The sequence below is a fragment of the Elioraea tepida genome (assembly GCF_019203965.1).
Taxonomy (GTDB): domain Bacteria; phylum Pseudomonadota; class Alphaproteobacteria; order Acetobacterales; family Acetobacteraceae; genus Elioraea_A; species Elioraea_A tepida.
In genome coordinates, this window is sequence record NZ_CP076448.1 from 785427 (window position 1) to 894953 (window position 109527).

The window sequence follows — 109527 nt, forward strand, 5'->3', positions numbered from 1 at the left end:
CGACGCCACCGAGGCGATGCTCGGCGGTAGGTTGGACGGGCGAAACAACCAGAAGCCTCACCTGCTCTTCCCCTGGATTGACCGGCTGATCCGCCATCCGCGCATCCTCGACGCGGTCGAGAGCGTGATCGGGCCGAACATCCTCTGCTGGGGCAGCCAGTTCTTCCACAAGCGCGCGGGCGACCCGGCCTTCGTCTCCTGGCACCAGGACGGCACCTACTTGGGCCTCTCGAGCGCGGACGTGGTCACAGCCTGGCTCGCGCTCACGCCGTCGACTCCCGAGAGCGGCTGCATGCGGGTGATCGCCGGAAACCACGTGCCCTGGTGCCGCACACAGACACCTTCGCCGAGACCAACATGCTGAGCCGCGGCCAGGAGATCGCGGTGACCGTGAACGAGGACGAGGCGATCGACCTCGTGCTCGCCCCGGGCGAGATGAGCCTGCATCACGTGCTCATCTTCCACGGCAGCCCGCCGAACCGCGCGAGCTACCCGCGCATCGGCTTCGCCATACGCTACGTGCCACCGCACGTGCACCAGCTCGACGGCACCAGGGGCAGCGCCACGGTGGTGCGCGGCGAGGACACGACCGGCCACTGGGAGCACGAGCGGCCACCCGTGTCCGACCTGTACCCCGACGCGGTGGCCCACCACGCCGCCGTGGTGGACCGGCAGCTCAGGACGGTCTTGCGGGGCGCAGGAGGCAAGGGGAAGCTCGCCGCCACGGTGACGTCACGACACCCCACCCAACGACCGGGGACGGACGACCCCGGATGACCGGGCCCAGGACCAGCCTCGCCTCCGCCGCTGCCGGCGTCGCCGCACCGCCCCGTGCCTGCGGGCAGGGGACGATCGCCATCCCCATGGCGCACAGGCTCTCGACCACCGGGCCGGCCTGCTGAGCAGCGGCCACTGCCCCGCGCACGTCCCCAAGGGGTCCGCGAAGCGCTTCGCCTCGGACCGGCGCCGCGACCTCGACCGGCATCCGCCAGGCTGGGTTCCGGCTGGTCATGGCCGGCGCCTCGCTCCACATGCTACTCGCCCGTCTTGCCATGGAGGGCGCGCCTTCGAGCCGTGCTCTCAGCGCCGCGCTCGCGCCGCTCACGCCGCACGCGCTGCTCGTGACAGCCCTGCCCGGCGCCCTGATGGGGCCCGGACAGCGGAACGGCCGGGGTTGCCCCGGCCGCTGCGCGCAGCCCGGTGATCGACGGCGCGTCAGCCCGCGGCCGCGCGCTCGGCGAGCTCCGCCTTCATCGCGCGCTGCAGCTTCTCGAAGGCGCGCACCTCGATCTGCCGAACCCGCTCCCGGCTGATGCCGTACTGGTGCGAGAGCTCCTCGAGCGTGGTCGGCTCGTCCTTCAGCCGGCGCTCGATCAGGATGTGTCGCTCGCGCTCGTTCAGCGTACGCAGGGCGTTGGCGAGCAGGGCCTTGCGCCTGCCCATGTCCTCGCGCTCGGCGAGCTCGACCTCCTGGTTGTCGCTCTCGTCGACCAGCCAGTCCTGCCACTCGCCCTCGCCATCGACGCGCACGGGCGCGTTCAGGCTGTGGTCGGTGGCGGCGAGGCGGCGGTTCATCTGGATGACGTCCTGCTCCGGAACGTCGAGATCCTTCGCGATCTTCGCCACCTGCTCGGGCTTAAGGTCGCCGTCCTCGATCGCCTGCATCTCGCCCTTCAACCGACGCAGGTTGAAGAAGAGCTTCTTCTGTGCCGCCGTGGTTCCCATCTTCACGAGCGACCACGAGTGCAGGATGTATTCCTGGATTGCGGCGCGGATCCACCACATCGCGTAGGTAGCGAGGCGGAACCCGCGGTCGGGGTCGAAGCGCTTGACCGCCTGCATCATCCCGACATTGCCTTCGGAGATCAGCTCGCCGATCGGCAGGCCGTAGCCGCGATACCCCATCGCGATCTTGGCCACGAGCCGGAGGTGGCTCGTGACGAGCTTGTGCGCCGCCTCGAGATCGCCCGTCTCCTGCCAGCGTTTGGCGAGCGCATACTCCTCCTCCGGCGTGAGCATAGGGAACTTCCGGATCTCCTGGAGATACCGGGTGAGGTTCCCCTCCGGCGCGATTGGAACGGCGAAGGCCGACGCCATGGGCAATGCACCTCCGTCTGCGCGGGACGTTCGGACTTGTCCCATCTGTGCTGGTTGCACCCTCGCATGGTTTCGGGCCGAACAGGATCACGATCAGGGGAACAGGCGCGCCATCCCGGCGCTCGTCGACCCATCGCCCCCTTCCCCTGACGGCTTGGCACTCTCGGCCCGGGAGTGCCAACGCCGCAAGAGTGCCCGACCGAAGCGGAGTGTTGCAAGACAAATCAGACCAAACTGGTCGGGATTTCGGTCAGTTCGGGCCAGAGAGCGTTCACAAGCGCGCCAAGATCGGGCGGAGGTGGCGTCTCGAAGCGGAGCAGCGCGCCTGTGACGGGGTGGGCGAAGGCGAGGGTTGCGGCATGCAGCGCCTGGCGGGGAAAGCCCGCAAGCCTCGCCGCAAGCTCGGCCGGGAGGCTTCGGGCAGCGGCGGGAAGGCGCCGGCAATAAAGCGGGTCGCCGACGATCGGGTGGCCGGCATGGGCGAGATGGACCCTGATCTGGTGGGTGCGCCCCGTCTCGAGGCGGCAGGCGAGCAGCGAGACGGCCGTGCCATGGGCGCGGAGAAGCCTGACCCTGGTCGCGGCCGGGCGGCCGCGCGGCACCACCGCCATGCGCTTCCGATCGACCGGGTGGCGGCCGATCGGCGCCTCGATCCGGAAGGCCTGCTCTCCCGGAACGCCCCAGGCGAGGGCGAGATAGGTGCGCTCGAGCGCGCGCGCGGCGAAGGCTCGGGCGAGCCCCTGATGCGCCCGGTCCGTCTTGGCGACGACCATCACCCCGGACGTGTCCTTGTCCAAGCGGTGCACGATTCCCGGCCTCCCCTCGCCGCCGATCACCGGGAGTTCGCCCTCGGCATGGGCGAGCAGGGCGTTGACGAGCGTGCCCTCGAGGTTTCCCGGAGCGGGGTGCACCACGAGCCCTGCCGGCTTGTCGAGCACGATCAGATCCGCGTCTTCGTAGAGGATCGAGAGGTCCATCCGCTGCGGCAGCGGCTTCGCCCGTGCGGGGGGAGGAACGGCCAGAACGTAGCGCGCCCCGGGGCGGACCGGCTCGGCGGGGTCGCGGACGGTCGCGCCATCGCGCCGGACGTGCCCGGCCTCGATCAGCGCCTTGATGCGCGACCGCGACAGCTCCGCCACGACGGAGGCGAGCCAGCGGTCGAGCCGCTGGTTTGCGGCGCCACCATCGGCCACCATCTCACGCTCGGCCGGCTCCGTACCGGCCGTCATGCGGGGAGTGTCCAGGAGGCCATGCGCGCCCTGAAGGCTGCCGTGATCGTCATGGGGGTGATGATCGTCATCGCCTCTATTATGCTCGCGATCGTCATCGCCAACCGTCTGTCGTCGCGCTCGGCCGCCACCATGCCGATCGAGGCGAGCCTCGACCAGCCGCCGGGAACGCGGATCGTCGGCGTGGCGAGCGTGGGCGAGCGGCTCGCGGTTCACGTGACTGGCGGCGGCCTCCCCGACCGGATCGTCTTCGTCGAGGCGACGCGCGGGCGGGTGGTCGGCACGCTGGTACCGGAGGCTCCGCCAGCCGGGGCGCAGGGGCGATGATCGGCACCGTTCGCCTCGAGCGGTCGGTCGCCGCCGCCCTGCCGCGGCTTGCCGCGGCCGCCCTGCCGCGCGAGGCCTGCGGGCTGCTCACCGGCCGGCGCGCGGGCGGCGTGCTCTTGCTCGACGGGCTCGCCCCCTCGCGCAATCTCGCCGCCGGCGAGGGGTCGTTCGAGATCGACGCCGCCCTTCATCTCCGCCTGCAACGGAGCACGCGCGCCGTGGCCGCCGTCTGGCACAGCCACCCGCGCGGCGGGCCGACGCCGTCGGCGCGCGACGCGGCCGGGGCCTGGGATGCCGGGCTCGTGTGGCTGATCACCGCCGGGGACGCGACCACGGCCTGGCTGCCCCTCGGCGAGGGCCTCGGCTTCGCGCCGCTTCCGCTCGAGCTCGCCTGAGGAGCGGGATGCGCCGCAAGGGCGACCTGCCCTCGAAGCCCTGCGCCGTCTGCGGCAGGCCGTTCTCCTGGCGCAGGAAGTGGGCCAAGGTGTGGGACGAGGTACGCTACTGCTCCGAGGCCTGCCGGGCGCGGCGTGGGCGCGAGAGGAAGGGAGAGCGATGCTGTTCCGGAGCGACAACGTCACCGCGGTCTGCGATGAGGTGATCGCCGCGATCCTCGCCGTAAACCGGGGCGATGCCGCCCCTTACGGTGCGGACGAGACGACGGCGCAGCTCGCCGGGGCCTTTGGTGCCTATTTCGAGGCGCGCGTGTCGGTCCACCCGGTTGCGACCGGGATCGCCGCGAACGCGCTCTCGCTCGCCGCCGCCATGCCGCCGCCGGGTGCGGCGATCTGCCATCGCAACGCGCATGTGAACACCTCCGAGAGCGGCGCCCCGGAGTTCTTCTCGGGCGGCGGCAAGCTGCTCGTGCTCGACGGGGCGCACGGCAAGCTCTCGGCCGAGGCGGTGGACGCACTCGTTCGCTCGTCCTCGCCCGACCGGATGCAATCGGCCCCGCCGACGGCGGTGACGGTGACGCAGGGCACCGAGGCCGGAACCGTGTACACGCTCGAGGAGCTCGCGGCGATCAGCGCCGTCTGTCGCCGCCACGGCCTTGTCCTGCACATGGACGGGGCGCGCTTCGAGAACGCGCGCGCAGCCCTCGGCTGCTCGCCGGCCGATCTCACCTGGCGCGCGGGCGTCGACATCCTGAGCTACGGAGCCACCAAGAACGGGGCGATGTGCGCCGATGCGGTGATCATCTTCGACGGCCCACACGCGGCGCAGCTCGGCCGCTTTATGGGCCAGCGCCGCCTGCGGGCGGGCCAGGTGTTCTCGAAGATGCGGTATCTCTCGGCCCAGCTTCTCGCGATGATCGAGGGAGGCGTGGCGGAGCGGAACGCCACCCATGCCAACCGGATGGCGGCGAAACTCTCGGCGGGGCTCGCGGCGATCCCGGGCGTGCGGCTCCTGCACCCGACGGAGATGAACGAGGTGTTCGTCTTCCTGCCCGAGGCGGTGCGCGCGGCGCTTGCGCGGCGCGGCTATTCGATCCGGCCGCGACCGGAGGACCCTTCCGTCGTGCGCTTCGTCACCGCCTGGAACACGGCCGAGAGCGACGTCGCGGCGTTCCTTGCCGCTGCCGTGCCGGAGGCGGTTGTGTGATCCCCTCGCGAGGGCGACGCCGGCCGGCTTGATCTCGACGGCTGCGGCGCGTATACGCCCGCGTATCGGGTCCCGTTCGTCTAGAGGCCTAGGACACCGCCCTCTCACGGCGGCAACAGGGGTTCGAATCCCCTACGGGACGCCAAGTCATCCGCGTCATCCTGCGATCCAGTCCGTCGTCCGCTTGGGCGCTCCGGAAAGCACGGCCAGCGCCCCGCCACGACGCCCCCAGAACGGACGGGCGCGAGCGCGTTCACGGCCCCACTCCAGAAGCCACCGGGCGCGCCGTCGGACGTAGTGCCATTCTTCGGTCCGCGCGCGTGTCAGACATCGGCCCCCGAAAAAGCGCGGGCTCAGGGAACCAGCCCGTCCCGCTGGCGATCCGGGTTCGGGGCTGGTGCCGGGTCGCCCTGATCCCGTCCGCATCGCCACGCCGCCAAAGGCCTGCTTCGGCTGAGCATCACGCAGGGGAGCGCACGTGATGCGTTTGCAATCATTGCGCTATCCCACCCGAAGGCGACGCCGGTTCGAGAGCGGAACGGTATGCTCCCAAGGCAAGTCGAACAATCAGGCGCCCGTTCTCGACGGATGATGGGCCGTCGCGGTGCCCTTCCCGCTCCCTCACAGGCCTTCCATGCGAAGACACACCAGAAACAGCCGGGAACACGGAGCGATTACAGAAGACGCCTCATGAAGGTGCTGCACGGAAGAGTTGTAGCTGTCTCGAGTGTTTGTTTTACCGGAACTTGCCTACCAGGCTCAGGACTCATTGTCCGAGCCAGAAGGTGACGATGGCGGCGAGGGTGATGGCGCCGAAGAAGATGGTGGCGCATCGGTCGTAGCGAGCCGCGATGCGTCGGAAATCCTTGAGGCGGCGGAAGGCGATCTCGATGCGGTGGCGCTGACGATAGAGCGCCTTGTCGTAGGGGATGGGCTGCTTGCGGTTCTTCTTGGTCGGGATGCATGCGGCGATGCCACGCTCGGCGAGCGCGGCGCGGAACGGGGTGCTGTCGTAGCCGCGGTCAGCGATCAGCTCGCGCGCCGGCGGCAGGAGTGGGGCGAGGATGTTGGCGCCCTTCTGGTCGTTCATCTGCCCGGCGGAGAGCATCATGACGACGGGGCGGCCTTGGCTGTCGCAGACGGCGTGGAGCTTGGCGTTCAGCCCGCCCTTGGTTCTGCCGATGCACCGATCAGGCGCCCCCTTTTGAGGAGGCTGGCCGCGGTGCGGTGGGCCTTCAGGTGCGTGCTGTCGATGATTAGGCGGTCGGGCTCGCCGGCCTCGCCGGCGAGGGCGGCGAAGATGCGGCTGAACACTCCAGCGGACGAAGCGGTTGTAGAGGGTCTTGTGCGGGCCGTAGCCCGGCGGGGCGTCGCGCCAGCGCAGGCCGCCCCGGATGACGAAGATGATGCCGCTCAGCACGCGCCGGTCGTCCACGCGCGGGATGCCGTGCGAGAGCGGGACGTGCGGCCGGATGCGCCGCATCTGCGCCGGGGTGAGCAGGAACAGGACGGACATGAGGGCACCTCCGCCCCGTTCAGAATCACGCCCGCCCGCGTCGCCGCAAGCAGATGAATGGGTCCTGAGCCTAGGGTGACCATAACGGCCATCCGCAGTCTACGATTTCTACAAGTCGGAACGTTGCAGGATACGGAAGGGGTGCAGCGCTCCGACAGCACAATAATCGCGTGCCACCGCATGTGGTTTACGCCGACGCGGTGGGCCTGGCAGCACCGCCCTTCTGCGACGCTGACCGGCCCGCACCGACCTGGCTGACTCACTGGAAAACGGTAGCGTCTGGAATGACGCGAAGGGATCTGGCGCTTGGCGCCCGCTCAGCCCTCGAAGCGGGTGCAGAGTGTAGGGGCGAAAGCGCGCGGACACAGCAAAGCCACGCAACTGCAACGTTTGACAGCTGGTGGACATGGCGTCCCGTACGGGATTCGAACCCGTGTTACCAACGTGAAAGGCTGGTGTCCTAGGCCTCTAGACGAACGGGACGCGGCGCGTGGTCGGTAGCCTGTCGGCCGAGCCGATGCAACTGGCGAAAATGAAGACCGGGCCAGGAGGTGCCGGGCACAGTCAGCCCGCCCAGGCGGCCCATGGCCACAGGTGGCCCCTGTCCGTGCTCAAGCGAGGTCGGGAGGACGCTCAGGTATATCGAACGCTGCGGGCGCCCCCGTCGCGCCACTGTTCGTCCGCCCTGTCACCGCCCACCGCGGCCGATCGCCCCCTGAGCGGACCAGGGCCGGAAGCGTCCGCTGCGCCACCCGCCGGCCGGTGCTCACCGCACCGCCGAGCGAGCCCCCCTGCCAGGCACGCGCACACCCGCCCATAGGCCCTCGCGCGCTCACACAAGCCGCGCCTCGAAGGGCGGAACAAGGTCCGGCGCATCCACCTCCACCACCCACAGATCAGGGTCGCGCTTCAGAGCCCGAGCCAGATAGGCATCCGCCGCCGCCTGGTCCACAGGCCCTTCCCCGGTCGCGCGAAGCCAGGCGAGCCTGCCCTCGCCGTCACGCACCTGCACAAGCGGCACCAGCCCCTCGCGCCCCCGCAGCACCACCGCGATGCCGCCCGAATCGGCATCGCCCTTGCGCAGAACCACGGCAGGGCGTGCCTGTCGGTCACACTGGCGAACCAGGGCCGAGACCCAGACGCCCGACTTGAGCCGCGCCTCCATCGCGCCTCACTCGGCCACGCCGAAGCCCGCGGCGACGATCGCGGCCTTCGCGGCGTCGAGATCCCCGCCCACGATCTCCGCTTCGCCGCGTTCGAGATCGACCTTCGCCGTCGCTCCGGGTAGCGCCGCTTCCACGGCCCGCTTGACGGCGGCCGCGCACCCGCCGCAGGTCATGCCCGTCACCTTCACCACCGCCATCGCCCAACCTCCGCGTCGAAAGCCACCCATCGCATGCCCGAGCCGATACGCCTCGTCCATGCCGAGCCGCTGCCGCACCCGGCCTGGACGGAGATCATCGCCGCAGACCGGCGGCTTGCCACCACGCCCGTCGGCGCCGCCACGGAAGAGCACGAGGTCGCGCGACTCTTCGAAGGCGTCAGAGCCTATCAGGTCGGCTCCCTGCGCGACGAGTTGCCGCGCCATCTCTGGCCCGACGCGGCCCTGCTCGCCCGCGCTCCCGACCTGCTCGCCGTGTCCACCCATGGTGCGGGGTATGACACGGTCGACGTCCCCGCCATGACCCGAGCCGGGGTTCTGGTCATGACCCAAGCGGGCGGCAATGCGGAAGGCGTCGCGGAGCATGCGGTCGCGATGATGCTCGCCCTGCTCAAGCGCATCCCGGAGGCGCACCGGGCGATGCTCGAGGGGCGCGCGCAGGATCGCGCGGCCCTGATGGGCCGTGAGCTCGCGGGCCGAACCCTCGGCCTGATCGGGCTCGGGAATATCGGCACGCGCGTCGCGCGGATCTGCCGTGACGCCTTCTCCTGCCGCGTGCTCGCGGCCGACCCGTATCTCGACACCGCAACCGTCGCCGCGCGCGGAGCGGAGAAGGTCGATCTCTCCGAGCTGCTCGCGGCGTCGGACGTCGTCTCGATCCACTGCCCGCTGACTGAAGAGACGCGCGGCATGATCGGCGGGACGGCGCTTGCCGCGATGCGCGACGGCGCCATTCTGGTCAACACCGCACGCCAGTTCATCCATGACGAGGCGGCGGTGCTCGAGGCGCTCGAGAGCGGCAGGCTCGCCGGCGCCGGGCTCGACTGCTGGGACCGCGAGCCGCAGCCCGACCCCGCGAACGCTCTGCTCCGTCACCCGCGCGTGCTTGCCTCGCCCCACACCGCAGGCGTGACGGAGGAGAGCCGGCGGCGGATCGCCACCTGGGGAGCGCAGCAGCTGATCGGCCTGTTCCTCCGCGGCGAGCGGCCGCCGCGGCTCGTCAACCCGGAGGCCTGGCCACGCTTCGCCGAGCGCTTCGCGCACGCCTTCGGCCGAAGCCCGGAAACGCCCGCCCCCGCCTAGGCGTCGCCCCCGGCACCCCGCCACCCCGAGAGACCGCCCGTTCCCTCGACGCGACGCCTGAGCTAGCGTCGCGCCCGATCCGAGATGGAGTTCGACGATGGCCAAGGCCAAGGACCCGACGGCAGGGATGACGGAGGCGCAGAAGGCCTACGAGGCCAAGCGCGCCGCGAAGGCGGGCATGAGCCTCGAGAAGTGGCTCGCGCAGAAGCAGAAGGCGGCGGCAAAGACCGCGCGCACCACCGCAAGCCCGGCAGCGAAGCCGAAGCGCAAAACGGGGCTGCTCGGCCGCCTGCTCGGCCGCGCCCGCGGCGAGGGCTGAACGCGCCCGCCCGGATCGCCAGCGCCCACGCCTGCTCGCCCCGCCCGCTCGAAGCGCTCGCCGCCCCCGCCCGTTCACAACATCCGCATCAGCGTCCCGTCACCGCGGAGCGCGTGGTGGTAGATCGCACCACCCACATGTGCGACGAGCAGGACCACGATCGCATAGGCGAAGACGGTGTGGATGGTGGAGAGGATCTCCGCGAGCCACTTCGTCTCTCCCACCACGGCCGGGAGGTCAATGAAACCGAGATAGGCGGTCGCCCCCTGCATCGGGAAACCCCAGGCGTTGGTGGCGACGAAGCCGACGATCGGCTGCAGGATCAGAAGCGCGTAGAGCGCGTGGTGCACGCCCGCCGCCGCCCGGCGGATCGCCATCGGTACATGGTCAGGCAGCGGCGGTGGCGGATGGAAGCGCCGCCAGGCAAGGCGCGCGAGCGAAACGAAGAGGATGGTCAGCCCCGCCGATTCGTGGATCGCGTAGAAGACGAGCTTGGTCTCGAACGGATCGGTCTTGATGTACTTGATCACGAACCCGAAGGAGAGGGCGACCAGCATCAGCACGACGGTGACCCAGTGGAACCATTTCGCCACCGTCGTGTACTGGCCATCCGGATGCGCCGCATCCCGGCCTGCCAAAACGGCACCAGACACCGTCCCGACCTGCTGGTCCATCCCGCTTCTCCCTCCCGAGCGCGCAACAGTATGCCACAGGCGCCGGGGTTGTTTGGGCAAACGGCGTCGTGAGCGCCTATCGCCTCGTCGCGCATTCCGACTGGTCGGGCGCACGCACTGGGGCCGCGCGCAAGCGTCAGGTCGCGATCGCGCGGCGGCACGGCCGCGAGTGGGTGCTCGCTGCGCCGGAGCCGGTGGGGGACCCTGCCGCTCTGACGCGTCGGCTCGCCGCCGAGGCAGGGCGTGGGGCGGCCCTGCTCGCGCTCGATGTGCCGATCGGCCTTCCCCGCGCCTTCGCTGCCGCCCACCTCGCCGGGCACGCCGGCTTCGCGGCCTGGCTCGCCTCGCTCGAGGCGGCCGCGCCGTTCCTCGTCCCCGCTAAGACGCTCGAGGAGGTCTCGCCCGCACGCCCGTTTTTTCCCGCCGGGCCTGTCCGGGGCCAGGGGCTGAAACAGCGCTTCCTTGACCGCCTCGGCCTTGACGCCGAGGGGCTCCTGCGCGCCTGCGACCTGCCCGGACGGACAGCGAACGGGGGAAGGATTGCCCGTGCCTGCGGGATCTTCTGGACCCTTGGCGGAAACCAGGTGGGCAAGGCGGCGGCGAGCGCCTGGGCGGAACTCCTCAAGCCAGCGCGGTCCGCGATCGGGCTTCGTCTGTGGCCCTTCGAGGGCACGCTCGCGAGCCTCGCTGCACCAGGCGCCGTCGTCGCGGCTGAGGCCTACCCCGCAGAGGGCTATGCTCGGCTCGGCCTCTCCCTCCCCTCCGCCAAGCGCACCCAAGGGTGGCGCCGGGCGCAGGCCGGGCCAATCCGCGCCTGGGCGGCCCGTCACGGCGTCGCTCTCGAGCCTGCGCTCGAAAACCTCGTCGCGGACGGTTTCGGCCCCTCCCCCGAGGGCGAGGACCCGTTCGACGCGACGGTCGGCGCGCTCGCCGCGATCGCGGTGGCCTCAGGCAGCGACCCCGAGGGCGTGCCGGACGACCCGGCGATCCGACTCTGGGAAGGCTGGATGCTCGGAAGGGTCGATCGGCCGGGCTGAGGCAGGGGTCAACTGCCGACGGGTCGGAGCCGAAAGACCCGTGCACGGCAGCCGACCCGGCCCCTGCCGGCCGCTCAGGCCCTCTCAGCGCTGCGCGGCGAGATGGGCGATCAGCCGCGCCCCGGCCTCGACGATCCAGGCGACGGCGCGCGCGCCGAGCTCGGCGCTGCCGCGTGCCGGGTCGCCGCCGACCACGCCGGAGGGAGCGATCCGATCAAGCTCGATCGGAACGGTGACGTCGAGGCCGAAGGCATCGAGCGTGCCGAAGCCCGTGACGGGAAGGCCGAGCACGGGCGGTGGCGGTTCCGGCCCGCGCATCAGGTCGGGCCGGCAGAGCTCCGGGAAGAGGGCGAGCGCGACCGACCAGAGCGGGTCGGCACCATGGCCGAGCGTCGCACGGTCCCCGCCCAGGGCCTCCCAGCGCGCGGCGAGAGACCGCCATAGGTGCAGGCACGGCGCGAGACGCCTGCCCGCGAGCGCTATCCCGCGCGTCACCAAGTCGATGGTCGTCGCGTTTCCGGAATGGCCGTTGACGATCAGAACGCGATCGCTCCCGTGCCGCGCGAGGCAGGAAAGAACGTCCTCGAGCAGGGCGGCGAGCGTTGTCTGCCTCAGCGACACCCCGCCCGGAACGGAGCCGAACCAGTCCGCCCCGCCGAAGGGGATCGGCGGCAGGACGAGCGCCTCGATCCCCGCGGAGGCGGCGCGTTCGGCCATCAGCGTCGCAAGCCGGTCGGCGAGCAGGAAGTCGCCCATCGGCGCGTGCGGCCCCTGCTCCTCGAGGCTTCCCATCGGCAGGAGCAGGACCGGGCCGCGCGCGAGGCGCTCCCGCACCTCGGCGGAGGCAAGCTCGGCGAGCCTGACCCGAAGCGTCGGCGCCTCCCCCGGCATCGGCTCAGCGGAGGAGGTCGAGCGCCGCGCGAGCGAGCGCCTCCACACCGACGGCGATCGCGCCCTCGTCGGGCTGGTAGGCGCTGTTGTGGAGCGAGTCGTTCCGCCCGGGCGCGCCGGCGCCGATGCGCAGATGCGCCGCCGGCACCGCGGCGGCGAAGCAGGCGAAATCCTCCGCCCCCATGCTCGGGCTGCCCTTGACCACCGACGCCTCGCCAAACGCCGCCCGGATCGTGCCGACCACGCGCGAGAGCAGGAGCGGGTCGTTCACGAGCGGCGGCACCTTGCGGGCATAGGCGAGGTCGGAGGGAAGGCGCAGGCCCGTCTCGATGCCGGCGAGCAGGCGGCGCATGCCGGCCTCGACGGCGTCGCGCGCCGACGCCTCGAGGGTGCTCACGGTTCCCTTCAGCGTCACCGTATCGGGGATGATGTTGCGAACCGTTCCGCCCTGGATATGACCGACCGTGACCACCGCTGGAGACAGCGGGTTCACCTCCCGGCTCACCAGGGTCTGCAGCTGGCCGATGAAGAGCGCCGCCCCGGCGACGGGGTCGATCGCCTGGTGCGGGTGGGCGGCGTGGCCCGACCGACCGCGGAAGACGATGTCGAACGCATCCGACGCCGCCTGGCAGGCCCCCTCGACCCAGCCGATCGTGCCGACGGGCTGGTAAGGCCAGTTGTGGAAGCCGAGAGCGAAATCGGGCTTCGGGTCCTCGAGCACGCCGTCGGCGATCATCGCCTCAGCCCCCTCGAGGATCTCCTCCGCCGGCTGGAAGACGAGGAGCACGCGCCCCGCAAGGCCTGGGGCGAGGCGCTTGAGAACCTCGGCCGCCCCGAGCAGCGTCGCCGTGTGCAGGTCGTGGCCGCAGGCATGCATCTTCCCCGCGACTTCGCTCGCGAAAGGAAGCCCCGTCTGCTCCTCGATCGGCAGGGCGTCCATGTCGGCGCGGAGGAGAAGCGTCGGCCCGGGCCGCCCGCCCTCGATCAGCCCAACCACGCCGGTGCGCCCCACACCGGCGCGCACGGGAATGCCGATCCGGGAAAGCTCGGCCGCCACGCGGGCTGCCGTGCGGTGTTCCTCGAAGGCGAGCTCCGGCGCGCGATGCAGCTCTCGCCGGAGCGCGACCAGCGCCGGGGCGATCCGCTCGAGCTCCTCGCGCACCACGCTCTCTGGGTCGTTCGCCGTCATGCGCCGGTCCTGTCTCGCTTCGCCCACCTTGGTCGCCCCGAGGAGCGAGGACGCTGCGCCAAAGGCTGTGCGGCAAGCCGGGGCGGCGCGGGCTTGCCCGTCCTGGCCGGGCATGCGATACGCAGACGAGGGGAAACTGGTCCGAGGAATGCGCCATGGTAGGAGGGTGCCACCGGGCTTTTGGGCGCGCGCCGCTCCTCATCGCCCGCCGCGGGCTGATCGCCGCGGGGCTTGCCCTGGCGTACGCGCCTGCCCGATCGCAAGGGACCTGGCCGAACGGGCCGATCCGCTTCGTCGTTCCCTTCGCCCCGGGCGGCACAACCGACATCATGGCGAGGCTCGTGGGGGAGCGATTGCAGGCGCGCCTCGGTGTTCCGGTCGTGATCGAGAACCGGCCGGGAGCAGGGGCGACCATCGGCAGCCTTGCGGTCGCCCAAAGCCCGCCGGACGGGCAGACACTCCTGATGAGCAACATCGCAAGCCATGCGATCAGCCCCGCCCTCTACCGAAACGTCCGCTACGATCCGGTGAAGGACTTCGCCCACATCGCGATGGTGACGGTGAACCCCTCCGTGATGGTGGCCAACCCGCGCTTCGAGGCGCAGTCGCTCGAGGCCTTCATCGCGCTCGCCAAGGCGCGGCCCGGACAGGTGCATTACGCCACCTCGGGCGCAGGGTCCTCGAACCACATGATCGGGGTGAGGCTCGCGCTTGCGGCCGGACTTGAGCTCGTCCACATCCCCTATCGCGGCGCCGGCCCGGCGATGACGGACGTGATCGCGGGGGTGGTTGGCGTGATGTTCGACAGCCTTCCCTCCGCTTCGGCGCATATCCGGGCGGGAAGCGTGAGGGCGCTCGCCGTCTCGGGGGCGGAGCGCAGCCCGGCATTCCCGGATGTGCCGACCTTCCGGGAACAGGGCATCGACATCGTCTCCTATTCCTGGTTTGGCGTCTCCGCCCCAGCCGGCACCCCAAGCGCGATCGTCGAGCGGCTGAACGCCGAGATCCGCGCGAGCATCGCCGAGCCTGCCGTCGCGAGGCGCCTTGACGAGCTCGGCGGCAGCCCGCGCGACTGGTCTCCTGCCGAGTTCACCGCCTTCGTCGAGCGCGAGGTCGCCACCTGGGCGCCGGTGGTGCGCGCCTCGGGCGCGACAGCCGACTAGCGCACACGAGGGAGCGGAGGCCATGCGGCTCAAGCCAGACGCGCAGGACATCTTCGCCGGCCTTCTCTTCATCGCCTTTGCCGGCGTCATGCTGTGGTTGAACACCGCACATCCGATCGGCACGGCGCGGCGGATGGGCCCGGGCTACATGCCGATGCTCGCCTTCTGGATCCTCGGCGGGCTTGGCGTCGTGGTCGTTCTCGGCGGCCTGTTCAGCGGCGCGAACGCGATCGGCCGCTTCGCCTGGCGCGAACTCGCCCTCATCCTCGCCGCGATGGTCGTGTTCGGGCTGACCGTCGAGCGGCTCGGCTTCGTCGCCTCGATCACGCTCTGTGTGGCCATCGCCTCGCTCGCAGAGAAGCGGTGGAAGCCCATGCGCGTCGCCGGGCTCGTCGCCTTCCTGCTCGCGCTCTGCTGGTTCCTGTTCATTTGGTATCTCGACATCCGAATTCCTGTGTTCCCCTGGTCGCACTGAGGCCAAGCCGGATGGACCTGCTCTCCAACCTCGCCTTCGGGTTCAGCGTCGCTCTGACGCTTCAGAATCTCGGCGCCTGTCTGATCGGCGCCCTGCTCGGCACGGCGATCGGCGTGCTTCCCGGCATCGGCCCGGTGGCAACCATCAGCCTGCTCCTACCGCTCACCTTCGGCATGTCCTCGACCACCGCCATCATCATGCTCGCCGGCATCTACTACGGCGCGCAGTATGGCGGCTCGACGACTTCGATCCTGATGAACCTGCCGGGCGAGGTCAGCTCGGTGATCACCGCGCTCGACGGCTACCAGATGGCGCGCAACGGCCAAGCCGGGCCCGCTCTCGCCATCGCCGCTCTCGGGTCGTTCTTCGCGGGCTGCGTCTCCACCCTGCTCGTCGCCGCCTCGGGCCCGCTGCTCACCTCCATCGCCCTTTCCTTCGGGCCGGCCGACTACTTCTCGCTGATGTTCCTCGGCCTGATCGTCTCGGCCGTGCTCTCCGAGGGCAATGTCGTCAAGTCGATCGCGATGATGGTGGCCGGCGTCGGGCTCGGCCTCGTCGGAACCGACGTGCAGACCGGTCAGCAGCGCTTCACCTTCAACATCCCCGAACTGTCCGACGGCATCGGCTTCGCGCCGATGGCGATGGGCATGTTCGGCGTCGCCGAGATCATCCGCAACCTCGAGATGCCGGAGATGCGCGACGCGCTGAAGACGAGGATCAGCCGGCTGTGGCTGACGAAGGAGGAGTGGAAGCGCGTGGTGGGCCCGGTGCTGCGCGGCACCATGCTCGGCTCGATCGTCGGCATTCTGCCGGGCGGCGGTGCCGCCCTCTCATCGATGGGCGCCTACACGCTCGAGCGCCGCATCAGCCGCAACAAGCACCTCTTCGGCAAGGGAGCGATCGAGGGCGTGGCCGCACCCGAGAGTGCCAACAACGCCGCCGCCCAGACCTCGTTCATCCCGCTGCTCACCCTCGGCATCCCGGCCAATGCGGTGATGGCGCTGATGGTCGGCGCCTTGATCATCCAGGGTATCCAGCCGGGGCCGCGCATGATCGAGGCCCAGCCCGCTCTGTTCTGGGGGCTGATCGCCTCGATGTGGATCGGCAACCTGATGCTCGTGATCATCAACCTGCCCCTGATCGGCATGTGGGTGCGGCTGCTCAAGGTGCCCTATGATCTGATGTATCCGTCCATCCTCGTGTTCTGCGCGATCGGCGTCTACAGCCTCAACAACAACAGCTTCGACGTGTTCGTCACGGTGGTGTTCGCCCTCCTCGGCTATCTCTTCTCCAAGATCGGCTGCCCGCCCGCGCCGATGCTGATCGGCTTCGTGCTCGGCCCGATGATGGAGGAGCATCTGCGCCGGGCGATGCTGCTCTCCCGCGGGGACCCGATGGTGTTCCTCCAGCGCCCGATCAGCGCCACGCTGCTTGCGCTCGCGCTGGTCGCGGTGGTGGCGATGGCTCTGCCCTCGATCCGCCGCGGCAAGGACCGGGCGCTCGCAGGCTGATGACCACGCTCTCCGTCACCTGCGTTTCCGCCGCCGGAGCCGAGCGCCGCACGCTCGAGCTGCGCGCCCTTGTCGTCGCGGGCCTCACCGGGCGCGACACCGCCGCCGTCGAGCACCATCTTGCCGAGCTTGCAGCGATCGGCGTCAAGGCGCCGGCGCGGATCCCCGCCTATTTCCGAAACACCTCCTCGCTGATCACCCACGGCACGGCGATTGAGGTGCTCGGCCCCGACACCTCAGGCGAGGTCGAGTTCGTGCTCGTCGGCATGCCCGACGGTCTCTGGGTCGGCCTCGGCTCGGACCATACCGACCGCCGCGTCGAGGCTGTGGCGATCGACGTCTCGAAGCAGCTCTGCGCCAAGGTGGTTGCCCCGGTGCTGTGGCGCTTCGACGAGGTGGCGGAGCACTGGGACAGCCTGACCCTCAAGGCCTGGATCGACGAGGGCGAGGGGCTTGCGATCTACCAGGACGGGTTGGTCGCCTCGATCCGCCGTCCCGAGGAACTGATTGAGGGCTACACGGGAGGGGCGCCGCTTCCGGTCGGCACCGTGATGTTCGGCGGCACTTTCGGCGCGATCGGCGGCATACGTCCGAGCCGGCGCTTCGAGATGGAGCTCGCCGACCCGGTGCTCGGGCGGGTGATACGCCACGGCTACAGCGTCACCACGCTCCCGCTCGCCTGAGCGCGGCGGTCGGGGGCGTGCCGGTCGGTCGCCTGGGTCAGTTGCCGAGGATACGCTGCATCAGCACGAGGTCGAGCCAGCGGTCGAACTTCCGGCCCACCTCGGGCATCAGCCCGACACGCACGAAGCCGAAGCGCTCGTGCAGCGCGAGCGACGCCTCGTTCCGCGCCTCGATGCCTGCGACCATCACATGCGCCCCGAACGCCACCGCCCGCTCGATCAGCGCCCCGAGCAGGGCGGAGCCGACGCCCCGACGCTGCGCGGCGCGCGCGACATAGAGCCCGTGCTCCACGCTGTGCAGATAGCCCTCGTAGGGCCGGAACTGGGCGAAGCTCGCAAAGCCCGCGACCGCGCCGCCGAGCTCGGCGACCAGAACCGGAAAGCCCCCCGCGCGTCGTTCCTCGAGCCAAGCGAGCCTTTGCGCGTGCGTCACGGGCGTGATGTTCCAGTTCGCCGTGGTCGTGAGAATGGCGTCGTTGGTGATCTCGACGATCGCGGGGATGTCGGCCTCCGCCGCATCGCGGACCGTCACCGCCGCATGAACCTGTGGCGCCGTCACGCCCGATGTCGGTTGCATCCGCCGACGCCCCCGCTCAGTCCCAGTCGCCCTTCCGCGCCCCACTCATGCCACGGGTGCACCGGCGACGCGACCCCGGCGACACCCGGCGCGGAGGCGCGGGCCCCGTGCTGCCGCGTCAGGCAGCGAGCGCCCCTCTGACCGCGGCGAGAGCCTCCTCCGCCTTCGCCGCATCTGGCCCGCCCGCCTGGGCCATGTCCGGCCGTCCGCCGCCGCCCCTGCCGCCGACGGCGGCGGAAGCGGCCTGGGCGAGCGCCACGGCGCTGAAACGACCGGTCAGGTCCGGCGAGACCGACACGACAATCGAGGCCTTTCCATCCATCGGCGAAACGAGCGCCACGACGCCGGAGCCGAGCCGCTTCCTGATCTCGTCCGCAAGCCCCTTGAGCTCGCGCGCCGGCACCTCGACCACGCGGCCGGCGAACCGCACCCCGCCCACCTCCTCGTAGGTCGGAGCCGCGCCGGCATCGCCCGTGGCGAGCTTCCTGCGGAGGTCGGACAGCTCCCGCTCGAGCCGGCGACGCTCCTCGATCACCGCCTCGATCCGCGCCGGCACCTCGGCGGGCGGAACCTTCAAGGCGGCGGCGGCGCGCGCGAGCGCCTTCTCGGTCTCGCCGATATAGGCAAGCGCCGCCTCTCCGGTCACCGCCTCGACGCGGCGCACGCCTGCGCTCACCGCTCCCTCCGCGACGATCTTGAACAGGCCGATCTCGCCGGTCGCGCGCACATGCGTGCCGCCGCAGAGTTCCACCGAGTAGTTCCCTCCTCGCTCCGTCGCCTCCGGGTCGTAGCCCATCGAGACGACGCGCACCTCCTCGCCATACTTCTCGCCGAAGAGAGCGATTGCGCCTTGCCTCACCGCCTCGTCGGGGGTCATCAGCCGGGTGACTACAGGGGCGTTCTCGCGCACGCGCGCGTTCACCTCCGCCTCGACCCAGGCGAGCTCGGCCGGCTCGATCGGCCTCGGGTGGCTGACGTCGAAGCGCAGACGGTCGGGCGCAACCAGAGAGCCCTTCTGCGCGACATGCATGCCGAGCCGGCGGCGAAGCGCCTCGTGCAGGAGATGGGTGGCGGAGTGGTGGGCGCGGATCGCGCTGCGACGGGCGGCGTCGACGCTCGCGCGCACGGCATCGCCCACCCTCAGAACGCCCTGGCGCACCGTTCCGAGATGCACGAAGAGATCGCCGAGCTTCTTCTGCGTGTCGCGCACCGCGACGATGAGCCCGTCGGCGTTGGTGATGGTGCCCGTGTCGCCGACCTGGCCGCCGCTCTCGCCATAGAACGGGGTCTGGTTGAGGATCACCGCAACCTCGTCGCCGCCGCGCGCCTCCTGAACGGGTTTTCCGTTCACCACGATGGCGCGCACCTCCGCTTCCGCCGCCTCGGCCGTGTAGCCCAGGAACTCGGTCGCGCCCACGCGGTCGCGCAGGTCGAACCACACCGCCTCGGTCGCCGCCTCGCCCGACCCAGCCCAGGCGGCGCGGGCGCGGGCGCGCTGCTCCTGCATCGCCGCCTGGAAGCCGGCGACATCGACGCCCCGCCCCTCGGCCTTGAGCGCATCCTGGGTGAGGTCGAGCGGGAAGCCGTAGGTGTCATACAGCTTGAACGCGACCGCACCGGGAAGTGGCTCGCCCGCGCCGAGCTTCGCCGTCTCCTCCGCAAGCAGATGGAGGCCGCGGTCGAGCATGGCGCGGAATCGCGTCTCCTCGGTGCGAAGCGTCTCGGTGATCAGCGCCTCGGCACGGCCGAGCTCAGGATAGGCCACACCCATCTGACGAATAAGGGCCGGAACGAGCCGACACAGCAACGGCTCGGTCGCGCCCATCAGGTGAGCGTGGCGCATCGCCCGGCGCATGATACGCCTCAGCACGTAGCCGCGCCCCTCGTTCGAGGGCAGAACGCCGTCGGCGACGAGAAAGCACGCCGAGCGAAGATGGTCGGCCACCACACGGTGGCTCACGCGATGCGGCCCGTCCGGGTCGGTCCGCGTGGCCTCGGCGGAGGCGAGAATCAGGGCGCGCAGCGTGTCGGTGTCGTAGTTGTCGTGCTTGCCCTGGAGGATGGCGGCAAGCCGCTCGAGCCCTAGCCCGGTGTCGATCGAAGGCTTGGGCAGGGGGACGCGGCTGCCGTCGGGCAGCGCCTCGAACTGCATGAAGACGAGGTTCCAGATTTCGATGAAGCGGTCGCCATCGGCCTCGTCGCTTCCGGGCGGGCCGCCGGCGACCTCTGGGCCATGGTCGTAGAAGATCTCAGAACAGGGCCCGCAGGGGCCGGTGTCGCCCATCGACCAGAAATTGTCGGAGGTGGGGATCCGGATGATCCTCTCCTCCGGCAGCCCCGCGATCCTCCTCCACAGCGACGCCGCCTCGTCGTCCTCATGGTAGACGGTGACGAGGAGACGCTCCCGCGGCAGGCCGTAGTCCCTGGTCACGAGCTCCCAGGCAAGGGCGATCGCCCGCTCCTTGAAATAGTCGCCGAAGGAGAAGTTCCCGAGCATCTCGAAGAAAGTGTGGTGGCGGGCGGTGTAGCCGACATTCTCGAGGTCGTTGTGCTTGCCGCCAGCGCGGACGCATTTCTGTGCCGTCACCGCCCGGGAGTAGGGCCGCGTCTCGAGCCCGGTGAACACGTTCTTGAACTGAACCATGCCGGCGTTGGTGAACATCAGTGTGGGGTCGTTGCGCGGCACGAGCGGCGAGGACGGCACGACCGTGTGGCCGTTGCGCGCGAAGAAGTCGAGGAAGGCGGCGCGGATGTCGTTCGACGAGGGCATGGGTGCGTATACCGAGGGCTTGCGTTCGGCCGGCGCGGCCGCGTCTCGCCCCGTATCTAGCCGGGAGGGCGCGCTTTTCCTAGGGAGGCCCGGTGCCGATCCCTAGCCGGCGCTGCCCCAGGGCCCGGCGCGCCGCGCGCACGGCGTCGCACCGCCTGCCGCCCGCCGTCGCCGGGCGCTGACGCAAGAGGCCCGCACGTCACCGATGGGGCATCACCCGAAGCGTGACGCCGCACAAGGCGCGCGTCCGACCGCGTTCGGTGAACAGACGAGGGGGCAACGCCAGCTGGAGCAGGCCCTGCCGGCTCAGTCGGCTGCGTCTGCGTCCTCGCCGCCCGAGGCCATCAGGCTGTCGGCCACCTGGCCGGCTTGGGCGCGGATCCGCTCCTCGATCTTTGCCGCAACGGCAGGGTTCTCCTTGAGGAAGGCCTTCGCGTTCTCGCGCCCCTGGCCGATCCTCTGGCTGTCGAAGCTGAACCACGCGCCCGATTTCTCGATGATCCCCGCCTTGACGCCAAGATCGATCAGCTCGCCCGTCTTCGAGATCCCCTCGCCATAGGTGATGTCGAACTCGACCTGCCGGAACGGCGGCGCCATCTTGTTCTTCACCACCTTCACCCGCGTCTGGTTGCCAACCACCTCGTCGCGGTCCTTGATCGCGCCGATCCGGCGTATCTCCATGCGGATCGAGGCGTAGAACTTGAGCGCATTGCCGCCCGTGGTGGTCTCGGGGTTGCCGAACATCACCCCGATCTTGAGGCGTATCTGGTTAAGGAAGATCAGGATCGTCTTCGACCGAGAGACCGAGCCGGTGAGCTTGCGCAGGGCCTGGCTCATCAGCCGCGCATGCAGCCCGACATGGCTGTCGCCCATCTCGCCTTCGAGTTCAGCGCGGGGGACGAGCGCGGCGACGCTGTCGACCACGAGCACGTCGATCGCGCCCGACCGGACCAGCGTGTCGGCGATCTCGAGCGCCTGCTCGCCGCTGTCGGGCTGGCTGATCAACAGGTTGTCGACGTCGCAGCCGAGCTTTCGTGCATAAACCGGGTCGAGCGCGTGCTCGGCGTCGATGAAGGCACAGGTGCCGCCGCGCTTCTGCGCTTCCGCGATGCAGTGGAGCGCGAGCGTCGTCTTGCCGGAGCTCTCAGGCCCGTAGATCTCGATGATCCGCCCGCGCGGCAGGCCGCCGATGCCAAGGGCGAGATCGAGGCCGAGCGAGCCTGTGGGGATGACCTCGATCGGCTCGCCCTGGGCCTTGCTGCCCATCCGCATGACCGAGCCCTTGCCGAAGGCGCGCTCGATCTGCTGGAGCGCCTGGTCGAGCGCCTTGTTCTTGTCCATCGCGTCGGCCTCTGTCCTGCTGCCGGATCATCCTCGCGGCACGGTTGCCCCGCACCGCCGAGTCGCACGGAAACGTAGCATGGGGCGGAGCGCGCCGCATCACGGCCCGCCTCGGGTCGGGGCCCCAGGGCGCGGTGTCGGGCCGCCCGAGCGGAACGGACCGGTCTTGATCCAGCGCAAGGCGGCGCGGGCGGGATCGTGGTGCCATCCTCGCGTCGAGCCCGACTGCCGGGCGTGAAGCAAGGCGCAACGGACGCGGATACTCCCCGCCGCGCCGGCGCGGCAGACCCGACGCTGCCACTCGGGCCCGCCCCCAGGCGGGCCCTTTTGTCGTGTGGCGCTTCCCAGAGCGCCCGGGCTTTGGGCAGGATCGCGGCCGGCAGGGGGGCGGACGCATGACGGAGGCGGTGAGGGCGGCACTTCTCGCGGCGCGGCGAAGCCTGCTCGACTTCTCGACGCGAAACCGCCTGCTCTCCCTGCCCGCCCCCGGCCGAAGCGCCGGCGTGCTTGCGATCGACGGCGAGCGGTCGGAGGCCGTGTTCCGTCGTCTCGTCTCCGAACGGGCCGCGATGGGATTCGCTCCCGCCGCGGTCTCGGCCGCACCAGGGGATGACGGCGCAAAGCGTCCGCGACGCCGCGCCACCACAGCGACCGGTGCGGCAGGGACCGGCGCCGCGCCCGACCCCGACGACACGCTACTCTCCTCCCCGCTCGCGGAAGCCGCTCTTGCCCGCGTGCTCACCCGGCTCGAGCGCGACTCCCGGTCGGTGCGCGAGGAGCAGGGGATCAACATCCTCGCCTGCTCTCTCGGCCAGCTTCTGTGGCGCGACCCGAACACGCCCGGAACCGAGCGGCGTGCCCCGCTGATCATGGTCCCCGCCCTGCTTCGCCGCGGCACGGCGCGCGACCCGTTCCGCCTCGCCTGGGACGAGGGCGAAGTGGGAGGCAATCTCACGCTCCAGGCCTTCCTCGCCGACCAGTTCCGACTCCGCCTGCCCGACTTTCCCGAGCTCGACGAGCGCGATCCCGACGCGTGGTCGGTTCTCTCCGCCTGGCTTGATTCGGTCGGCGCGGCGGTCGAGGGAGCGGAGGGCTTCCGGGTCGAGCGCGATGCGATCGCGGTCGGGCTCTTCTCCTTCGCCAAGTTCCTGATGTACCGGGATCTCGACCCGGACGCTTGGCCCGAGCCCTGGCGGCCGGACAGGCACCCCCTCATCGCCGCGCTCGCCGGCGCAACACCGCCGCCGCCCGCTGAGCTCTTTCCCGACGACACCGACATCGATCGCCTGATCCCCGTCGAGCGGCTGGATTTCGTGCTCGACAGCGACGGCAGCCAGACGCTCGCGGCGGAGGCGGTCAGACGCGGCGCCTCGCTCGTCATCCAGGGCCCGCCCGGGACCGGCAAGAGCCAGGTGATCACCAACCTGATCGCCCAGGCCGTTCTGGACGGGAAGACCGTTCTGTTCGTTGCCGAGAAGCTCGCCGCTCTCGAGGTGGTGCAGCGTCGTCTTGCCGCCGTCGGCCTCGGCGCCGCCTGCCTCGCTCTGCACAGCGACAACGCCAATCGACGCGCCCTGCTTACAGAGCTCGACATCACGCTGAAGGCGCCACGGCCCTCCCCGCCCGACCGGAGCGCGGTCATCCGCACCCTCGGCGCACTGCGCGGTCGCCTCAACCGCCATGCCGCGACCATGCACGCCGCGATCGGGCGGACCGGCTGGACCGCCTTCCGCGCGATCGGTGAGGCGGCGCGGCTCAAGGCGGCGGGCGTGCCGGCGCCGGATTTCCAGCTCCCCGCCGCGTCGTGGAGTGCCGAGGAGATCGAGGCCGCAACACGCCTCGTGCGGGAGCTTGCCGCGACCGTCCGCCGGATCGGCACGCCCGCGCGCCACCCCTGGCGCGGCGTGACAGCCACCATGCTCGCACCGACGGACGCCGAGCGCGTCGCGGCGCGACTCCCCGCCGCGCTCAAGGCTCTCGGCGCGCTTGCCGCCACCGGAGCGGCGACGCGGCGTGCGGCGGAGGAGCGGCTCGCCACGCTCCGCGCCGCTGCGCGCTTCGCCGCCCTGCGCGCGCGCGCTCCTGGCGCGACCGAGGCGGCTTGGACCACGCCCGGCCTTGCCGAGCTCGCGCGCATGCTCGCCGAAGAGGGCGGCCTGTTCGGCGCCTTCTCGCCCTCGCGGCGCCGCGCGCGCGCAACCCTAGCCGCGCTTGCGGGCGGCACGGCTCCGGCGGACCCGCAGGCCTTCCTCGGCGCCCTGATCGAGGGCCAGGAGCTGCTCGCTGCCGCCCCTGACGCCCGCACCACCGCCCCCGATGCGAAGGCCGAGACGCGGCTCGCCGAGGCGCTCGCGGCGGTGCGCGACGCGGTCGACCCCCTTTTCGCCGAGCTCGGCCTCGACCTTGCCCACGCCTTCGGCAGCGACGACCCAGCCCTTGTGGCGCTCGCCGAACGCCTCGGCCTCTGGGCAGCGGCTCCGGAAGGCGCTCTCGCCGACTGGCTCGGCTGGACGCGGCTGCGAGCGGAGGCCGAAGCGGCCGGGATCGGAGCCGTCGCGGAACGTCTCGCCTCCGGGTCGATCGCGCCGGAGGACGCGCCCGCCCTGTTCCGACGCGCGCTTGCCGAGGCGCTGCTTGCGGCGGCGATGCGCGCGTCTCCCACGCTTGCCGCCTTCGACGGCCCCGCCTTCACGCGCCTTGTCGAGGAGTTCCGCGAGGCCGACCGGGCGCGGATCGCGCTCGCGCGGGCGGAGGCGGCAGCCGCCCATGCCGCCCGTCTTCGCATTGCCGAGGGGCCGGACATGCTGCGCGAGATGGCGGTGATCCGCGGCGAGCTCGCCAAGAAGCGCGGGCACCTCCCGATCCGCACGCTGATCGCGCGCGCGCCGAACGCGATCCAGGCGATCAAGCCCGTGTTCATGATGAGCCCGCTTGCGGTGGCGGAATTCCTCGCCCCCGGAGCGATCGGCTTCGACCTCCTCGTGATCGACGAGGCGAGCCAGGTGGAACCGGCCGATGCGTTCGGGGCGATCGCGCGCGCGCGGGCGATGGTGATCGTCGGCGATGACCGGCAGATGCCGCCCACGCGCTTCTTCGCGCGCCTCACCGGCGAGGAGGATGAGGACGAGGCCGCCCAGGAGGATGTCCAAGCGAAGGATGTCGAGAGCATTCTCTCCCTCTGCAACGCGCGCGGCTGGCCCACCCAGATGCTGCGCTGGCACTACCGCTCGCGACACGAGAGCCTGATCGCCGTCTCGAACGCCGAATTCTACGAGAACCGCCTGCTCGTCATCCCCTCGCCGCGGCCACGCTCCCCTGGCCTTGGCCTGTCGCTTGTGCGGGTCGAGGGAAGTTTCGATGCGGGAGGGACGAGAACGAACGCGGCCGAGGCCGAGGCGGTGGCGGACGCGGTCGTTCGCCACGCGCGCGAGACACCCGGCGACACGCTCGGGGTGGTCGCCTTCAGCGTGCGGCAGCGCGACGCCATCCTCGATGCGGTCGAGGCACGGCGTCGCGCCGACCCCTCGCTCGAGGCGTTCTTCAGCGCCCACCCGGCGGAGCCCTTCTTCGTCAAGAACCTCGAGAACGTGCAGGGCGACGAGCGCGACGCGATCCTGATCAGCGTCGGTTATGCGCGCGGGCCTGACGGGAAGCTTGCGATGCGCTTCGGCCCGCTCTCGGCCGAAGGCGGAGAGCGTCGCCTGAATGTGCTGATCACGCGGGCGAAGAAGCGCTGCATCGTCTTCTCCGGCCTCAGCGCCGATGACATCGACCTCGCCCGCGCCTCCGGGCGGGGCCCCGCGGTGCTGAAGCGCTTCCTCGCCTACGCGGCTGGCGCCGAGACCGTCGCGACCGCGGAAGGGGAGGACGACTCGGCGCTCTCGGAGGCGATCGTGGGCGCGCTCGAGCGCGAGGGCCTCTCGGTCTCGCGTCGCGTCGGGCTTTCCGGGCTCTATGTGGACGTTGCGGTGCGCGACCCCGCGGGCGAGGGCTACGGCCTCGGAATCCTCACCGATGGCGCGTTCTACGCCTCGGCCCGCTCTGCGCGTGATCGCGACCGGCTTCAGGAGAGCGCTCTCGGCATGATGGGCTGGCGGCTCACCCGAAGCTGGGCGGCGGATTGGCTCGTCCGCCCGGAGGCGGAAGCCGCGCGGCTTGCGGCACTCGCAGGCGCGCGCGAGGAGCAACCGGCGGCAGAACGGGAGGCGAGGCCGGCGCCGCACGGGCTGAGTGTTCCCTACGCCATCGCCGCTCCCGCCGTGCCGAAGGACACGCCGCTCGCCGCCGTGCCGTTCGCGCGGCTCGGCGCGATTGTCGAGGAGATCGTGCGGATCGAGGGCCCCGTGCACACGGACGCGGTGATCGCCCGTGTCGCCGAGCTTTGGGGCATCGAGGCGGGGCCGAGGGAGCGCGCCGCGGTGCTGCAGGCGCTGAGGCTCGCGAAGGAGCTTCATGGCCTCACGCAGGAGGGGGAGTTCTGGCGGACCGACGGAACGGCGCTGCAGGTGCGCGACCGTTCCGCCCTCGCCGAGCCCTGGCGCAGCCCGGCCTGGATCGCGCCCGGCGAACTCCGCGCCGCGCTTCTCGCCGCCCTCGACCTGGGCGGCGGGGCCGCCGCGCGCGAGGCCGTCATCGCGGGCGCGGCGCGGCTTCTCGGCCTCGGCCCCGGCGCGCAGCCGGCGCTCGCCGCGCAGCTCGCCCTTCTCGAGGGCGAAGGGAGGGTGCACGAGCGGGCAGGGCTGATCGCCGCCGCCGAAGTGGCCTGACGCGCACGACAAGGGCCGCCCGCGCGGGGTGCCAGGCGCCTGCCCTCCTGCTACAGTGCCGACATGCTCGACCTCAGAATCCCCGGCCTGCCCGACTGGGCCGCGCTTGTCCTGCTCGTCCTCGGCCTGACCATCCTGCTCGCCTGGGTGCTGATGCCCTTCTCCGTGTTCGGCGTGAAGGGGCGGATCGAGGCGCTCGAAGCACGCCTCGAGGTTATGCACGAGGAGCTGCGGCAGATCAGCGCGCGCCTCGCCCAAGGCAGCGCCGTCCGCGGCACCGAATTCGCGATTCCCGCCGAGTCGCCGATCCTGCGCCCCGACACGTCCCCCGTCCCAGAGCCCCGCCTCGCCCCGCCCATCCCGCCGCCGCCGGTGGTGCCGGAGAGGAGCCATCGTCCCTCCCCCGCGCAGCGCCTTGAGCCGATCGTGAAACAGACGGGCCGGGCCGAGCCGAAGCTCGCCTGGCCGCCGCGAGGCTGAGCGCGGGGCGCAGGGCAGGGAGAGCGCGGATGCGGGTGACCGTGGTGCAGATGAACCCGGGCGCGGACAAGGCGGCCAACATCGCCCAGGCAGAGGCTCTCATGGAGGCGGCGATCGCCGCCGACAGGCCCGACCTCATCGCGCTGCCCGAGATGTGGACCTGCCTCGGCGGAGACCGCGCGACCAAGTTCGCCGCGGCCGAGGCCCTGCCCGCCCCCGGGTCGAACGACCCCCCAGGCCCGGCCTACGCCTTCCTGCAGGCGCTCGCCTGCCGCCACCGCCTCCATGTGCACGGCGGCTCGATCGGCGAGGCGGCGGGGGACAGGCTCTACAACACCACCGTCGCCTTCGACCGCGAGGGCCGCGAGGTCGCGCGCTACCGCAAGATCCACCTCTTCGACATCACCACGCCCGACGGCACAGGTTACCGCGAGAGCGCAACCTTCGGCCGCGGTACGGAGATCGTCACCTACCAGGCCGACGGCACGACGGTCGGCTGCGCGATCTGCTACGACCTGCGCTTCCCGGAACTCTTCCTCGCGCTGCGGCGCAGGGGGGCGGAGCTGATCCTCCTGCCCTCGGCCTTCACCCTGCAGACTGGCAAGGACCACTGGGAGACCTTGATCCGCGCCCGCGCGATCGAGACGCAATGCTGGATCGCCGCCCCGGCCACCTGGGGCCGGCACGAGGAGAGAGGGGAGCCGCGCTACACCTGGGGCCACTCCCTTGTGGCCGACCCCTGGGGGCATGTGGTCGCGAAGGTGTCGGACGGCACGGGCTTCGCGACCGCGCGGATCGACCATGCGCGCACGGCCAAGGTGCGGGCCGACATGCCCGTGCTCGACCACCGCGTCCTGTGAGCTTCGCCTTCGTCGCCGCGGATACGGAGGCGGCGCGGGCGGCACGCGCCCGGCTGATCGCCCGCTACGGCCAAGCCGATGTGGAGACCGCCGACATTCTGGTCGCTCTCGGCGGCGACGGGTTCATGCTCGAGACGCAGCACCGCGAGCTCGGCCGCAACCGCCCGGTCTATGGCATGAACTGCGGCTCCGTCGGATTCCTGATGAACGAGTATCGCGAGGAGGGGCTGCCCGAGCGCCTCGCCGCCGCCGTGCCGACCGTTCTCCACCCCTTACGCATGCATGCGACCACGGTGATCGGCGGCGAGGCGGAGGCGCTTGCGATCAACGAGGTGTCGCTCCTGCGCGAGCAGCGCCAGGCGGCGAAGATACGCATCAGCGTCGACGGAACCGTTCGCCTGCCCGAACTGATCTGCGACGGCGTGCTGATCTCCACCCCGGCGGGGTCGACCGCCTACAACCTTTCCGCGCACGGACCGATCGTGCCGCTTGGAGCCAATCTGCTCGCGCTGACGCCGATCAGCGCCTTTCGCCCGCGGCGCTGGCGCGGCGCGCTCCTGCCCGGCTCGTCCGACGTGCTGTTCGAGGTGCTCGAGCCGGAGAAGCGCCCCGTCGCGGCGGTGGCCGACTACACCGAGGTGCGCGATGTGCTGATGGTGCGCGTGCGCGAGGACCGCTCGGTGTCGCTCACCCTGCTGTTCGACCCGGACCATTCGCTATCGGAACGGATCATCGCCGAGCAGTTCACGGTCTGACGCGGGTCCAAACCTGCCTGCACCGCCCCCGATATCCCCGTCGCGCGCCGCGGCGCGATTGCCTCGGCAGCCGGAGCGGCGAGGAGCTCCCTCCGTCGCGCACGGAACAAGCGAAGCGTGGAGCCGGACCGTCGCGGCCGATCCGCGAGCCTCCGCTCAGGGCGCGCAGCCCTCGTCGATCAGGAGCGCCGCCACCTCCTCCTCCGGCACGTCGCGGCTGATGAAGGCGGCACCGATGCCGCGGGCAAGGATGAAGGCGAGCCTGCCGGCCTCGGCCTTCTTGTCCTTCCGCATATGCCCGATCAACCGGGCGGCGGAGAAGCGACGGTCGAGCCGCGCGAGATCGGTCGGAAGGCCGCACGCCCTGAGATGGGCGCGCACCCGGTCGGCATCCTCCGCCGCGCAGAGGCCGAGCCGTGCCGAGAGGGTAAAGGCAAGCCCGAGCCCAAACGCCACCGCCTCGCCGTGCAGGAGCAGGCCGCCGTCATAGCCCACCTCCGCTTCGAGCGCATGGCCGAAGGTATGGCCGAGATTGAGCAGGGCGCGGCCGCCATCGGCCCGCGTCTCGCGCTCGTCGTCGGCGACGATGCGCGCCTTCGCCGCGCAGCAGGCGCGCACCGCCTCGGCGATCACCTCCAGATCGCCCTCGAGCAGGGCCGCCCCATGCGCCTCGCACCAGGCGAAGAAGGCGGGGTCGTCGATCAGCCCATACTTCACCACCTCGGCATAGCCGGCGCGGCGCTCGCGCAGCGGCAGCGTGGCGAGCACGGAGCTGTCGCAGAGCACCAGAAGCGGCTGGTGGAACGCGCCGACGAGGTTCTTGCCTGCCGGCAGGTTCACCCCGGTCTTGCCGCCGACGGAACTGTCCACCTGGGCGAGCAGCGTGGTCGGGACGTGGATCAAGGGGAGCCCGCGGAGGGCGATCGCGGCGACGAAGCCGGCAAGGTCTCCCACCACCCCGCCGCCGAAGGCGATTACGCCGGTCCTGCGGTCGATTCCCGCCTCGGTCATACGCTCGAGCAGGTCCGCGGCCATCGCCATGCTTTTCGACTGTTCGCCTGAGGGAACAGTCAGGACGGTGTGGTCGATGCCGGCCGCAGCGAGGCTGTCGGTCAGCGCGCGGCCGTGCAGCGCGGCGACCGTTGCGTCGGCGATCACCACCGCGCGACGCCGCGGCAGAACGGCAGCGGCGTGGGCCCCCGCGCGCGCGACCAGCCCTTCCCCGATCAGGATGTCGTAGGCGCGGCCCGGAAGCGGCACATGGACCGAACGCGGCGGCGACCAGGCGGTGATTGCCCGAAGCACCCGCGCCGTCGTCGCCTCGGCCGGTTCGTCCGTGCAATCGACCACGATGTCCGCCTCCGCATAGGTCGGGTAGCGCTTCGCCGCGAGCTCCGCGAGCACGGCGGCAGGATCCTTGCCGACAAGGAGCGGCCGGTCGGTGCGGCCGGAGACGCGCCGCACAAGGATCGGCAGCGGCACGCGCAGCCACACCGACAGCGCGCGTTGCCGCACCAGTGCCCGCGTCTCGGCGTCCATGAACGCCCCGCCCCCGGTCGCGAGCACGATCGGCTCTCCCCCGAGAAGCCGCGCGATGACGCGCCGTTCCCCGTCGCGGAACGCCCGCTCGCCATAGCGGGCGAAGATCTCGGCAACCGACATCCGGGCGGCTGCCTCGATCTCATGGTCGGCATCGACGAAGGGAAGGCCGAGGCGGGCGGCGAGCCGCCGGCCGATCGCCGTCTTGCCCGCCCCCATCAGCCCGACGAGAACGATCGCCCGCCCGCGCCATGCGGGGGGTGCGCCTCTGCCCGTTTCGTCGGCGGGTGCGGGGCGGATAGACTGGTGCTGATGCGAGTCGGAGCCCATGCGGTTCCGTCATCCGTCACCGCCCGCGCGGAGGCAAGCCTGCCGCGCGGGAAGCCGCCTCGTGGCCGCCGGCTCCGGAGGCGCAAAGGACCGACACGACGACGATGAGCCGTCTCGCCTTCCTGATCATCGCCGTGCTTCTTGCGCTCGTCGCCGCCGGCGCGGTGCTGATCGGCCTCTTCCCGCCCGAGCCGCGGCAGGCGCCGGTGGAACGCGTGCTTCCGGCGGAGCGCTTCGGGACGCGCTGAGGCGGCCGGGCGGGGGATGGACCGTCACGTCGAGGCCTTCCTCGAGATGCTCGCCGCGGAGCGGGCCGCGGCGCGCAACACGCTCGCCGCCTATGCGGCCGATCTCGCGCACGCCTCCGCCTTCCTGGCCGCGCGCGGCACCCCCCTCGCCCAGGCCGACGCGGCGAGCCTCGCGGCGTATCTCGAAAGCCTCGCGGCTGCCGGGCTCTCGCCGCGCACGGTCGCGCGCCGGCTCTCGGCGCTGCGACAGTTCTTCCTATTCCTCTACCGCGAGCGGGTCCGTCCCGACGACCCGACCGCGGAGCTCGACCGGCCGAAGCTCGGGCGCCGGCTGCCGCGCGTTCTCTCGGTCGAGGAGGTGGGCCGTCTGATCGAGGCGGCAGCGGCGGCCCCGCCTCCCGAAGGCCTGCGCGACGCGGCGCTGATCGAGCTGCTCTATGGCTCGGGCCTCAGGGCAAGCGAGGTGATCTCGCTGCCACGGGCGGCGTTCAACGCCGCCTCGGAGACCTTGCTGGTGCGCGGCAAGGGAGCGAAGGAGCGGCTCGTGCCGCTTGGGCCCCGGGCGCGGGCGGCGGTCGCGGCGATGCTCGAAGCCGAAGGCAGGGTAGGAAAGCGGCCGGCCTCGCGCTGGCTGTTCCCGGCGCGCTCGAGCTCGGGCCACCTGACGCGCCAGACGCTCGGGAACATCGTCAAGCGCGCCGCGATCGCAGCCGGCATCCACCCGGCCCGCGTCAGCCCGCATGTGCTGCGCCACGCCTTCGCGACCCACCTTCTCGAGGGCGGGGCCGACCTGCGCAGCCTGCAGGCCATGCTCGGCCATGCCGATGTCGCGACCACCGAGATCTATACCCACGTCAGCGTCGGGCGGCTTGCCGCGACGGTCGCGGCGCATCATCCGCTCGCGCGCCAAGAGGCGGCCCCAGCGGGGGGACAGCGCTCGCGCCCCCGGCGCTAGTGTGCTATCGCGCGCCCCCATGCGCCATTTCCTGGACTTCGAAAAGCCGATCGCCGAGATCGAGGGCAAGATCGAGGAGCTGCGGCACCTTCCCGGAACGCCCGAGGCAGACATCGCCGAGGAGGTCGAGCGCCTCTCCGAGAAGGTCGACAAGCTGATCCGCTCGACCTACGCGAAGCTCACGCCGTGGCAGAAGACGCAGGTCGCCCGCCACCCGGCACGGCCGCACGCGGCGGATGTCGTGGCCGGCCTGATCACCGACTTCGTGCCGCTCGCGGGCGACCGGGCCTTCGCCGACGACCGCGCCGTGATCGCCGGCCTCGGGCGGTTCGAGGGCATGGCGGTGGCGGTGGTCGGCACCGAGAAGGGAGCGGAGACGGAGGCGCGGGTTGCGCACAATTTCGGCATGGCGCGCCCCGAGGGCTATCGCAAGGCGCGGCGGGTGATCGAGCTCGCGGGGCGGTTCGGCCTACCGGTTCTCACCTTCGTGGACACTCCCGGCGCCTACCCCGGGATCGATGCCGAGGCACGCGGCCAGGCGGAGGCGATCGCGCGCGCGATCGAGGCCTGCCTCTCCGCCCCGGTCCCCATCGTCTCTTCGATCATCGGCGAGGGCGGCTCGGGGGGGGCGATCGCCCTTGCCGCCGCCGACCACGTGCTGATGTTCGAGCACGCGATCTACAGCGTGATCAGCCCCGAGGGCTGCGCCTCGATCCTCTGGCGCGATGCCGCCCAGGCGGAGGCGGCAGCCGAGGCGCTGAAACTCACCGCCGAGGATCTGAAGCGGCTCGGGCTGATCGACGGCATCGTGCCCGAACCGCTCGGCGGGGCGCATCGCGACCCGGCCGGGGCGATCGCCGCTCTGGGCCAGGCGGTCTCGGCAGCGCTTACGCCGCTGTTGTCGGAACCTGGGCAGAGGCTGGTGGCGCGCCGGCGCGAGAAGTTCCTCGCCATGGGCCGCGCCGCGCCGCCGGCCTGATCGGCCGCGCGTGCGGCTCATCTCCCTCTCGCTTTCGCTGATCGGGCTTGCCGTCGCGGGGCTCGCGACGTGGGCGATCTCCGGGGCGATCGGCATCCCACGCGGGTCCTCCAGCATGGCGTTCCGGCTCGGCCTCGCCCTTGCCGCGCTCCTGCCCGCGGCGATGGTGCTCGCGGCCATGGTTTTCGCCCAGATGCTGCTCAGGTTTGTCACCGGAGCGTTCGACCCGCTCGCCGGGCAGGACGGAAGGCTCCTCGTCCTGAACCAGCGCGTGATCACGAACACCGTCGAGCAGCTCGCCGTCTTCGCCCCCGCTCTGCTCGCCTGGGCGGCAGGCGCGGACGCTTCGGCGATGCCGTGGGTGATCGCGCTCGGGGTCGTGTTCGCCGCCGCGCGGATCGTGTTCTGGATCGGCTATCTGATCGATCCGGTGGCGCGCGCCGCCGGCATGGCCCCGAGCGCGGCAGCGTCGGTCGCGGCCATTGTCGCAGCCGTGCGCGCCTGGATCACCTGAGCCCTGCAGCGTCGCGGCGCGCCGTCCGGGGCGCCCGGTCCCTACTGGGCAGGCCCCGGGCAGAACATCGAGAGAGCGCGCACGTGCTCGCCATCTCCGGCGAAGCCTGCCGGATAGGCGCCGACTGCGACAGAGACGGCCGAGGCGGCCCGGTCGCGGCAGGCGCCGGCGACCATGCGCTCCGGCCGCGGGCCGGGCGGGACGAAGCGGCGCATCATGCGCGAATCCGTCGCCGAGGCGACGGCGAAGGCCCCGCCGGGCTCGCGGCCGGTCAGCGGCGCGCAGTCGATGGCGAGAGAGCGGACAGCCGTGCCGCCAGGAACCGGAACGACCTCCGCCCGGAACCCGGCAACAGCCGCGGCGGCCGGGCAGAGCAGTGTCGCCTCCTCGCCCGTCCGCTGCCCCGCGACGGCGGACCAGTCGAGCTCGTCCGCGCGCCAGCGGCAGTGGCCTGCGACGCAGAGGACTTCGGCGCAGCCGAGCGCGAGGCGGTTCAGGAGCGGCCCTCGGGCGATCCGAACCCCCACGATCGCCTGCGCCTCGGCGCAGCGCAGCGCTCCGACGAAGCTGAAACGCCCCGTGCCGCCGCCGGCCTGCGCCGTCTCCTGCTCGCCCGGGCGCGGCGGGCTCACCAGCAGCTGCGCCGCCGCAGCCGTGGCGAGGCCGAAGAGGGCAAGCAAGACAGGGAGGAGACGCCGCATGCCAGCCAGGATAGGGAACGGAGGCGGAGTCACGCACTGCCCGTGATGACGCAGGGGGGCGAGCCGACCGGCCCGGTATTTGCGCCTCGGCTGCTCTCCATGCCACGGTTTCGCAGCCAGCCGGGCGAAGGCTGCTCGGCACACGGAGAGAGGCAGAGGCACGAAGGATGGCGATTGGCCGGCGGGATGTTCTGTGCGGGTGTAGCTGCGCATGGCTCGCGGCAGCGGCCGGACGGATCACCCCTGCCTTGGCGAACGTGCCCGGAAGCTACCGGCTCGAATTCGTCGGCAGTTTCGCCGCGACGACGCGGCATGGTGCCGTCGCCGCGCGGATCCGGGCCGATGCTCTGCCCGAGCGCGGCAGCTGGGCCGTCGGCCCGACCGAAGGGCTTGCCGGAGAGCTCACCGTTCTCGACGGGCGTGCCTTCGTCGCGACGGTCCGGCACCGCGAGGTAAGGGTCGTCGAGGACTGCAGCGCCGCGGCGCCGTTCCTCGTCTGGGCGGAGGTGGCGGGGTGGAGGGAGCACGCCCTGCCGCCGGGGCTTGCCGATGCGAGAGCGCTCGAGGCGCATCTGCAGGCGATCGCCCGTGATGCCGCGCTCCCGCCCGAGGGACCGTTCCCGTTCCTGCTCGTGGGCCGGCCCGAGGAGGTGACGTGGCATGTCCTCGGCGGGCCCGGCGCGGGGCCGCATGGCGGCGGGCATGGCCAGGCGGTCGACAAGCGGGTTTTCCGTGGGCGGTCGATGACCCTGATCGGATTCTACTCGCGACGGCACGAGGACGTGTTCACGCATCGCGGCGAGTTCTCGCACATCCACTTCGTTACCGACGACCGCGCCCTGTCGGGACACGTCGATGCGCTCGTCCCCGGAGTCGGACTTACGCTGAAGCTGCCTGCGTGAGTCTTGGCCTGCGTCGACACGGGCCGTTGATCCGGATCCGACGGGCGGGTTGGAGCGTCGCGCGCCGTTACGCTGAACGGGTGCCTTCCGTCGCTGAGGCCAGAATCTCTTGTCGCTGTCGAGATGACGTACGGACCGCGTGGGCACGGTCAGCGCCAGCCGGCAATCGAGAGCGCGGTCTTCGCTCGAGACGCACTGCGAGGCGTCCGTCCGCGCACCCGACGCAGTGGGCTTTCCGAACGCCCTGTCGCCTGCTGACCTCGCGCCGAGCCGCCGATGTCATATCTTCTCCCAAATGTCCTGCCGATCCTTTGACCGCCCGACCGGATCAGCTACGGATGCTAAACCCCACCAGGCCTGCATGCTCCGGATGCCTCGCTCCGCGCGGGATCACCGATCACCGCAAACAGTCCGAAGGGACAGGAGCGCGCACGCTCGTTTCTGGCAGCGATCAACCTTTCGCATCCCTCAATCAAGAACGAGACGACGTCGGCTCCGTTTTGACACTGCACCATATAATCGTCACCAAACGCCTGGAAGAACGAGTCCATTCGAAGCCTGAGCCGCTTCTCTTGTTTCCACCTGCAGGCGGGCTCACACCCGCCCATGACAGTGCTTGTACTTCTTCCCCGAACCGCAGGGGCAGGGGGCGTTGCGCGGCGTGCGGTGCCACGTCGCGGGATCGGCCGGATCGACGCCGCTTGCCGTCTCGCGGCGCACGGCAGGGCGCTCGAGCACGCCCGTCTCGCCGCCGCCCGCCTCGCCTGCGAAGGCGGGGTCGAGGCGCGAGGCGGTCATCTGCGGGGCGAAGACCGGCGGCGGCGGCGCAAGCTCGACACGCGCGAGCAGGCCGGTGACGCGCTCGCGCAGCTCGCCAAGCATCCGGTTGAACAGGGCAAAGGCCTCGGTCTTGTACTCGTTCAGCGGGTCACGCTGCCCATAGGCGCGCAGCCCGATCCCCTGGCGCAGATGGTCGAGCGCGAGCAGGTGCTCCTTCCAGACCTGGTCGAGCACCTGCAGAAGCACCGATTTCTCCACCTGGCGCATCAGTGCGGGGCCGAAATCGGCGGCCTTGCGCGCCATCAGGGCCTCGACCTCGCGCAGGATCCGCTCGCGCACCCCCTCGTCGTCGATCCCCTCCTCGGCCGCCCAGTCCTTGATCGGCAGATCAAGCCCGAACAGGCGCAGCGTCTCCTCGTGCAGGCCGGCGACATCCCACTGTTCCGGCATCGCGTTTTCGGGAATGCAGCGCGCGACGAGATCGGCGACCACCTCCTCGCGCATCTCGGCGACTGTGGCCGAAACGTCCTCCGCCTTCATGAACTCGCGCCGCTGGGCATAGACCTCGCGGCGCTGATCGTTCATCACGTTGTCGTACTTGAGCAGGTTGCGCCGGGTGTCGAAGTTGCGCGCCTCGACCTTCTTCTGCGCCTTCTCGAGCGCCTTGTTGATCCAGGGGTGGACGATCGCCTCGCCCTCCTTCAGCCCGAGCTTCTGCAGCATCCCGCCCATGCGGTCGGAGCCGAAAATGCGCATCAGGTCGTCCTCGAGCGAGAGGTAGAATTTCGAGGCGCCCGGGTCGCCCTGCCGGCCGGAGCGGCCGCGCAGCTGGTTGTCGATTCGCCGGCTCTCGTGCCGCTCGGTGCCGATGACGTAGAGGCCGCCCGCCGCCTTGACGATCTCGCGGTTGGCCGCGACCTCGGCGCGGATCGCCGCCGCCCTCGCCTCCTTCTCCGGGCCGTCCGGCATCCCGCCGAGCTCAAGCGCGATCTGCACCTCGGCGTTGCCGCCGAGCTGGATGTCGGTGCCGCGGCCGGCCATGTTGGTCGCGACCGTCACCGCTCCGGGCCGGCCGGCCTGGGCGATGATCGCCGCCTCCTGCTCGTGGAAGCGGGCGTTGAGCACATTGTGCGGAATGTTCCGCTGGCGGAGCAGGGCCGAGACGTGCTCGCTCTTCTCGATCGAGGTCGTGCCCAGCAGCACCGGCTGGTTGCGCGCCCGCGCCGCCTCGATGTCGCGGATCACCGCCTCGTACTTCTCGCGCGCCGTTCGGTAGACCTCGTCGTCATGGTCCTTCCGCGCGACCGGAAGGTTGGTCGGAATCTCGACCACCTCGAGCTTGTAGATCTCGGCGAACTCGTCGGCCTCGGTCGCCGCCGTGCCCGTCATGCCGGCGAGCTTGGGGTAGAGGCGGAAATAGTTCTGGAAGGTGATCGAGGCGAGTGTCTGGTTCTCCTGCTGGACGGGAACGCCCTCCTTTGCCTCAAGCGCCTGGTGCAGGCCGTCGGAATAGCGCCGCCCCTCCATCATCCGGCCCGTGAACTCGTCGATGATCACGATCTTCTGCACATTGTCGCGCGGGTCGCGCCGGACGACGTAGTCGACATCGCGCCGGAACAGCGTGTGCGCGCGCAGCGACTGGTTCAAATGGTGCACGAGCGAAATGTTGCCGATGTCGTAGAGGTTCCCCTCCTTGAGAACGCCCGCCTCGCGCAGCATCGCCTCGACCCGCTCAGTTCCGGCCTCCGTGAGCGAGACGGTGCGCAGCTTCTCGTCCTTCTCGTAGGTCGAGGCGTCCTGCACGAGCACGCGCACCACGGCGTCGACCTGGCGGTAGAGTTCGGAACTGTCGTCGGCGGGGCCCGAGATGATCAGCGGCGTGCGCGCCTCGTCGATCAGGATGCTGTCAACCTCGTCGACGATCGCGTAGTGGAAGTCCCGCTGCACCATATCCTCGAAGCGGTACTTCATGTTGTCGCGGAGGTAATCGAAGCCGAACTCGTTGTTCGTGCCGTAGGTGATGTCGGCGGCGTAAGCCGCGCGGCGCTCGTCGTCGGTCAGCCCGTGCACGATCACGCCGACGGTGAGCCCGAGGAAGGTGTAGATCCGCCCCATCCAGGCGGCGTCGCGCTTGGCGAGATAGTCGTTGACGGTGACGATGTGCACGCCTTTGCCCGTGAGCGCGTTGAGATAGGCGGGCAGGGTGGCGACGAGGGTCTTGCCTTCGCCCGTCTTCATCTCGGCGATCCGGCCGTCATGCAGCACCATGCCGCCGATCATCTGCACGTCGAAATGCCGCTGGCCGAGCGTGCGCACGGCTGCCTCGCGCACCACCGCGAAGGCCTCGGGGAGGAGATCGTCGAGGGTCGCGCCCTTGGCCAGCCGGTCGCGGAACTCGACCGTCTTTGCGGCCAGAGCCTCGTCCGAGAGCGCCTTCAGCGCCGGCTCGTGCGCGGCGATCGCCGGCACACGCTTGCGATAGGCCTTGAGCAGCCGGTCGTTCGAGGTGCCGAAGACGGCGCGGGCAAGACGATGCAGCATCGACGGTCGGGTCCAGTCCTGGTCCTGCCGCGCTCACCCGGCCGCAAAGGCCTCGGGATCGCGCGCGCTCTGGGGCGCCACGCCGGTGCGACGCGGACGCGGGGGCCCAAGTGCGGCCCCAGCGTCATATGGGCCTTCGCCGGCGGCGGCGTCAATCACGGGCAGTCGGCGGCCGGGCGGGCCAGCCGGCTGGTTGCTTGTCGCGTTCCCGGGATTCGGCCATGATCCGCGCCCCGGGAGCATCCCTGCGCCCGGACGCGTGAAGGATCCGAGATGCCCGGCCTCCCCTCCCGCCCTGCGCTCCTCGCGGCGGCGCTGCTCCTCGCCTCGCCGGCAGCGGTTGCGCAAGTGCAGCCGCTCGCGCCAGCCTCCGACCCGGTCGTCGCCCGGGTCGACGGCACGCCGATCCATCTCTCCGAGCTCGAGGAAGCCGTACGCGGCCTGCCGGAGCAGTTCCGTGCCATGCCGCCGCAGGTTCTTTACCCGGTCATGCTCGACCAGCTCATTACCCAGCGCGTGCTTGTGAACGCCGCCCGCAAGCTCAACCTGCAGGACACGCCGGAGGTGCGCGCTCGGATCCGCCGGGCCGAGGAGGAGGCGCTGCAGCAGGCCCTCCTCGCGCGCGAGATCGGCCCGCTTCTGACCGAACAGGCGCTCCGGGCACGCTACGAGCAGGACATCGTGAGCAAGCCGCAGGAGGCCGAGGTAAGGGCGCGCCACATCCTGGTGCAGACCGAGACGGAAGCGCGTCAGGCCATCACCGCTTTGCAGGGCGGGGCGGATTTCGCGACGCTCGCGCGGGAGCGCTCGCGCGGGCCCGGCGCCGCCGAGGGCGGCGATCTCGGCTTCTTCAAGCGGGAGGAGATGCCGGAGGCCTTCGCCGCAGCCGCCTTCGCCCTTGAGCCCGGGCAGTTCACCACCATGCCCGTGCGCACCCAGTTCGGCTGGCACGTGATCAAGCTCGAAGAGCGGCGCGAGGAGCCGCGGCCGAGTTTCGAGCAGGCGGAGGAGGGGCTGCGCCGAGCCATCATCGAGGAGGCGGCGACACGGGTGGTCGAGCGCCTGCGCGCCGAAGCCTCGGTGGAGCGTTTCGCCCTCGACGGGGCGCCGATCGCGGCTCCGCCGCTCGCGCCGGCGACACCGCGGCGCTGAGCGCCGGCTGCCATGGCCCACGCGGTCTCGCCGCTCGCGCAACCCCTCCCCGACCTTCCGCCGATCGCGGGCGTTCGGCTCGGCGCGACGGCGGCCGGCATACGCTATGTCGGGCGCGACGACCTCGTGATGGTCGAGCTCGCCCCCGGCACCACCGTCGCAGGCGTGTTCACCACGAATCGCTGCCCCGGAGCGCCGATCGACTGGTGCCGGTCGGCGCTGAAGGGCGGCAAGGCGCGGGCGCTCGTGGTCAACGCCGGCAATGCCAATGTCTTCACCGGACGCGCCGGTGCGGACGCGGTGCGGCAGTCGGCCGAGGCCGCGGCAGAGCTCGTCGGGTGCCGGTCGCGCGAGGTGTTCATCGCCTCCACAGGCGTGATCGGCCAGCCCCTTCCGGTCGAGAAGATCACCGCCGCTCTGCCCTCGCTCCACGCCTCGCTCGCCGAGGACGGCTGGGAGCGCGCCGCGCGGGCGATCATGACCACCGACACCTTCCCCAAGGCAGCGACCCGAACGGCGCGGATCGGCGAGACGGAGGTGCGGATCAGCGGCATCGCCAAGGGAAGCGGCATGATCGCCCCCGACATGGCGACGATGCTCGCCTTCGTGTTCACAGACGCGAAGCTGCCAGCGCCGCTCTTGCAGCGGCTGCTCACGAAGGGGGTGGCGACGAGCTTCAACTGCATCACGGTGGACAGCGACACCTCGACGTCGGACACGCTGCTTCTGTTCGCCACCGGAACGGCGAAGCACCCGCGCGTGCCGCCCGAAGGCGGCCCGATCCTGCGGGGCTTCCGCACCGCGCTCGATGCCGTACTGCACGAGCTTGCGCTTCTCGTGGTGCGCGACGGCGAGGGCGCGCAGAAGCTGATCAAGGTCTCGGTGTCGGGGGCGGTCAGCGCGACATCGGCGCGGCGGGTTGCGCTCTCGATCGCCAACTCCCCCCTGGTCAAGACCGCGATCGCGGGCGAGGACGCGAACTGGGGGCGGATCGTCATGGCGGTGGGCAAGGCGGGGGAGCCTGCGGATCGCGACCGGCTCGGCGTCGCCATCGGCGGCGTCTGGATGGCGCGCAACGGCACGGTGGTCGAGGGCTACGACGAGGCGCCGGTGGTCGCCCATATCAAGGGGCGGGAGGTCGACATCGCCGTCGATCTCGGCCTCGGCCGAGGCGCTGCCACCGTGTGGACCTGCGACCTCACCCACGCCTATATCGACATCAATGGCAGTTACCGAAGCTGACGCCGCGGCCCACGTTCTCTTGACGGAACGGCTTCGGCTGCGCCCGCTCGCCCGCGACGATGCGCCTCAGCTGCACCGGCTGATCAACGACTGGGAGGTCGCGCGCAATCTCGGCTCGGTGCCGTTCCCGTACACGCGCGAGGCGCTCGAGGCGTGGATCGCGACCACGGCAGAGGACCGAGCGGCCGGCCGTGCCTTCCATTTCTGCATCACCGGCCGCGCGGAGGAGCATCCGCTCGGCGTGATCGGGCTGACGCGCGTCGGCCCAGACGTGGCGCGTGTCGGCTACTGGGTCGGCCGACGCTACTGGGCACACGGCGTGGCGAGCGAGGCGGTCGCACGGCTCGTCGGCTGGGCGTTCGGCACGCTCGGCCTCGACCGGCTCGTCGCTTATGTCGCCGACGACAACGCCCCCTCGATCCGCGTGCTCGAGAAGCAGGGCTTCCGCTTCACCCACGAGGCCGAGCACGACTTCGTCTCGCGCGGCGGAGCGTTCCCGGTGCGCTGGTTCGCGCTGACCCGGGCGGATTGGCTGGCAGCGAGCGGCCACGGCAGCCCCGCTGGCGATCCGCTCTCGCTCGGCGAGGACAGGCCGCTCGTTCTCGTCTCGGCGGTCGCTCTGATCGACAGCGACGGCCGCGTGCTCATCGCGCGCCGGCCCGAAGGCAAGGCTCTCGCGGGCCTATGGGAGTTCCCGGGCGGCAAGGTGCGCCCGGGCGAGACGCCCGAGGCGGCGCTGATCCGCGAACTCCGCGAGGAGCTCGGCATCGACGTCTCGGCCGCCTGCCTCGCGCCCTTCGCCTTCGCAAGCCATGCCTACGAGTCGTTCCACCTCCTTATGCCGCTCTATCTCTGCCGCCGCTGGCAGGGCACGCCGGTGCCGCGCGAAGGCCAGGCGCTCGCCTGGGTGCGGCCGCAGAAGCTCGCCGAATATCCGATGCCGCCGGCCGACAGGCCGCTCGTTGCGATGCTGCGCGACTGGCTCTGACGCCGCGTGAACGCCCTGACGAGGACGCGATGACCGACACGCGCCCAACCGCCTGCCTGCTCGTGATTGGCGACGAGGTGCTCTCCGGCCGCACACGCGACGCCAACATCCAGTATCTCGGCACCCGCCTCAACGAGCTCGGGATCCCGCTGCGCGAGGTGCGTGTCATTCCCGATGACCGTGCCGTGATCGTGGCGACCGTGAACGAGGTCCGCCACCGTTTCACCTACGTGTTCACCACCGGCGGCATCGGGCCGACGCATGACGACATCACGAGCGAGTGCATCGCTGAGGCCTTCGGCGTGCCGTGGGTGGTGCACCCCGAGGCCTATGCCGAGATGGCGGCGGACTATGCGCGCCGGAACCCGCCCGTGGAGTTCAACGCCGCGCGGCAGCGCATGGCGACGATGCCCGAGGGCGCGACCCTGATCCGAAATGCCGTCTCGGTCGCGCCTGGGTTCCGGATCGGCAATGTCATCGTCATGGCGGGCGTGCCGAAGGTGATGCAGGCGATGTTCGAGGCGGTGGCGCCGACGCTCGAGGGCGGCATCCCCACGGTCAGCCGCAGCGTGCATGCGCAAGGCGTGCTCGAAGGCGCGATCGCCGAGCCGCTCGGGGCGATCCAGGCCGAGAGCCCAGGCGTGGCGCTCGGCAGCTACCCCTACTACCGGGCGGGCGGCAACGGGGTGGCGATCGTCGCGCGCGGCACCGACAGGGCCGCGGTCGAGGCGGCGATCGCGAAAGTGGCGGCGATGCTGCGCGCGGCCGGCGCCGAGCCTGTGTTCGGCGAGCCGGCCTGAGCTGAAGCGCGCCGCGGCCTCCCGCGCCGATGCCCTCCGCGCGAGGGTGACGGGGGAGGGCGGAGCACGGAACGCGTCGATCGAGGTCCGAGCGCGGTCTGCCCCCAGTCGGCGACCGCCCCCCTCACGCGATCAGAGCGACGAGTCCCACCGCGACCAGGATCGCATAGGCCACGGCGCGGAACGACGCCTGGCCGACGCGCCCGAAGAGAGCCGCGCCAAGGCGCACGAAGACGAGCAGGACCGGCACGAGAAGCGCCACCTTGACCAGAACCGTCATCGTGAACAGGCCCGTGACGAGGGGCGGCAGGAGCGCCACGAGCCCGAGCACGGCGAAGAACAGGATCAGGTTGGCGCGATGCTCGCGCGCCTCCTCGCTGCCCGCGAGCATGTAGAGGATCACCGGCGGCCCGCTCATCCCGGTCGAGCCCTTCATCAGCCCAGCCGTAGCGCCGACGGCGAGGGTGAGCGAGAGTGGCCGCGAGCCCCGGTAGCGCCAGCCGCTCGCGAGCACGGCGGCGAACAGGATCACGAGAACGCCCATAGCCCGCGTCAGCACGGCCGGGTCGGCCACCACCAGAACCCAGGCGCCGAACGGCACGGCAAGGCAGGCCGCCCCCGCCATCGGCAGCGCGACGCGGCGATTGACGTGACGCCAGGCGCCCACCAGGAGCTGGCTGCCGATCAGCGCCTCCATCAGAAGCATCGTCGGCACCCCGACGGCCGGGCCCCAGAGCACGCTGTAGACGGGGGCGAGCGTCAGCGCCGTGCCGAAGCCCGCAAAGCCGCGCATCACCCCGGCGATGGCCGTCGCCACGGCCGCGACCGCAAGCCGCCACTCGAACGCCGCCGCGACGGCGGCGCCGAGCCCGCTCATCCGGCCGCCCTCACCACGCCGGTGCGTCGTCGAGCGGCTCGAGCGGAACCACGGCGACGTTCACCAGCACCTTTCCGGCGTGCTCGAAATTCACCGTCACACGCGTGCCGACGACACTCTGCACCTGGCCCTCGCCCCAGTCGGGACGGAGAGGGTTGCGCACACGCTGGCCCGGGACGAGGGTGGAGGACACGCGCGGAAGATAGGCTGGCGGCGGCGTTCGCACCACCGGCTTCGGCCGGCCTCCGGCCGATCGAGGCGGCTTGCGAGTCCTGGCGCGGGCGTCAGAAGGGCACGTTGGGCGATCGACCCGGCTCAAGGGAGGAACCAACTGATGCGCACACTCGGCCGACGGGCAGCGGTTGGCGGCATCGCCGCCGGGCTTGCCGCCCCCGCCATCGCCACGGCGCAGGCCTGGCCTGCAGGCCCGATCAGGATCGTCGTCCCCTTCCCGCCGGGCGGCAGCACCGACGCCGTCGCACGCCTCGCCGCGCCAGGGCTTCAGGCGGCGCTCGGCGTGCCGATCGTGGTCGAGAACCGCGCCGGAGCCGCAGGCAGCATTGGCACGGGCGTGGTCGCCAACGCCGCGCCGGACGGCAACACCTGGCTTCTCACCTTCGACAGCCATGCCGTGTTGGAGGCGCTCCTGCCGAGCCTCGGCTTCTCGCCGGCGCGCGACCTCGCCCCGGTGATGCATATCGGGGGCGCTCCCTACGTGCTCGCGACCAAGCCGGACAAGCCGTTCCGCAGCATCGCCGACGTCATCGCGGCGGCAAGGGCGCGGCCCGACACCGTGAGCTTCGGCTCGACCGGCAACGGCACGATCGGCCATCTCGCGATGACGCTCTTCGGCCAGCGCGCCGGCGTGAAACTCACCCACATCGCCTATCGCGGCGGCGGCCCGGCGGTGACGGATGCGGTCGCCGGCGTGATAGACCTCGTGATCGGCTCCGCCGCCGTGCTCGCCCCGCAGATCAGCGGCGGCCGGCTTCGCGCAGTCGTTCAAATGGGGGCGGAGCGGCTGCCGGGGCTCGCCGACACGCCGACGATGCAGCAATCCGGGTTCGACGGCTTTGTCGCCGAGGCGTGGTGGTGTGTTTTCGCGCCTGCCCGCACGCCGGCCCCGGTGATCGCCCGGTTCCACGAGGCCCTGCTCGCTGCCTTCCGGGACCCGCGCGTCGTCGAGACGATGACGAATGCGCAACAGGCCCGGCTCGTGCTCTCCACACCCGAGGAGTGCGGCCGGTTCGTGGCGCGCGAGACCGAGGTGTGGAGCAAGGTGGTGCGCGACTACGCCATCAGGCCGGACTGACCGAGCGGGCTAACGCGCCCAAGGGTTCCGCACAATAAGCCGGCGCCGCGGCGGTGCAGGCGCGGTGTGCCACGCCGGCTCCCAGCCGAAGGGCTGATCGAGCGGCCGCGCGATCGTGGCGAGCGCCGCGATCCTCTGCGCGACCGTCGGGTGGGTCCGGAACCAGCGAAGCCAGAAGGGGCCGCGCGCCGCGAGCCGCTCGAAATCGTCGCCCTGGATGCGCTCGATCCGGGCGAGCGCCGAGGCAAGCGCCTCCGGATCGCCGGTCAGCTCCGCCGCTTCGGCATCGGCGAGGAACTCGCGCGATCGGGAGAGCGAGAGCGTGAGCAGATCGGCCGCGAGCGGCGACAGGATCAGCAGCGCGGGAAGAAGCGGATGCGCGCCGATCGCGCCGAGGCCCACGACCAGAGCGACGATCAGCCCCGCCTGGGCCATCGCCCGTGTGGCCGTGGCCGCGACGGTCGCAAGCCGCAGGACGAACAGGTCGCCGTGGCGTATGTGGCTGACCTCGTGTGCGAGCACCGCGGCGAGTTCCCGCGGCGTCAGGGCCTCGACCAGAGAGCGGGTGACGCCGATGCCGGGATCCGACGTGGTTCCGCCGGCGACCGCCTGGAGCGGGCGCTGCGGCAGGAGCCAGAGCCGCGGGGCCGCGGGCAGGCCGGCGCGACGCGACAGCTCCGCGACCATCGCGTACAGACCCGGCGCCTGGAAGGGCGACAGCGGCACCGCGCCGAACCCCTGGCGGAACAGGACCTCGCCCGGAACCGCGGAGAACAGGAGCGTGCTCGCGGCGAAGGCGGCGCCGACAACAAGCCCCTCAACGCCCGCCGCGAGCTGGCCGACCCCCCCGGCTAGCAGGACGAGCACGCCGAGGGTCGCCGCCGTCTCGAGCCGGTTGCGGCGGCGTGCGCGGGCGAGCGCACCCGCGTCGGTCATAAGCCGTGGCATCAGCCGCCTCTTCCCGTCATGCCGGCGGTGGTATCGCCTTCGCGCGCCGGGCGCTATAGGAGCGCCTCGCCCCCGCGCCGTCCACGGTCCTGCCCATGCCCGAGATCCGCCCCTCTCCCGTCATTCCCGTGATCCTCTCGGGCGGAACCGGCACCAGGCTCTGGCCGGCGAGCCGCGAGAGCCTGCCGAAACAGCTCCTGCCGCTGATCTCCGACAGGACCATGCTGGTCGAGACGGCTCTCCGCGCCTCGGCGGAGGCCGGCTTCGCCCCGCCGATCGTGGTCTGCAACGAGGCGCACCGGTTCCTGGTCGGCGAGCAGCTTCGCGAAGCGGGCATTACGGGAGCGCGGATCGTGCTCGAGCCGGAGGGGCGGAACAGCGCGCCTGCGATCGCCGCCGCCGCTCTCCTTGTCGCCGAGACCGAGCCCGATGCCACGCTGTGGATGATGGCGGCGGATGCGGTGATCGCCGACATCCCCGCCCTGCACGCTGCCGTCGACGCTGCCGCCACCGCCGCCCGCGCGGGACATGTCGTCACCTTCGGCATGACGCCGACCGCAGCCGAGACAGGCTACGGCTACATCGAGACGGGCGACCCGCTTCCTGGCCTGCCCGGCGTGCTTGCGGTGAGGCGCTTCACCGAGAAGCCGGATGCCGCCACCGCCGCGGCCTTCGTCGCGGGGGGGCGGCACTTGTGGAACAGCGGGATGTTCGTGTTCACCGCGGCAACGCTGATCGCCGAGCTCGAGCAGCACGCGCCCTCGGTGCTCGAGGCTGTGCGCAAAGCCGTCGCGGCACGCACGACCGACCTCGACTTCATCCGGCTTGACCGTGCCGCCTTCGCCGCCTGCCCCTCGATCAGCCTCGACTATGCGGTGGCGGAGAAGACGAGCCGGGCGGCGGTGGTTCCGGCCTCGCTCGGATGGTCGGATGTCGGCTCCTGGGCGGCTCTGTGGGAGCTCGCCGCGAAGGACGCTTCCGGGAACGTCGCCATCGGCAACGTTCTCGTCGAGGACTGTCGCAACGCCTATGTGCGCAGCGACGGCCCGCTCGTCGCCGTGCTCGGCCTCGAGGACGCCGTCGTGGTCGCGACCGAGGACGCCGTGCTCGCCATGCCGCGGTCGCGCGCCCAGGACGTCAAGCGTGTGGTTGATCGGCTGAAGGCGGCGAAGCGGAGGGAGGCGACGGAGCATCGCCGCATGTACCGCCCCTGGGGGTTCTACGAGGGCCTGATCGCGGGCGAGCGGTTCCAGGTGAAGCGGATCGTCGTTCAGCCGGGCGGGCGGCTGTCGCTGCAGAAGCATTTCCATCGCGCCGAGCACTGGGTGGTGGTGGCTGGCACGGCCGAGGTGACGCGCGGCGACAAGGTGCTGCTTCTGCGCGAGAACGAGAGCGTGTACCTGCCGCTCGGCTGCGTGCACCGCCTGGTCAATCCGGGCAGGATCCCGCTCGTGCTGATCGAGGTCCAGTCCGGCTCCTATCTCGGGGAGGACGACATCGTCCGGCTCGAGGACGTCTACGGCCGCAGCTGAGGCGCTCCCCGGCGGGCGGGCGCCTGTCGCGGCGTGCCGCTGGCCAGGTGCCGGACGGACGGCAACGGGGAGGGACCGCTCACGCCACCAGCGTGTCGAGCCGGGCGGCGAGCTCCTTGAGGGAGAACGGTTTGGGGAGGAACTGGACGGGCGCCCCGGGCAGATCGGCGATCGCCTCGGTCTCGGCATAGCCGGAGACGAGGATGACGGGCAGTGAGGGGAGGGACGCGCGCACGGCTCGGACGAGCGCCGCCCCATCCATTCCGGGCATGGACACGTCGCTCACGAGCGCCGCCGGCGGCTCCTGCTCGTCGGCGAGCAGAGCGAGCGCCGCCTCGGCCGAGTCGGCCGTGAGCACCCGCCACCCTGCCCGTGCGAGGCCGCGCGCGGTCAGCCGTCGCACGGACTCCTCGTCCTCGACCAGGAGAACGGTGCCGCGGGTCGGCAGCGTTTCGGGGGAGACATCCGCGGGCTCGGACTCGGCGGGCGTGGGCTGGGTCGGGACCGCTGTCGGCTGCGGCCGCGGGGCGTGCTGCTCGGGCGGCGGGTCGGGCCCGATCGCGCCCTCGTGCCGCGGCAGGTAGATCCGGAAGGTCGTGCCCTCGCCGCGCGTGCTCTCGACCGCGACGAATCCATCCGTCTGCCGAACGATCCCGTACACCATCGCAAGCCCGAGCCCCGTGCCCCCCTGGTCGCGCTTAGTGGTGAAAAACGGCTCGAAGAGGCGGGGGATATGCTCGGGCGGGATGCCGCAGCCGGTGTCGGCGACCTCGACCATCGCGTAACGGCCGGGCGGGATCACCTCCTGGCCACGCACCAGCGGCCGATGGAGGGTCACGGCGCCGGTGCGTATCCCGAGCCGCCCGCCCTCCGGCATCGCATCGCGTGCGTTCAGCGCGAGATTGACGATCACCTGGTCGAACTGAACCGGATCGACGCGCACCAGGCAGCCCGGACGGTCGAGATCGAGCGAGATTACGATCCGCTGGCCGAGCAGCCGGCGCAACAGGCTCGCCACGTCCTCGATCGCCGCGTTCAGCGCGATCACCCGCGGCTGCAGCGTCTGCTTGCGGCCGAAGGCGAGCAGCTGGCGCACGAGCGCCGCCCCGCGCTCGGCGCTGCGGCGCACGTGGATGAGATCGGCCCGCGTCGCCTCGTCGAGCTCCGGCCGCTCGAGCCCCATGTCGGCCGCGGCGATGATCGCAGTGAGCAGATTGTTGAAGTCGTGCGCGATACCGCCCGCGAGCTGCCCCACCGCCTGCATCTTCTGCGTCTGCGCGAGCTGCATCTCGAGCGCCCGGTGGCGGGTGATGTCGATCAGCCGAACAACGGCACCGCCGATCTGGCCGTCATCCTCCACGAGCGGCGAGATCGAGACCATCGCGACCGTCGTCCCCGCGGGGTCCTCGTCCGGCCGCTCCTTGGCACGGCCGAGCCGGAGCTCGAGGCCGGTTCTGCCCGACCGCATCACCGAGAGCCGCGCGAACTCGGCCTCGAGCAGATGCCGGTCCTCGGGATGGACGAGATCGGCGAGCGGAAGCCCGGGCACCACCCCGGCCGCCGGAACGCCGGCGATGCTCGCCACCGCCGCATTGGCGGCGACGATCCGCCCCTCCCAGTCAACGATGGCGATGCCGAGCGCCGCCTCCTCGAACAGGCGGCGCCAGGCTGCGCCGTCGCCGGCGACGAGAGCGGCAAGACGCGCCGACCCGACACGGCCTTGCCCCGGGGTGGTCGTCTCAGCGGGCGCCACCAGTGGCCCCCACGCCGCGCCCGCTGAGACGCCAGACATAGGCGATGATCTCTGCCACGGCCTCGTAATGCTCCGGCGGGATTTCCCGATCAAGCTCGACGGCGTAGAGAGCGCGCGCGAGCGGCGGGTTCGCCACAAGCGGGATGCCGTGCCTCTCGGCGGCCGCCCGGATGCGCAGGGCGAGATGGTCCACCCCTTTCGCCACCACCTTCGGCGCCCCGCCGGAGCCGCGCTCGTAGGCAAGCGCGACAGCGTAGTGCGTGGGGTTGGTGACCACCACCGTCGCCTTCGGCACCGCCGCCATCATCCGGTTGCGCGAGCGTTCGATTCGAATCCGCTTCAGCCGCGCGCGGATCTCCGGGTCGCCCTCGGTCTCCTTCAGCTCTTCGCGGATGTCCTCGCGCGACATCCTGAGCCTGCGCACATGGTCGTAGCGCACCCAGAGGAGATCGAGCACGGCGATGGCGGCGAAGGCGCCGGCGAGAGCACCGAGCAGAACGAGGCTGTCGTCGCGCAGCGCGGCGAGGAGCCGCCCGGTCGGCCAGGCGACGGCGGGGACGATCTGCCAGGCCATCGCGCCGAGCACGAGGCCAGCGACGACGCAGAGCACGGCGAGCTTGGCGAGGTTCTTGAGAAACTCGACGAGATTGGCGGCCGAGACGAGGCGCTTGAGCCCGCCGAGCGGGCTCAGCCGCGAGGCCTTCGGAACGATCAGGCTCGATGCGACCATGCCGCGCGTCTGCAGGAGGGTGGCGGCGGGGCCAAGCAGCATCGGCGGCAGAGCGACCGCGGCGACGGCGAGCGCTCCCCACAGCAGCATCCGCCACAACGCCGCCGCAAGCCCCGCCCCCGTGATCTCGGAGGACCGCTCGAAGAGTACGAGTCCGCCCTGCACAAGCTGGCCGGCGGCAAGCGGCAAAGCGAACGCAAGCCCCGCGAGCGCACCCGCCAGCCCGACCGCTCCGGTCACCTCCCGCGAGACGGCGACCTGGCCTTGCTCGCGCGCCTTCTCAAGCCGGCGCTGTGTCGGGGCTTCCGTCTTGTCGCCCGCGCTCTCCTGTTCCTCGGCCATCGCCGGTCAGAGCCCCGGCAGGCCGGTGAAATGCTCGCGCACCACCTCGGCCCAGGCGCCGAGCAGCGCTCCCGCAAGCAGCGCCATCAGCGCGAGACCGCCGATGATCTGGGCCGGCATCGCGACGAAATAGACCTGCATCTGCGGAACGATCCGCGACATCACCCCGAGCGCGAGCTGGAACACGATCGCCGCGAGCACGAAGGGGCCGGCGAGCTGGAAGCCGAGGCCGAAGCTCGCCGCCGCCGCGCGCACCGCCGCCTCCGCCGCCGCTTCGGCCGGGAAGACAGCGCCGGCCGGCAGGACGGCATAGGAGCCGGCCAGCGCCGCGAGCGGCAGCGCATGCAGGCCGGTGGCGAACAGGGTCACGATCGCGCCGAGCCCCAGGAGGCGCGCGAGCGCCGTGCCGGTGGCGCCGAAGGCGGGGTCGAACAGCACGGCCGAGGAGAGGCCGAGCAGGAAGCCGACGAACTGGGCGGCGACGGGGAGAGCGAGCACGATGATCCGCGCGAGCAGCCCGATCCAGAGGCCGATGAGGCACTCGGTGACCACGAGCAGCATCGCCCGCGCGGCGTCCGCGGGCGGCGGCGGCAGGCCGGATGACACCGCCGGCCAGACGATCGCCGCGAAGGCGAGAGCGATCGCCGCCTTCACCGTCACCGGAACCTCCGCCTCGCCGAAGGCAGGAAGCGCGAGCACGGCCGCGCCGATCCGGCAGACCACAAGCAGAAAGCCGAAGGTCCAGGCCGGCAGGAGACCGGGAAGCTCGGCCGGGTCGAGCATCGCCTCAGAAGCCGCCGCCGCCGACCGCGACGATCCGGTCGAACAGCCGTTCCGCGAAGGCACCGACCGTGCCGCCGATGAAAGGCGCGGCGAAGGCGGCCACCACCGCGACCGCGATCACCTTCGGCACGAACACGAGCGAGGCCTCGTTGACCTGCGTCAGCGCCTGCAGGAGCGACACCGCGAGCCCGACGATGAGTGCCGCGGCCATCAGCGGCCCAGCCGCGAGGATCGTCACCCACAAGCCCTCGCGCACGAGCGAGAGCACGTCCTGGTCGGTCATCTCCCTACCCCTTCTGGGCCGGAGGGTGCGACGGCTTCTGCCGTCAGATCGGCATGCGCATCACGTCCTGGTAGGCCTGGATCACCCGGTCGCGGATCGCGACCGTCGTCTGCAGGGCAAGCTCGGCGCGCGCGACAGCGGTGACGACGGAGGTGATGTCGCCGCCGCCTGCGATCGCCTCCATCGCGGCGCGGTCGGACGCCTTGGCCGCCTCGACGGTCGCCGACATCGCCCGCTCGAGCAGCGCTCCGAAGCCGCTCGCCTGCGCCCCCTCGCCCGAAGCGGCGGGCGTTCCGTCCCCGGGCTGGCCGAGCGCGGTGGCCGCATAGCGTGAGGCGGCCGTCGCTGCCGGGATTGAGCCCATGGCGGCCGCCGTCAGCGCAACAGCTCGATGGCGCGGGTCAGCATCCCACGCGTCACCTCGAGCACGGCGAGATTGGCGCTGAAGGCGCGCTGCGCCTCGCGCATGTCCATCATCTCGATGAAGCTGTTCACGTTCGGCACCTTCACGTAGCCCTTGTCGTCCGCCGCCGGGTGGCCCGGCTCATACCGCGTGCCGAAACCGCTCCGGTCACGCCCGACCTGCTTGACGCGCACCGTCTCGACGCCGAGGGCACGGTCGAGCCGGTTCTCGAAGGTCACGGTCTTGCGCCGGTAGGGCTCTCCCTCCGGCGTCGTCGCCGTGGTATCGCGGTTGGCGAGGTTTTCCGCCACGACCCGCAGCCTGAGCGACTGCGCGTCCATGCCGCTTGCGGAGATCCTCAGCGCCTTGAAGAGGTCCATGCTGTCCTCCGTGCCCGCCATGCACCGCGGCGGTTCTCCGCATCATGGGGGCGAAACCTTTCCACCACGTTTCGAACCGCCGCCTCAGCCGCGCCCGAGAGCGAGCCGGAACAGGCCGAGATACTTGCGGTAGAGGCCGATGGCGAGCTCGTGCTGGGTCTCGGTCTCGGCGGCGCGGGCGAGCTCCTGCTCGAGCCGCACCGCGTTGCCGTCATGGGTGCGCTCCTGAGCGAGACGCTCCGGCCGCCCGGCGGCTGCGGCGGCCGAGGAGGGCAGCATGTGCTGCGGTGCGGTGCGCGCCATGGCCACCGCGCCGGCGCCTGTGCGCGCAAGCATCCTTGCGAAGGGCTGCACGTCGCGCGCGGCATAGCCTGGCGTGTCGGCATTGGCGATGTTCTGCGCGATCACCTGCTGGCGCCGGTCGAGCCAGTCGAGCCGCCGCTGCGCGAGCTTCAGGACATCCAGCCGTCCGAAATCCATCCCGACCCCGCTTCCCGCGCGCCCGCCGTGGCACGCCTTGCTATGTTCTCGCGGGCAAAGGTGAACGGAGCGTCAACGCCGACATGCGGGCGCGCTTAATCGGCCGCTAACCTCGCGCTGGTCAGATCCTGCGCGCGGCCGCATGCGGCGGCGCGGCGGATCTCTTGCCGGAGAGGGCCATGGAGACACCGGAGTCGGGTGAGGGCGGGGCGGCGGCCATCACGGCTGCGCTCGGGCGGCTTGCCGACGCTCTCGCGCTCGCGCGCGTGCTGGTCCAGTCGGGGCTTGCGGTCGATCTCTCCGGGCTCGATCGCGAGGTCGGAGACCTCTGCGCCGAGGCGGTGGCGCTGCCCCGCGCCGAGGGGCGCGAGATGGCAACCCCGCTTGCCGACCTTCTCGCCCAGATCGACGACCTCGAACGCGCGATGGAGCGCTACCCGCCGCTCCGCTGACGCACTCCCCCTCACGCACGTGGCAGAAGGCCAGCGCAGACATGGACGCTCTCTCGACCGTTCCGCTCGCGATCGCCGCCCTCGCGGCGACCATCGGCGCGATCCTGCTCGCTGCGGCGATTGCGCGACGCAGTGGTCTTGCCGCCGCGGCGCGGCCGGGGCGGCGGCTCGCCGTGATCGAGACCGTCGCGCTCGACCCGCGGCGTCGGCTCGTGCTCGCGCGCATCGACCAGGCCGAGGCGCTCCTGCTCGTCGGCGGAGAGAGCGACCAGGTGGTCGGCTGGGTCACGCCGCCCCGGGCCCAGCCGCCCGGCGCCGCCACGACCGGAGACCGCGCATGATGCGCCTCCTGGTCGCGATCGCCCTTCTCCTCATGCCCTCCGCGGCGCTGGCGCAGAGCGTCACGATCGACCTCGGCGAGGCGGCAGACGGCTCGGCCGCGACGCGGCTGATCCAGCTCACGGCGCTGATCGCGCTCCTCTCGCTTGCTCCCTCGCTGCTCGTGATGGTCACGTCCTTCGCGCGGATCGTGATCGTGCTCAGCCTGCTTCGTTCCGCTCTCGGCACGCAGGGCACGCCGCCGAACATGGTGCTGATCGGGCTTGCGCTGTTCCTGACCTTCTTCGTCATGCAGCCGGCCTTTGAGGCGTCCTGGGTGCAGGGGATCCTGCCGATGACGGAAGGGCGTGTGTCCGAGCTCGAGGGCATGCGGCTCGCCGCCGAGCCGTTCCGCGCCTTCATGCTCGCCAATCTGCGCGAGAGCGACCTTTCGCTGTTCCTCGACCTCGCCCGGCTTCCCCCGCCCCCTTCGCCGGACGCCACGCCGTGGCGCGCGCTCATCCCCGCCTTCCTCGTGGGCGAGCTCCGCCGTGCCTTCGAGATCGGCTTTTTGCTGTTCATCCCGTTCCTGGTGATCGACCTCGTCGTCGCCTCGGTGCTGATGAGCATGGGCATGATGATGCTGCCGCCCACCGTCGTGTCGCTGCCGTTCAAGCTGATCTTCTTCGTGCTCGTGGACGGATGGCGCCTCGTCTCGGGCTCGCTCGCCCAGGGATTCGTCGGCGCTTGAGCGCGAGGCCGGCGCGGGCAGCGCGCCGCGTCAGCGCGGGGTCGTCCCCTCGCCGAGGTCCCACCAAAGCCCGGCCATCAGCGCAAGCCCCTCGCGCAGTGTCGCCGGGATCACGTGCTCGTCCGGCCCGTGCTGCTTGCACCCGGTATAGCTGTGCGGGATCCAGACGAGCGGCACCCCAAGATGGTCGACGAACACGTCCCCGGGCAGGCCGCCCGAGCTGTTTGGGATCACCTGCGGCGGGCAACCCAGGGTGCGCGCGATCGAACCCGACACGAACCGAACCCAGGGGTGGTCAGGGTCGGTTCGGCTTGCGGGCATACGCACGCCGGGGCGTTCGATGCGCACCTCGGTGAACCCGTGCGCATCGAGGTGGCGGCGCAGTGCGGGCTCGAACGCGGCCGGGTCGGTGTCGACCGTGTAGCGGATCTGGCAGTGCGCCCACGCATCGGGGGCGACCGCGTTGACCGGCCCGTCGGGCTTGCCCGAGAGAAGCGCGAGCACGATGAAGCTGTTCCAGCCATAGACCTTCTCGGCGGGCGTCAGCCCGGGCTCGCCCCAGCCCGGGTCGATCGTTGCCGCCTCGCCGCCGCCGCCGAGCGGGCAGCCGGCGAGAGCCGCCTTCACCGAAGGGGGCATGCCGCCTGCGGGTGTCCAGCCAGGGACGAGGATACGCCCGTTCCGGTCCATGATGGCGGCAAGCGCATGCGCGAGGATGATTGCCGGGTCGCGCGTCAACCCGCCCCAGTGGCCGGAATGCACCCCACCCGAGCGGAGCCGAACCGCGAGGTCGAAGTGGAACGTGCCGCGCGTGCCGGTGCAGATGGTCGGCACGTCCGGCATCACCCGCGGGCCGTCGGAGCCGATCAGCACATCGGCCGCAAGACGCGCGCGATTCGCTTCGACGAATGCGCGCAGGCCCTGCGAGCCGCGCTCCTCCGCCGTCTCGATCACGACTTTGAGGTTGAAGCCAAGACGCCCGCCTCGCTCGGCGAGAACGGCCTCGAGCGCGGCGAGATTCAGCGCATGCTGGCCCTTGTTGTCCGCCGTTCCGCGGCCGTACCAGCGGCTATCGCGCTCGACGAGACGCCACGGCTCGAGCCCGTCGCGCCACTGCTCGGCAAGGCCGCGCACTGTGTCTCCGTGGCCGTAGGTGATGACGGTCGGAAGCCCCTCGCCCTCGTGGCGCAGGCCGACGAGGATCGGCCCGAGCCCTGGCAGCGGATTGGGATGGATCGTCACCGCGAAGCCGAGGCGTTCGAGCCAGCGCTGGAGCGCGCCGAGATAGCGGTCGAGGTCGGGCCGGTGCGCCTCCTCCTGGCTCGTCGAGGGGATGGCGACCAGCTCAGCGAGCGTCTCGCGGAAGCCACCGCCGTCGAAGACTGCCAAGGCCCGCGCCACAGCCCCATCCCGCGTTCCAGCCATAGGCCCCTCCCTCGAGACTGACGGGGGGACGCTGGCATCGCGACGCGGCAGCGTCTAGCCTCCCGGCCGGTCGAATGCTGGAGGTTCCGCGTGCTGCAGATCCGCACTCCCTATCTGATCTTCCTCGGCGATGCGCATGACCAGCTCGCGGCCAAGACCGGGGTGGCGATCGCCGAATGGCGTCGCGAGCTGTGCGTGGGCCAGCTCCGCCTGCCCGGATGCCAGGCCGATGCCGGGCTTCCCGACCTGACGCTCGAAGAGGCGGCCGCGGCGGGCGCGAAGACATTCCTGATCGGCACGACGACGCGCGGCGGGCGGATCAACGAGGCCTGGCAGCAGCTGATGCTGCGCGCGCTCGAGCTCGGCCTCGACATCGCCTCCGGACTACATGACCGGGTGGCCGACCTTCCGGCCGTGCGCGAGGCGGCCTCGCTGTTCCACCGCGCCATCCACGACGTGCGCACGCCGCACGGCCCCTTTCCCGTCGGCACCGGGCTTCGCCGCCCGGGCAAGCGCGTGCTCACCGTCGGCACCGACTGCTCGATCGGCAAGATGTACACAGCACTTGCGCTCGAGCGCGAGATGAAGGCAGCCGGCATGGCGGCCACCTTCCGCGCCACGGGCCAGACCGGGATCCTGATCGCCGGCTCCGGCATCCCGCTCGATGCGGTGGTGGCGGACTTCATCGCCGGCGCGGTCGAGACGCTCTGCCCGGCCAATGACCCCGACCACTGGGATGTCATCGAGGGCCAGGCAACCGTGCTTCACCCGTCCTATGCGGGCGTGACGGTCGGCCTCGTGATGGGCGCTCAGCCCGACGCGATGGTGATGGTGCACGACCCCACCAGGCCGACCATGCGCGGCCTCGGCGACCGGCCGGTTCCCGGCATCGCCGAGACGATCGAGGCGCATGAGGCCTGCGCGCGCGTCACCAACCCGAGGGCGAAGGTGGTCGGCATCAGCCTCAACACCTCGCGCCTGGACGAGGCCGCGGCGATGGCGGAGATCGCGCGCACGGCGGACCGTTTCGGTCTGCCGACGATCGACCCGGCCCGCACCGGCTGCGGCCCGATCGTCTCCGTCCTGAAGGGGATGTGACGGCGTGCCCAGGCTTCTGACGGTGCGCGAGGAGGTGTTCCCGATCCGCGGCACCTTCCGCATCAGCCGCGGCGCGCGCACCGAGGCGCGCATTCTCGTGTGCGAGATCGCCGACGGCGACGTGGTCGGGCGCGGCGAGTGCACGCCCTATGCCCGCTATGGCGAAACGGTCGACGAGGTCGCCCGCGCCATCGCCGCGATCGGCCCTGCGATCGCGGGCGGGCTCGAGCGGGAGGGCCTGCAGCGGGCAATGCGCCCGGGCGCGGCCCGGAATGCCGTCGACTGCGCGCTTTGGGACCTCGAGGCGAAACAGGCAGGACGGCGCGTGTGGGAGCTCGCCGGCCTGCCCGAACCCGAACCGGTGACGACCGCCTTCACCCTCTCGGTCGATACGCCCGAGGCGATGGGCCGCGCGGCCGCCGAAGCGGCCGACCGGCCGCTTCTCAAGCTGAAACTCACCGGGGACGAAGAAGATGCCGACCGAGTCGCCGCCGTGCGCGCCAACGCGCCCAAGGCACGGATCATCGTCGATGCGAATGAGGCGCTGACCCTGGAGGCGGCGGTCGCGCTCGCGCCCGCGCTGGCGGAGGCCGGTGTGGAGCTCCTGGAGCAGCCGCTCCACGCCGAAGCAGACGAGGCGCTGCGCGGCGTCCCGTTCCCGCTGCCGCTCGGCGCCGACGAGAGCTGCCACGACACCGCAACGCTGCCACGCCTCGTCGGCCTCTACCAGGTGATCAACATCAAGCTCGACAAGACGGGCGGGCTGACGGAGGCGCTGCGGCTCCGCGCAGCGGCGGAGGCGGCGGGCTTGCGCGTCATGGTCGGCTGCATGCTCGCCTCATCGCTCGCGATGGCGCCGGCGCATCTCGTCGCGCAAGGCGCGGCGTTCGTCGACATCGACGGCCCGCTTCTTCTCGCGCGCGACCGAAGCCCGGGCCTGCGCTACGAGAGGAGCCTCGTCCACCCGCCCGAACCGGGGCTCTGGGGCTGATCGATCCCGAACCGATCCGGAGACGAACCCTTGTCAGTGACGCCGCGCGGCCGAACCTTCTTCGCCAACCCAGGCCCCACCAACATCCCCGACAGCATCCTCCGCGCGATCGACCGCCCCTCGCAGGACTTCATGGAGGAGAGCTTCATCGCCCTGTTCGAGGACTGCGTGCGCAGGCTCAAGCGGGTGATCGGCACGGACGGCCACGTCTTCATGTATGCCGCCTCCGGGCACGGTGCGTGGGAAGCGAGCCTCGTCAACCTGTTCTCGCCGGGCGACACGCTTCTGATGCTCGAGAGCGGCTATTTCAGCGAGAGCTGGACGGAGATGGCGCGGAAGTTCGGCCTCGAAGTCGTCATTGTCCCGGCGGAGTGGCGCCGCGGCGCGCAGATCGAGGCGGTGAAGGCGGCGCTTGCCGCCGACACGGCGCATCGGTTCAAGGCGGTGTGCACCGTCCATAACGAGACCTCGACCGGCGTCACCCTGCCGATCCGCGAGGTTCGCGCCGCGCTCGACGAGACGGGCCACCCCGCCCTGTTGCTCTCCGACACGATCTCCTCTCTCGCCTCCCTCCCCTATGCGATGGACGCGTGGGGGATCGACCTCACGGTCGGCGGAAGCCAGAAGGGGCTGATGCTGCCGACCGGGATCAGCTTCACCGCCGTCAGCGAGAAGGCGATGGCGGCGCACCGCGTCGCGCGGCTGCCGCGGCACTATCTTGACTGGTCTGTGATGCTCGGCCGCAGGCACCGAAGCTTCGTCGGCACCATCCCTACACAGATGTTCCATGGCCTCGCCGAGGCGCTGCGGCTCATCGAGGGGGAGGGGCTCGAGGCCGTCTGGGCGCGCCACCGACGCCTCGCCGGAGCGGTCCGTGCCGCCGTGCGCGTCTGGTCCGGCAATCAGGGGCCCGAGCTCTTCTGCATCGATCCGGAACGATGTTCCGACAGCGTCACAGCGGTCCTGATGCCCGAAGGTCATGACGCGGAAGCGGTGCGGCGCGCGGCCTTCGGCCGCTACAACGTGTCGCTCGGCGGGGGCCTGGGCAGGCTTGGGGGGCGGGTGTTCCGCATCGGCCATCTTGGCGACCTCAACGAGCCGATGATCCTCGGCACGCTCGCCGCCGTGGAGATGAGTCTCGCCGATGCCGGCGTGCCGCATGGCCGTGGCGGTGTGGCGGCAGCGATGGATGCGCTCTCTCTCTGAGAGCGGGCGGGAAGGAGCGGCGGTGATGGCGGAGTTCGATCTCGTGGTTCGCGGCGGCACGGTGGTGACGGCCACCGACACGATGCGCGCCGATGTCGGCATACGCGCAGGAAAAGTGGCGGCGCTCGCCGACAACCTGCCGCCCGAGGGGCGGGTGATCGACGCGGGCGGGCTGCTCGTTCTGCCCGGTGGCGTGGACACGCACTGCCACATCGAGCAGCTCGAGCCGAACGGCACCGTGCACGAGGACAGTTTCGTCACGGCCTCGGCCTCCGCCTTCGCAGGTGGCACCACCAGCGTCATCTGCTTCGCAAGCCAGTTCAAAGGCCGCCCGATCGGCCCGACCCTCGACGACTACCGCCGGCGCGCCCGGGCGTCGATGCTCGACTACGCACTGCACCAGATCATCACCGACCCGACCGACGAGGTGGTCGAGAAGGAGCTGCCCGCGGTCGTCGCCTCCGGTATCCGCAGCTTCAAGGTGTTCATGACCTACGACCCGCTGCACGTCGATGACCGGCAGATGCTGCGCGTGCTTGCGGCAGCGAAACGGCTTGGCGCGATGGTCGCGGTGCACTGCGAGAACTATGCGGCGATCGGATTTATGACGGAGGCGCTGCTCCGTGCCGGGCTCACGGCGCCGAAGTACCATGCCTGGTCGCGCCCGCCCGTGGTCGAGCGCGAGGCGACCTATCGCGCCATCGCGCTCGCTGAGCTGGTCGACACGCCGATCCAGGTGTTCCACGTCTCCTGCGCCGAGGTTGCGGAGGAGATCGCCCGCGCCCAGGGGCGCGGGCTCAAGGTGTGGGGAGAGACCTGCCCGCAATACCTCACCCTCACCGCCGCCGACATGGACCGACCCGGCTTCGAGGGCGCCAAGTTCATGTGCAGCCCGTCTCCGCGCGACGCGGCCGAGCACGAGCGGATGTGGGGCATGATCCGCCGCGGCGTGCTTGACGTGATCAGCTCCGACCATTGCGGCTACAGCTATGAGGGCACGTCAGGTAAGAGCCAGAACGGGCGCGATGTTCCATTCCGCGACATCCCGAACGGCATCCCGGGCCTCGCCGCGCGGCTGCCGATCGTGTTCAGCGAAGGTGTCGCGAAGGGGCGGATCAGCGTGAACGCCTTCGTCGCGCTGACCGCCACCAACCCGGCGCGCCTCTATGGTCTTGCCGGCAAGGGAACGATCGCAATCGGGGCGGATGCCGATCTCGTGCTGTGGGATCCTGCGCGCAAGGTGACGCTCACCAACGCGCTGATGCACCATGCGATCGACTACACGCCTTACGAGGGCATGGAGGTCACCGGCTGGCCGGTGCTCGCGATCCGCCGCGGCGAGGTGGTGATGCGCAACGGAACGGTGCAGGCAGAGCCGGGAAGCGGCCGGTTCCTGCCGCGCGGGCCTTACGCGCTCGCCACCCCGCGCGGCGTGGTCGCCAACGGGTTCGACCCGGCCGCCTGAGCGCGGCTCACCCGGCGAGCGTGCCCGCGAGCAGCACGAGGCCGAACGAGGCGAGCGCCCCGCCGGCGACCCTCGATGCCTTCCGCGCACCGAACGCCGCGAGCGCCGACGCGAGCGCGAGCCCAAGGCCGTGCAGAAGCGTGGTTCCCGCAACGAACCCGGCCGCATAGCCGCTGCGAAAGGAGTCGCCCGGCATCTCGGCCCCGTGCGCATAGCCATGGGTGAGGCCGAAGGCGGCGATGAGAAGCGCCCCAACCGCGACCGCCGGCGACCAGCCCGCGGCGATCGCCCCGCCGAGCACCAGCACGCTTGCCGCGATCGCCGTCTCGACGGCCGGGAACGCGACACATGACCAGCCAGCCGCCGCGCCGAAGACCATCGCGGCGACGAAGCTCGCCGGCCACAAGCCAGCGCGGCGCTCCGCCGACCAGCCCCGCCCAGAGCCCCACCGCGAGCATCGCTTCGAGATGATCGAACCCGCCGATCGGGTGCATCAGCCCGGACGCGAGACCGCCGAGCTCCTGCCCGGTATGGGCGAGCGCCGGCGTGGCGGCGAGCACAGCCGTGAGCGTTACCGGAACACTCCTTGTCCGCATCCTTCTCTCCCTCATCTCAGGCCGCAAGCCCGCCTTCCGTCTCGATGAAGCGCGCCACCTCCTCCACCCCCTCGCCGGCACGGATGTTGGTGAACACGAAGGGCCGGTCACCCCGCATCCGCCGCGCGTCGCGCTCCATCACTTCGAGCGAAGCGCCGACGTAAGGCGCGAGGTCGATCTTGTTGATCACAAGCAGATCCGAGCGCGTGATCCCTGGCCCCCCCTTGCGGGGGATCTTGTCGCCGGCGGAGACGTCGATCACGTAGATCGTGAGATCGGCGAGTTCGGGGTTGAACGTCGCGGCGAGATTGTCTCCGCCGCTCTCGATCAGGATCAGCTCGAGCCCGGGGAAGCGACGCGTCATCTCGGCCACCCCCGCGAGGTTGATCGAGGCGTCCTCGCGGATCGCCGTGTGCGGGCAGCCGCCGGTCTCGATGCCGAGGATCCGTTCGGGGGGAAGCGACCCCGCGCGCGTCAGAAACTCGGCATCCTCCTTGGTGTAGATGTCGTTCGTGATCGCCGCGATGTCGTAGACGCCGCGGAAGCGCCTGCAGAGCGCATCCATCAGCGCTGTCTTGCCGGTGCCGACCGGCCCGCCGACGCCGACGCGGAGGGCACCTGTGCGTGATCGTGTCATGTCCGGAACAGCCTCGTGTACTGGGTCTCGTGCGCCATCGCGGCGATGTCGGAACGGAACGCCGCGCCGCCGACGGCGTTAAGCGGAGCGGCGGCAGCGGCCTCGGCGACCGCGTGGACAAGCGGCTCGAGCGCGGCAAGGACACGCAGGGCGTCGCTCTGTCCGAGCGGGACGAGCCGGACGGCCGCCGAGACGACCATGCCGGCGAAGGCCTGAAGATGGGCGACCAAGGCGGTCCGAAGCGGAATGCCTGCGGCGCCGCAGGCGGCGCCGAATGCTACGGCGTAGGGAAGACGGTCGCCCTGCGGCAGAGCGGCCGCGAGCGCCGGCCAGCCGGCCGCGAGCGCGCGGGCGAACGCCGCCCCTTGGGCGAGCATCTCGACCTCGCGCTCGTGCGAGGCGGCGAAGGCCGAGGCCTGCTCGGCGAGGTCGGAGAGACTGGCACGATCTGCTGCCACGGCGGCGCGGTGGGCATGGGCGAGGAACACCGAGTCCGTCCATCCGGCGCCGGCCGTGAGAAGCGCATCGACCCAGTCGGTGAGGCTGGCCGGATCGGACACGTCGCCCGCCTCGACCGACCATTCGAGCCCGTGCGAATTCGAGAAGGAGCCCACCGGAAAGGCGGGAGAGCACCACAGGAGAAGGCGCCACAGCGGCGCGCTCTCAACCATGCGCTCAGGCGCCGCGGTCATGGTCACCGGCAAGCACGATCGGAACCGTCGCCTGCTCATCATCGTGACGATCGTCGTCGTGATGATGGTGATGGTGGTGACCCCCGGCATACGCACCGGCTTCCGGATCGATTGGTGCGGAGATCGCGGTGACGCTCCCGCCGAGCCCGCGCACCATCTCGGCGATCACATGGTCCTCACGGATCCGAAGCCGGTCGCCGCAGAGCTGGGTCGGCAGGTGGCGATTGCCGAGATGCCAGGCGATCCGCACGAGAGCGGCCGGATCGGGCGCAGAGATCTCGAAGAGCGGCTCGGAAGCGGAACGGACGCAGATGCGCGCGCCGTCCTCGCAGAGCAGCGCATCGCCCTCGCGAAGCCGATGTGCACGCGGCAGGTCGAGCAGCACGGAGGCGCCGCCAGAGGTGGTGAGGCGAATACGGCGACGGTGCCGACGGTCATGGTCGAGCACCACGGTGTCGTCGGCCTCGCCCTGCCATGTGCCCGCGAGCAGGACCTCGGTCGCGCGACGCATCGGCGTCACGGTCACCGCTCAGTAGAGGAAATAGCGCTGCGCCATTGGCAGCACTGCCGCCGGCTCGCAGGTGAGCAGAACGTCGTCCGCCCGGACCTCGTAGGTCTCGGGGTCAACCTCGATGTTAGGGGTGGCGTCGTTCAGAACCATGCTGCGCTTGCCGATGCCGCCGCGCGTGTTCTCGACCGCAACGAGCATGCGCCTCAGCCCGAGCGTCGCCCCGACATCGTCCTCCATCGCCGCGTTGGAGAGGAAGGTGATGCAGTGCGACCCGATGGCGCGGCCGAAGGCGGCGAACATCGGCCGGTCATGCACCGGCTGCGGGGTCGGGATCGAAGCGTTTGGGTCTCCCATCGCCGCGCGGATGATCGAGCCGCCCTTGATGACGAGATCCGGCTTTACGGCGAAGAAGGCCGGGTTCCAGAGGCAGAGATCGGCGAGCTTGCCGACCTCGACCGAACCGACGACATGGGAGATGCCTTGGGCGATCGCGGGGTTGATCGTCACCTTGGCGATGTAGCGGCGCACGCGGAGATTGTCGTTGTCTCCCGTCTCCTCGGGAAGCCTGCCGCGCTGGAGCTTCATCTTGTGCGCGGTCTGGAAGGTGCGGATCAGCACCTCTCCGACCCGCCCCATGGCCTGGCTGTCGGAGGAGATGATCGAGAACGCGCCTATGTCGTGCAGGATGTCCTCGGCCGCGATCGTCTCGCGCCGGATGCGGCTCTCGGCGAAGGCCACATCCTCGGGGATGTTGGCGTCGAGGTGGTGGCACACCATCAGCATGTCGAGATGCTCGTCGATGGTGTTCACGGTGAAGGGACGCGTCGGGTTGGTGCTCGAGGGGATGACCTTCGGCAGCCCGGCCACACGGATGATGTCCGGCGCGTGCCCCCCGCCCGCGCCCTCGGTATGGAAGGCGTGGATGGTGCGGCCCTTGAACGCGGCGATGGTGTCCTCGACGAACCCGCTCTCGTTCAACGTGTCGGTGTGGATCATCACCTGGACGTCGTGACGATCGGCGACCTCGAGACAGCAGTCGATCGCCGCGGGTGTCGAGCCCCAGTCCTCATGCAGCTTGAGACAGGAGGCGCCGGCGCGGATCATCTCCTCGAGCGCGGCCGGACGGGAGGCGTTGCCCTTGCCGGCGAAGCCGAGATTCACCGGCAGGCCTTCCGCGGCCTCGAGCATGCGTGAGATGTGCCACGGCCCGGGCGTGCAGGTTGTCGCAGCGGTGCCGGTGGCCGGGCCCGTTCCGCCCCCGATCATCGTGGTGATGCCCGAGGCGATCGCGTCTTCCACCTGCTGGGGGCAGATGTAGTGGATGTGGCAGTCGATGCCGCCGGCCGTCAGGATCTTGCCTTCGCCCGCGATCACCTCCGTTCCGGGGCCGATCACGATGGTCACACCGGGCTGGATGTCGGGGTTCCCTGCCTTGCCGATCGCGGCGATCCGGCCGTCGCGCAAGCCCACATCCGCCTTCGCGATGCCCCAGTGGTCGATGATCAGCGCGTTGGTGATCACCGTATCGACCGCGCCCTCGGAGCGGCTCGCCTGGCTCTGGCCCATGCCGTCGCGAATCACCTTGCCGCCGCCGAACTTCACCTCCTCGCCGTAGAGCGTGAAATCCTGCTCCACCTCGACGATCAGGTCGGTGTCGGCGAGGCGAACGCGGTCGCCCACCGTCGGGCCGAACATGTCCGCATAGGCCGCCCGGGTGATTCGCGCCATCGTCTACCTCCCTCAGCCCTGGTCGAGCGGCCCCATGACGCTCTGGCGGAAGCCGATCACCCGTCGCGCCCCGCGATAGGGGATGAGCGTCACCTCGCGGCTCTGGCCGGGCTCGAAACGAACTGCCGTGCCCGAGGCGATGTCGAGGCGCTTGCCGAGAGCGGCGGCGCGATCGAAGGCGAGCGCCGGGTTGGTCTCGGCGAAGTGGTAATGGCTGCCGACCTGAACCGGCCGGTCGCCGGTGTTCGCGACCGTGAGCGTGGTGCGCGGCAGCCCGGCGTTCAGCTCGATCTCGCCGTCAGCCGGAATGATCTCGCCCGGGATCATCGCGCGCGCCTTCAGCGGATCGGCTGGTGGACGGTGACGAGCTTCGTCCCGTCCGGGAAGGTCGCCTCCACCTGCACGTCATGGATCATCTCCGCAACTCCGTCCATCACCTGGTCGCGCGACAGCACCGTCGCACCGGCTGCCATCAGGTCGGCGACCGACCGTCCGTCCCGCGCTCCTTCGAGCACGAAATCGGTAATCAGGGCGACCGCCTCCGGATGGTTGAGCTTGACCCCACGCTCGAGCCTTCGCCGCGCCACCATGGCGGCGACGGAGATCAGCAGCTTGTCCTTCTCGCGAGGCGACAGATTCATCGGTTGATCCTCAACAAAGCCAGACCCGAGGAACGGGACGATCCTGCCTCAGCGCTGCGAGTGCCGCCAAGAGCGCGCAGCGAAGGGACGCGCCATCGCGGGCGACGATCCTTCCGATGGTGAGCTCCTCGCGAAGCGACGCCCCTGCTTCGGCACCGGAAAGGCCGGCGAATGCGCGGCGAAGCCGATCCCGCGCCGCCTCTCCGCCAGGCCCAGCGCGGAGGACGGTGGCCACCGCCGCCGCGCCGGCGGCGACCGCCGGTCGTGCGAGCAGGCCTGCGATGTCGCCCTCGAGTCGTATCGCTTCTGCGTGCACCAGCCTGCCCGCACGTCTGATCTCGATACGGTCACGCAGCATCCCCCGGCGGAGCGTCTCGCCACGCGCGGTGCGGCCGAACACCAGGGCCTCGACCGCAAGGAACGAGGCGCCTTCGGCAAGCGTGACGGAGAGGCTGCGATCAAGACACGCGCCGTCGAACAGGATCGTCTCCTGCGGCAGCCACTCGGCGATTGCCCCCTCTTCGATGTCGAGCCGCGTGCGAACCAAGGCTGCCGCCTCGCCCGGGCGGGCGCGGTAGAGGCGCTCGGCGGCCGAACTGCACACCGTGGCCGCAGCATCACGCTCCCACGCGACCGATGTCGCGAGCCGGTCGCCCGAGGCGATGCCACCCGCCGTGTTCATCGTCACCGCTCCCGTGAAGGCGCCGCGCTCGGGGCGGGGAAGGCGCGCCCGCAGGCACCCCGACTGCTCGAACCGGCCAATCACGGTCCGGCCGCCGCGAACCCGGAACGACAGAGCGAGCCGACCTTCGGCCCTGGCAATCGGGGCAAGGCTAGCGCGAGTGACGCCGTCCGCCATCCGCTGCGTCGAACGGTTCGAGCTGCCCCGCGGGAACGACCCCGCCTCGGTGACTTATCGCCATCGGCCGACCACACTGCCCTACGGACCGCGCTGTCCGCATCCGGCAGCAGCATGGCCGTCTCGCCGCCTCCACGCAATCGGCCAAGCCGGGCAAACTCACCCCGCGGCAGTTGCAGAAGGCGGCTGCGGGGCTCGCCGGCACCTCGGCCGTCCGCCGCCGGCTACGAACGTCGCAACGCCTCCGTCGCGGCGCGGTCGACCGCTCCGGTCTCGGTCAGCACGACACCGAACCGTTCCCGCGCCGTGAGCGCCGAGATCAGCCCGTCGGCGACATCCTCCGCCACCCGCTCCGGCTCCCGCCGCTTCGGCGGGCCGTATCCCCCCCCGGCAGGTCCTTCGCAGATGAAGAGGTCACCCGAACGCACGGCCATGTGCGGCACCTTGGACGGGAGCTCCTCCCGCGTGCCATCGGCGCGCAAGATCTCGAGCCGAGCCGTCTCCCCATCCTCGCCGCCGGCGAAGCCCCAAGGGCGGAATCGATGCCCCTCGCCCTCGACCGAGGCGCCGCCATCCGTCAGGAACCGGAAGGCGCGGACCGAGCCGAGGCCGCCGCGGAACATTCCGGCCCCGACCTTGTCCTCCCGGAGCTCGTAGCGCTCGACGCGAAGCGGCAGGTGCGTCTCGATGTCCTCGATCGGGTTGTTGCGCGTGTTGGCGTAAAGCGTGTCCACCGCGTCCATGCCGTCGGCATCGGCACGGCCGCCGTAGGCCCCCTCGAAGATCTCCATGTGCACCCAGTGCTTCTCTCCGCGAAGCCCGGAGAAGGCGATCACCTTGAGGTTGCCGATCCCGGCAGAGACCTGCCCAGGCACGGCCTGGGCAAGCGCCTTCATCACCGTGTCGGCGAGCTGGTTACCGGGGCAGAAGCGGGCGATGGTGGGCGCGGGGAAGGTGGGGTTCGCGAGGCACCCTTTCGGCGCGACGATGGTGATCGGCCGCGTCAGCCCCTCGTTGACCGGAATGTGGCCGTGCACGGCCGTATCGAGCAGAACTGAGCGGATGGTGAGCCAGATCGCCACATCGACCGTTCCGACGAGCGGCATGTTGATCGGCCGGTCGGGAACCTGCGGGGCGGTGCCAGTGAGATCGACGATGAGCTCGTCGCCGCGTTTCGTTACGGTCGCGACAATCGGAAGCTCGCGTCGGGACGGATCGGGGTCGTCAAGATAGCCGTCGATGAAGGTCTCGGCACGCCATGAGCCCTCGGGCAGGCGCGCGATCGCCTGGCGCATCATCCGCTCCGCCTGGTCCATCAGGGCCGCCGACGCCGCCCGGAAGGCCGGAAGTCCGATCCGCTCGACGAGCGCGGCCATACGCTCGGCACCGATCCGGCTCGCCGCGACCTGCGCCTCCATGTCGCCGACCACGAGGTCCGAGGCGCGGATATTGTCGCGCAGAATCTGCCACACCGCCTCGTTCCGTACCCCTTCCGAATAGACCTTGATGGCGCGGAACTGCAGGCCCTCGGCATAGGCGTCGATCGCATCCACGATGCCGCAGGAGCCGGGCGTCAGCGCGCCGATGTCGAGGTGATGCGCCGTCGTCGCGGAGAAGCCGACGAGCTCGCCGCGGTGGAACACCGGAACGATGAAGGCGACATCCGGGCCGTGGCTCGCGCCTCCATAGGGGTCATTGTGCATGATCACGTCGCCGGGGCGAACCGTGTCGCCGCGCGCGGCGAGCGTCTTCAGCACGTGTTTGACGTAGCCCGGGATCGGCCCCGACTGCAGCGGCGTGGACTGCGCGCTTTCCGCAAGCCCCCTGCCCTGCTCGTCCACAAGCGCGGCGCCGAAATCCTCCGACTCGCGGATGATGGAGGAATAGGCCATCCGCATCAGCTTGTAGCCGACCTCGACGGCGATGTTCTCGAGCGCACCTTGCACCACCGCGACCGTGATCGGGTCGACCGTCACCGGAACGGGTGCATCCATCGCGCCTCTCCCTCAGAGCGTGATCAGAAGGTTGCCGCCAGCATCGGCGACCAGCGTGCACCCTGGCGGGACGACCGTCGTCGTGTCCGTCTGCACCACGATCGCGGGCCCGGCGATCGGCTCGCCGAGCGGCAGGCGTTCGCGCGCGAACACCGCCGTCGCGACCCGCTGAGGCGCGCCGTCGACGGCGAAGACCGCCTCTGTCATCCGCACCATCGCTTCCCCGAGCGACCGGCTGGGGAACGGCTTCGGCGGCGATGGTTTCGGCCGCTCACCGATGCCGACGACGCGAAGGTTCACGATCTCGACCAGCGCCTCGGGGAAGGCGTGCCCATACTCGGCGCGGTGCGCGGCGTGGAAGCGCGCGATCGCTCTCTCGATCAGGCCCCCGTCCACCGTGCCCGGCTCGACCGGCACGCGGAGTTCGTACCCCTGGCCGGCATAGCGCATGTCGGCCGCCCGCTCGAGCCGTGCCGCGCGCGGGTCGATCCCGTCGGCGGAGAGGCGCGACGCGATCTCCGCCTCCATCCCGGCGAAGTCGTCGGCGATGCGGGCGAGATCGAGCCCGTTCGAAGCCTGGAACGCGGTGCGCAGCGCGTCGTATTTCAGGTCCGAGGTCAGTAGCCCCATCGCCGAGGTGATGCCCGGGTGCGGCGGCACCACCACCTCGCGGATGCCGAGCTCGCGCGCCACGTCCGCCCCGTGCAGCGGCCCCGCCCCGCCGAAGGCGACCAGGGCATAGCCGCGCGGATCGATTCCCTTCTGTACCGTTCGCGAGCGGATCGCGTTCGCCATGTTCGCGTTCACGACGGTCAGCACCCCGAGTGCCGCCGCCTCGCGCGAGAGCCCCAAGCCCGCCGCGAGCGCGTCGATCACGGCTTCGGCGGCCGCGACATCGAGCGCCATCGCCCCGCCGAGGAAGTTCTCGGGGATCAGTCGGCCAAGAACGACATGCGCGTCCGTCACCGTCGGCGCAGTGCCGCCGCGCCCATAGGCAGCGGGGCCTGGCCGCGCCCCGGCCGATTGCGGCCCGACACGGAAGGCACCGCCCTCGTCGACGCGTGCGATCGAGCCGCCGCCCGCGCCGATCGTGTGGATGTCGATCATCGGCGTCAGAAGCGGGAAGCCGGCGATCCAGGTGTCGCGTGCGGTGGCCTCCGAGAACGCGCCCTCCGTCACGATACCGATGTCGGCCGAGGTGCCGCCGACATCGAAGGTGATGAGGTTGCGACGCCCCGAGAGCCCGCCTGCCCAGGCGCCGCCGAGCACCCCGGCTGCCGGGCCGGAGAGCATGGTCACCACCGGGCGTTCGGCCACGGACGCGGTCGTCACCACGCCGCCGTTCGAGGCCATGATGTGGAGATCGGCCGCAAGCCCGGCGTCGGCGAGCCTGCCTTCGAGCCGGGCCACGTAGTCGCGCACCTTGGGCCCGACGAAGGCGTTCATCGCCGCGGTGGTGAAGCGCTCGAATTCGCGGAACTGCGGCGCGACATCTGAGGAGAGGGTGACGAAGGCCTCGGGGTGCTCCTCGAGAACGATCTCGCGCGCCCGCCGCTCGTGCACGGGGTTGAGGTAGGAGAACAGGAAGCCGATGGCGATCGAGCTGATGCCGGCGGCCTTGAGCGCCCGCGCCGCCGTGCGCACCTCGTCCTCGGCGAGCGGCACGAGCACCTCCCCCTTCGGCGGGATTAGGCGCTCGGTCACCACATGGCGATGGCGTCGCTTGACGAGCGGCGTCGCCTGCCACGGGATTCGTTGTCTGATCGAATAGTGCTGCGGCCTCTGGTGGCGGCCAATGTGCAGGATGTCGCGGTAGCCGCGCGTGGTGATCAGGCCGCACTCGGCGCCGCGATGCTCGAGCGCGGCATTGGTCGCGATCGTCGTGCCGTGCAGCACATGGTCAATCGCCGAGGGCGGGAGGCCCGCGCGGGCGCAGAGCCCGAGCACGCCCTCAACCACGCCGATCGACGGATCCTCCGGCGTGGTCGACACCTTGTGGATCATGACCGCGCCCGTCTCCGTGTCGGCGAGCACGAGATCGGTGAAGGTGCCGCCGACATCGACGCCGACGAGCCTCATCGGCCGCGCCTCACGCCGCCCTTCTCGCCTTGGCCGACGGCTTCGCCGCCTTCCTGCGCGGGAAGCGGCGTCGGAAATCAGCCGCCATCTCCTCCAGCGTGACGAACCGCACGCCGGGCTGGGACAGCATGTGGCTGATCAGCCGCTCGAGCATCAACAGCACCTGCGGCCTGCCCGACACGTCGGGGTGGATCGTCATCGGCACCACGGCATAGTCGTGCTCGCGATAGACGAAGTCGAAATGATCGCGCCAGATCTCCTCGAGCGCGCGCGGGCTCACATAGCCGTGCGAGTTTGGGAACTTCTTGACGAACATCATCGGCGGCAAGTCGTCGAGATACCAGGAGGCGGGGATCTCGACGAGGTCGGTCTCGCGGCCTTTGGTGAAGGGCTTCATCCAGGTCTCGGCGGGCTGGGAGTAGTCGATCTTCGTCCAGGAATCGCCGGTGCGGACGTAATAGGGGGTGGTGTCGTGGTGCATCAGCGAGTGGTCGTACTCGATCCCCCGTTCGAGGAGGATCTCGATCGAGGTGGCGCTGACCTCCCACCACGGCGCGACATAGCCCACAGGGCAGCGCCCCCAGTGCTTCTCGATCAGGCCGATGCACTTGTCGAAGATCGCCTCCTCCTGCGCGCGTGTGAGCGCGAGCGGGTTCTCGTGGCTGTAGCCGTGCAGCCCGATCTCGTGCCCGGCCTTGGCGACCATGTCGGTCACCTCGGGGAAGCTCTCGATCGTATGGCCCGGGATGAAGAAGGACTGCTTGAGGCCGAAACGCTCGAACAACGTCAAGAGGCGCGGCATGCCGACCTCGGCCGCGAACACCCCGCGGCTGATGTCGCCTGGGCTGTCCTCGCCCATGTAGCTGCCGAGCCATCCCGCGACCGCATCGCAGTGCACGCTGAAGGCGCAGAGGATCTCCTTTGGCATCGTCTTCTCCCGTGTCGCTCCCTGGCTGTCACGCCCGGTCCGCCGGCGCATGCCGAGGTGCCGGCACCGGGAGGGCGGCGCCGCAGCGGCTAAGGTCGGCAGGCTGGCCAGAGACGGCGAAAGTTTTCAGTGCGCGGGCCGCGCCGTCGAGGCCGCCCAAGGAGGATGCGGCACGCGACGTGCGCCCCCGCTCCGCGTTATGACCGGGCATTCCCTTCCCTCCGAACCCGGGTACGCTGCGTGCGGTCCCGGGTCGGCAGCCTTCGTTGCAAACTTGGGGCCAGAGCGGTCGGGGCCGGTGAAGAGCCTGGCGCCCAAGGCCGTTTGGTCCGCGCGCGGCAGCGTGCACCTCGCGCAGGAGGGCGAGACCGTCCTGGCCTACCGGATTTCCGTCGACACGGGCGGAACCTTCACGGATGTCGTCGTGCTCGACGGCGATGGGCAGATGCACATCGGCAAGGCACTGACCATGCACGAGCGGATCTTCGACGGCATGGCGGCGGCGCTCGAGATCGTCGCCGGCGAGCTCGGCCTCTCGTCGCGCACGCTGCTTCGGCGTGCCGCGATACTGATCTACGGCACGACGCGCGCGACCAACGCGGTGGTGACGCGCCGTACCGCCCGCACCGCCTTCCTCACGACCGAAGGCTTCCGCGACACGCTGACGCTGAAGGAGGGCGGCAAGCATGGCACGCACGACGACAGCGTCGACTACCCGGACCCGTACATCCCGCGCCGCAGGACCTTCGAGATCGCGGAGCGGATCGGGGCAGGCGGCGAGGTCGTGCGGCCGATCGACCTTGCCCAGGCACGCGGCGTGGTCGAGACGCTCAAGGCGCGTGGCTTCGAGGCGGTCGCCGGTCTGCCTGCTGTGGTCGATCGCCAACCCCGTGCACGAGCTCGCCCTCGGCGCGCTGATCGAGGAGCTGATGCCGGGCGTGCCCTATACGCTCTCGCACCAGCTCATGCCGATCCTGCGCGAGTACCGGCGCGCCTCGGCCACCGCGATCGATGCCTCGCTGACGCCGCTGATTCAGGGGCATCTCAGAGGCCTCGCCGAGGATCTCGCGGCCGCCGGGTTCGCGGGCGACCTGCTCGTCTCGACCTCCGCTGGCGGCTGCCAGCATCTCGAGGAGCTGATCGCGCGCCCGATCCACACGCTCAAGTCGGGGCCGGCGATGGCGCCCGTGGCCGGGCGCTGGGTGAGTGCCGCCGAGCGCACGGGCGGCAACGTGATCGTCTGCGACACCGGCGGAACGACCTTCGATGTCGGCCTCGTCCGCGACGGCGGCCTCGTTCATACGCGCGACTCCTGGCTCGGGCCGCGCTGGCTCGGCGACATCATCGGCACCTCGACGGTCGATGTGCGGTCGATCGGCGCGGGCGGCGGGTCGATCGCCTGGCGCGATGCGGGGGGCCTGCTGCGCGTCGGCCCTCACTCGGCCGGATCGACCCCGGGGCCGGCCTGCTATGGCCGCGGCGGCACCGAGCCGACCGTGACCGATGCCGCGATGGTGCTCGGCTATATCGACCCGGCCTTCTTCAACGGCGGGCGCCTGCCGCTTGACGCGGAGGTCTCGCGGCGCGTCATCGGCCGGCTCGCCGCCGAGTTCGGCCAGGGCCTGGACGAGACGGCGGCGGCGATCCTGACCATCGCCAACGAGCTGATGATCAAGGCGATCGGCGAGATCACGGTCAATGAGGGGCTGAACCCGCGCGAGAGCGTGATCGTCGCCGGCGGCGGCGCGGCCGGGTTCAACATCATGCTGATCGCGCGCGAGCTCGGCTGCGACACCGTGATCCTGCCGCGGCTCGCCTCCGCCCTCTCCGCCTGCGGCATGCAGGTGAGCGACATCGTCTACGAGGCGACGCGAAGCCGCTTCACCGACACCACGGCCTTCGACATCGCGGGCGTGAACACGGTGCTCGGCGAGATCGAGGCCGAGCTCGAGGCGTTCCGGCGCGGCCTTCGCGGCGCCGAGGGCGCCCCGGCCCGCACCGAGCTCCTCGTCGAGGCCCGCTATCGCGCTCAGGTCTGGGAGCTCGACAGACGGCTGCCGGCGCGGCGGATCGACGGCGCGGCCGACGTCGCGGCGCTTGCCGAGGCGTTCCACCGGACGCACGAGCGCGTCTATGCCGTGCGCGACGAGGGAAGCCCCGTCGAGTTCGTGAACTGGAAGGGGCGGATTGCCATCACCGCGTTCGAGCCGCCCCCGCCGCCCTCGCTCGAGGCGACGCGGCACAAGCAAGAGCCGGCCGAGCGACGCTCCTGCTACGTCGCCGAGACCGGCCGGGTCGACACCGCGATCTTCCGCGGCGGGATGCTGCAGCCGGGAGCGGAGATCGCGGGCCCGGCGATCATCGAGGAGCCGACGACGACGATCGTCATCCCGCCCGGCTTCGCCGCACGGCTCTCGGCGGCCGGCAACTACATCCTCGACTGCGCGGCGTGAGGAGAGAGGCATGGACACGCTCGACCCGATGCTGATGTCGGTGATGGCCAACCGCCTCGACGGCATCGTGCGCGAGATGACGAACACGCTGCTGCGCGCCGCGCGTCCGGCCGTGATCTCCTCGGCGCGGGACTTCTCCTGTTGCATCGTCACCGGCGAGGACGAGCTGCTCGCCCCGGCCGAGGGCCTGCCGGTGCACATCTTCGGCTGCCACATCCAGACGGCGAATATGCGCCGCTACCATGCGGGCGACCTCCGGCGCGGCGACGCCTATCTCGATAACGATCCCTATCGAGGCAACACCCACCCGGCCGACCACACCTTCATGGTGCCGGTGTTGCACGAGGGCGAGCACCTGTTCACTGCGGTGTCGAAATGCCACATGGCAGACATCGGCAACTCGATCCCGTCGAGCTATTTCGTTCTGGCGAGGGATGTCTACCACGAGGGCGCTCTCGTCTTCCCAGCGGTGCGGATCCAGCGCGACGTCCGCACCATCGACGACATCGTCCGGATGTGCCGCGCGCGAATCCGCGTGCCCGACCAGTGGTACGGCGACTTCCTCGCGGGCCTCGGCTCGGCGCGCGTGGCGGAGCGCCGGCTCGAGGAGTTCTGCCGCAAGTACGGCACGGCGACGGTGAAGCGCTTCGTGCGGGAGTGGTTCGATTACTCCGAGCGTCGGATGATCGACAACATACGCCGTCTGCCCAAGGCGCGGCTCGTCAACCGCGGCCGGTCCGACCCGCTCGAGGGGATCCTGCCCGACGGGCTCGAGCTGACGGTGAAGATCGACATCGATCCGGACGAGGCGACGATCCATGTCGACCTCTCCGACAACCCTCCCTGCGTCGATGTCGGGCTCAACACCTCGCTCGGTGCCGCCACCTCGGCGGTGGTGGGCGCGATCTTCAACGCGCTCGAGACGGACATCCCGCGCAATGCCGGGAGCTTCCGCCGACTGAGCTTCGCCTACGCCGAGGACAGCGTTGTGGCGGCGCCGAAGTTCCCGCACTCCTGCTCGATGGCGACGACCAACGTCTCGGAACGGCTCGTCAACATCACCCAATCTGCCTTCGCGCAGCTCGGCGACGGGCACGGGCTCGCCGAGGGGGGAACCGGGCGCGGCGCCGGCATGGCGGTGATCTCGGGACGGGACGCCCGCCGTGGCGGCGCCCCCTTCGTCAACCGCATGATGCTGTCCACCAATGGCGGGCCGGCGAGCCCGGTGGCCGACGGCTGGGTGAACTACGCGATTGAGGTGATCGCGGGGCTGATGTATCGCGACAGCGTCGAGGTGGACGAGCTCAAGCATCCGATCCGCGTCCGGTCCCTCTCGCTCGTCGAGGACAGCGCCGGCGGCGGACGACGCCGCGGCGCGCCGGCGTAGAGGATCGAGCTCGAGCCGACCACCGGAGAGGTGACGGCGGTGATCTCCTGCGACGGCCAGCACGCCGCGCCGCGCGGCGTGGCCGGAGGCCATGACGGCACACCGGGCAGCACGTCGCTCATCGACGCCGATGGCCGGGAAACGCGCCTGCCGAACGTGATCCAGGTGACGCTGCGGCGGAGCGAGCGCCTGCGCGGCCGCGACAGCTCGGGCGGCGGATATGGCGACCCGCTCGACCGGGAACCGGCCCGCGTCTTGCATGACGTGCGCGTCTTGCATGACGTGCTCGAAGGATGGGAGAGCCGGGAGAAGGCCGCCCGCGTCTACGGCGTGATCCTCATGGGCGCGATCGAGGACGAGACGCTCGCGGTGGACGAGGCCGCCACGCGGGCCACCCGCGCCGCTCTCAGGCAGGCGAGGGAGGCAGCGCATGCTCCGTGACGTTCCGGTGATCGACATCGCACCGTTCCGGACCGGGGACGCGGCGGCGAAGCGGCGCGTCGCCGCCGAGGTCGGCCGCGCCGTCGATGGCATCGGCTTCCTCGTCATCACCGGCCACGGCATCGACGCGGGCTTGGTCGACGAGGTTCGGGCGGTGTCGGCGGCCTTCTTCGACCTGCCGGAGTAGGAAAAGCGCCGCGTCGCCCGGCCCGCGCCGGACATCGCGCGCGGCTATATCCCGCTCGAGGCGGAGAGCGTGGGGCGAAGCTGGGGCGACGACGTTCCGGGCGACCTCAACGAGAGCCTGATGATCGGGACCGTGGATGTCGGCACGGGCGACTACTTCACCGGACCGGCAGCGGGCAAGCACGTCCACCCGAATCTCTAGCCCGAGCGCCCGGCCGAGCTGCGCGGTCTCTACAAGGCCTATTTCCGCGCCATTGGCGACCTCGCCGCCGAGCTGATGGCGATGTTCGCGCTGGCGCTCGACCTGCCTGAGGACTTCTTCGCCGACACGATCGATCGCCACATCTCGAGGCTGCGCGTGCGAAACTATCCGGCGCCGACGGTGCCGCCGAAGCCGGGGCAGCTCAGGGCCGGGGCGCACTGCGACTACGGGTCGCTGACCATCCTCCGCACCAAGGACAAGCCGGGCGGTCTTCAGGTGATGAACACCGAGGGCGAATGGCGCGACGTGCCGATCGTGCCCGACTGCTTCATCGTCAACATCGGCGAGCTGATGGCCCGCTGGACCAACGACACCTGGAAGGCGACGCTCCACCGCGTGGTCAATCCCCCACAGGAGAAGGCGGCCATCAGCCGACGCCTCTCGCTCATCTTCTTTCACAATCCGAACTATGACGCGCCGGTCGCCGCGCTTCCGAGAACGGTGCGGCCCGGCGAGGCGCCGAAATATCCGCCGACGACGTCGGGCGAGCATCTGCGCGCGCAGTTCGTCCGAACCCAGGTCGCGCCCGCGGCGTGACGCCGCGCCCGGAGCCGCTCAGGCGGCGTCGCGGCGGCCGAGATAGGCGTCGAGGACGCGCGGGTCGGCGGCGACCTGCGCGGAAGCCCCTTCGAGGATCACGCGCCCGTTCTCCATCACATAGGTGCGGGCGGTGACGGAGAGAGCATAGCTCGCCATCTGCTCGACGAGCAGGATCGAGAGCCCCTCGCGGTTCAGCGCCGTCAGCACCGGGAAAAGCAGATCGAGGATCTTCGGCGCAAGGCCGAGCGAGAGCTCGTCGATCACCAGAAGCTTCGGCCGCGACAGCAGCCCGCGCGCGATCGCGAGCATCTGCTGCTCCCCACCCGACAGCGTGCCGGCGAGTTGGTCGATCCGCTCGGCCAGGCGCGGAAACAGGCCGAGCACCTTGTCCATGTCGGCGGCGATTCCCGGGTCATCGCGGCCGATCCGGGTATAGGAGCCGAGGATGAGGTTGTCGCGTACCGTCTGGTCGGCGAACACCATCCTGCCTTCCGGCACCATCGCAAGCCCGCGGGCGACCATCTCGTGCGATTTCCGGCCGGTGACGTCCGCCCCGTCGAAGCGGATGGTTCCGCCTGCAGGACGGACGACGCCCGCGATCGCGCGCATCAGCGAAGTCTTGCCGGCGCCGTTCGAGCCGACCACGCCGACGAACTCGCCCGCGCCCACCGTCAGGTCGACCCCGCGCACCGCCTCGATCCGCCCATAGGCGACGCGGACGCCAGAGAGAGAGAGGATCGGGGCGCTCACGGCCAGGGTCTCACGCCGGCACCGTCTGCCCAGGCAGCGTGGCGTGCCCGAAATAGGCCTCGATCACGCGCGGGTCGTTCTGGATCGCGGCGGGCGGCCCGTCGGCGATCACCTCGCCGTAGTCGAGAACGGTGACGCGGTCGGAGACGGCCATGATCATCTCCACATGATGCTCGACGAGGACGATGGTCATGCCGCGATCGGCGAGGCCGCGGATCAAGGCGACGAGGTCCTCGATCTCGCCATGCGTCAGGCCTGCGGCCGGCTCGTCGAGCAGAAGGAGCTTGGGCCGCAACGCAAGCGCCCGGGCGATCTCGAGCCGGCGCTGATGGCCGAAGGGGAGGTTGCGCGCCTCCTCGTCGGCGAAGGCGGAAAGGCCGACGAAGGCGAGCAGGCGACGCGCCTCCTCGAGCGCGGCGCGCTCCTCGCGCCGAAAGCGCGGCAGGCGCAGCACCGTCTCGAGAAAGCCCGACCGGAAATGCACGTGCTGGCCGACAAGCACGTTCTCGAGAACGGTCATCTGCCCGAACAGCTCGGTGTTCTGGAAGGTGCGCGCGATGCCGCGGCAAGCAAGCACATGCGGCGGGAGGGATCCCACACGCTCGCCGAACACACTGACCTCTCCCGATGTCGCCCGGTAGAAGCCGGAGACGACGTTGAGCAGACTCGACTTGCCAGCGCCGTTCGGCCCGATCAGCGCATGCACCGTGCGGGACCGCACATCGATGTCCACAGCGTTCACGGCCGTCAGCCCGCCGAAACGGAGAGTGAGGCCGCGCGTGATCAGCGTCGACTGCCCGCTCTCTTCGTGACGCGCCGTCACCCTCTCCATGCCCTCGACCCAGTTGGGCCAGGGGCCGGTTTCGCGCGTCGCCTCACCCGACGCGCGACCCTGCGCCAGCCGCGCGAGTGACCCGACGATGCCGCGCGGCAGGGCGAACAGGACGAGCGCGAGCAACAGCCCATAGCCGAAGGTCTGCCACTCGCCGAGCCCCTGGAGGAACTGCGTGGCCGAGAACAGGATCGACGTGCCGACGAGCGGGCCGGCGAGCGTTCCCGACCCGCCCAGGATGACCATCAGGAGAAGCTCGATCGAGGCGGTGAAGGTGAAGGTCTCGTAGTTCACGAACAGGGCGAGATTGGCGAAGAGCGCGCCACCGAGGCCCGCGAACCCTGCCGAGACGGCGAAGGCGAGCGTGCGGATGCCGACGACGTTGATCCCGAGCGCCCGGGCGGCGTTCTCGCTCTGCGCCGCCGCGCGCATCGCCCGGCCATAGCGCGACTTCACGAGCGCCGCCTGAACGCCGATCGCAGCGAGCAGGAACACGAGGATCAGGTAGTAGTAGTTGAAGCCGGTCGCCCGTGTGGCGCCGAGCCGCTCGCCGAGGATGGTCGGGCGCGGGATTCCGACGAGCCCCGAGGCCCCGCCCGTGAAGCTCACCCACTCCCTGAGCACGTTCACGAACACGAGCCCGAAGGCGATCGTGATGACGGCGAGATAGACGCCGCGCACGCGCACGGTCGGGAAGGCGAGCATCGCGCCGACAGCGGCGGGGATCAGCACCGAGAAGAGCAGCGCCGCGGCGAAGGGAAACCCGGCCCGAAGCGCAAGCAGCGCAGCGACATGCGCGCCGAGACCATAGAGCGCCGCCTGCCCGAGCGAGACGAGGCCCGCATAACCGACAAGGATATTGAGCCCGATCGCGACGATCGCGAGGATCATCCCCCGCATCACAAGCCGAAGCTCGTAGCTTGTCGGGAAGCGTTCGCCGATCACGTCGCCCACCCAGGGGAAAGCGGCGAGGGTGACGACGAGCAGAACCAGAAGCAGGACGGAGAGGCGCGGACGCATCACACCTTCCTCACCTCCGGCCGGCCGAACAGCCCTTGCGGGAACAGGAGGAGGAGAAGGATCATCAGGGTGAAGCCGATCGCATCCCGCGCTGCCGTCGACAGATAGCCTTCGATCAGCTTCTCGACCACTCCGTAGAGGATGCCGACGACCACGACGCCGCGCGCATTCGCGATCCCGGCGATGATGGCAACCATGAACCCCTTGAGCCCGACGATCACCCCCATGGTGGACGACGCCTGGATCACCGGAGCGATCAGGAACCCCGCGAAGGCACCGAGGCCTCCCGCGATCGCGAAGGCGAGCAGGGTGATGCGATCGGCATCGATGCCAACAAGGCCGGCAGCCACACGGTTGAAGGAGACCGCACGCATCGCCCTGCCGAGAACGGTTCGACGATAGAAGAACTCGAGTGCCGCCGTCACCGCAACTGCCGCCACCGGAAGCAGGAGCTCTTGCGGGTAGATGCCCGAGCCGCCGATCCGAAGCGGCTGCTCGACGAGCGGTGTCGGCAGAGGCCGGCCGAGCGGCCCGTAAGTGGCGGTGGTGGAGGACTCGATCATGATGCCGACGGCGATCGTCGTCAGCATCCAGCCGATCGCGTTCGCCTCACGATTGAACGGGCGGACGAAGGCGCGCTCGATCACCGCCCCTGCCAGCGCAGCCGCCGCGATGGCCGCCAACGCCGCAACCGGCAGCGGCAGGCCGAACTCCATGAGCACGACCGTCAGCACCCCGCCGAGCATGAACATCTCGCCGTAGGTGAAGTTCACGGCCTTCGCCGCGCTCCACATCACATAGAAGCCGAGCGCGATGAGGCCGTAGACACTGCCGGCGGACAGCCCGCTCAGCAGATACTGGACGATCGCTTCCACCCGAATTCTCCCGGCGCTGCCGGCCCCGGGCGCGTCCCCGCCCGGAGCCGGCGCCCATCATCGTGTCAGCGCGCCGCCTGGCGGAACGGCGTCTGCTCCACCGGAAGCATCGCCCCGTTGTGGAAGGCAAACAGCTTGTAGTGCTGCGGCAGGATCGCATCATGACGCTCCTGCCGCGGCTCGAAGGCGGGGCGGTAGCTCGCCACGATGCCGTCATAGTTCACGCGATACAGAGCCTGCCGGAACGCGTCGCGATCGAACCGGCCGGCGAGCTTGATCGCCTCGGCAATGATGTAGGTCGCGTCATAAGCGTTCGCCGTGCCGGAGGGGAGCGGGATGTCGGCGGGCGAGGTGATCTGCGGGAACTTCTGCATCATCCGCTGCAGCACGCCGGCAGCGCGCGGCGGCAGATCCCCCATCCAGCTGAAGGTGCCGGCGACGAGAACACCCTCGGCGAGCGGCCCTGCCGTGCGCGCAAACTGAACGCCAACCCCCCAAGCCGCGATGATCGTCGGCCGATAGCCGAGCCGGTCCATCGAGCGGACGAGGTTGGTCGCCTCGCGGTCAACCGCATAGAGGATGATCGTGTCGACGCCAGCGTCGCGCAGGCGGATCAGCTGCGCCGACATATCCTGGTCGCCGATGTTGAAGGTCTCCTTGGCGACGAGCGGCATATTGATGGCAGCCATCGCCCGCTCGACATCCGGCACAGCCCCCTGGCCCCAGGCCGTGCCCTCGTAGACGAGCGCGATCTTGCCCGATTTGGTGCGTGCTTTCGCGTGCTCGACCAGGAACGGCGCCACCCAACGGTCCTTCATCGAGACGCGGAACATCCACTTGTTGGCGTTGTTCGGGTGCTCGATCACCGCCGTGCCGGCGGAGATCACGCCCACCCAAGGAAGCTCCATCTCGGCAAGCGGGTCGCGCAAGGCGATGGCGTTCGGCGTGCGGAAGCCGCCCATCATGACGATGCAGTTGTCACGCTCGCCAATGCGGCGGGCGTTGTCCACCGCACGCGCGGGCTCGCCGACATCATCATACGCAACAAGGCGGAGTTGCTGGCCGAGCACGCCGCCCGCGGCGTTGATCTCCTCGAGCGCCGTTTCGACCGCGATCCGGATCGAGAAGCCGGTGTGCGCGAGCGGGCCGGTCAGCTCCCAGGACGCGCCGATGCAGGGCTGCGCCCGCTGTGCCGAAACGGGCAGGGCAATGGCAAGAAGAGTGGCCGCCGGAAGGAGGCCGAGCAGCAGGCGGCGACCGCCCGCGACAAACCTGCGGTGTTGCATGGCAGACTCTCCCCTCTTTGCGCCCCCGACTGGGCGCCGCATGTTCGCAAGCCAGGGGTGTGCGGAGCAAATCGCATGCCATGGAGGCGTGGCGCTTGTTCCCGACAGGACGATGCATCCGCTCCTGTGCAACAGCCTGAGGAACAGGCAGGCACTGCACTCTGTCTGGGCAGAGCGCGGCGATACGCCGGGCAGTGCCCGTGCCGACAGGGATACGGCACCGTTCTTGCTACGCTCCCGCACAGACAGCGGGAGCGATGGGGAGAGGCGATGTCATGAGCGACAAGGGGATCGGCGCGTCGGTGCGCCGCAAGGAGGACCAGCGCTTCCTCCGCGGCAAAGGGTCGTATGTCGCAGACCTCGTCCGCCCAGGGATGGCCTGGGGCGTCTTCGTGCGCGCCCCGCACGCGCACGCACGGATCCTCGCCATCGACACGACCCGCGCAGCAACGATGCCGGGCGTGCTGCTCGTGCTGACAGGGGCCGATCTCGCCGCTGCAGGCGTGGGCGGGCTTCCCTGCGGCTGGGGCATCAAGGGAACGGATGGCGCGCCCATGAAGGAGCCGCCGCACCCGGCGCTCGCCCAAGGCAAGGTCCGCCATGTCGGCGATCCAGTCGCCTTTGTCGTGGCCGAAACGGCGGCTCAGGCGCGCGATGCGGCGGAGGCGATCGCCGTGACCTACGATGTGCTGCCGGCCGTGATCGACCTCGAAGGCGCGCTCGCGCCGGGCGCGCCGCTCCTGTTCGACGACGTTCCGAACAATCTCTGTTGCGACTGGTCGATCGGCGATGCCGCGGTCACCGAGGCAGCGTTCGCCTCAGCAGCGCACGTCGCGCGCATCCGCCTCGTCAACAACCGGCTGGTCGGCAACCCGATGGAGCCGCGGGCGGCGATCGCCGAGCACGACCCGGCAACGGACCGGACCACGCTCTGGACCACGAGCCAGTTCCCGCATGTCGTTCGGCTGCTGATGGGCCTGTTCGTCCTCAACATCCCGCAGCATAAGCTGCGCGTCGTTGCGCCCGATGTCGGCGGCGGCTTCGGTGTGAAGCAGTTCCACTATGCCGAGGAGGCGGTCGTCACCTTCGCCGCCCGCCGGCTCGGGCGCGCGGTGAAGTGGGTCTGCGAACGCACGGAGGGGTTCATCTCGGACGCGCACGGGCGCGACCACGTGACGGAGGCAGCGCTCGCGCTCGACGCCTCCGGGAAGTTCCTCGGCCTCAAGGTCGATACGATCGCCAATCTCGGCGGCTACATCTCCACCTTCGGCCCGAACATCCCGACCAACCTCTACGGCCCGTTGCTTTCGGGCGTCTACACGATCCCGGCGATCCACTGCCGCGTTCGGGTGGTGTTCACCAACACCGTTCCCGTCGATGCCTATCGCGGCGCGGGCCGGCCGGAGGCGACCTTCGTGCTCGAGCGCCTGGTCGAGATCGCCGCCGCCGAGATGGGGATCGACAAGGCCGCGATACGGCGGCGGAACATGATCCCGAAGGAGGCGTTCCCCTATCAGACGCCGGTTCTGATGCGCTACGACAGCGGCGACCCGGCGGGCTGCCTCGAGAAGGCGCTCGAAGCCGCCGACTATGCCGGCTTCCCGGCGCGCAAGGCGGCGTCTGCCGCGAAGGGGAAGCTCAGGGGGATCGGGCTTTCGACCTATATCGAGGCATGCGGGCTTGCGCCATCGCGGATCGCAGGAAGCCTCGGCGCCCGCGGCGGGCTCTATGAGAGCGCCACCGTGCGCGTGCACCCAACGGGGCAAGTGACCGTCCTGATCGGCACCCACAATCACGGCCAGGGGCACGAGACGACCTTCGCCCAGATCGTCGCCGAGAAGCTCGGCGTGAGGTTCGAGGACATCGACATCGTGTTCGGCGACACCGACCGGGTGCAGTTCGGCATGGGAACCTACGGCTCGCGCTCGCTCGTCGTCGGCGGCGCCGCGCTCGCCAAAGGGTTGGACCGCGTGATCGCCAAGGGCAAGCGGATCGCGGCGCACCTGCTCGAGGCAGCGGTCGAGGATATCGAGTTTGCGAACGGAACGTTCCGCGTGTCGGGAACCGACCGCGCGAAGAGCTTCGCCGAGATCGCGCTCGCGGCCTATGTGCCGCATGACTATCCGCTCGAGTCGCTCGACCCGGGGCTCGAGGAGCAGGCCTATCATGACCCGGTGAACTTCTCCTTCCCCTCGGGCGCGCATGTCTGCGAGGTCGAGGTCGATCCCGAGACCGGCAAGGTGGAGCTCGCCGCCTACACCGCGGTGGACGACGTCGGCACGGTGATCAACCCGATGATCGTCGCGGGCCAGCTCCACGGTGGCATCACCCAGGGTGTGGGCCAGGCGCTGCTCGAGCACTGCGTCTATGACCGCGCGACGGGGCAGATCCTGTCCGGATCGTTCCAGGACTATGCGATGCCGCGGGCCGACGATCTTCCCGCCTACCGCGTCGACACTCATGCCACGCCGTCGACCGACACGCCGATGGGGGTGAAGGGCTGCGGCGAGGTCGGAACGATCGGCGCGCCGGCGGCGGTGATCAACGCCGTGGTTGACGCGCTCTCCGGGTTCGGCGTGAAGCACCTCGACATGCCGGCAAGCCCCGCGCGCGTGTGGGCGGCGATCGCCGCGGCGCGCGCCTAGGCGCTGAGCGAGAGGACCGCGCGCGTCAGGACACCGTCGGGGCGAACCAGATCGTCGAGGATCGAGAAGTGGTTCGCCCCGGGCACGGGAAGGGTCTCGGCGGCGTTTCCTGCCGCTCTCCAGGCCGAAGCGAAATCGGCCGACTGGCGGCGCAGTTCCGGGAGCTCCTCTTCTCCCCAGGCGATGACGAGGCGTGCACGGCAGGGAGCGATGTGGCGGATCGGGCTCAGCCGTTCCGCTTCCGCGACGTCCATCCGGAGCGCGTCGTTGAGACCGCCTGCCTGGATCGGCGCGAGATCATAGAGGCCGCTGACGAGAAGCGCGGCATCGACCGCAGGTAGGTCGAGGCAGGAGGCGGCGAGATGCCCCCCGGCAGACCAGCCCGCGAGCACAAGCCTGCGCATCGGGAAGCCGAGCCGGCGCGCCTTGGCGATGATCCAGGAGACGGCCGCGCGCGCCTCGGCCACCACCTCCGTCATGGTCGCGGCGGGGCAGAGCGTGTAGCCCGCTAGCGCGACATCGATACCATGCGCGAGCGGGCCGTCGGCCATGCAGGCGAAGCCCTCCTTGGCGTTCCGCTGCCAGTAGCCGCCATGGAAGAAGAGGAGCAGCGGCGCGTCGGCGGCACCCGAGGGGAAGAGGTCGATCCGGTTTCGCTCGCGCGGGCCATAAGCCTGGTCAAGCACCGCTCCCGGCATCGCCCGTCGAGCGCCTGAGGCCTCGCGCCAGCGGGCAAGCCACTCCTGGCTGTCGGCGACCGCGCCCATGTTGTTGTAGGCCCGGTCGAGCGTCTCGCGGTCCATCTCGCGCCAGTGCATCGGTCCTTCCCGGAGCGTTGATGAGCATGGCCTCGGCGGCACAAGCACACGGCATGCCACAGAGTGCGCGAACGGCTAAAGTGTGCGCATGGACGCCCTCGCCATCGCCATGCTCGCAGGGTTTCTGCTCGCCTGCTTCCTCGCTGCGAGCACGGCGGCCGTCTATCGGCCGGGGCCGTGGTACGAGTCGCTGCGCAAGCCCTGGTGGCGGCCGCCGAACTGGCTGTTTCCGCCTGCCTGGGCGGTGCTCTACGTGATGATCGCGACCTCCGGCTGGCTCGTCTGGCGCGAGCGCGGATTCGTCGGTGCGGCCCTCCCGCTTGCCGTGTGGGGCCTGCAGCTCGTTCTGAATGCGCTCTGGTCGCCGATCTTCTTCGGCCTCAGGCGGCTCGATCTCGCCTTCTGCGAGCTCGTCCTGTTGTGGCTCTCGATCGCCGCCTGCATCCTCCTCTTCGCGCCGATCAGCGCCGCTTCGGCTTGGCTGATGGCCCCGTATCTCGCCTGGGTGAGCTTCGCGGGCATGCTCAATTACGCTGTGTGGCAGATGAACCGGCCGCGGAACAGGATCGCATGATCGCGGCTGCGGGCGCGTTCAAGCCGGAGCATCGGCCGGTTTGCGCAAGACGAACAGGGAGCTGAGGATGGCGAGGTCCTCCGGAGCGTAGGCCGCAAAGCGCGGTGCAAGGGGAAGCGCGCGGAGGTCCTCGAGGCAGCGGGGATCGGGGTCGCCCGACTCGTGCACCACCTCGAACCCCGCTGCGAGGAACATCGCGCGATAGTCGCTGTGCCGCAGGCGGTTCTGGAACGCCTGCGGGTTGAGCTGGGCGAGGCGCCAGATGAGGCTCTCGTCGCGGTAGCGCAGGAAATCGAGGCGGCTCAGCGAGCGGTCCGTGTGCTGCCAATGATCGGAATTGTCGATCAGGTGACACATCGCCCCGCCCGGCCTGAGGATCCTGTGAAAGGCCCTCAGGAAGAACGCGAGACTGTGCTCCGGCACATGTTCGAATGTCGCGCGCGAGATGACGAGGTCGACCGAGGCGTCCGGATGACGGTCAGCATGCCAGGGCACCAGATACTCCGGCGCAAAGGTGTCGAGCCGTGCGCGAACCTTCTCCTGCGACAGCCCGAGGCTCGATGCCACGTCGTCGATGCGAGCAAGGATGCGCCCTTTTGCGATGTCGATCGTGTGCTCGTCCATCAAGCGGTCGATATCGGTGAGGATGACCTTGCGGGCGCCCGCAGCGTGGAACAGCATCGGAATGATGGGGTGCCAGCTGGTGCCGAACTCGAGCACCACCTTCCCGTGCACGTCGATCCCAGCCTCGTTCAGCGCCGCGAGCTGGGACAGGCCGTTGCTCAGGGCGAAGGCATGGTTCGCCTCCGTGTCATTGTCCGGCTTAAGCCGTCGCTTCACTGCGCGAAGCCATGGCTTGAAGGGAATGACTGCGCGAACCAACCATCGGGGCGAGGTGCCGGAGCCTCATCTGGCCGCTCCCTCCACGAGCGCGACGATACGACGGGCATTGCCGCTCCAGGTAAGGTCGCGGGCAAGGATTTCCGCCCGAGCAGCGGCGCCGAGGCGGGCGCGGAGCGCGGCATCCTCGATCAGCCGGGCGATCGCCCGCCACATCGTCTGCGGATCGGCCGGGTCGAACAGAAGCGCGGTTTCACCGTCGCGCAGAACCTCGCGGATGTTCGGCTGATCCGGCGCGACGATCGCGCGTCCCGCGGCCATATACTCGAACACCTTGAGCGGCGAGGCATAAGCGACGGAAGCGGGCTGAAGCGCGATGTCGAAGCCGGCGACGTGCTGGGGGATCGCCTCGCGCGGCGCAAGCCCCGTGAACACGACGCGGTCGGCGATGCCGAGCCGTGCCGCGAGCGCCTCGAGCCCGGGGCGCGCGGGCCCCTCCCCGACCACCTTGAGCAGGATCCGTGCCGGGCCAGGATACGCCGCGATCGCCTCGATCACACGATCAAGCCCGTGCCAGTCACGTACGAAGCCGACGAAGCCGAGCACGAGTTCGGGAGCGCCGGCCGGAGCCTGGCGCGCGGCAAGCGCTTCCGTGAAGGCCTCGAGATCGATGCCGTTGGGGATCACTCGGATCCGGTCCGGCTCAACCCCGGCCGAACGCAGATAGCCGGCCAGAACCTCGGTCACCGGCAGCGCCCAGGTCGCGCTGCGCCAGACGAAGCGCTCGGCCCAGCGGGCGAGCGGCTTCAGCGCAAGGCCGCCGAAGCGCGAGCGTTCCTCGACGAGCGGAGCGTTGACCTCGAGCAGGAGCGGCAGACCGCGTCGCCGCGCCACCAGGGCGCCGGCAAGGTGAAACAGGTTGTAGCGCTCATAGATCACGTCCGGCCGGAAGCCCGCCGCAGCCCTGTCGAGCCGCAGCGTGGCCGGAACGGCATAGGCAAGTTCGAGGAGTTCGGTGACGAACCCGGGCAGGCTTCGGCGCAGCCACGACACCCAGCCGCTCCTGCCGAACTCCGCCTTGGCATAGGCCGACGGCCCGACCAGCAGCACCTCATGCCCCTGCGCCCGGAAGGCCGAGACGAGGCTGTCGAGATGCACGGCCTGGCCGTCGCGCGACTGGATCCGGTGGCTGTAGAGGATCCTCATCGGGCAGGGCCCCGGGCCGGAGCGACGCATCGCACTGTCATCCGCACCCCCTGGCACGTGATCGAGCGGAGGCCGTCACCCTGCGCCTCGACCTGTTCGCAGGCGGTTAATCGCTGCCCGGGCCAACGCCGCCTCGCGGCCTGCGGCGCCCTGGCAGACCGCTACAGAAGCGCGAGGTCGTCACGATGGATCATCTCCTCGCGTCCGGCGAAGCCGAGGATGCGCTCGATCTCTCGGCTGTGCCGGCCGGCGATGCGGCGCGCATCCTCGGCCGCGTAGTTGGCAAGCCCGCGCGCCACCGCCACACCATCGGCCACCACCTCGACACAGTCGCCACGCGCGAACTCTCCCTCCACCCCGCACACGCCGGCAGGCAGGAGCGACCGGCCGCAGCGCAGCGCCCTCGCCGCCCCGGCGTCGATCAGGAGCCGCCCAGCCGGCTTGAGCGCGCCGGCGATCCAGCTCTTCCAGGCGCTGCGCGGCGCGGCGGTGGCGGCGAACAGCGTCCGGCGCGACCTCCCCTCCATCACCGCAGCGAGCGCATGCAGCGCCCCGCCATGGGCGATCACCATACGGCAGCCCGCTCCGGTGGCGATCTTCGCCGCCGCAAGCTTCGTCACCATCCCGCCCGAACTCATGCCCGGGACCGCATCTCCCGCCATCGCCTCGATCTCTGGCGTTATGGCGTCAACCTCGGCGATGTGCCGTGCCGATATGTCGCGCCGGGGGTCGGCCGTGTACAGCCCGTCGATGTCGGAGAGAAGGACGAGCAGGTCGGCCGCCACCATCTCCGCAACCCGGGCGGCGAGACGGTCATTGTCGCCGAAGCGTATCTCCGAGGTCGCGACCGTGTCGTTCTCGTTGATCACCGGCACCGCGCCGAGAGCGAGCAGGGTCTCGAGCGTGGCGCGGGCGTTGAGGTAGCGCCGGCGCTCCTCGCTGTCGTCGAGGGTGAGCAGGATCTGGGCGGCCGGCAGACCGTGGGCGCCGAGCGCCTCCTCCCAGGCGCGGGCGAGCGAGAGCTGCCCGGCCGCGGCGGCGGCTTGCTTCTCCTCAAGCCGCATCCGGGGCTTGGGCGGAAGCGAGGGAAGCCGCACCCGGCCGAGCGCGATCGCCCCCGACGAGACGGCGATCACCTCCGTGCCGGAGCGCCTGAGCGCGGCGATGTCCTCGGCGAGGGCGGCGAGCCAGTCGGTTCGCGGGCGCCCCGCCGCCTCGTCGACCAAAAGGGCAGAGCCGACCTTGACGACGAGACGCTTCGCCAAAAGCGCCGTCATGCCGCCTCCGCCCCGCGCGATGCGGCGATGGCGGACCACAGGGCGCGAAGCACCTCCGCCTTGCCCTGGCCCGTGGCCGCGGAGAGGACGAGCACGTGCTTGCCGGCGGCGCGGGCGAGAGCGGCGCGTCGTGCCGCAAGAGCGCGCGGCTCGATCGCATCCGCCTTGTTCAGCGCCACGACCTCGGGCTTGCCGGCAAGGCCGGCACCATAGGCCTCGAGCTCGGCGCGGACGGTGCGATAGGCCTCCGTCACAGCCGAGCGCGTGCCATCGACGAGATGAAGCAGCACCGCACAACGCTCGATATGGCCGAGGAACCGGTCACCGAGCCCCGCGCCCTCGTGCGCCCCCTCGATCAGACCGGGGATGTCGGCGAGCACGAACTCGGCATCGTCCCCGAGCCGGACGACGCCAAGCTGCGGGGTGAGCGTGGTGAAGGGATAGTCCGCGATCTTCGGCTTGGCGGCGGAGACGGCGGCGAGGAAGGTCGATTTCCCGGCGTTGGGCAGGCCGACGATCCCGGCATCGGCGATCAGCTTGAGGCGGAGCCAGACCCAGCGCTCCTCCCCCGGCGCGCCCGGGTCGGCCCGGCGCGGGGCGCGGTTGGTGGAGCTCTTGTAGTGGGCGTTGCCGAAGCCGCCGCGCCCGCCTCGGCAGAGGGTGACGCGCTGGCCTGGCTCGACAAGGTCGGCGATCACAGTGGTCTTGTCCTCGGCGAGGATCTCGGTGCCGATGGGAACCTTCAGCACGAGATCCCGCCCATCCGCTCCGGTCATGTCCCGGCCAGCGCCGTCGCCACCGCGCTCTGCCTTGAAGTGCTGGGCGTAGCGGTAGTCGATCAGCGTGTTGAGGTTCGGCACGGCTTCGACGATGACATCCCCGCCCTTGCCGCCATCCCCGCCCCAGGGGCCGCCGAACTCGACGAACTTCTCGCGCCGGAAGGCGACGCAGCCATTTCCGCCATCGCCCGCCTTCACCCAGATCTTGGCTTGGTCGAGGAACTTCATGCTCTGCGACGAAAAAGGGGCCGCGTGCGGCCCCCTTCGTCACCGCGCCCCAGGGCCGCTTCCGCCTATTCCGCCGCAGCCGGCAGGGGCACGACGCTCACATGCACGCGGTTGTCGCGCTTGCGCTCGAAGCGCACGCGGCCATCCACAAGCGCGAACAGCGTATGGTCGCGCCCGAGGCCGACATTGCGGCCGGGCTTCATCTTCGTGCCGCGCTGGCGGACGATGATGTTGCCCGCGATCGCGAGCTCGCCACCGAAGAGCTTGACGCCGAGCCGCCGGCCGACGCTGTCTCGGCCGTTGCGCGAGGAGCCGCCCGCCTTCTTGTGTGCCATCGGTCCCTCCTCAGGCCTTGATCTCGCCGATCCGCAGAACCGTCAGATGGCTGCGGAAGCCGCGGCGCCGGCGCGAGTTCTTCCGCCGACGCTTCTTGAACACGATCAGCTTCTCGCCGCGCTTCTGCTCAAGCACGGTCGCCGCCACCGATGCCCCCGGCACGGTCGGTGAGCCGATCGTCACCCCGCCCTCGGCCCCGACCATCAGCACGTCGGTGAAGGTGACGGTCGCCCCCGGCTCGGCCTCGAGCCTGTCGACGGTGAGCACGGCGTTCTGCGTCACGCGGTACTGCTTCCCGCCGGTGCGGATCACGGCATACATGTTTCGCTTCCTGCCTTCGCGCCCGAGTGGCGCAACACGCTCCGCGCGGCGGCCAGAGGCCCCGCGGGAGAGCGCGAGATACGCTCCCCCGCCCCGGAAGTCAACGCCATGGGCGGCAGGGCCGGCGTCCCCATATGCCGAGGGACATGGAGGCAGATGGCCATACTTTCGCGGAGACGACCGCGGCCGGCGCCGAGGCGCTCGCGGCCGCGCTTGACGCGGCCGGCTCGGTCACCGCCGGCCTCCTTTCCTGGTGCGAGGCGCGGGGCATCGGCTCCGGCCCGATCCGGGTGCTCGCCTGCGCAGAGGGCGCTCCGCCCAAGGAGCTCGCCTGTCTGCTCGGTGCCGCCGGCACGGCCGAGCCTCTTTCGCTGCGACGCGTCGTGCTCGGCCGCGGCGGCATCGCTCTCGCCGAGGCCGAGAACCTCCACCTTCCCGCGCGCCTGCCCGAACCGATGCGGCAGGCGCTTGCCAAGAGCGACCGCCCTTTCGGCGAGGTGGCTGCCCCGCTCGGCCTCCGCCGCCGCACGCTCGAGCGCCGCAGCGGCGCAGCAGCCGGCCCGGGGGCCGTTCTCGCGCAGACGGCGCTCGTTTTTTCCGCTGACGGAACCGTTCTCGCGGCCGTCCGGGAACGTTTCCTTGCCGTCCTGCTCGGGCCTCGCGCGGCGGGGAGCCTCAAGCGCGCCTAGCGCCGCGACAACGCGGCCACGCGGGCGGGGTCGACCGTCACAGCGTGGTCGAGCGGGCCGTGGCCGCGGCCATAGCCGGGGGCGGAGGCCATCGCGAGCAGAACGTAGTGGCGTGCACGGATGACGGACTCGCGCAGGGACATCCCCTGCGCGAGCCCGGCTGCGATGGCCGAGGCGAGCGTGCAGCCCGTGCCATGGGTGTGGCGCGTCTCGAGGCGGGGGCTCTCGAAGGCCTCGATGCCCTCGGCGGTCGCGAGCAGGTCGGTCACCCGCTCTCCCGGCAGATGCCCGCCCTTGAGCAGAACCGCGCGCGCGCCGCGCCCGAGCAGCTCCTCCGCCACGCGGCGCATGTCGGCGACATCGAGGATCGCCGCGCCGACGAGCGCCTCCGCTTCCGGAACGTTCGGGGTGATCACCGAGGCAAGCGGGATGAGGAGCCGTATGAGCGCCTCGACCGCGCTCTCCTCGAGCAGGCGGTGCCCGCCCTTCGCGACCATCACCGGATCGACGACCACGGGGATACCCGGCAGGCGCAGCGTGATCTCCTCCGCCACCGCTTCGATCACCGCGGCGTCATGCAGCATGCCGGTCTTCACGGAATCGACGCCGAGGTCGGCGATCACCACGCCCATCTGCTCGCGGATGAAGGCGGGCGGCACCGGGAACACCCCCTCCACCCCTTCGGTGTTCTGCGCCGTGAGCGCCGTCACCGCCGTCATGGCGAAAGCGCCGAGCGCCGTCACCGCCTTGATGTCGGCCTGGATCCCTGCCCCGCCCCCCGAGTCGGAGCCGGCGACGATCAGAACGCGCCCCTGCATACGCCCCGTCACTCCGCGGCGGCGGCGGCCGAGGCATGCCGCTCGATCACGGCGGCGAGCTCGTCCACCACGCGGGCGACCAGCGACTCGTCCTCGCCTTCGGCCATCACGCGGATCACCGGCTCGGTGCCGGATTTGCGGATCAGGAGCCGCCCCGTGCGGGCGAGCGCCGCCTCGGCGTCGGCGATCGCCTCTCTGACCGGCGCCGCGGCGAGCGGCGACGCGCCCTGGAAGCGCACGTTGCGCAGACGCTGCGGCAGCGGTGTGAACTGCCGGCACACCTCCGAGGCCGGGCGGCCGGAGGCAACCACGGCGGCGAGCGCCTGGAGCGCGGCGATCAGCCCGTCCCCTGTCGTTGCGAAGTCGGAGAGGATCATGTGGCCCGACTGCTCGCCGCCGACATTGAAGCCTTTCGCGCGCATCAGCTCGGCGACGTAGCGGTCACCCACCTGGGTGCGATGCAGAGTGAGCCCGCGCGCGGCGAGGAAGCGCTCGAGGCCCATGTTGCTCATCACGGTGGCGACCACGCCGCCGCCCGCGAGCTTCCCCTCCTCGGCCCAGCGTGCGGCGATGAGCGCGAGCAGCTGGTCGCCGTCGATCACCGCCCCGGTCTCGTCGGCGAGGATCAGACGGTCGGCGTCGCCATCGAGAGCGATGCCGAGCTGGGCGCGGTGCTCGAGCACGGCTGAGCGCATCGTCTCGGGCCTGGTCGAGCCGCAGCCCTCGTTGATGTTGAACCCGTCCGGAGAGACGCCGAGGCGGACCACCTCGGCGCCGAGCTCGGCGAGAACGGTCGGTGCGACGCGGTAGGCGGCGCCGTTGGCGCAGTCGATCACCACCTTGAGCCCGTCGAGGGTGAGCCCGCGCGGGAACGAGGCCTTGGCCGTTTCGATGTAGCGGCCGGCGGCGTCTTCGATCCGTCGCGCACGGCCGAGATCGCGCGGGTCGGCGAGGCGGTCGGGCAGGGCCGAATCGTCCATCATCGCCTCGATCTCGAGCTCCATCTCGTCGGAGAGCTTCCACCCGTCCGGCCCGAACAGCTTGATGCCGTTGTCCTCGAACCCGTTGTGGCTCGCGGAGACCATCACCCCGAGATCGGCCCGCATCGAGCGCGTGAGCATGGCGATCGCCGGTGTGGGCAGCGGCCCGACCAGGATCACGTCGAGCCCGACGGAAACGAACCCTGCCGTGAGCGCCGGCTCGATCATGTAGCCGGAGAGCCGCGTGTCCTTGCCGATCACGACGAGCGGCCGGTGCCCGCGCTTTGCGGTGCGCTTGAACAGAAGCCCCGCCGCCTGGCCAAGCCGCAGGCCCACGCCCGCTGTCATCGGCGGCGAATTCGCCTTGCCGCGGATCCCATCGGTGCCGAAGAGCTTGCGCCGGCGCGTACCGGAACGCTGCGTCGTGGCGGCGTCCATGCTATTCCCCAGGTCTGCCTGAACGGTGCCCGTTCCTGGCGCCTATCCTACCGCCGGGACGTTAACCCGATCCATCCGTGCGACCGTGTGATCACGCGCACAGGCGATCGCATGCCAGATCGCGAGCGCCTGGACGGTCTCCCGCACGTCATGCACCCGCAGGATCGACGCGCCTGCCGCCACGGCGGCAAGCCCGGCCGCGAGGCTTCCCGGAAGGCGTCGTGTCGGGTCCGGCTCAGCGCCGTAGTGGCCGATGAAGCTCTTGCGCGAGACGCCGACGAGCAGCCGGCAGCCGAGGCTGTGGAGGAGCGGGAGGCGCGCGAGCAGGACGAGGTTCTGCGCGGGTGTCTTGGCGAAGCCGATGCCTGGGTCGAGAACGACCCGCTCGCGCGCCACCCCGGCCGCGAGCGCAGCCTCGAGACGATCGGCGAGCTCCTCGGCGACGTCGAGCACGACCTCGCGATAGGTGGTGAGGCCGCGCATCGTCGCGGGCGTGCCGCGCATGTGCATCAGGATCACCGGGCAGCGGGCGGCGGCGACCACGCGCGCGGCCTCCGGGTCGTGCGCAAGGCCGGAGACGTCGTTGATGATCGACGCCCCCGCTTCGAGCGCGGCCGCCATGGTTGAGGCGTTGCGCGTATCGACGCTCACCGGCCCGCCGCGGGCGAGGGCCCGCACCACCGGCAGGATTCGCCTCTGTTCAACCTCGGGCGGCACCGGCTCCGCGCCCGGGCGCGTGCTCTCCCCACCGACGTCGAGGATATCGGCGCCGGCCGCGCGCATCGCCTCGCCTTCGGCGATCGCCGCCTCTGCCGCGAGGAAGAGCCCGCCATCGGAGAAACTGTCGGGCGTGACGTTGATCACGCCCATCACCAGGGGCCGTTCGGCGGGAAGGCCGGGAAGCAGCGGCGCGCGTTCGGCCGCGATCGCCTCGAGCAAGGGGATGGCCTCGGCCGGGGGGGCGGCGACGTCGAACTCGGAGACCGAGTCGAACCCGCCATCGCGCGTCCAGAGGCGCGCGTGACGGAAGGCGAGCCAGGTTCCGCCGACCGGGACCGCGCCCTCAGGCGCAAGGTCCCGCGGGCAGAGACCGATCGGCTCGACGAGGTGCCGCGTCAGGGCGAGAGACTCCGCGGCGAGATCACCTCAGGCGTTCGGCTGCGGCGCCGCCCCAAACCCGCCCGCGGCACCGCCGGATTTCGGGATGCGCCCTGCCGAGGGAACGGACGCACGCCGAAGATCCGGCGCCAGCGTCTCCTCGGCCGGCTTGCGGACGATCGGCTGCCCGGCGAGCAGGCCGCGGATCTCGTCACCCGTCAGCGTCTCGAACTCGAGCAGAGCCTTGGCGATCGCGTCGAGGTCGGCGCGTCGCTCGGTCACGATGCGCTTGGCCGTCATATAGGCCTCGTCGATGATCCGCTTGATCTCGGCGTCGATTGCCTGCGCGGTCGCTTCCGAGATGTTCTTCGACTGGGTGACGGAATGGCCGAGGAACACCTCCTGCGTGTTCTCCCCATAGGCGACCATGCCGAGCTTCTCCGACATGCCCCATTCGGTGACCATGCGGCGCGCCTGCTCGGTCGCCATCTTGATGTCGCCGGCCGCGCCGTTGCTCACGCGATCGGGGCCGAACACGACCTCCTCCGCCGCGCGCCCGCCCATCGCCATCGCAAGCTCCTGCAGAAGCTTCGACTTGTGCTTGGAGTAGCGGTCCCCTTCCGGGAGCGACATGACAAGGCCGAGCGCACGGCCGCGCGGGATGATCGTCGCCTTGTGCACCGGGTCGCACTCGGGCATCGAGAGCGCGACGAGCGCATGCCCCGCCTCGTGATAGGCGGTCATGCGCTTCTCCTCCTCGCTCATCACGAGGCTCTTGCGCTCCACCCCCATCAGCACCTTGTCCTTGGCCGCCTCGAACTCGGCATGGCTAACCACGCGCTTGCCGTTGCGCGCCGCAAGCAGAGCCGCCTCGTTGACGAGGTTGGCAAGGTCCGCCCCCGAGAAGCCGGGCGTGCCGCGGGCGATCGTCTTCGGGTTCACATCCGGTGCGAGCGGCACCTTCTTCATGTGCACCGAAAGGATCTTCTCGCGCCCGTTCACGTCGGGGTTCGGCACGACCACCTGTCGGTCGAACCGGCCGGGGCGAAGCAGGGCCGGGTCGAGCACGTCCGGGCGGTTGGTCGCCGCGATCAGGATCACGCCTTCGTTGCTCTCAAACCCGTCCATCTCGACGAGGAGCTGGTTCAGCGTCTGCTCGCGCTCGTCATTGCCGCCGCCAAGGCCTGCGCCGCGATGGCGGCCGACGGCGTCGATCTCGTCGATGAAGATGATGCACGGCGCGTTCTTCTTGCCCTGCTCGAACATGTCGCGCACACGCGAGGCGCCGACGCCGACGAACATCTCGACGAAGTCCGAGCCGGAGATGGTGAAGAACGGCACGTTCGCCTCGCCGGCGATGGCGCGCGCAAGCAGCGTCTTGCCGGTTCCGGGCGGCCCGACGAGCAGCACGCCCTTCGGAATCTTGCCGCCAAGCCGCTGGAACTTCTGCGGGTCGCGCAGGAAGTCGACGATCTCCTGAAGCTCCGCCTTCGCCTCGTCTATCCCGGCGACGTCATCGAAGGTCACGCGCCCCTGCTTCTCGGTGAGAAGGCGGGCGCGCGACTTGCCAAAGCCCATAGCGCGGCCGCCGCCCGACTGCATCTGGCGCATGAAGAAGATCCACACGCCGATGAGCAGAAGCATCGGGAACCAGGACAGGAGGTAGTGGAAGAGCGGGTTGACGTCGCTCTCCTCGGGCTTCGCGACCACGCGCACGCCGCGCTCCGTCAGCCGCTGGACGACGTTCGAGCCCTCGGGCAGGTAGGTCTGGAAGGTCGCGCCATTGGTGAGTACGCCGGTGACGACACGGCCCTGGATCGTGACATCGCGCACCTGGCCGTTGTTCACCTCGTTCAGGAAGTCGCTGAACGCGACCTGGGTGGCCATGCTCCGCTGTCCGGAGGGCTGAAACAGGTTGAACAGCGCCACCAGCAACAGCAGGATGAACACCCAGAGGGCGAGGTTGCGTCCGAAATTGCTCACGCGCGTGCTCTCTCCTCAAGCCTCCCGCCGGCCGGCATGCCCGGCCGAAGCGGGTGGGCGCTCCGCCCATCTCCGCCGGGCCACGCCCGGTCGACACCGTGGAAGATGGTGCGGCGACGGACGCCTCCAATCCCTCCGGCGCGGCGCCGAGGGCGCGAACGCGTTCCCACGCGCATCAGAATAACCCACGGCACCCTGCTTCGGCCACTGCCACATACGCCGTAGGGGGGCGGCCACGCGGCCGCCGCGCCTCCGGCACGATCCGCCAGAGCCCGTGGCGCGGGCGCAGGAGGCAGCCACCGAGCGTGAACGCCCGGCCCGACGCGAGACGCTCAGGCAGCGAAGCGGCCTGGGCAGGCGAGAGGGGGTAGATCCTGCGGGAAAGGCGCGCGAGCAGCCCCGCCACGGCGAACGACACCACGAGCGCTGGAGCGGCGCGCAGGAGGCGATCGTCGAGCAGGATGGCGCCGTCGGGCGAGAGCGACGCGGCACGGGCGAGCAGCTGAGCGGCAGCGCGTGCCAGGGCGGCGGCCGCAGACCGGCGCGACGCCGAAGCCTCGCAGAGCGCACGCACGGCCACACCTTCTCCGGCCTGATCGGCCATCGCACGGCGCAGGGCAGCACGCGTTCCACGCACGTCATTCAAGGGGTCGAGAATCCACGGCTGGCCGGCCGCGCGCAGCACGGCACGGAGCGCCTCGGGCGCGCAGCCGAGGAGAGGCCGGAGCAGGCGGACGGGGCCGGCATGCCGCACCGGGGCCATGCCGCCGAGACCGACCTCGCCCGAGCCGGAGAGGGCGCGCAGGAGCACGGTCTCCGCCTGGTCGGAGGCGTGGTGCCCGAACAGGAGGTGGAGAGCGCCCGCCTCGGCGGCGGCGGACGCGAGCGCGTCATGGCGGGCTGCGCGGAGAGAGGCGGCGGAGGAACCGAGGCCGGCTGGCAGGGCGAGGCGTCGCACGGCAAGCCCCGCGCGCTCTGCCCAGGCGGCGGCAAGGGCCGCCTCGACCCGGGCGGCGGGGCGCGTGCCATGGTCGAGAACGAGAGCGATCGCCGCCCCGCCGCGCGCCGCCGCCCACGCGCGCGCGAGCAGGGCGAGGCAGAGACTGTCCGGCCCCCCGGAGACGGCGACCGCAAGCAGAGGCTTCTCCTCCCAGCCCCCCGCCTCCGCCATCGCGGCGGCGAAGCGGGCGGCGACCTCGTCAGCAGCGCAGGCGTTGCTGCTCACGCCCAAGCGCCTCGCGGACGTCAGGCTTGAGGCTGGTGGCGTGCTGGGACGCAAGCCGCGCGAACACCTCGCAGGCCGCGGCGCGCTCGTTCAGGGCCGCGAGCGACTGGCCGAGCCTGAGCAGTGCATCCTGCTGCGCATTGCCGGAAAGGCGCCGCTGCGCGTCGTCGAAGGCAAGGGCGGCCTGGGCATAGTCGCGCCGGCCGAAGAAGCTCTCGCCGCGGATCAGGTGCGCCTCGCCGACGCGGCCGTCACGCGGATAGGTCGAGAGGAACAGATTCGCCTCCCGCTCGGCCGCCGCCCAGTCCTGGCGGCGGAGGGCGTTCTGGGCGTCGGCGAGCATCTGCTGCTGGCTGCGCTGGGCCGGCGGCGCGGGCGGCGCGGCGGGGGGGCGGGGCAGGGCGGCCTGAGGCTGGGGAGCCGGCGAGGCCGCCTGATTGCCGCCTTGGGCCGGCCGCTGCGGCTGCGGGGCCGTACGCCCGCCCCCTTGCTCGAGCTCACGCAGCCGGAAATCGGTATCGGCGGCGTTCTTCTCGACCGACGCCTGGAGCTGCCGAAGCGTGTGCTCCATCTCGTCGCTCTTCCCGCGCAAGAGGCGGAGGTCGGTCTCGAGCGCCGCCACGCGCTCGAGGAGGCGCGTGAGCAGCTCCTGCTGCCCGGCCCCACCACCACCGGGAGCGACCGGGGGGGCGAGCGCGCTGCCGCCCCTGACCCCGCTGCGCTGCAGGGCCTGGAGGTCGCGCCGAAGCTCCTGAATCTGGTTCTGAAGCGCGATTGCCTCGCGGCTTTCGATCTGCGCCGCGGCAGGCGAAGCGCAGGCGAGTGCCGCGCCCAGCGCAAGCCAGAACCTCATCGTCATCACCATGCCCCCGCCCTCAGCCTGTCACGTCGGGAGCGCCCGCTCCCTCTCCCAGGCGGAAGCGGTAGGCCGAGGGGAGGCGAAGCGCAAGCGGTGCGGGCAGCGAGCAGATGCGGCCGGGCGGAGAGCCGGCCGGCGGCCCCGGCGCGGGAGCCGCCGGCGGCCGGGATGCCGCTGTCCCGCGTCAGCGGACGGAGGTGATCGCCACCCGGTTCTGCGCCCAGGCCTCCTCGTTCGAGCCGAGAGCGATCGGCCGGTCCTTGCCGTAGCTGATGGTCTGGATCCGGGCGGCCGACACGCCCTGGGCGACGAGGAAGTCGCGCGCGGCGTTGGCGCGGCGCTGCCCGAGCGCGAGGTTGTACTCGCGCGTGCCGCGCTCGTCGGCATGGCCCGCGATCAGCACGTTCACGCTGCCGTAGCGCTGCAGCCACTCCGCCTGGCGCTGCAGCGTCGCCCGCCCGTCTGGGCGGATGTCGTAGCGGTCGAAGTCGAAGAACACACGGTCGCCGACATTGACGACGAGGTCCTCCTGCGAGCCGGGGCGCGGCCCGGTAGCCTGGCCGGCGCCGCCGGCCGCCGACTGGTCGGGCGTCGATTCGCAGGCGGCAAGCAGGGCAAGCGCGGCAGCGGCGCTCACGAGCTTCTTGGTCATGGAGCTGGTCTCTCCTCGCAGATCCGGCCGGCCTGTGCCGGCCTCGTGGGGTTCATCACGCAAGGGTTGTGCTGCGGCGCAGCTAGCGCGCGCCGTCGCGTCGGGTCAAGCGATCGGCGACGATTCTGGCCTGAGCGTGGCGGCCCGCATGCCGCGCGCGCATGACGCTCATGGCAGGAGCGGTGACCAGGCCGGATCCGACCCGTCGATCGGGGTCGGGATGGCGCGCTCGTTGAACCCGGTGATGTCGATCGAGGCGAGCCGGGAGGAGAAGCCGCTGCCGCGCGCGTCGCGTGCCGGCGTCTCGCGGAAGAAGGCGAGCACGCGCCCGTTCGGGGCGAAGGTCGGGCCCTCCATCTGGAACCCCTCGGTCAGGATCCGCTCGCCCGAGCCGTCGGGCCGCATCACGCCGATCGCGAAGGTGTTGCCCGCCATGCGCGTGAAGGCGATCAGGTCGCCGCGGGGAGACCAGACCGGGGTGGCGTAGCGGCCCTGGCCGAAGCTGATCCGCCGCACGTTCGAGCCGTCGGCGTTCATCACGTAGAGCTGCTGGTTGCCGCCGCGGTCGCTGTTGAAGACGATCTGCTGCCCGTCGGGGCTGTAGCAGGGCGAGACGTCGAGCGAGGGGCCGAAGGTGAGCTGCCGCTCCCGCCGCGTGTTCAGATCGACCGAGTAGATGTTGGCGTCGCCGCCGCGGATCGCCGAGAGGAGGACCGAGTTGCCGTCCGGCGAGAAGCGCGGCGCGAAGGTCATGCCGGGAAAGTTGCCGAGCAGCGTCTCGCGCCCCGTATCGATCTCGAGCAGATACACGCGCGGTTCGTTCCGGCGATAGGACATGAACGCCACCTGGTTCACCGAAGGGTGGAAGCGTGGCGTGAGCGCGAGCCAGGAGCCGTCGGTTAGGAAGCGATGGTTCTCGCTGTCCTGGTCCATGATCGCAAGCCGCTTCACCCGCCGGTCGCGCGGGCCGCTCTCAGCGACGTAGACGATCCGCGTGTCGAAGTAGCCCTTCTCGCCGAGCAGCCGCTCATAGATCGCGTCCGAGCAGATATGCGCGATCCTGCGCCAGTTCGCCGCGGTGGTTGTGTAGGCCGTACCCTGGATCTGCAGCCCGGGCAGGACGTCCCACAGCCGGAACTCGACGCGCAGACGCTCGCCCTGCTGCTCGACCCGGCCGGTGACGAGCGCCTGCGCCCCGATCGCCCGCCAGTCGGCGAAGCGGGGCGTGGCCTCGGCCCCTTGGGTGATGAAGGCGCGACGTTCGACCGGCCGGAACAGGGCGGAGCGGGCGAGATTGGCGGTGATCACCTGGGCGATCTGCGCCCCGAAAGGCTGCGCGCCCGCGAAGTCCGGGATCGCGATCGGCAGCGGGTCGGTCCGGGCGCGGGTGATGTCGATCACGGCACCTTGGGAGCGCACCGTTCCGGGAAGGAGCGCGGTCGCGATCGCTGCGGCACCAGCGCTCAAAACGGCGCGGCGGGAGACGGCAACCATACGCAGCGCCTCGATCTGACGATCATCGAGGAGCGGCGGCGTTTCGGGTCGACGGATCATCGGTGGTCCTGGTCCCTGGGCCTCCGAGCAGGCCGAAACAGCGTGCCGGGGGAGTGCCCGCGGCACGGGATGCGCGCGGATGCTTAGCGCAGGCGGCCGTCACCGCACCAGCCCGCGCGGGCTGAATCGGAACACGCTTGCTTCAACGGTGGCGAGCTTCTCCCTCGGGATGGGGAGCGGGTTGCACTGGGGGCTGAGCAGCGCCCGCCGCGCCTGTTCCGCCACCACCTGCTCGCGCCCCGTATAGGCGCGGAGGGGGATCACTTGGACGACCGAGCCGTCCGGCCGCAGACGCACGCGCAGCTCGACGGTGATGTCGGCAAGCCCGAGCATGCCGGCATCGACCGACCAGCACTCGCTGATGCGGTTGGAGAGGCCGTCGATCTCGCCGCGGGTGAGCCCTGGCAGCGAGGCCGTTCCCTCAGGCGCGCCTTGCTGCCGGGGCGCTCCGCCCTGCGGCTGGGGGGGCCTCGGCGGCTGGTTCTGCGCCTGCTGAAGCCGAAGCCGCTCGAGCGTGTTCTGCACCGTTGTCGAGCCCTCGAGCGGGCGTTGCACCGGCGGCGTCGTCACAGGAGGCGGGCGCACCGGGGGGGACGGCGCGGGGGGCGGCGGGGCGGGCGGCGGCGGTGTCGGCACGGGCGGGGCAGGCGGCGCAGAAGCCGCGGGCGCCGGCGGAGGCGGTGGCGCGGGGGCGGGCTCCGGCGCAGGCGCAGGCGGCGGCGGCGGGGGCGTGGGGGCGGGACGCGGCGGCGTTGGCGCCGGCGGTTCGGGCGCCGGCGGAGGCGGGGGCGGCGGGGGCGGGGGCGGCGGCGCGGGCGGAGGCGGTGGGGCTGGCGGGGCCGGGGATGGCTCGGGCGCCTCGGTCGGCGTGTCTTCGGCAGGCGCACGCGCGGGCGGCGTCGGCACCGGGGCCGGTGCGGTGGGCCCGGAGGCGACCAGGAACTCGACCGGAACGCCCTCCTCGGGCGGTTCGGGGAACCGCTTGGTGGAGGTCACGCCGACGAGCACGGCGAACAGGACGAGCAGGTGCATGGCCGCGGAGAGCGCCGCTCCGCGCCCGAGGTCCCTCCGCTCCTCCGTTGTCGTCCCGTCGCGCGGCATCGTGTCCGGCCTCGCGCCGCCCCCGGCTCAGCGAGCCGGCGGGCGCGCTTGGGGTGTTTGGCCCTGCTGGCCGGGGCGGGGCGGCGTCACGGTCGCCTGGTCCATCTGCAGCGCCACGCGCGAGAACCCGCCCTGCTGGATCGCGGTCAGCGCCTCGGCGATCCGGCCGTAGCTCGCCGCCCGGTCGCCACGCACGAACACGCGCACCTCGTCCCGCGCGCGGTTGGCAGCGATCGCCTGTAGGCGGGGAACGAGATCGGCCATGTCGATCGGCGTCTCCTGCAGGATGACAACGCCGTCGGCGCGCACCGACACGATCAGAGGCTCGTCCGGGCTCGAGATCGGGTTCGCGGCGGTGCGCGGCAGGTCGACCTGCACGCCCACAGTGAGCAGCGGCGCGGCCACCATGAAGATGATCAGGAGAACGAGCATCACGTCGACGAGCGGCGTGACGTTGATCTCCGCCATCGGGCGGTAGCGCCCCTTGCGCCCGCCCCCGTTGCCGATCAGCCCTGCCGCCATGGATCAGACCCTCTCCTCGGTGTGGCGCGAGAGGATGGCGCTGAACTCGCCGGCGAAGCCCTCGAGCCGGGCGGCGAAGCGGGCGAGGTCGCTCGAAAGCTTGTTGTAGCCGAGCACCGCGGGAATGGCGGCGACGAGGCCGATCGCGGTGGCGAACAGCGCCTCGGCGATGCCGGGCGCGACGACGGTGAGGTTGGTGTTCTTCATCGCCGCGATCGCCGTGAAGCTGTTCATGATCCCCCACACCGTGCCGAACAGCCCGATGAAGGGAGCGGCCGAGCCGACGGAGGCGAGGAAGATCATCCACTTCTCGAGGCGCTCCATCTCCCGCTGCACGGTCAGCGCCATCGCCCGCTCCACCCGCTCGCGGATCGCCGCGCGGGTGCCCTCGCCGGCATTGACGAGCCGCGCCGCCGATCGGTTCCACTCCCGCATCGCAGCGGCGAACACGGCCTCCATCGGGTGGCGCGGGTTGTCGCCCGTCTCGCGGTAGAGATCCTCGAGGTTCACGCCGGACCAGAACCGGTCCTCGAAGGCGGTCGCGCGGGCGTTGACGCGGCGGAGCACGACCACCTTGTCGAAGATGATCGCCCACACCCAGACGGAGGCGAAGAGAAGCCCGATCATCACCGCCTTGACGACGATGTCGGCCTGCAGGAACAGGCCCCACAGCGACAGGTCGGCCACCTGAGCCCCGCCGAGCGCCGTCGCATCAACCGCACGATCCATCGCCTTCGTCCCGCCTTCCTTCACACACCATGCCCGGGCCGCCACGCCCGATTAGGGCGCGCAGCCGGGGAGGAAGCCGCGCCGGCCGGAGCGTGGCGACGCGGACGCACGCGAGCGTGACGGCAAGCGACGCGACCGCCACCTCGCCCTCCTCCCCGGACCGGAACACCCCCTACGCCAGCTCAAGCGAGGCAGACCCGATGACGGGCGCCCGCGTGATCACGACCAGCGAATCGTCGAGCCGCGCGGGGCGGTGATACTCGACCGAGAGCCGCTTGACGACAAAGATCAGGCCCTCGCGGGCGATCAACTGGCTGTGCGAGAGGCCCAAAGCCCGGAGATACTCCGTCCTCGCCCGCTCGGCGAAGCGCAGATAGGAGGCGTGGTAGACGACCCCGCCAGAATCCGTGTCCTCGAGATACACGCGGCAGGCGAAGCGGTGCGGCCGGTGCTCCACCGCTACTCGGTCCCCGCGTCGCGCAGGAGGTCGGGCTGCAGGCCGGCCGGCGGGGCGAGGCCGAGATGCCGCCAGCCCGCCTCGCCAAGAACACGGCCGCGCGGGGTGCGCAGCACGAAGCCCTCCTGGATCAGGTAGGGCTCGACCACGTCCTCGAGGCTGTCGCGCGGCTCGGCGAGTGCGGCGGCGAGCGTCTCCACACCGACCGGCCCTCCCCCGTGACGCTCGGCGATCAGGCGGAGGTAGCGCCGGTCCATCGAATCGAGGCCGCGCTGGTCCACCTCGAGGCGGGTCAGGGCGGCGTCGGCGGCGGCGCGATCGACCCGGGCCGTGCCGGCCACGGTGGTGAAGTCGCGCACCCGGCGGAGCAGCCGCCCGGCGATCCGCGGCGTGCCGCGCGACCGGCGCGCGATCTCCGCCGCTCCGTCCTCGGCGAGGTCGAGATCGAGCAGGGCGGCGCCGCGGCGGACGATCGCGACGAGCTCCTCGGGCGTGTAGAAGGCGAGGCGGAGGGGGATGCCGAACCGGTCACGCAGCGGTGTCGAGACGAGGCCCGAGCGCGTTGTCGCGCCAACGAGCGTGAAGGGAGGGAGGTCGATCCGCACCGTTCGCGCCGCCGGCCCCTCGCCGATGATGAGGTCGAGGCGGAAATCCTCCATCGCGGGATAGAGAACCTCCTCGACCGAAGGCTGCAGCCGGTGGATCTCGTCGATGAAGAGAACGTCGCGCGGCTGGAGGTTGGTGAGGATCGCCGCGAGATCGCCGGCGCGCTGGATCACCGGCCCCGAGGTCGCGCGGAAGCCAACGCCGAGCTCGCGGGCGATGATCTGCGCAAGCGTCGTCTTGCCGAGCCCCGGGGGCCCGTGCAGCAGCACATGGTCGAGCGCCTCGCCGCGGGCGCGGGCCGCCTCCACGAACACTGCGAGATTCTCCTTGGCCTGGGCCTGGCCGACGAACTCGGCAAGACGCGTGGGGCGGAGCGCCGCCTCGCCGAGATCATCGCCGCGCCGTGCGGGATCGGTCAGCCGCTCCGCCACGGCCTAGACCTTCGCGAGAGCGCGCAGCGCATCGGCGAGCACGGCCTCGACGGTCGCTGCCTCGCCGCGTGCGGCGCGGGCGGCGGCGACCACCGGCTCTGCCTCGGCGCGGCGTATGCCGAGATTGGCGAGCGCGGACAGAACATCGGCGAGCAGCGGGTCGGCAGGCAGGGCCGGAGCGGCGGCGGTGGCGTGGGCGAGCGGCGTGCCCTCCGCGAACCCCGCCTTGTCCTTCAGTTCGGTGACGAGCCGTGCCGCAAGCCGCTGCCCCACCCCCGGCGCGCGCGCAAGCGCAGCACGGTCACCCTGCGCGATCGCGGCGGCGAGCGCCTCGGGCGAGAGCGTGCCGAGCAGCCCGAGCGCGATCTTCGCCCCGACCCCCTGGACCGTCAGCAGGGTGCGGAAGGCGGCGCGCTCGGCCGTGTCGATGAAGCCGTAGAGGGTGATCGCGTCCTCGCGCACCATCGTCTCGACGAACAGGCTCACGGCGGAGCCTGCGGGCGGCAGGGCGGAGAGCGTGCGCGCCGAAACCGAGACCAGATAGCCCACCCCGCCGACATCGATCACGATGCCGTCCGGCGCGACGCTGTCGAGACGGCCGGAGAGCCTCGCGATCATCGCGCGCCCGCCATCGCCAACCGGTCGGCGGTGGCGCGGTGATGCACATGGCAGATCGCGACCGCGAGCGCATCCGCCGTGTCGGCGCGCTCAGGCGCCGCACCCGGCAGGAGCATCCGTACCATCGCCTGAACCTGCGCCTTCGCCGCATGCCCCTGCCCGACCACGGCGCGCTTCACCTCCGTCGGCTGGTATTCCGCCACGGGGATCCCCGCGAGCGCCGGCGCGAGCAGCACGACCCCGCGCGCCTGGCCGAGCTTCAGCGTCGAGAGTGGGTTTCGGTTGACGAAGGTCTCCTCCACAGCCGCCTCGTCCGGCCGCCACTGCGCGATCAGCCCGGCGAGAGCGCGGTGCAGGACGGCGAGGCGTTCGGCGAGCGGGCGCGCGGCGTCGGTCTCGACGAAGCCGCTCGCGACATGGGAGAGGCGGCTCGCTTCGGCCTCGATCACGCCCCAGCCGGTGGTGCCGAGCCCGGGGTCGAGGCCGATCACCCGCACCGTCGCCCCTCAGGCGGAAAGTTTCGCGAGCACGGCGTCGGAAACCTCAAAATTCGCAAACACCGCCTGGACGTCGTCATGGTCCTCGAGCGCGTCGATCAGCTTGAGCACCGCCGAAGCCTGCTCCTCGTCCACCGCCGCCGTCGTGGTCGGCCGCCATTCGAGCTTCGCCTCCTCCGCCTCGCCGAAGCGCGCGGCGAGCGCCGACTGGACGGCGAAGAGGTCCTCGACCGCGCAGGTCACCTCGTGGCCGCCCTCGCCGCTCTCGACATTCTCCGCTCCGGCCTCGATCGCCGCCTCGAGCATGGCCTCGGCGGAGGCGGCCGCAGCCGGATAGCGGATCACGCCGAGGCGGGAGAACAGGAAGGCGACGGAGTTGGTCTCCCCGAGCGTGCCGCCGTGCTTTGAGAAGATCGCTCTGAGGTCGGAGGCGGTGCGGTTGAGGTTGTCGGTCAACGCCTCGACGATGATCGCAACCCCGCCCGGGCCATAGCCCTCGTAGCGGCGCGCCACATAGTCTTCGCCGCCCGCCTCTCCGGAGGCCTTCCTGATCGCGCGCTCGATCGTCTCGCGCGTCATGTTCGCCTGCCGGGCGTTGAGGATCGCGGCGCGCAGCCTCGGGTTGGCGGCAGGGTCTGGCGAGCCGCCGCGCACCGCGACGGTGATCTCGCGGATGATCTTGGCGAAGAGCCGCGCCCGCTTGGCGTCCTGAGCGCCCTTGCGGTGCATGATGTTCTTGAACTGCGAGTGGCCGGCCATCGCGCCGCCCTTCCTTCCGTCGAGTCGCTCGAGCGTTGCCGCGCCGGCGGCTTTTAGCAGCGCCGGCGCCGCCGCGTCAGCCCGGGCACGGTCAGACGCCCTCCGGCATCGCCTCGCTGAGCCCTCCGCCCTGGCGGACGGGGGCGATCCGCAGGGCAAGCCCGGTCGCATCGTCGGTCTCGACGAAGACGCCGCAGATGGCGGCCTCGCCCTCGGCCGGGGCGAGACGCTCTCCCGGAAGACGCTTCCAGAACCGCGCCGCGGCGGCGGCCTTCTGCATGCCGATCACGCTGTCATAGTCGCCGCACATCCCGGCATCGGTCTGGAAGGCCGTGCCGCCGGGCAGAATCCGCGCATCGGCCGAGGGAACGTGGGTGTGGGTGCCGACGATCAGGCTCGCGCGCCCGTCGAAGGAGTGGGCGAAGGCCTGTTTCTCCGAGGAGGCCTCCGCGTGGACATCGATCAGGGCGGCATCGACGGTGCGGCCGAGTCCGTGGGTCGCAAACAGGGCGCGCGTTGCCTGGAACGGGCAGTCGAGCGCCTCCATGAACAGCCGCCCCATCACATTGGCCACCAGGACCTTGCGTGCGCCGGCGGCGAACACGCCCGCGCCGCGGCCGGGCGTTCCGGGCGGATAGTTGAGCGGCCGCAACAGCCTCGGCTCTCCCTCGATGTAGGGAATGATCTCGCGCCGGTCCCAGGCATGGTTGCCGAGGGTGAGCACGTCCGCCCCGGCGGCGAAGAGGGCGCGGCCGATCTCCGGGGTGAGGCCGAAGCCGTGCGCGGCGTTCTCCGCGTTCACCACCACGAACTCGGCGCCGAGCCGCGCCCTGAGGCGGGGAAGTGCCGCGATCACCGCCTCACGCCCGGCTCGCCCCACCACATCACCGAGGAAGAGCAGCCTCATCGAGTGACCAGCACGCCGGCCTCGGTGGCGATGGCGTCGAGCCGGGCGTCGCCGGGCCCTGCGGGCACGCGCGGCTGGCGCTGCGCCGCGTAACCGAGGCCGATCGCGAGCACGCGCCGCGCGGCCCGGAGCGCGTTGAGCGTCCGGTCGTAGTAGCCGGCGCCGTGGCCGAGCCGCCCGCCCGCGGCGTCGAACGCGACGAGCGGCACGAGCACAACGTCCGGCTCCACCTCTCCGGCGTCCGCGAGCGGGTGGCTCGTTCCGAACGCCCCATGCTCGAGTGGATCGCCGAACCGGAAGCATCGGAAGCGGAGCGGCGTCCCGCGCGGGCCGGCGACCGGAAGGGCGAGAGGATGCCCCCGCCCGGCGAGCGCGAGCATCAGGGGCCGCGGATCGATCTCGTCCCTCACCGGCCAGTAGCCGGCGACCACGGCCCCCGCCGGCGGCGGGAGACGCTCGAGCACGTGGCCGGCGAGCCGGAGCCCGAGGCGCGGTTCGCCCGTGGCGCGCGCCGCAAGGCCGCGTGCGCGGGCCTCGCGCTTAGCAAGCACGAGCGCCTTGCCCTCCTCGCTCGCCGTTGGACCTCTCATCGTAAGGCGGGCGCGGAGCCACCCTGGCCGTTGGCGATGCATCCTGCCGAGGCCTGCTCAACGCAGGTGGGCGCCATGTATCGCGGCCACGACCGCGACAGGGACAGCTCCCAATCGGAAGGACAATGGCCCAGGGGATGTCGTGCCTGACGCACCGGGCAGCCCCGCGATTGGCAGGCTAGGCCTCGGCGAGCCGGTTGGCAACGCCTTCGAGCCGGCGGGCAAGGCCGAGCAGAGCCTGGGCCGTCTCGCCGTCAGGAGCGGTGCGTGCCGCCGCAAGCTCGCGCTTGAGGTCTGCGAGCTCGTCGGCAAGCTGGATCGCGGCAATCACGAGCAGGCGCCCCTCGCCGAGATTGCCGAGCTGCGCCTTGATCGCGCCAATACGACGGTCGAGCTCTGCACCGAGTGCCACGAGGCTTGGCTCGTCCCCGTCCGGGCAGCCGAGCAGATAGGAGAAGCCGTTGATCTTGAGTGTGACCTGCCCCACCGGATCACTCCTCCTCAAGCACGGCGGAGAGCCGCGCGATCACGGCATCGAGCCGGCGCGCGGCCTCGGCCATGGCCGCCGCCTGGTCCGCCTCCGAGCCGTGCTCGGCGCGCTCGGCGGCGCGGTGGGCGAGCGCCTCGGCCACGTCCTCGAGGCGGCTGACCGCCTTCTCGAGAGCGGCGGCGGCATCTGCGAGCGTCGGCGCGGCGGCGGCATCGGGCATTCGGGCAATCCTCGATCGGGGCTCAAGCCATGCCGCGCAGGCTAGAGGCAGCACGGGGCGAGAGCAACGACGCCGGGTCGCACGCCCTGCCACCGGCCGTGATCGTGCGTGGCCTCGATCAGGCCTGCACGGTGCTGCGCGCGGCCTTCGGACGGCCGGTGCTCCTGCTCTCCGCGCCCGAGGCGGCGCGCCTGCTCGGCCCCGCGTGGTGGGTCGCGATGCTCGAGGCGGCGCGAGAGGAGGTCCCCGGCGCGGCAGCGAGAGGCGTGCTCGACTGCGGCAATGCCGCGGGGATCGTGCAGGCCGCTCTCGCCGCCGGGGCGGACGGCGTGCTGTTCACCGGCGCGGAGGCGCAGGCCCTCAGGCTCGCCTCGATCGCCGCGACGCAGGGCGCGCTCCTGCTCCGCGCCGCCCCCACTGCCCTCGACCTCGGCGCCTATGACGCGGTGCGCAAGCTGCCCCTCTGGCTCGGGCGCGCGGCGTGACACCCGGGGCCATTTCGTCTAGAGCACCGCCGGCGACGACAGAGCCGAGACGGAGGACAGGGCCGCTATGCGCATCACCCGCCGTGTGAAGGAGATCCTCTCCCACTACGAGAGCGACAACCCCGGCACCAAGGCCAATCTCGCCCGGATCCTGATGGAGGGGAAGCTCGGCGGCACCGGCAAGCTCGTCATCCTGCCGGTCGATCAAGGGTTCGAGCACGGCCCAGCCCGGAGCTTCGCGCCGAACCCGCCGGCCTATGACCCGCACTACCATTTCCAGCTCGCGATCGAGGCGGGGCTGTCGGCCTATGCCGCGCCGCTCGGGATGATCGAGGCGGGGGCGGACACCTATGCCGGCGCCATCCCGACGATCCTGAAGGTGAACAGCTCCAACTCGCTCTCCACGATCAAGGACCAGGCGGTGACGGGCAGTGTCGCCGATGCGCTCCGCCTCGGCTGTTCGGCGATCGGCTTCACCATCTATCCGGGCTCGGAGGAGCAGTTCGGCATGATGGAGGAGCTGCGCGAGCTCGCCGAAGAAGCAAAGAGCGCGGGGCTCGCCGTGGTCGTGTGGTCCTATCCGCGCGGGCCGATGCTCGACAAGGCGGGCGAGACGGCGCTCGACATCTGCGCCTATGCCGCGCACATGGCGGCGCTGATGGGGGCGCACATCATCAAGGTGAAGCCGCCGACCGAGGTGATCGCGCTCGACGCCGCGAAGAAGGTCTACGAGAAGGAGAGGATCGACGGCTCCACACTCGCCAAGCGGGTCGAGCATGTCGTGCAGGCCTGTTTCGGCGGCAAGCGGATCGTCGTGTTCTCGGGCGGCGAGGCGAAGGACCTCGAGGGGATCTACGCCGAATGCCGCGCAATCCGCGATGGCGGCGGCAACGGCTCGATCATCGGCCGGAACACTTTCCAGCGGCCGAAGGAACAGGCCCTCGAGATGCTCGGCAAGATCATCGAGATCTATCAGGGCAAGTTCTGACCATGTTCTCAGGCGCGGGGCGGCGGGAGGAGCGCTGCCGCCTCTACCTGATCACCCCGCCGTCATTCGACCCCGAAACGTTCCGCGACACGCTCGCCGCCGCGCTGGATGCGGGGGACGTCGCGGCGGTACAGCTGCGCCTCAAGGGCGTCGAGGACGACGCGATGCGCCGCGCGGCGGAGGC

General features: G+C 70.9%; 114 protein-coding genes, 2 tRNA genes, 1 other RNA gene and 3 pseudogenes (2 of these 120 running past the window's edge). 50 read left to right on the forward strand and 70 right to left on the reverse strand.

Annotated elements, in window-relative coordinates:
- The 4 genes in view from KO353_RS16270 to KO353_RS16650 are tightly spaced (at most 1 nt apart) and all read left to right on the forward strand, a layout consistent with a single transcriptional unit that may run on beyond the window.
- Positions 1 to 30: the 3' portion of a hypothetical protein gene (locus KO353_RS16270; protein WP_235692015.1), read on the forward strand. Its footprint begins 108 nt before the window's first position; only the last 30 of its 138 coding nucleotides appear in the window; the start codon falls outside the window, past its left edge; its stop codon occupies positions 28 to 30.
- A gap of 1 nt (position 31) precedes the next feature.
- A complete protein-coding gene (locus KO353_RS16275; RefSeq protein ID WP_328774498.1) occupies positions 32 to 364 on the forward strand; it encodes a phytanoyl-CoA dioxygenase family protein in 333 nt (110 codons plus the stop codon).
- Positions 325 to 777 carry a phytanoyl-CoA dioxygenase family protein gene (locus tag KO353_RS03735; RefSeq protein ID WP_218286415.1) on the forward strand — a complete coding sequence of 151 codons (453 nt, stop codon included), beginning with the start codon at positions 325 to 327 and terminating at the stop codon, positions 775 to 777. The genes KO353_RS16275 and KO353_RS03735 overlap by 40 nt, the downstream gene beginning before the upstream one ends.
- A complete protein-coding gene (locus KO353_RS16650) occupies positions 774 to 902 on the forward strand; it encodes a hypothetical protein (RefSeq protein ID WP_268906208.1) in 129 nt (42 codons plus the stop codon). Before KO353_RS03735 ends, KO353_RS16650 begins: the two co-directional genes overlap by 4 nt.
- Before the next feature lie 313 nt (positions 903 to 1215).
- Here the strand turns inward: KO353_RS16650 and rpoH are convergent, their stop codons facing one another.
- Both rpoH and KO353_RS03745 read right to left on the reverse strand, forming a co-directional pair.
- Positions 1216 to 2097, reverse strand: coding sequence for an RNA polymerase sigma factor RpoH (gene rpoH / locus KO353_RS03740; protein WP_218286416.1), 882 nt, complete (start codon positions 2095 to 2097; stop codon positions 1216 to 1218).
- 224 nt (positions 2098 to 2321) lie between these two features.
- Positions 2322 to 3326 carry an RluA family pseudouridine synthase gene (locus tag KO353_RS03745; protein WP_235692016.1) on the reverse strand — a complete coding sequence of 335 codons (1005 nt, stop codon included), beginning with the start codon at positions 3324 to 3326 and terminating at the stop codon, positions 2322 to 2324.
- A 21-nt stretch (positions 3327 to 3347) separates the two neighbouring features.
- On the opposite strand from KO353_RS03745, the gene KO353_RS03750 reads away from it, so the two are divergent.
- From KO353_RS03750 to KO353_RS03770, 5 genes are all read left to right on the forward strand, one after another.
- Entirely contained in the window at positions 3348 to 3653 is a 306-nt protein-coding gene (locus KO353_RS03750; RefSeq protein WP_218286417.1) for a hypothetical protein, read from the forward strand.
- Positions 3650 to 4048: a Mov34/MPN/PAD-1 family protein gene (locus tag KO353_RS03755; protein ID WP_218286418.1), complete on the forward strand. Its 399-nt coding sequence runs from the start codon at positions 3650 to 3652 to the stop codon at positions 4046 to 4048. The genes KO353_RS03750 and KO353_RS03755 overlap by 4 nt, the downstream gene beginning before the upstream one ends.
- Positions 4049 to 4056: 8 nt before the next feature.
- A complete protein-coding gene (locus tag KO353_RS03760; RefSeq protein WP_218286419.1) occupies positions 4057 to 4254 on the forward strand; it encodes a DUF2256 domain-containing protein in 198 nt (65 codons plus the stop codon).
- On the forward strand, positions 4209 to 5255 hold the full coding sequence (locus KO353_RS03765) for a threonine aldolase family protein (RefSeq protein WP_218286420.1): 1047 nt from the start codon (positions 4209 to 4211) through the stop codon (positions 5253 to 5255). Before KO353_RS03760 ends, KO353_RS03765 begins: the two co-directional genes overlap by 46 nt.
- Before the next feature lie 69 nt (positions 5256 to 5324).
- A tRNA-Glu gene (locus tag KO353_RS03770) sits at positions 5325 to 5400 on the forward strand.
- A 621-nt stretch (positions 5401 to 6021) separates the two neighbouring features.
- Here KO353_RS03770 and KO353_RS03775 read toward each other — a convergent pair.
- The 4 genes from KO353_RS03775 to KO353_RS03790 form a co-directional block, all read right to left on the reverse strand.
- Positions 6022 to 6771 (reverse strand): IS5 family transposase, encoded by a 750-nt coding sequence (locus tag KO353_RS03775; protein WP_235692017.1) that lies wholly within the window; start codon positions 6769 to 6771, stop codon positions 6022 to 6024.
- Positions 6772 to 7178: 407 nt separating this feature from the next.
- Positions 7179 to 7254: transfer RNA gene (locus KO353_RS03780), tRNA-Glu, on the reverse strand.
- A 349-nt stretch (positions 7255 to 7603) separates the two neighbouring features.
- A complete protein-coding gene (locus tag KO353_RS03785; RefSeq protein ID WP_218286421.1) occupies positions 7604 to 7936 on the reverse strand; it encodes a DUF1491 family protein in 333 nt (110 codons plus the stop codon).
- 6 nt (positions 7937 to 7942) lie between these two features.
- Positions 7943 to 8134, reverse strand: coding sequence for a heavy-metal-associated domain-containing protein (locus KO353_RS03790; RefSeq protein WP_218286422.1), 192 nt, complete (start codon positions 8132 to 8134; stop codon positions 7943 to 7945).
- A gap of 33 nt (positions 8135 to 8167) precedes the next feature.
- Between KO353_RS03790 and KO353_RS03795 the strand changes: the two genes are divergently transcribed.
- Both KO353_RS03795 and KO353_RS03800 read left to right on the forward strand, forming a co-directional pair.
- Positions 8168 to 9235, forward strand: a complete 1068-nt coding sequence (locus KO353_RS03795) for a hydroxyacid dehydrogenase (protein ID WP_218286423.1) — start codon at positions 8168 to 8170, stop codon at positions 9233 to 9235.
- Between the two features lie 97 nt (positions 9236 to 9332).
- Complete coding sequence (locus tag KO353_RS03800; RefSeq protein WP_218286424.1) at positions 9333 to 9554, forward strand: hypothetical protein; 222 nt, start codon at positions 9333 to 9335, stop codon at positions 9552 to 9554.
- Between the two features lie 74 nt (positions 9555 to 9628).
- Here KO353_RS03800 and KO353_RS03805 read toward each other — a convergent pair whose 3' ends face one another.
- On the reverse strand, positions 9629 to 10228 hold the full coding sequence (locus tag KO353_RS03805) for a cytochrome b (RefSeq protein ID WP_218286425.1): 600 nt from the start codon (positions 10226 to 10228) through the stop codon (positions 9629 to 9631).
- A gap of 68 nt (positions 10229 to 10296) precedes the next feature.
- Here KO353_RS03805 and KO353_RS03810 point away from each other — a divergent pair, with 68 nt between their 5' ends.
- Complete coding sequence (locus KO353_RS03810; RefSeq protein ID WP_218286426.1) at positions 10297 to 11265, forward strand: hypothetical protein; 969 nt, start codon at positions 10297 to 10299, stop codon at positions 11263 to 11265.
- 84 nt (positions 11266 to 11349) lie between these two features.
- Here KO353_RS03810 and KO353_RS03815 read toward each other — a convergent pair whose 3' ends face one another.
- Together KO353_RS03815 and KO353_RS03820 are read right to left on the reverse strand one after the other, a co-directional pair.
- Positions 11350 to 12156, reverse strand: a complete 807-nt coding sequence (locus KO353_RS03815) for a creatininase family protein (protein WP_218286427.1) — start codon at positions 12154 to 12156, stop codon at positions 11350 to 11352.
- Between the two features lie 4 nt (positions 12157 to 12160).
- Positions 12161 to 13345, reverse strand: a complete 1185-nt coding sequence (locus KO353_RS03820; RefSeq protein WP_218286428.1) for a M20 metallopeptidase family protein — start codon at positions 13343 to 13345, stop codon at positions 12161 to 12163.
- 155 nt (positions 13346 to 13500) lie between these two features.
- Here KO353_RS03820 and KO353_RS03825 point away from each other — a divergent pair, with 155 nt between their 5' ends.
- The 4 genes from KO353_RS03825 to KO353_RS03840 are packed head-to-tail and all read left to right on the forward strand — an operon-like array spanning position 13501 to position 17177.
- A complete protein-coding gene (locus KO353_RS03825; protein ID WP_218286429.1) occupies positions 13501 to 14508 on the forward strand; it encodes a Bug family tripartite tricarboxylate transporter substrate binding protein in 1008 nt (335 codons plus the stop codon).
- 22 nt (positions 14509 to 14530) lie between these two features.
- Positions 14531 to 14983: a tripartite tricarboxylate transporter TctB family protein gene (locus KO353_RS03830; RefSeq protein ID WP_218286430.1), complete on the forward strand. Its 453-nt coding sequence runs from the start codon at positions 14531 to 14533 to the stop codon at positions 14981 to 14983.
- 11 nt (positions 14984 to 14994) lie between these two features.
- Positions 14995 to 16494, forward strand: coding sequence for a tripartite tricarboxylate transporter permease (locus tag KO353_RS03835; protein ID WP_218286431.1), 1500 nt, complete (start codon positions 14995 to 14997; stop codon positions 16492 to 16494).
- Positions 16494 to 17177 carry a DUF2848 domain-containing protein gene (locus tag KO353_RS03840; protein ID WP_218286432.1) on the forward strand — a complete coding sequence of 228 codons (684 nt, stop codon included), beginning with the start codon at positions 16494 to 16496 and terminating at the stop codon, positions 17175 to 17177. The genes KO353_RS03835 and KO353_RS03840 overlap by 1 nt, the downstream gene beginning before the upstream one ends.
- A gap of 37 nt (positions 17178 to 17214) precedes the next feature.
- Here KO353_RS03840 and KO353_RS03845 read toward each other — a convergent pair whose 3' ends face one another.
- The 3 genes from KO353_RS03845 to recA form a co-directional block, all read right to left on the reverse strand.
- Entirely contained in the window at positions 17215 to 17736 is a 522-nt protein-coding gene (locus KO353_RS03845; RefSeq protein WP_328774499.1) for a GNAT family N-acetyltransferase, read from the reverse strand.
- Between the two features lie 136 nt (positions 17737 to 17872).
- A complete protein-coding gene (gene alaS / locus KO353_RS03850) occupies positions 17873 to 20524 on the reverse strand; it encodes an alanine--tRNA ligase (RefSeq protein WP_218286434.1) in 2652 nt (883 codons plus the stop codon).
- A 306-nt stretch (positions 20525 to 20830) separates the two neighbouring features.
- Positions 20831 to 21865, reverse strand: coding sequence for a recombinase RecA (gene recA, locus KO353_RS03855; RefSeq protein ID WP_218286435.1), 1035 nt, complete (start codon positions 21863 to 21865; stop codon positions 20831 to 20833).
- A gap of 395 nt (positions 21866 to 22260) precedes the next feature.
- Between recA and KO353_RS03860 the strand changes: the two genes are divergently transcribed.
- The 4 genes from KO353_RS03860 to KO353_RS03875 all read left to right on the forward strand — a co-directional run bounded on the left by KO353_RS03860 (position 22261) and on the right by KO353_RS03875 (position 28726).
- Positions 22261 to 26631 (forward strand): DUF3320 domain-containing protein, encoded by a 4371-nt coding sequence (locus KO353_RS03860; protein WP_218286436.1) that lies wholly within the window; start codon positions 22261 to 22263, stop codon positions 26629 to 26631.
- Positions 26632 to 26694: 63 nt separating this feature from the next.
- Positions 26695 to 27111 carry a hypothetical protein gene (locus KO353_RS03865; protein WP_218286437.1) on the forward strand — a complete coding sequence of 139 codons (417 nt, stop codon included), beginning with the start codon at positions 26695 to 26697 and terminating at the stop codon, positions 27109 to 27111.
- Between the two features lie 29 nt (positions 27112 to 27140).
- Complete coding sequence (locus tag KO353_RS03870) at positions 27141 to 27971, forward strand: carbon-nitrogen hydrolase family protein (protein ID WP_218286438.1); 831 nt, start codon at positions 27141 to 27143, stop codon at positions 27969 to 27971.
- The gene (locus KO353_RS03875) at positions 27968 to 28726 is read left to right on the forward strand and encodes an NAD kinase (protein ID WP_218286439.1); all 759 of its coding nucleotides are present in this window, start codon (positions 27968 to 27970) and stop codon (positions 28724 to 28726) included. The genes KO353_RS03870 and KO353_RS03875 overlap by 4 nt, the downstream gene beginning before the upstream one ends.
- Before the next feature lie 156 nt (positions 28727 to 28882).
- On the opposite strand, the gene aroB is transcribed toward KO353_RS03875, so the two are convergent.
- Positions 28883 to 30595 (reverse strand): 3-dehydroquinate synthase, encoded by a 1713-nt coding sequence (aroB, locus tag KO353_RS03880; protein ID WP_218286440.1) that lies wholly within the window; start codon positions 30593 to 30595, stop codon positions 28883 to 28885.
- A gap of 104 nt (positions 30596 to 30699) precedes the next feature.
- Between aroB and KO353_RS03885 the strand changes: the two genes are divergently transcribed.
- The 4 genes from KO353_RS03885 to KO353_RS03900 are packed head-to-tail and all read left to right on the forward strand — an operon-like array spanning position 30700 to position 33291.
- Positions 30700 to 30843, forward strand: a complete 144-nt coding sequence (locus KO353_RS03885) for a hypothetical protein (protein WP_218286441.1) — start codon at positions 30700 to 30702, stop codon at positions 30841 to 30843.
- A 16-nt stretch (positions 30844 to 30859) separates the two neighbouring features.
- Entirely contained in the window at positions 30860 to 31798 is a 939-nt protein-coding gene (locus KO353_RS03890) for a tyrosine recombinase (RefSeq protein WP_218286442.1), read from the forward strand.
- A 19-nt stretch (positions 31799 to 31817) separates the two neighbouring features.
- A complete protein-coding gene (locus KO353_RS03895) occupies positions 31818 to 32777 on the forward strand; it encodes an acetyl-CoA carboxylase carboxyltransferase subunit alpha (protein WP_218286443.1) in 960 nt (319 codons plus the stop codon).
- A 10-nt stretch (positions 32778 to 32787) separates the two neighbouring features.
- Positions 32788 to 33291 (forward strand): MAPEG family protein, encoded by a 504-nt coding sequence (locus KO353_RS03900; RefSeq protein ID WP_218286444.1) that lies wholly within the window; start codon positions 32788 to 32790, stop codon positions 33289 to 33291.
- Positions 33292 to 33332: 41 nt separating this feature from the next.
- Here the strand turns inward: KO353_RS03900 and KO353_RS03905 are convergent, their stop codons facing one another.
- Positions 33333 to 33992, reverse strand: coding sequence for a hypothetical protein (locus tag KO353_RS03905; protein ID WP_218286445.1), 660 nt, complete (start codon positions 33990 to 33992; stop codon positions 33333 to 33335).
- Positions 33993 to 34240: 248 nt separating this feature from the next.
- Here KO353_RS03905 and KO353_RS03910 point away from each other — a divergent pair, with 248 nt between their 5' ends.
- The gene (locus KO353_RS03910; protein ID WP_218286446.1) at positions 34241 to 34894 is read left to right on the forward strand and encodes a hypothetical protein; all 654 of its coding nucleotides are present in this window, start codon (positions 34241 to 34243) and stop codon (positions 34892 to 34894) included.
- Positions 34895 to 35488: 594 nt separating this feature from the next.
- Here the strand turns inward: KO353_RS03910 and secA are convergent.
- On the reverse strand, positions 35489 to 38215 hold the full coding sequence (gene secA / locus KO353_RS03915) for a preprotein translocase subunit SecA (protein WP_218286447.1): 2727 nt from the start codon (positions 38213 to 38215) through the stop codon (positions 35489 to 35491).
- A 273-nt stretch (positions 38216 to 38488) separates the two neighbouring features.
- Between secA and KO353_RS03920 the strand changes: the two genes are divergently transcribed.
- The 4 genes from KO353_RS03920 to KO353_RS03935 are packed head-to-tail and all read left to right on the forward strand — an operon-like array spanning position 38489 to position 42397.
- A complete protein-coding gene (locus tag KO353_RS03920) occupies positions 38489 to 39367 on the forward strand; it encodes a peptidylprolyl isomerase (protein WP_218286448.1) in 879 nt (292 codons plus the stop codon).
- Positions 39368 to 39379: 12 nt separating this feature from the next.
- Positions 39380 to 40609 carry a bifunctional glutamate N-acetyltransferase/amino-acid acetyltransferase ArgJ gene (gene argJ, locus KO353_RS03925; protein WP_218286449.1) on the forward strand — a complete coding sequence of 410 codons (1230 nt, stop codon included), beginning with the start codon at positions 39380 to 39382 and terminating at the stop codon, positions 40607 to 40609.
- Positions 40590 to 41597, forward strand: coding sequence for a bifunctional GNAT family N-acetyltransferase/(deoxy)nucleoside triphosphate pyrophosphohydrolase (locus KO353_RS16820; RefSeq protein ID WP_218286450.1), 1008 nt, complete (start codon positions 40590 to 40592; stop codon positions 41595 to 41597). The genes argJ and KO353_RS16820 overlap by 20 nt, the downstream gene beginning before the upstream one ends.
- 29 nt (positions 41598 to 41626) lie before the next feature.
- Positions 41627 to 42397: a competence/damage-inducible protein A gene (locus tag KO353_RS03935; RefSeq protein WP_218286451.1), complete on the forward strand. Its 771-nt coding sequence runs from the start codon at positions 41627 to 41629 to the stop codon at positions 42395 to 42397.
- Between the two features lie 124 nt (positions 42398 to 42521).
- Here the strand turns inward: KO353_RS03935 and KO353_RS03940 are convergent, their stop codons facing one another.
- Entirely contained in the window at positions 42522 to 43274 is a 753-nt protein-coding gene (locus KO353_RS03940) for a sulfite exporter TauE/SafE family protein (protein ID WP_218286452.1), read from the reverse strand.
- 10 nt (positions 43275 to 43284) lie between these two features.
- Positions 43285 to 43503 carry a DUF3553 domain-containing protein gene (locus KO353_RS03945; RefSeq protein WP_456236925.1) on the reverse strand — a complete coding sequence of 73 codons (219 nt, stop codon included), beginning with the start codon at positions 43501 to 43503 and terminating at the stop codon, positions 43285 to 43287.
- 105 nt (positions 43504 to 43608) lie between these two features.
- On the opposite strand from KO353_RS03945, the gene KO353_RS03950 reads away from it, so the two are divergent.
- Complete coding sequence (locus KO353_RS03950; protein ID WP_218286453.1) at positions 43609 to 44586, forward strand: tripartite tricarboxylate transporter substrate binding protein; 978 nt, start codon at positions 43609 to 43611, stop codon at positions 44584 to 44586.
- Positions 44587 to 44595: 9 nt separating this feature from the next.
- Here the strand turns inward: KO353_RS03950 and KO353_RS03955 are convergent, their stop codons facing one another.
- Entirely contained in the window at positions 44596 to 45534 is a 939-nt protein-coding gene (locus tag KO353_RS03955; protein WP_218286454.1) for a M48 family metalloprotease, read from the reverse strand.
- Positions 45535 to 45629: 95 nt separating this feature from the next.
- Between KO353_RS03955 and KO353_RS03960 the strand changes: the two genes are divergently transcribed.
- Positions 45630 to 47066: a mannose-1-phosphate guanylyltransferase/mannose-6-phosphate isomerase gene (locus KO353_RS03960; RefSeq protein ID WP_218286455.1), complete on the forward strand. Its 1437-nt coding sequence runs from the start codon at positions 45630 to 45632 to the stop codon at positions 47064 to 47066.
- Positions 47067 to 47145: 79 nt separating this feature from the next.
- Here the strand turns inward: KO353_RS03960 and KO353_RS03965 are convergent, their stop codons facing one another.
- The 7 genes from KO353_RS03965 to flgB form a co-directional block, all read right to left on the reverse strand.
- A complete protein-coding gene (locus KO353_RS03965; protein ID WP_218286456.1) occupies positions 47146 to 48819 on the reverse strand; it encodes an ATP-binding protein in 1674 nt (557 codons plus the stop codon).
- Complete coding sequence (locus tag KO353_RS03970; RefSeq protein ID WP_218286457.1) at positions 48806 to 49891, reverse strand: EscU/YscU/HrcU family type III secretion system export apparatus switch protein; 1086 nt, start codon at positions 49889 to 49891, stop codon at positions 48806 to 48808. The genes KO353_RS03965 and KO353_RS03970 overlap by 14 nt, the downstream gene beginning before the upstream one ends.
- Positions 49892 to 49897: 6 nt before the next feature.
- Positions 49898 to 50674: a flagellar biosynthetic protein FliR gene (locus KO353_RS03975; protein WP_218286458.1), complete on the reverse strand. Its 777-nt coding sequence runs from the start codon at positions 50672 to 50674 to the stop codon at positions 49898 to 49900.
- A 4-nt stretch (positions 50675 to 50678) separates the two neighbouring features.
- A complete protein-coding gene (gene fliQ / locus KO353_RS03980; protein ID WP_218286459.1) occupies positions 50679 to 50957 on the reverse strand; it encodes a flagellar biosynthesis protein FliQ in 279 nt (92 codons plus the stop codon).
- A gap of 43 nt (positions 50958 to 51000) precedes the next feature.
- The gene (locus KO353_RS03985) at positions 51001 to 51321 is read right to left on the reverse strand and encodes a flagellar hook-basal body complex protein FliE (RefSeq protein ID WP_218286460.1); all 321 of its coding nucleotides are present in this window, start codon (positions 51319 to 51321) and stop codon (positions 51001 to 51003) included.
- Between the two features lie 11 nt (positions 51322 to 51332).
- Positions 51333 to 51740, reverse strand: coding sequence for a flagellar basal body rod protein FlgC (gene flgC / locus KO353_RS03990; RefSeq protein ID WP_218286461.1), 408 nt, complete (start codon positions 51738 to 51740; stop codon positions 51333 to 51335).
- An 84-nt stretch (positions 51741 to 51824) separates the two neighbouring features.
- Entirely contained in the window at positions 51825 to 52220 is a 396-nt protein-coding gene (gene flgB, locus KO353_RS03995; protein WP_218286462.1) for a flagellar basal body rod protein FlgB, read from the reverse strand.
- Positions 52221 to 52399: 179 nt separating this feature from the next.
- Between flgB and KO353_RS04000 the strand changes: the two genes are divergently transcribed.
- From KO353_RS04000 to fliP, 3 genes are read left to right on the forward strand one after another with little or no spacing between them, the layout of a single operon-like run.
- Positions 52400 to 52672, forward strand: coding sequence for a hypothetical protein (locus tag KO353_RS04000; protein WP_218286463.1), 273 nt, complete (start codon positions 52400 to 52402; stop codon positions 52670 to 52672).
- A 41-nt stretch (positions 52673 to 52713) separates the two neighbouring features.
- A complete protein-coding gene (locus tag KO353_RS04005) occupies positions 52714 to 53013 on the forward strand; it encodes a flagellar biosynthetic protein FliO (RefSeq protein ID WP_218286464.1) in 300 nt (99 codons plus the stop codon).
- The gene (gene fliP / locus KO353_RS04010; RefSeq protein WP_218286465.1) at positions 53010 to 53741 is read left to right on the forward strand and encodes a flagellar type III secretion system pore protein FliP; all 732 of its coding nucleotides are present in this window, start codon (positions 53010 to 53012) and stop codon (positions 53739 to 53741) included. Before KO353_RS04005 ends, fliP begins: the two co-directional genes overlap by 4 nt.
- Positions 53742 to 53771: 30 nt before the next feature.
- Here the strand turns inward: fliP and KO353_RS04015 are convergent, their stop codons facing one another.
- Entirely contained in the window at positions 53772 to 55166 is a 1395-nt protein-coding gene (locus tag KO353_RS04015; protein WP_218286466.1) for a M20/M25/M40 family metallo-hydrolase, read from the reverse strand.
- 90 nt (positions 55167 to 55256) lie between these two features.
- Here KO353_RS04015 and dgcN point away from each other — a divergent pair, with 90 nt between their 5' ends.
- The 4 genes from dgcN to hydA are packed head-to-tail and all read left to right on the forward strand — an operon-like array spanning position 55257 to position 59926.
- A complete protein-coding gene (gene dgcN / locus KO353_RS04020) occupies positions 55257 to 56264 on the forward strand; it encodes an N-acetyltransferase DgcN (protein WP_328774500.1) in 1008 nt (335 codons plus the stop codon).
- A 4-nt stretch (positions 56265 to 56268) separates the two neighbouring features.
- Positions 56269 to 57255, forward strand: coding sequence for an N-acetyl-D-Glu racemase DgcA (gene dgcA, locus KO353_RS04025; protein ID WP_218286467.1), 987 nt, complete (start codon positions 56269 to 56271; stop codon positions 57253 to 57255).
- A gap of 36 nt (positions 57256 to 57291) precedes the next feature.
- Positions 57292 to 58461 (forward strand): pyridoxal-phosphate-dependent aminotransferase family protein, encoded by a 1170-nt coding sequence (locus tag KO353_RS04030; protein ID WP_218287253.1) that lies wholly within the window; start codon positions 57292 to 57294, stop codon positions 58459 to 58461.
- Positions 58445 to 59926 carry a dihydropyrimidinase gene (gene hydA / locus KO353_RS04035; RefSeq protein WP_235692019.1) on the forward strand — a complete coding sequence of 494 codons (1482 nt, stop codon included), beginning with the start codon at positions 58445 to 58447 and terminating at the stop codon, positions 59924 to 59926. Before KO353_RS04030 ends, hydA begins: the two co-directional genes overlap by 17 nt.
- A 7-nt stretch (positions 59927 to 59933) precedes the next feature.
- On the opposite strand, the gene KO353_RS04040 is transcribed toward hydA, so the two are convergent.
- The 12 genes and pseudogenes from KO353_RS04040 to KO353_RS04095 form a co-directional block, all read right to left on the reverse strand.
- The gene (locus KO353_RS04040) at positions 59934 to 60332 is read right to left on the reverse strand and encodes a HupE/UreJ family protein (RefSeq protein WP_218286468.1); all 399 of its coding nucleotides are present in this window, start codon (positions 60330 to 60332) and stop codon (positions 59934 to 59936) included.
- A 52-nt stretch (positions 60333 to 60384) separates the two neighbouring features.
- A pseudogene (locus tag KO353_RS16990) lies at positions 60385 to 60537 on the reverse strand (HupE/UreJ family protein); the annotation flags it as partial.
- A 1-nt stretch (position 60538) separates the two neighbouring features.
- Positions 60539 to 61159: an urease accessory protein UreG gene (gene ureG, locus KO353_RS04050; RefSeq protein WP_218286469.1), complete on the reverse strand. Its 621-nt coding sequence runs from the start codon at positions 61157 to 61159 to the stop codon at positions 60539 to 60541.
- On the reverse strand, positions 61156 to 61851 hold the full coding sequence (locus tag KO353_RS04055) for an urease accessory protein UreF (protein ID WP_218286470.1): 696 nt from the start codon (positions 61849 to 61851) through the stop codon (positions 61156 to 61158). The genes ureG and KO353_RS04055 overlap by 4 nt, the downstream gene beginning before the upstream one ends.
- Complete coding sequence (ureE, locus tag KO353_RS04060; RefSeq protein WP_218287255.1) at positions 61835 to 62362, reverse strand: urease accessory protein UreE; 528 nt, start codon at positions 62360 to 62362, stop codon at positions 61835 to 61837. Before ureE ends, KO353_RS04055 begins: the two co-directional genes overlap by 17 nt.
- Before the next feature lie 18 nt (positions 62363 to 62380).
- Positions 62381 to 64090 (reverse strand): urease subunit alpha, encoded by a 1710-nt coding sequence (gene ureC, locus KO353_RS04065; protein WP_218286471.1) that lies wholly within the window; start codon positions 64088 to 64090, stop codon positions 62381 to 62383.
- A gap of 12 nt (positions 64091 to 64102) precedes the next feature.
- Positions 64103 to 64417 carry an urease subunit beta gene (locus KO353_RS04070; protein WP_218286472.1) on the reverse strand — a complete coding sequence of 105 codons (315 nt, stop codon included), beginning with the start codon at positions 64415 to 64417 and terminating at the stop codon, positions 64103 to 64105.
- An 11-nt stretch (positions 64418 to 64428) separates the two neighbouring features.
- Entirely contained in the window at positions 64429 to 64731 is a 303-nt protein-coding gene (locus KO353_RS04075; RefSeq protein WP_218286473.1) for an urease subunit gamma, read from the reverse strand.
- Between the two features lie 10 nt (positions 64732 to 64741).
- Complete coding sequence (locus KO353_RS04080) at positions 64742 to 65413, reverse strand: urease accessory protein UreD (RefSeq protein ID WP_218286474.1); 672 nt, start codon at positions 65411 to 65413, stop codon at positions 64742 to 64744.
- A gap of 401 nt (positions 65414 to 65814) precedes the next feature.
- A complete protein-coding gene (locus KO353_RS04085) occupies positions 65815 to 67584 on the reverse strand; it encodes a hydantoinase B/oxoprolinase family protein (RefSeq protein WP_218286475.1) in 1770 nt (589 codons plus the stop codon).
- 12 nt (positions 67585 to 67596) lie between these two features.
- Positions 67597 to 69663, reverse strand: coding sequence for a hydantoinase/oxoprolinase family protein (locus tag KO353_RS04090; RefSeq protein WP_218286476.1), 2067 nt, complete (start codon positions 69661 to 69663; stop codon positions 67597 to 67599).
- Positions 69664 to 69673: 10 nt separating this feature from the next.
- A complete protein-coding gene (locus tag KO353_RS04095) occupies positions 69674 to 70591 on the reverse strand; it encodes a polysaccharide deacetylase family protein (RefSeq protein WP_218286477.1) in 918 nt (305 codons plus the stop codon).
- Positions 70592 to 70790: 199 nt separating this feature from the next.
- On the opposite strand from KO353_RS04095, the pseudogene KO353_RS16995 reads away from it, so the two are divergent.
- The 6 genes and pseudogenes from KO353_RS16995 to KO353_RS04125 all read left to right on the forward strand — a co-directional run.
- Positions 70791 to 71390, forward strand: a pseudogene (locus KO353_RS16995) (hydantoinase/oxoprolinase N-terminal domain-containing protein); the annotation flags it as partial.
- A gap of 91 nt (positions 71391 to 71481) precedes the next feature.
- Positions 71482 to 73044: a hydantoinase/oxoprolinase family protein gene (locus tag KO353_RS04105; protein WP_218286478.1), complete on the forward strand. Its 1563-nt coding sequence runs from the start codon at positions 71482 to 71484 to the stop codon at positions 73042 to 73044.
- Positions 73045 to 73078: 34 nt separating this feature from the next.
- A pseudogene (locus tag KO353_RS04110) lies at positions 73079 to 74872 on the forward strand (hydantoinase B/oxoprolinase family protein).
- On the forward strand, positions 74862 to 75059 hold the full coding sequence (locus KO353_RS04120) for a 2-oxoglutarate and iron-dependent oxygenase domain-containing protein (RefSeq protein WP_218286481.1): 198 nt from the start codon (positions 74862 to 74864) through the stop codon (positions 75057 to 75059). The pseudogene KO353_RS04110 and the gene KO353_RS04120 overlap by 11 nt, the downstream one beginning before the upstream one ends.
- Before the next feature lie 69 nt (positions 75060 to 75128).
- Complete coding sequence (locus KO353_RS16655) at positions 75129 to 75260, forward strand: hypothetical protein (RefSeq protein WP_268906209.1); 132 nt, start codon at positions 75129 to 75131, stop codon at positions 75258 to 75260.
- 75 nt (positions 75261 to 75335) lie between these two features.
- A complete protein-coding gene (locus tag KO353_RS04125) occupies positions 75336 to 75857 on the forward strand; it encodes an isopenicillin N synthase family dioxygenase (protein ID WP_218286482.1) in 522 nt (173 codons plus the stop codon).
- An 18-nt stretch (positions 75858 to 75875) separates the two neighbouring features.
- On the opposite strand, the gene KO353_RS04130 is transcribed toward KO353_RS04125, so the two are convergent.
- The 4 genes from KO353_RS04130 to KO353_RS04145 all read right to left on the reverse strand — a co-directional run bounded on the left by KO353_RS04130 (position 75876) and on the right by KO353_RS04145 (position 80623).
- A complete protein-coding gene (locus KO353_RS04130) occupies positions 75876 to 76610 on the reverse strand; it encodes an ABC transporter ATP-binding protein (RefSeq protein WP_235692021.1) in 735 nt (244 codons plus the stop codon).
- A gap of 10 nt (positions 76611 to 76620) precedes the next feature.
- Entirely contained in the window at positions 76621 to 78462 is a 1842-nt protein-coding gene (locus KO353_RS04135; protein WP_218286483.1) for a branched-chain amino acid ABC transporter ATP-binding protein/permease, read from the reverse strand.
- Positions 78462 to 79337, reverse strand: a complete 876-nt coding sequence (locus KO353_RS04140) for a branched-chain amino acid ABC transporter permease (protein WP_218286484.1) — start codon at positions 79335 to 79337, stop codon at positions 78462 to 78464. Before KO353_RS04140 ends, KO353_RS04135 begins: the two co-directional genes overlap by 1 nt.
- A gap of 65 nt (positions 79338 to 79402) precedes the next feature.
- Positions 79403 to 80623, reverse strand: coding sequence for an ABC transporter substrate-binding protein (locus tag KO353_RS04145; RefSeq protein ID WP_218286485.1), 1221 nt, complete (start codon positions 80621 to 80623; stop codon positions 79403 to 79405).
- 275 nt (positions 80624 to 80898) lie between these two features.
- Here KO353_RS04145 and KO353_RS04150 point away from each other — a divergent pair, with 275 nt between their 5' ends.
- The gene (locus KO353_RS04150) at positions 80899 to 83268 is read left to right on the forward strand and encodes a xanthine dehydrogenase family protein molybdopterin-binding subunit (RefSeq protein ID WP_218286486.1); all 2370 of its coding nucleotides are present in this window, start codon (positions 80899 to 80901) and stop codon (positions 83266 to 83268) included.
- Here the strand turns inward: KO353_RS04150 and KO353_RS04155 are convergent.
- Positions 83265 to 84086: an alpha/beta hydrolase gene (locus KO353_RS04155; protein WP_218286487.1), complete on the reverse strand. Its 822-nt coding sequence runs from the start codon at positions 84084 to 84086 to the stop codon at positions 83265 to 83267. The genes KO353_RS04150 and KO353_RS04155 overlap by 4 nt on opposite strands.
- Positions 84087 to 84174: 88 nt before the next feature.
- On the opposite strand from KO353_RS04155, the gene KO353_RS04160 reads away from it, so the two are divergent.
- The gene (locus KO353_RS04160; RefSeq protein WP_218286488.1) at positions 84175 to 84660 is read left to right on the forward strand and encodes a TspO/MBR family protein; all 486 of its coding nucleotides are present in this window, start codon (positions 84175 to 84177) and stop codon (positions 84658 to 84660) included.
- An 18-nt stretch (positions 84661 to 84678) separates the two neighbouring features.
- On the opposite strand, the gene KO353_RS04165 is transcribed toward KO353_RS04160, so the two are convergent.
- The 6 genes from KO353_RS04165 to rplU all read right to left on the reverse strand — a co-directional run bounded on the left by KO353_RS04165 (position 84679) and on the right by rplU (position 89647).
- Positions 84679 to 85500 (reverse strand): class I SAM-dependent methyltransferase, encoded by an 822-nt coding sequence (locus KO353_RS04165; protein WP_218286489.1) that lies wholly within the window; start codon positions 85498 to 85500, stop codon positions 84679 to 84681.
- Between the two features lie 66 nt (positions 85501 to 85566).
- Positions 85567 to 86706: a glycosyltransferase family 4 protein gene (locus KO353_RS04170; RefSeq protein WP_218286490.1), complete on the reverse strand. Its 1140-nt coding sequence runs from the start codon at positions 86704 to 86706 to the stop codon at positions 85567 to 85569.
- A gap of 161 nt (positions 86707 to 86867) precedes the next feature.
- A complete protein-coding gene (gene proB, locus KO353_RS04175; RefSeq protein WP_218286491.1) occupies positions 86868 to 87983 on the reverse strand; it encodes a glutamate 5-kinase in 1116 nt (371 codons plus the stop codon).
- A complete protein-coding gene (obgE, locus tag KO353_RS04180) occupies positions 87980 to 88990 on the reverse strand; it encodes a GTPase ObgE (protein ID WP_218286492.1) in 1011 nt (336 codons plus the stop codon). The genes proB and obgE overlap by 4 nt, the downstream gene beginning before the upstream one ends.
- 65 nt (positions 88991 to 89055) lie before the next feature.
- On the reverse strand, positions 89056 to 89325 hold the full coding sequence (gene rpmA / locus KO353_RS04185; RefSeq protein WP_218286493.1) for a 50S ribosomal protein L27: 270 nt from the start codon (positions 89323 to 89325) through the stop codon (positions 89056 to 89058).
- 10 nt (positions 89326 to 89335) lie between these two features.
- Positions 89336 to 89647 (reverse strand): 50S ribosomal protein L21, encoded by a 312-nt coding sequence (gene rplU, locus KO353_RS04190; RefSeq protein ID WP_218286494.1) that lies wholly within the window; start codon positions 89645 to 89647, stop codon positions 89336 to 89338.
- Between the two features lie 146 nt (positions 89648 to 89793).
- Here rplU and KO353_RS04195 point away from each other — a divergent pair, with 146 nt between their 5' ends.
- Positions 89794 to 90336 carry a hypothetical protein gene (locus KO353_RS04195; protein WP_218286495.1) on the forward strand — a complete coding sequence of 181 codons (543 nt, stop codon included), beginning with the start codon at positions 89794 to 89796 and terminating at the stop codon, positions 90334 to 90336.
- Here KO353_RS04195 and thiD read toward each other — a convergent pair.
- The 21 genes from thiD to KO353_RS04300 form a co-directional block, all read right to left on the reverse strand.
- On the reverse strand, positions 90333 to 91154 hold the full coding sequence (gene thiD, locus KO353_RS04200) for a bifunctional hydroxymethylpyrimidine kinase/phosphomethylpyrimidine kinase (protein WP_218286496.1): 822 nt from the start codon (positions 91152 to 91154) through the stop codon (positions 90333 to 90335). The two genes, KO353_RS04195 and thiD, sit on opposite strands and share 4 nt — an antisense overlap.
- 8 nt (positions 91155 to 91162) lie before the next feature.
- On the reverse strand, positions 91163 to 92572 hold the full coding sequence (glmM, locus tag KO353_RS04205) for a phosphoglucosamine mutase (protein ID WP_218286497.1): 1410 nt from the start codon (positions 92570 to 92572) through the stop codon (positions 91163 to 91165).
- A 42-nt stretch (positions 92573 to 92614) separates the two neighbouring features.
- The gene (gene folP, locus KO353_RS04210; RefSeq protein WP_235692022.1) at positions 92615 to 93511 is read right to left on the reverse strand and encodes a dihydropteroate synthase; all 897 of its coding nucleotides are present in this window, start codon (positions 93509 to 93511) and stop codon (positions 92615 to 92617) included.
- A gap of 207 nt (positions 93512 to 93718) precedes the next feature.
- The gene (ftsH, locus tag KO353_RS04215; protein WP_218286498.1) at positions 93719 to 95653 is read right to left on the reverse strand and encodes an ATP-dependent zinc metalloprotease FtsH; all 1935 of its coding nucleotides are present in this window, start codon (positions 95651 to 95653) and stop codon (positions 93719 to 93721) included.
- A 175-nt stretch (positions 95654 to 95828) separates the two neighbouring features.
- Entirely contained in the window at positions 95829 to 96878 is a 1050-nt protein-coding gene (tilS, locus tag KO353_RS04220; RefSeq protein ID WP_218286499.1) for a tRNA lysidine(34) synthetase TilS, read from the reverse strand.
- Positions 96853 to 97737: a tetratricopeptide repeat protein gene (locus KO353_RS04225; protein WP_218286500.1), complete on the reverse strand. Its 885-nt coding sequence runs from the start codon at positions 97735 to 97737 to the stop codon at positions 96853 to 96855. Before KO353_RS04225 ends, tilS begins: the two co-directional genes overlap by 26 nt.
- A 184-nt stretch (positions 97738 to 97921) precedes the next feature.
- Positions 97922 to 98389, reverse strand: coding sequence for a peptidoglycan-associated lipoprotein Pal (gene pal / locus KO353_RS04230; protein WP_218286501.1), 468 nt, complete (start codon positions 98387 to 98389; stop codon positions 97922 to 97924).
- Between the two features lie 168 nt (positions 98390 to 98557).
- Positions 98558 to 99943: a Tol-Pal system beta propeller repeat protein TolB gene (gene tolB / locus KO353_RS04235; RefSeq protein ID WP_218286502.1), complete on the reverse strand. Its 1386-nt coding sequence runs from the start codon at positions 99941 to 99943 to the stop codon at positions 98558 to 98560.
- Between the two features lie 99 nt (positions 99944 to 100042).
- Entirely contained in the window at positions 100043 to 100498 is a 456-nt protein-coding gene (locus KO353_RS04240; protein WP_218286503.1) for a hypothetical protein, read from the reverse strand.
- A 573-nt stretch (positions 100499 to 101071) separates the two neighbouring features.
- Complete coding sequence (locus KO353_RS04245; protein ID WP_218286504.1) at positions 101072 to 101566, reverse strand: ExbD/TolR family protein; 495 nt, start codon at positions 101564 to 101566, stop codon at positions 101072 to 101074.
- A gap of 3 nt (positions 101567 to 101569) precedes the next feature.
- Positions 101570 to 102295, reverse strand: coding sequence for a protein TolQ (gene tolQ, locus KO353_RS04250; RefSeq protein ID WP_218286505.1), 726 nt, complete (start codon positions 102293 to 102295; stop codon positions 101570 to 101572).
- Between the two features lie 172 nt (positions 102296 to 102467).
- On the reverse strand, positions 102468 to 102752 hold the full coding sequence (locus KO353_RS04255; RefSeq protein WP_218286506.1) for a YbgC/FadM family acyl-CoA thioesterase: 285 nt from the start codon (positions 102750 to 102752) through the stop codon (positions 102468 to 102470).
- 2 nt (positions 102753 to 102754) lie between these two features.
- On the reverse strand, positions 102755 to 103789 hold the full coding sequence (ruvB, locus tag KO353_RS04260) for a Holliday junction branch migration DNA helicase RuvB (RefSeq protein WP_218286507.1): 1035 nt from the start codon (positions 103787 to 103789) through the stop codon (positions 102755 to 102757).
- Between the two features lie 3 nt (positions 103790 to 103792).
- On the reverse strand, positions 103793 to 104407 hold the full coding sequence (ruvA, locus tag KO353_RS04265; RefSeq protein WP_218286508.1) for a Holliday junction branch migration protein RuvA: 615 nt from the start codon (positions 104405 to 104407) through the stop codon (positions 103793 to 103795).
- Entirely contained in the window at positions 104404 to 104904 is a 501-nt protein-coding gene (gene ruvC / locus KO353_RS04270) for a crossover junction endodeoxyribonuclease RuvC (protein ID WP_218286509.1), read from the reverse strand. Before ruvC ends, ruvA begins: the two co-directional genes overlap by 4 nt.
- 9 nt (positions 104905 to 104913) lie before the next feature.
- A complete protein-coding gene (locus KO353_RS04275; protein ID WP_218286510.1) occupies positions 104914 to 105663 on the reverse strand; it encodes a YebC/PmpR family DNA-binding transcriptional regulator in 750 nt (249 codons plus the stop codon).
- Positions 105664 to 105754: 91 nt separating this feature from the next.
- Positions 105755 to 106570: a TIGR00282 family metallophosphoesterase gene (locus KO353_RS04280; protein ID WP_218286511.1), complete on the reverse strand. Its 816-nt coding sequence runs from the start codon at positions 106568 to 106570 to the stop codon at positions 105755 to 105757.
- Complete coding sequence (locus tag KO353_RS04285; RefSeq protein WP_218286512.1) at positions 106567 to 107160, reverse strand: 5-formyltetrahydrofolate cyclo-ligase; 594 nt, start codon at positions 107158 to 107160, stop codon at positions 106567 to 106569. Before KO353_RS04285 ends, KO353_RS04280 begins: the two co-directional genes overlap by 4 nt.
- Positions 107161 to 107171: 11 nt before the next feature.
- Positions 107172 to 107328: non-coding RNA, 6S RNA (ssrS, locus tag KO353_RS04290), on the reverse strand.
- Positions 107329 to 107338: 10 nt separating this feature from the next.
- A complete protein-coding gene (locus KO353_RS04295) occupies positions 107339 to 107647 on the reverse strand; it encodes a cell division protein ZapA (protein WP_218286513.1) in 309 nt (102 codons plus the stop codon).
- 4 nt (positions 107648 to 107651) lie between these two features.
- Positions 107652 to 107870: a hypothetical protein gene (locus tag KO353_RS04300; RefSeq protein ID WP_218286514.1), complete on the reverse strand. Its 219-nt coding sequence runs from the start codon at positions 107868 to 107870 to the stop codon at positions 107652 to 107654.
- A 29-nt stretch (positions 107871 to 107899) separates the two neighbouring features.
- Between KO353_RS04300 and KO353_RS04305 the strand changes: the two genes are divergently transcribed.
- The 3 genes from KO353_RS04305 to thiE all read left to right on the forward strand — a co-directional run.
- Entirely contained in the window at positions 107900 to 108355 is a 456-nt protein-coding gene (locus KO353_RS04305; RefSeq protein WP_218286515.1) for a hypothetical protein, read from the forward strand.
- A gap of 67 nt (positions 108356 to 108422) precedes the next feature.
- Positions 108423 to 109343, forward strand: coding sequence for a class I fructose-bisphosphate aldolase (locus KO353_RS04310; protein ID WP_218286516.1), 921 nt, complete (start codon positions 108423 to 108425; stop codon positions 109341 to 109343).
- A gap of 2 nt (positions 109344 to 109345) precedes the next feature.
- On the forward strand, positions 109346 to 109527 hold the beginning of the coding sequence (thiE, locus tag KO353_RS04315; RefSeq protein WP_218286517.1) for a thiamine phosphate synthase. It continues 475 nt past the right edge of the window; only the first 182 of its 657 coding nucleotides appear in the window; it begins with the start codon at positions 109346 to 109348; the stop codon falls past the right edge of the window.

Coding starts and splice junctions, on each gene's coding strand:
- fliP (WP_218286465.1), top strand. CDS start 53,010: ATGATGCGCCTCCTGGTCGCGATCGCCCTTCTCCTCATGCCCTCCGCG.
- KO353_RS04145 (WP_218286485.1), bottom strand. CDS start 80,623: ATGCAACACCGCAGGTTTGTCGCGGGCGGTCGCCGCCTGCTGCTCGGC.
- recA (WP_218286435.1), bottom strand. CDS start 21,865: ATGGACAAGAACAAGGCGCTCGACCAGGCGCTCCAGCAGATCGAGCGC.
- KO353_RS03745 (WP_235692016.1), bottom strand. CDS start 3,326: ATGACGGCCGGTACGGAGCCGGCCGAGCGTGAGATGGTGGCCGATGGT.
- KO353_RS04005 (WP_218286464.1), top strand. CDS start 52,714: ATGGACGCTCTCTCGACCGTTCCGCTCGCGATCGCCGCCCTCGCGGCG.
- KO353_RS03940 (WP_218286452.1), bottom strand. CDS start 43,274: ATGAGCGGGCTCGGCGCCGCCGTCGCGGCGGCGTTCGAGTGGCGGCTT.
- fliQ (WP_218286459.1), bottom strand. CDS start 50,957: ATGACCGACCAGGACGTGCTCTCGCTCGTGCGCGAGGGCTTGTGGGTG.
- ureG (WP_218286469.1), bottom strand. CDS start 61,159: ATGACACGATCACGCACAGGTGCCCTCCGCGTCGGCGTCGGCGGGCCG.
- hydA (WP_235692019.1), top strand. CDS start 58,445: ATGCGCTCTCTCTCTGAGAGCGGGCGGGAAGGAGCGGCGGTGATGGCG.
- rplU (WP_218286494.1), bottom strand. CDS start 89,647: ATGTATGCCGTGATCCGCACCGGCGGGAAGCAGTACCGCGTGACGCAG.
- KO353_RS04120 (WP_218286481.1), top strand. CDS start 74,862: ATGCTCCGTGACGTTCCGGTGATCGACATCGCACCGTTCCGGACCGGG.
- KO353_RS04135 (WP_218286483.1), bottom strand. CDS start 78,462: ATGCGTCCGCGCCTCTCCGTCCTGCTTCTGGTTCTGCTCGTCGTCACC.
- KO353_RS04000 (WP_218286463.1), top strand. CDS start 52,400: ATGGAGACACCGGAGTCGGGTGAGGGCGGGGCGGCGGCCATCACGGCT.
- KO353_RS03865 (WP_218286437.1), top strand. CDS start 26,695: ATGCTCGACCTCAGAATCCCCGGCCTGCCCGACTGGGCCGCGCTTGTC.
- KO353_RS03820 (WP_218286428.1), bottom strand. CDS start 13,345: ATGACGGCGAACGACCCAGAGAGCGTGGTGCGCGAGGAGCTCGAGCGG.
- KO353_RS03805 (WP_218286425.1), bottom strand. CDS start 10,228: ATGGACCAGCAGGTCGGGACGGTGTCTGGTGCCGTTTTGGCAGGCCGG.
- tolQ (WP_218286505.1), bottom strand. CDS start 102,295: ATGGATCGTGCGGTTGATGCGACGGCGCTCGGCGGGGCTCAGGTGGCC.
- KO353_RS03955 (WP_218286454.1), bottom strand. CDS start 45,534: ATGCCACGGCTTATGACCGACGCGGGTGCGCTCGCCCGCGCACGCCGC.
- KO353_RS04155 (WP_218286487.1), bottom strand. CDS start 84,086: ATGCACTGGCGCGAGATGGACCGCGAGACGCTCGACCGGGCCTACAAC.
- KO353_RS03815 (WP_218286427.1), bottom strand. CDS start 12,156: ATGCCGGGGGAGGCGCCGACGCTTCGGGTCAGGCTCGCCGAGCTTGCC.
- KO353_RS04095 (WP_218286477.1), bottom strand. CDS start 70,591: ATGCCAAAGGAGATCCTCTGCGCCTTCAGCGTGCACTGCGATGCGGTC.
- glmM (WP_218286497.1), bottom strand. CDS start 92,572: ATGGACGCCGCCACGACGCAGCGTTCCGGTACGCGCCGGCGCAAGCTC.
- KO353_RS03905 (WP_218286445.1), bottom strand. CDS start 33,992: ATGCGGCGTCTCCTCCCTGTCTTGCTTGCCCTCTTCGGCCTCGCCACG.
- argJ (WP_218286449.1), top strand. CDS start 39,380: ATGGCCCACGCGGTCTCGCCGCTCGCGCAACCCCTCCCCGACCTTCCG.
- KO353_RS04160 (WP_218286488.1), top strand. CDS start 84,175: ATGGACGCCCTCGCCATCGCCATGCTCGCAGGGTTTCTGCTCGCCTGC.
- ruvA (WP_218286508.1), bottom strand. CDS start 104,407: ATGATCGCGAGGCTCTCCGGCCGTCTCGACAGCGTCGCGCCGGACGGC.
- KO353_RS03890 (WP_218286442.1), top strand. CDS start 30,860: ATGGACCGTCACGTCGAGGCCTTCCTCGAGATGCTCGCCGCGGAGCGG.
- thiD (WP_218286496.1), bottom strand. CDS start 91,154: ATGCAGGGGCGCGTTCTGATCGTCGCCGGCTCCGACTCGGGGGGCGGG.
- KO353_RS04125 (WP_218286482.1), top strand. CDS start 75,336: ATGGCGATGTTCGCGCTGGCGCTCGACCTGCCTGAGGACTTCTTCGCC.
- KO353_RS03835 (WP_218286431.1), top strand. CDS start 14,995: ATGGACCTGCTCTCCAACCTCGCCTTCGGGTTCAGCGTCGCTCTGACG.
- KO353_RS03795 (WP_218286423.1), top strand. CDS start 8,168: ATGCCCGAGCCGATACGCCTCGTCCATGCCGAGCCGCTGCCGCACCCG.
- KO353_RS03790 (WP_218286422.1), bottom strand. CDS start 8,134: ATGGCGGTGGTGAAGGTGACGGGCATGACCTGCGGCGGGTGCGCGGCC.
- KO353_RS03970 (WP_218286457.1), bottom strand. CDS start 49,891: ATGGCCGAGGAACAGGAGAGCGCGGGCGACAAGACGGAAGCCCCGACA.
- KO353_RS16820 (WP_218286450.1), top strand. CDS start 40,590: ATGGCAGTTACCGAAGCTGACGCCGCGGCCCACGTTCTCTTGACGGAA.
- flgC (WP_218286461.1), bottom strand. CDS start 51,740: ATGGACCTCTTCAAGGCGCTGAGGATCTCCGCAAGCGGCATGGACGCG.
- KO353_RS03800 (WP_218286424.1), top strand. CDS start 9,333: ATGGCCAAGGCCAAGGACCCGACGGCAGGGATGACGGAGGCGCAGAAG.
- KO353_RS04055 (WP_218286470.1), bottom strand. CDS start 61,851: ATGACCGCGGCGCCTGAGCGCATGGTTGAGAGCGCGCCGCTGTGGCGC.
- KO353_RS04300 (WP_218286514.1), bottom strand. CDS start 107,870: ATGCCCGATGCCGCCGCCGCGCCGACGCTCGCAGATGCCGCCGCCGCT.
- KO353_RS03975 (WP_218286458.1), bottom strand. CDS start 50,674: ATGCTCGACCCGGCCGAGCTTCCCGGTCTCCTGCCGGCCTGGACCTTC.
- aroB (WP_218286440.1), bottom strand. CDS start 30,595: ATGGGCTCCGACTCGCATCAGCACCAGTCTATCCGCCCCGCACCCGCC.
- KO353_RS03840 (WP_218286432.1), top strand. CDS start 16,494: ATGACCACGCTCTCCGTCACCTGCGTTTCCGCCGCCGGAGCCGAGCGC.
- KO353_RS04085 (WP_218286475.1), bottom strand. CDS start 67,584: ATGGATGCACCCGTTCCGGTGACGGTCGACCCGATCACGGTCGCGGTG.
- KO353_RS16650 (WP_268906208.1), top strand. CDS start 774: ATGACCGGGCCCAGGACCAGCCTCGCCTCCGCCGCTGCCGGCGTCGCC.
- KO353_RS04225 (WP_218286500.1), bottom strand. CDS start 97,737: ATGACGATGAGGTTCTGGCTTGCGCTGGGCGCGGCACTCGCCTGCGCT.
- KO353_RS04150 (WP_218286486.1), top strand. CDS start 80,899: ATGAGCGACAAGGGGATCGGCGCGTCGGTGCGCCGCAAGGAGGACCAG.
- KO353_RS04070 (WP_218286472.1), bottom strand. CDS start 64,417: ATGATCCCGGGCGAGATCATTCCGGCTGACGGCGAGATCGAGCTGAAC.
- KO353_RS03935 (WP_218286451.1), top strand. CDS start 41,627: ATGACCGACACGCGCCCAACCGCCTGCCTGCTCGTGATTGGCGACGAG.
- KO353_RS04275 (WP_218286510.1), bottom strand. CDS start 105,663: ATGGCCGGCCACTCGCAGTTCAAGAACATCATGCACCGCAAGGGCGCT.
- KO353_RS03785 (WP_218286421.1), bottom strand. CDS start 7,936: ATGGAGGCGCGGCTCAAGTCGGGCGTCTGGGTCTCGGCCCTGGTTCGC.
- KO353_RS03920 (WP_218286448.1), top strand. CDS start 38,489: ATGCCCGGCCTCCCCTCCCGCCCTGCGCTCCTCGCGGCGGCGCTGCTC.
- obgE (WP_218286492.1), bottom strand. CDS start 88,990: ATGAAGTTCCTCGACCAAGCCAAGATCTGGGTGAAGGCGGGCGATGGC.
- rpmA (WP_218286493.1), bottom strand. CDS start 89,325: ATGGCACACAAGAAGGCGGGCGGCTCCTCGCGCAACGGCCGAGACAGC.
- KO353_RS03870 (WP_218286438.1), top strand. CDS start 27,141: ATGCGGGTGACCGTGGTGCAGATGAACCCGGGCGCGGACAAGGCGGCC.
- alaS (WP_218286434.1), bottom strand. CDS start 20,524: ATGCCCTCGTCGAACGACATCCGCGCCGCCTTCCTCGACTTCTTCGCG.
- pal (WP_218286501.1), bottom strand. CDS start 98,389: ATGACCAAGAAGCTCGTGAGCGCCGCTGCCGCGCTTGCCCTGCTTGCC.
- ureC (WP_218286471.1), bottom strand. CDS start 64,090: ATGGCGCGAATCACCCGGGCGGCCTATGCGGACATGTTCGGCCCGACG.
- KO353_RS03960 (WP_218286455.1), top strand. CDS start 45,630: ATGCCCGAGATCCGCCCCTCTCCCGTCATTCCCGTGATCCTCTCGGGC.
- KO353_RS03950 (WP_218286453.1), top strand. CDS start 43,609: ATGCGCACACTCGGCCGACGGGCAGCGGTTGGCGGCATCGCCGCCGGG.
- KO353_RS04245 (WP_218286504.1), bottom strand. CDS start 101,566: ATGGCGGCAGGGCTGATCGGCAACGGGGGCGGGCGCAAGGGGCGCTAC.
- KO353_RS04305 (WP_218286515.1), top strand. CDS start 107,900: ATGCCGCGCAGGCTAGAGGCAGCACGGGGCGAGAGCAACGACGCCGGG.
- KO353_RS04195 (WP_218286495.1), top strand. CDS start 89,794: ATGGAGGCAGATGGCCATACTTTCGCGGAGACGACCGCGGCCGGCGCC.
- KO353_RS03755 (WP_218286418.1), top strand. CDS start 3,650: ATGATCGGCACCGTTCGCCTCGAGCGGTCGGTCGCCGCCGCCCTGCCG.
- KO353_RS03895 (WP_218286443.1), top strand. CDS start 31,818: ATGCGCCATTTCCTGGACTTCGAAAAGCCGATCGCCGAGATCGAGGGC.
- KO353_RS03775 (WP_235692017.1), bottom strand. CDS start 6,771: ATGTCCGTCCTGTTCCTGCTCACCCCGGCGCAGATGCGGCGCATCCGG.
- KO353_RS04170 (WP_218286490.1), bottom strand. CDS start 86,706: ATGAGGATCCTCTACAGCCACCGGATCCAGTCGCGCGACGGCCAGGCC.
- KO353_RS03760 (WP_218286419.1), top strand. CDS start 4,057: ATGCGCCGCAAGGGCGACCTGCCCTCGAAGCCCTGCGCCGTCTGCGGC.
- KO353_RS03830 (WP_218286430.1), top strand. CDS start 14,531: ATGCGGCTCAAGCCAGACGCGCAGGACATCTTCGCCGGCCTTCTCTTC.
- KO353_RS04285 (WP_218286512.1), bottom strand. CDS start 107,160: ATGAGAGGTCCAACGGCGAGCGAGGAGGGCAAGGCGCTCGTGCTTGCT.
- KO353_RS03885 (WP_218286441.1), top strand. CDS start 30,700: ATGAGCCGTCTCGCCTTCCTGATCATCGCCGTGCTTCTTGCGCTCGTC.
- KO353_RS04015 (WP_218286466.1), bottom strand. CDS start 55,166: ATGGCTGGAACGCGGGATGGGGCTGTGGCGCGGGCCTTGGCAGTCTTC.
- proB (WP_218286491.1), bottom strand. CDS start 87,983: ATGACGGCGCTTTTGGCGAAGCGTCTCGTCGTCAAGGTCGGCTCTGCC.
- tolB (WP_218286502.1), bottom strand. CDS start 99,943: ATGATCCGTCGACCCGAAACGCCGCCGCTCCTCGATGATCGTCAGATC.
- KO353_RS04080 (WP_218286474.1), bottom strand. CDS start 65,413: ATGAACACGGCGGGTGGCATCGCCTCGGGCGACCGGCTCGCGACATCG.
- KO353_RS04090 (WP_218286476.1), bottom strand. CDS start 69,663: ATGAGGCTCGTCGGCGTCGATGTCGGCGGCACCTTCACCGATCTCGTG.
- KO353_RS03860 (WP_218286436.1), top strand. CDS start 22,261: ATGACGGAGGCGGTGAGGGCGGCACTTCTCGCGGCGCGGCGAAGCCTG.
- KO353_RS04280 (WP_218286511.1), bottom strand. CDS start 106,570: ATGAGGCTGCTCTTCCTCGGTGATGTGGTGGGGCGAGCCGGGCGTGAG.
- KO353_RS04310 (WP_218286516.1), top strand. CDS start 108,423: ATGCGCATCACCCGCCGTGTGAAGGAGATCCTCTCCCACTACGAGAGC.
- flgB (WP_218286462.1), bottom strand. CDS start 52,220: ATGGATTTCGGACGGCTGGATGTCCTGAAGCTCGCGCAGCGGCGGCTC.
- KO353_RS03765 (WP_218286420.1), top strand. CDS start 4,209: ATGCTGTTCCGGAGCGACAACGTCACCGCGGTCTGCGATGAGGTGATC.
- secA (WP_218286447.1), bottom strand. CDS start 38,215: ATGCTGCATCGTCTTGCCCGCGCCGTCTTCGGCACCTCGAACGACCGG.
- KO353_RS03750 (WP_218286417.1), top strand. CDS start 3,348: ATGCGCGCCCTGAAGGCTGCCGTGATCGTCATGGGGGTGATGATCGTC.
- KO353_RS03985 (WP_218286460.1), bottom strand. CDS start 51,321: ATGGGCTCAATCCCGGCAGCGACGGCCGCCTCACGCTATGCGGCCACC.
- KO353_RS03825 (WP_218286429.1), top strand. CDS start 13,501: ATGGTAGGAGGGTGCCACCGGGCTTTTGGGCGCGCGCCGCTCCTCATC.
- rpoH (WP_218286416.1), bottom strand. CDS start 2,097: ATGGCGTCGGCCTTCGCCGTTCCAATCGCGCCGGAGGGGAACCTCACC.
- ureE (WP_218287255.1), bottom strand. CDS start 62,362: ATGCGTCGCGCGACCGAGGTCCTGCTCGCGGGCACATGGCAGGGCGAG.
- KO353_RS04075 (WP_218286473.1), bottom strand. CDS start 64,731: ATGAATCTGTCGCCTCGCGAGAAGGACAAGCTGCTGATCTCCGTCGCC.